Annotated in this window: 110 protein-coding genes, 1 tRNA gene and 3 pseudogenes (2 of these 114 running past the window's edge); 70 read left to right on the forward strand and 44 right to left on the reverse strand. The window is 69.6% G+C overall.

The window, feature by feature from the left end:
- Positions 1 to 1,452, forward strand: partial view of an exodeoxyribonuclease V subunit alpha gene (recD, locus tag ABZU72_RS03575; protein ID WP_355017535.1) — the 3' portion only. The gene continues 303 nt to the left of window position 1, outside the view; 1,452 of the gene's 1,755 nt are visible here — the last part of the coding sequence; its start codon lies off the left edge, out of view; the stop codon is at positions 1,450 to 1,452.
- Between the two features lie 6 nt (positions 1,453 to 1,458).
- Here the strand turns inward: recD and ABZU72_RS03580 are convergent, their stop codons facing one another.
- Together ABZU72_RS03580 and ABZU72_RS03585 are read right to left on the reverse strand one after the other, a co-directional pair.
- Complete coding sequence (locus tag ABZU72_RS03580) at positions 1,459 to 2,070, reverse strand: amino acid-binding protein (RefSeq protein ID WP_355017536.1); 612 nt, start codon at positions 2,068 to 2,070, stop codon at positions 1,459 to 1,461.
- A gap of 70 nt (positions 2,071 to 2,140) precedes the next feature.
- Positions 2,141 to 2,590, reverse strand: a complete 450-nt coding sequence (locus ABZU72_RS03585) for a nitroreductase family deazaflavin-dependent oxidoreductase (RefSeq protein ID WP_355017537.1) — start codon at positions 2,588 to 2,590, stop codon at positions 2,141 to 2,143.
- 56 nt (positions 2,591 to 2,646) lie between these two features.
- Between ABZU72_RS03585 and ABZU72_RS03590 the strand changes: the two genes are divergently transcribed.
- Positions 2,647 to 3,594, forward strand: a complete 948-nt coding sequence (locus ABZU72_RS03590) for a 1,4-dihydroxy-2-naphthoyl-CoA synthase (RefSeq protein ID WP_355017538.1) — start codon at positions 2,647 to 2,649, stop codon at positions 3,592 to 3,594.
- On the opposite strand, the gene ABZU72_RS03595 is transcribed toward ABZU72_RS03590, so the two are convergent.
- Positions 3,588 to 4,274 carry a TetR/AcrR family transcriptional regulator gene (locus ABZU72_RS03595; RefSeq protein WP_355017539.1) on the reverse strand — a complete coding sequence of 229 codons (687 nt, stop codon included), beginning with the start codon at positions 4,272 to 4,274 and terminating at the stop codon, positions 3,588 to 3,590. The genes ABZU72_RS03590 and ABZU72_RS03595 overlap by 7 nt on opposite strands.
- A 100-nt stretch (positions 4,275 to 4,374) precedes the next feature.
- On the opposite strand from ABZU72_RS03595, the gene ABZU72_RS03600 reads away from it, so the two are divergent.
- Positions 4,375 to 4,905, forward strand: a complete 531-nt coding sequence (locus ABZU72_RS03600; protein WP_355017540.1) for a hypothetical protein — start codon at positions 4,375 to 4,377, stop codon at positions 4,903 to 4,905.
- An 84-nt stretch (positions 4,906 to 4,989) separates the two neighbouring features.
- Positions 4,990 to 6,408, forward strand: coding sequence for a DUF2252 domain-containing protein (locus ABZU72_RS03605; protein ID WP_355017541.1), 1,419 nt, complete (start codon positions 4,990 to 4,992; stop codon positions 6,406 to 6,408).
- 8 nt (positions 6,409 to 6,416) lie between these two features.
- On the opposite strand, the gene ABZU72_RS03610 is transcribed toward ABZU72_RS03605, so the two are convergent.
- The 3 genes from ABZU72_RS03610 to ABZU72_RS03620 are packed head-to-tail and all read right to left on the reverse strand — an operon-like array spanning position 6,417 to position 8,788.
- A complete protein-coding gene (locus ABZU72_RS03610) occupies positions 6,417 to 7,328 on the reverse strand; it encodes a YhjD/YihY/BrkB family envelope integrity protein (RefSeq protein WP_355017542.1) in 912 nt (303 codons plus the stop codon).
- Between the two features lie 7 nt (positions 7,329 to 7,335).
- Positions 7,336 to 8,457, reverse strand: coding sequence for an AI-2E family transporter (locus tag ABZU72_RS03615; RefSeq protein ID WP_355017543.1), 1,122 nt, complete (start codon positions 8,455 to 8,457; stop codon positions 7,336 to 7,338).
- Positions 8,429 to 8,788: a carboxymuconolactone decarboxylase family protein gene (locus ABZU72_RS03620; RefSeq protein ID WP_355017544.1), complete on the reverse strand. Its 360-nt coding sequence runs from the start codon at positions 8,786 to 8,788 to the stop codon at positions 8,429 to 8,431. The genes ABZU72_RS03615 and ABZU72_RS03620 overlap by 29 nt, the downstream gene beginning before the upstream one ends.
- 268 nt (positions 8,789 to 9,056) lie before the next feature.
- On the opposite strand from ABZU72_RS03620, the gene ABZU72_RS03625 reads away from it, so the two are divergent.
- A complete protein-coding gene (locus ABZU72_RS03625; RefSeq protein ID WP_355017545.1) occupies positions 9,057 to 9,455 on the forward strand; it encodes a hypothetical protein in 399 nt (132 codons plus the stop codon).
- Positions 9,456 to 9,540: 85 nt separating this feature from the next.
- Entirely contained in the window at positions 9,541 to 10,974 is a 1,434-nt protein-coding gene (gene cls, locus ABZU72_RS03630) for a cardiolipin synthase (RefSeq protein WP_355017546.1), read from the forward strand.
- 4 nt (positions 10,975 to 10,978) lie between these two features.
- On the opposite strand, the gene ABZU72_RS03635 is transcribed toward cls, so the two are convergent.
- The 3 genes from ABZU72_RS03635 to ABZU72_RS03645 all read right to left on the reverse strand — a co-directional run bounded on the left by ABZU72_RS03635 (position 10,979) and on the right by ABZU72_RS03645 (position 13,141).
- Positions 10,979 to 11,440, reverse strand: a complete 462-nt coding sequence (locus ABZU72_RS03635) for a phosphatase PAP2 family protein (RefSeq protein WP_355017547.1) — start codon at positions 11,438 to 11,440, stop codon at positions 10,979 to 10,981.
- A 191-nt stretch (positions 11,441 to 11,631) separates the two neighbouring features.
- A complete protein-coding gene (locus ABZU72_RS03640) occupies positions 11,632 to 11,850 on the reverse strand; it encodes an amphi-Trp domain-containing protein (protein ID WP_355017548.1) in 219 nt (72 codons plus the stop codon).
- Complete coding sequence (locus ABZU72_RS03645; RefSeq protein WP_355017549.1) at positions 11,807 to 13,141, reverse strand: diacylglycerol kinase family protein; 1,335 nt, start codon at positions 13,139 to 13,141, stop codon at positions 11,807 to 11,809. Before ABZU72_RS03645 ends, ABZU72_RS03640 begins: the two co-directional genes overlap by 44 nt.
- 239 nt (positions 13,142 to 13,380) lie before the next feature.
- On the opposite strand from ABZU72_RS03645, the gene ABZU72_RS03650 reads away from it, so the two are divergent.
- Positions 13,381 to 14,715 carry a DUF1254 domain-containing protein gene (locus ABZU72_RS03650; protein ID WP_355017550.1) on the forward strand — a complete coding sequence of 445 codons (1,335 nt, stop codon included), beginning with the start codon at positions 13,381 to 13,383 and terminating at the stop codon, positions 14,713 to 14,715.
- Between the two features lie 35 nt (positions 14,716 to 14,750).
- Here the strand turns inward: ABZU72_RS03650 and ABZU72_RS03655 are convergent, their stop codons facing one another.
- Entirely contained in the window at positions 14,751 to 15,374 is a 624-nt protein-coding gene (locus ABZU72_RS03655; protein ID WP_355017551.1) for an NAD(P)H-binding protein, read from the reverse strand.
- Positions 15,371 to 15,520 (reverse strand): hypothetical protein, encoded by a 150-nt coding sequence (locus tag ABZU72_RS03660; protein ID WP_355017552.1) that lies wholly within the window; start codon positions 15,518 to 15,520, stop codon positions 15,371 to 15,373. The genes ABZU72_RS03655 and ABZU72_RS03660 overlap by 4 nt, the downstream gene beginning before the upstream one ends.
- 88 nt (positions 15,521 to 15,608) lie before the next feature.
- On the opposite strand from ABZU72_RS03660, the gene ABZU72_RS03665 reads away from it, so the two are divergent.
- Positions 15,609 to 16,808, forward strand: a complete 1,200-nt coding sequence (locus ABZU72_RS03665; protein ID WP_355017553.1) for a LuxR C-terminal-related transcriptional regulator — start codon at positions 15,609 to 15,611, stop codon at positions 16,806 to 16,808.
- On the opposite strand, the gene ABZU72_RS03670 is transcribed toward ABZU72_RS03665, so the two are convergent.
- Positions 16,805 to 17,962 carry a Fic family protein gene (locus tag ABZU72_RS03670; protein ID WP_355017554.1) on the reverse strand — a complete coding sequence of 386 codons (1,158 nt, stop codon included), beginning with the start codon at positions 17,960 to 17,962 and terminating at the stop codon, positions 16,805 to 16,807. The genes ABZU72_RS03665 and ABZU72_RS03670 overlap by 4 nt on opposite strands.
- A gap of 103 nt (positions 17,963 to 18,065) precedes the next feature.
- Positions 18,066 to 18,791 (reverse strand): PaaX domain-containing protein, C- domain protein, encoded by a 726-nt coding sequence (locus ABZU72_RS03675; RefSeq protein WP_355017555.1) that lies wholly within the window; start codon positions 18,789 to 18,791, stop codon positions 18,066 to 18,068.
- 92 nt (positions 18,792 to 18,883) lie between these two features.
- Between ABZU72_RS03675 and ABZU72_RS03680 the strand changes: the two genes are divergently transcribed.
- Positions 18,884 to 20,527: an acyl-CoA dehydrogenase family protein gene (locus ABZU72_RS03680; RefSeq protein WP_355017556.1), complete on the forward strand. Its 1,644-nt coding sequence runs from the start codon at positions 18,884 to 18,886 to the stop codon at positions 20,525 to 20,527.
- Entirely contained in the window at positions 20,524 to 21,291 is a 768-nt protein-coding gene (locus tag ABZU72_RS03685) for a crotonase/enoyl-CoA hydratase family protein (RefSeq protein ID WP_355017557.1), read from the forward strand. The genes ABZU72_RS03680 and ABZU72_RS03685 overlap by 4 nt, the downstream gene beginning before the upstream one ends.
- On the opposite strand, the gene ABZU72_RS03690 is transcribed toward ABZU72_RS03685, so the two are convergent.
- Positions 21,267 to 21,938 (reverse strand): TetR/AcrR family transcriptional regulator, encoded by a 672-nt coding sequence (locus ABZU72_RS03690; RefSeq protein WP_355017558.1) that lies wholly within the window; start codon positions 21,936 to 21,938, stop codon positions 21,267 to 21,269. The genes ABZU72_RS03685 and ABZU72_RS03690 overlap by 25 nt on opposite strands.
- Positions 21,939 to 22,066: 128 nt before the next feature.
- On the opposite strand from ABZU72_RS03690, the gene ABZU72_RS03695 reads away from it, so the two are divergent.
- The gene (locus ABZU72_RS03695; protein WP_355017559.1) at positions 22,067 to 22,474 is read left to right on the forward strand and encodes a hypothetical protein; all 408 of its coding nucleotides are present in this window, start codon (positions 22,067 to 22,069) and stop codon (positions 22,472 to 22,474) included.
- A 10-nt stretch (positions 22,475 to 22,484) separates the two neighbouring features.
- Here ABZU72_RS03695 and ABZU72_RS03700 read toward each other — a convergent pair whose 3' ends face one another.
- Positions 22,485 to 22,949 carry an Lrp/AsnC family transcriptional regulator gene (locus tag ABZU72_RS03700; RefSeq protein ID WP_141801634.1) on the reverse strand — a complete coding sequence of 155 codons (465 nt, stop codon included), beginning with the start codon at positions 22,947 to 22,949 and terminating at the stop codon, positions 22,485 to 22,487.
- A gap of 459 nt (positions 22,950 to 23,408) precedes the next feature.
- On the opposite strand from ABZU72_RS03700, the pseudogene ABZU72_RS03705 reads away from it, so the two are divergent.
- Positions 23,409 to 23,894 (forward strand): annotated as a pseudogene (locus tag ABZU72_RS03705) (EamA family transporter); the annotation flags it as partial.
- Between the two features lie 42 nt (positions 23,895 to 23,936).
- Here ABZU72_RS03705 and ABZU72_RS03710 read toward each other — a convergent pair.
- Genes ABZU72_RS03710 through ABZU72_RS03730 form a run of 5 tightly spaced genes read right to left on the reverse strand, consistent with a single transcriptional unit; the run spans position 23,937 to position 28,327 of the window.
- Positions 23,937 to 24,737, reverse strand: coding sequence for an ABC transporter ATP-binding protein (locus ABZU72_RS03710; protein WP_355017560.1), 801 nt, complete (start codon positions 24,735 to 24,737; stop codon positions 23,937 to 23,939).
- Positions 24,734 to 25,768 carry an iron chelate uptake ABC transporter family permease subunit gene (locus ABZU72_RS03715; protein ID WP_355017561.1) on the reverse strand — a complete coding sequence of 345 codons (1,035 nt, stop codon included), beginning with the start codon at positions 25,766 to 25,768 and terminating at the stop codon, positions 24,734 to 24,736. Before ABZU72_RS03715 ends, ABZU72_RS03710 begins: the two co-directional genes overlap by 4 nt.
- Positions 25,769 to 25,773: 5 nt before the next feature.
- The gene (locus ABZU72_RS03720) at positions 25,774 to 26,820 is read right to left on the reverse strand and encodes an iron ABC transporter permease (RefSeq protein ID WP_355017562.1); all 1,047 of its coding nucleotides are present in this window, start codon (positions 26,818 to 26,820) and stop codon (positions 25,774 to 25,776) included.
- A 19-nt stretch (positions 26,821 to 26,839) separates the two neighbouring features.
- The gene (locus tag ABZU72_RS03725; RefSeq protein WP_355017563.1) at positions 26,840 to 27,859 is read right to left on the reverse strand and encodes an ABC transporter substrate-binding protein; all 1,020 of its coding nucleotides are present in this window, start codon (positions 27,857 to 27,859) and stop codon (positions 26,840 to 26,842) included.
- A 48-nt stretch (positions 27,860 to 27,907) separates the two neighbouring features.
- Entirely contained in the window at positions 27,908 to 28,327 is a 420-nt protein-coding gene (locus ABZU72_RS03730) for a MarR family transcriptional regulator (RefSeq protein WP_350660113.1), read from the reverse strand.
- Between the two features lie 84 nt (positions 28,328 to 28,411).
- Between ABZU72_RS03730 and ABZU72_RS03735 the strand changes: the two genes are divergently transcribed.
- The 9 genes from ABZU72_RS03735 (at position 28,412) to ABZU72_RS03775 (ending at position 38,757) form a co-directional block, all read left to right on the forward strand.
- Positions 28,412 to 29,197 (forward strand): crotonase/enoyl-CoA hydratase family protein, encoded by a 786-nt coding sequence (locus tag ABZU72_RS03735; RefSeq protein WP_355017564.1) that lies wholly within the window; start codon positions 28,412 to 28,414, stop codon positions 29,195 to 29,197.
- Positions 29,194 to 31,188, forward strand: a complete 1,995-nt coding sequence (locus ABZU72_RS03740) for an acetoacetate--CoA ligase (protein WP_355017565.1) — start codon at positions 29,194 to 29,196, stop codon at positions 31,186 to 31,188. The genes ABZU72_RS03735 and ABZU72_RS03740 overlap by 4 nt, the downstream gene beginning before the upstream one ends.
- Positions 31,185 to 32,099, forward strand: a complete 915-nt coding sequence (locus ABZU72_RS03745) for a 3-hydroxyacyl-CoA dehydrogenase NAD-binding domain-containing protein (protein ID WP_355017566.1) — start codon at positions 31,185 to 31,187, stop codon at positions 32,097 to 32,099. The genes ABZU72_RS03740 and ABZU72_RS03745 overlap by 4 nt, the downstream gene beginning before the upstream one ends.
- A gap of 25 nt (positions 32,100 to 32,124) precedes the next feature.
- Entirely contained in the window at positions 32,125 to 33,651 is a 1,527-nt protein-coding gene (locus ABZU72_RS03750; protein WP_355017567.1) for a long-chain fatty acid--CoA ligase, read from the forward strand.
- On the forward strand, positions 33,648 to 34,547 hold the full coding sequence (gene couO / locus ABZU72_RS03755) for a 4-hydroxyphenyl-beta-ketoacyl-CoA hydrolase (RefSeq protein ID WP_355017568.1): 900 nt from the start codon (positions 33,648 to 33,650) through the stop codon (positions 34,545 to 34,547). The genes ABZU72_RS03750 and couO overlap by 4 nt, the downstream gene beginning before the upstream one ends.
- Positions 34,548 to 34,631: 84 nt before the next feature.
- Positions 34,632 to 34,775: a hypothetical protein gene (locus ABZU72_RS03760; protein ID WP_355017569.1), complete on the forward strand. Its 144-nt coding sequence runs from the start codon at positions 34,632 to 34,634 to the stop codon at positions 34,773 to 34,775.
- 1 nt (position 34,776) lies between these two features.
- Positions 34,777 to 36,261: an aldehyde dehydrogenase family protein gene (locus ABZU72_RS03765; RefSeq protein WP_355017570.1), complete on the forward strand. Its 1,485-nt coding sequence runs from the start codon at positions 34,777 to 34,779 to the stop codon at positions 36,259 to 36,261.
- Positions 36,258 to 37,364, forward strand: coding sequence for an NAD(P)-dependent alcohol dehydrogenase (locus ABZU72_RS03770; protein ID WP_355017571.1), 1,107 nt, complete (start codon positions 36,258 to 36,260; stop codon positions 37,362 to 37,364). Before ABZU72_RS03765 ends, ABZU72_RS03770 begins: the two co-directional genes overlap by 4 nt.
- Before the next feature lie 91 nt (positions 37,365 to 37,455).
- A complete protein-coding gene (locus ABZU72_RS03775; RefSeq protein ID WP_355017572.1) occupies positions 37,456 to 38,757 on the forward strand; it encodes an MFS transporter in 1,302 nt (433 codons plus the stop codon).
- 70 nt (positions 38,758 to 38,827) lie between these two features.
- Here ABZU72_RS03775 and ABZU72_RS03780 read toward each other — a convergent pair whose 3' ends face one another.
- Positions 38,828 to 39,298, reverse strand: a complete 471-nt coding sequence (locus ABZU72_RS03780) for a helix-turn-helix domain-containing protein (RefSeq protein WP_355017573.1) — start codon at positions 39,296 to 39,298, stop codon at positions 38,828 to 38,830.
- A gap of 96 nt (positions 39,299 to 39,394) precedes the next feature.
- Between ABZU72_RS03780 and ABZU72_RS03785 the strand changes: the two genes are divergently transcribed.
- Complete coding sequence (locus tag ABZU72_RS03785) at positions 39,395 to 39,859, forward strand: SRPBCC domain-containing protein (protein ID WP_355017574.1); 465 nt, start codon at positions 39,395 to 39,397, stop codon at positions 39,857 to 39,859.
- A gap of 23 nt (positions 39,860 to 39,882) precedes the next feature.
- On the opposite strand, the gene ABZU72_RS03790 is transcribed toward ABZU72_RS03785, so the two are convergent.
- From ABZU72_RS03790 to ABZU72_RS03800, 3 genes are all read right to left on the reverse strand, one after another.
- Positions 39,883 to 40,329 carry a hypothetical protein gene (locus ABZU72_RS03790; RefSeq protein ID WP_355017575.1) on the reverse strand — a complete coding sequence of 149 codons (447 nt, stop codon included), beginning with the start codon at positions 40,327 to 40,329 and terminating at the stop codon, positions 39,883 to 39,885.
- Between the two features lie 162 nt (positions 40,330 to 40,491).
- Positions 40,492 to 40,674: a hypothetical protein gene (locus ABZU72_RS03795; protein WP_355017576.1), complete on the reverse strand. Its 183-nt coding sequence runs from the start codon at positions 40,672 to 40,674 to the stop codon at positions 40,492 to 40,494.
- Positions 40,675 to 40,743: 69 nt separating this feature from the next.
- Entirely contained in the window at positions 40,744 to 41,652 is a 909-nt protein-coding gene (locus ABZU72_RS03800; protein ID WP_355017577.1) for a cation diffusion facilitator family transporter, read from the reverse strand.
- A 206-nt stretch (positions 41,653 to 41,858) separates the two neighbouring features.
- Here ABZU72_RS03800 and nhaC point away from each other — a divergent pair, with 206 nt between their 5' ends.
- The 8 genes and pseudogenes from nhaC to ABZU72_RS03840 all read left to right on the forward strand — a co-directional run bounded on the left by nhaC (position 41,859) and on the right by ABZU72_RS03840 (position 46,488).
- On the forward strand, positions 41,859 to 43,337 hold the full coding sequence (gene nhaC, locus ABZU72_RS03805; protein WP_355017578.1) for a Na+/H+ antiporter NhaC: 1,479 nt from the start codon (positions 41,859 to 41,861) through the stop codon (positions 43,335 to 43,337).
- Entirely contained in the window at positions 43,334 to 43,489 is a 156-nt protein-coding gene (locus ABZU72_RS03810) for a hypothetical protein (RefSeq protein WP_355017579.1), read from the forward strand. The genes nhaC and ABZU72_RS03810 overlap by 4 nt, the downstream gene beginning before the upstream one ends.
- A gap of 183 nt (positions 43,490 to 43,672) precedes the next feature.
- Complete coding sequence (locus tag ABZU72_RS03815; RefSeq protein ID WP_355017580.1) at positions 43,673 to 43,810, forward strand: hypothetical protein; 138 nt, start codon at positions 43,673 to 43,675, stop codon at positions 43,808 to 43,810.
- Positions 43,792 to 43,950 carry a hypothetical protein gene (locus tag ABZU72_RS03820; protein ID WP_355017581.1) on the forward strand — a complete coding sequence of 53 codons (159 nt, stop codon included), beginning with the start codon at positions 43,792 to 43,794 and terminating at the stop codon, positions 43,948 to 43,950. Before ABZU72_RS03815 ends, ABZU72_RS03820 begins: the two co-directional genes overlap by 19 nt.
- A gap of 12 nt (positions 43,951 to 43,962) precedes the next feature.
- Positions 43,963 to 44,100: pseudogene (locus tag ABZU72_RS03825) on the forward strand (amino acid permease); the annotation flags it as partial.
- A gap of 76 nt (positions 44,101 to 44,176) precedes the next feature.
- Positions 44,177 to 44,274 (forward strand): annotated as a pseudogene (locus ABZU72_RS03830) (IS982 family transposase); the annotation flags it as partial.
- A gap of 355 nt (positions 44,275 to 44,629) precedes the next feature.
- On the forward strand, positions 44,630 to 45,829 hold the full coding sequence (locus tag ABZU72_RS03835) for a histidine kinase (protein WP_355017582.1): 1,200 nt from the start codon (positions 44,630 to 44,632) through the stop codon (positions 45,827 to 45,829).
- Positions 45,826 to 46,488 carry a response regulator transcription factor gene (locus ABZU72_RS03840; RefSeq protein ID WP_355017583.1) on the forward strand — a complete coding sequence of 221 codons (663 nt, stop codon included), beginning with the start codon at positions 45,826 to 45,828 and terminating at the stop codon, positions 46,486 to 46,488. The genes ABZU72_RS03835 and ABZU72_RS03840 overlap by 4 nt, the downstream gene beginning before the upstream one ends.
- Before the next feature lie 22 nt (positions 46,489 to 46,510).
- On the opposite strand, the gene ABZU72_RS03845 is transcribed toward ABZU72_RS03840, so the two are convergent.
- The gene (locus tag ABZU72_RS03845; protein WP_355017584.1) at positions 46,511 to 47,077 is read right to left on the reverse strand and encodes a hypothetical protein; all 567 of its coding nucleotides are present in this window, start codon (positions 47,075 to 47,077) and stop codon (positions 46,511 to 46,513) included.
- 116 nt (positions 47,078 to 47,193) lie between these two features.
- On the opposite strand from ABZU72_RS03845, the gene ABZU72_RS03850 reads away from it, so the two are divergent.
- The 5 genes from ABZU72_RS03850 to ABZU72_RS03870 all read left to right on the forward strand — a co-directional run bounded on the left by ABZU72_RS03850 (position 47,194) and on the right by ABZU72_RS03870 (position 51,985).
- The gene (locus ABZU72_RS03850; protein ID WP_355017585.1) at positions 47,194 to 48,015 is read left to right on the forward strand and encodes an alpha/beta hydrolase; all 822 of its coding nucleotides are present in this window, start codon (positions 47,194 to 47,196) and stop codon (positions 48,013 to 48,015) included.
- Positions 48,012 to 48,752, forward strand: a complete 741-nt coding sequence (locus tag ABZU72_RS03855) for an ATP-binding cassette domain-containing protein (RefSeq protein ID WP_355017586.1) — start codon at positions 48,012 to 48,014, stop codon at positions 48,750 to 48,752. Before ABZU72_RS03850 ends, ABZU72_RS03855 begins: the two co-directional genes overlap by 4 nt.
- A 1-nt stretch (position 48,753) precedes the next feature.
- Entirely contained in the window at positions 48,754 to 49,596 is an 843-nt protein-coding gene (locus tag ABZU72_RS03860; protein WP_355017587.1) for an ABC transporter permease, read from the forward strand.
- Between the two features lie 5 nt (positions 49,597 to 49,601).
- Complete coding sequence (locus ABZU72_RS03865) at positions 49,602 to 50,663, forward strand: acyl-CoA desaturase (RefSeq protein WP_355017588.1); 1,062 nt, start codon at positions 49,602 to 49,604, stop codon at positions 50,661 to 50,663.
- Between the two features lie 101 nt (positions 50,664 to 50,764).
- Entirely contained in the window at positions 50,765 to 51,985 is a 1,221-nt protein-coding gene (locus ABZU72_RS03870) for a cation:proton antiporter (RefSeq protein WP_355017589.1), read from the forward strand.
- Between the two features lie 41 nt (positions 51,986 to 52,026).
- On the opposite strand, the gene ABZU72_RS03875 is transcribed toward ABZU72_RS03870, so the two are convergent.
- The 3 genes from ABZU72_RS03875 to ABZU72_RS03885 all read right to left on the reverse strand — a co-directional run bounded on the left by ABZU72_RS03875 (position 52,027) and on the right by ABZU72_RS03885 (position 54,285).
- Positions 52,027 to 52,584, reverse strand: coding sequence for a hypothetical protein (locus ABZU72_RS03875; RefSeq protein WP_355017590.1), 558 nt, complete (start codon positions 52,582 to 52,584; stop codon positions 52,027 to 52,029).
- 45 nt (positions 52,585 to 52,629) lie between these two features.
- Positions 52,630 to 53,040 carry a hypothetical protein gene (locus ABZU72_RS03880; protein WP_355017591.1) on the reverse strand — a complete coding sequence of 137 codons (411 nt, stop codon included), beginning with the start codon at positions 53,038 to 53,040 and terminating at the stop codon, positions 52,630 to 52,632.
- A gap of 81 nt (positions 53,041 to 53,121) precedes the next feature.
- Positions 53,122 to 54,285 carry a beta-1,3-glucanase family protein gene (locus ABZU72_RS03885; RefSeq protein ID WP_355017592.1) on the reverse strand — a complete coding sequence of 388 codons (1,164 nt, stop codon included), beginning with the start codon at positions 54,283 to 54,285 and terminating at the stop codon, positions 53,122 to 53,124.
- A 178-nt stretch (positions 54,286 to 54,463) separates the two neighbouring features.
- Between ABZU72_RS03885 and ABZU72_RS03890 the strand changes: the two genes are divergently transcribed.
- The 8 genes from ABZU72_RS03890 (at position 54,464) to ABZU72_RS03925 (ending at position 61,191) form a co-directional block, all read left to right on the forward strand.
- Complete coding sequence (locus tag ABZU72_RS03890) at positions 54,464 to 55,165, forward strand: NAD-dependent deacylase (RefSeq protein ID WP_355017593.1); 702 nt, start codon at positions 54,464 to 54,466, stop codon at positions 55,163 to 55,165.
- Between the two features lie 31 nt (positions 55,166 to 55,196).
- Entirely contained in the window at positions 55,197 to 55,913 is a 717-nt protein-coding gene (locus ABZU72_RS03895) for a hypothetical protein (protein ID WP_355017594.1), read from the forward strand.
- Between the two features lie 109 nt (positions 55,914 to 56,022).
- Positions 56,023 to 57,462 (forward strand): MDR family MFS transporter, encoded by a 1,440-nt coding sequence (locus ABZU72_RS03900; protein WP_355017595.1) that lies wholly within the window; start codon positions 56,023 to 56,025, stop codon positions 57,460 to 57,462.
- A 48-nt stretch (positions 57,463 to 57,510) separates the two neighbouring features.
- On the forward strand, positions 57,511 to 58,656 hold the full coding sequence (locus ABZU72_RS03905) for an acyl-CoA dehydrogenase family protein (protein WP_160029369.1): 1,146 nt from the start codon (positions 57,511 to 57,513) through the stop codon (positions 58,654 to 58,656).
- A 142-nt stretch (positions 58,657 to 58,798) separates the two neighbouring features.
- Positions 58,799 to 59,266 carry a hypothetical protein gene (locus ABZU72_RS03910; protein ID WP_355017596.1) on the forward strand — a complete coding sequence of 156 codons (468 nt, stop codon included), beginning with the start codon at positions 58,799 to 58,801 and terminating at the stop codon, positions 59,264 to 59,266.
- On the forward strand, positions 59,250 to 59,984 hold the full coding sequence (locus tag ABZU72_RS03915) for a VIT family protein (RefSeq protein ID WP_355017597.1): 735 nt from the start codon (positions 59,250 to 59,252) through the stop codon (positions 59,982 to 59,984). The genes ABZU72_RS03910 and ABZU72_RS03915 overlap by 17 nt, the downstream gene beginning before the upstream one ends.
- Before the next feature lie 33 nt (positions 59,985 to 60,017).
- Positions 60,018 to 60,578 (forward strand): RNA 2',3'-cyclic phosphodiesterase, encoded by a 561-nt coding sequence (gene thpR, locus ABZU72_RS03920; RefSeq protein ID WP_355017598.1) that lies wholly within the window; start codon positions 60,018 to 60,020, stop codon positions 60,576 to 60,578.
- An 85-nt stretch (positions 60,579 to 60,663) separates the two neighbouring features.
- On the forward strand, positions 60,664 to 61,191 hold the full coding sequence (locus ABZU72_RS03925; RefSeq protein ID WP_355017599.1) for a DoxX family protein: 528 nt from the start codon (positions 60,664 to 60,666) through the stop codon (positions 61,189 to 61,191).
- A gap of 96 nt (positions 61,192 to 61,287) precedes the next feature.
- On the opposite strand, the gene upp is transcribed toward ABZU72_RS03925, so the two are convergent.
- Positions 61,288 to 61,929, reverse strand: a complete 642-nt coding sequence (gene upp, locus ABZU72_RS03930) for a uracil phosphoribosyltransferase (protein WP_355017600.1) — start codon at positions 61,927 to 61,929, stop codon at positions 61,288 to 61,290.
- A gap of 81 nt (positions 61,930 to 62,010) precedes the next feature.
- On the opposite strand from upp, the gene ABZU72_RS03935 reads away from it, so the two are divergent.
- The 3 genes from ABZU72_RS03935 (at position 62,011) to ABZU72_RS03945 (ending at position 63,115) form a co-directional block, all read left to right on the forward strand.
- A complete protein-coding gene (locus tag ABZU72_RS03935; protein ID WP_160026513.1) occupies positions 62,011 to 62,523 on the forward strand; it encodes a tRNA adenosine deaminase-associated protein in 513 nt (170 codons plus the stop codon).
- Positions 62,524 to 62,549: 26 nt separating this feature from the next.
- Entirely contained in the window at positions 62,550 to 63,017 is a 468-nt protein-coding gene (locus ABZU72_RS03940; protein WP_355017601.1) for a nucleoside deaminase, read from the forward strand.
- A gap of 10 nt (positions 63,018 to 63,027) precedes the next feature.
- Positions 63,028 to 63,115, forward strand: a tRNA-Ser gene (locus tag ABZU72_RS03945).
- Positions 63,116 to 63,161: 46 nt separating this feature from the next.
- On the opposite strand, the gene ABZU72_RS03950 is transcribed toward ABZU72_RS03945, so the two are convergent.
- The 4 genes from ABZU72_RS03950 to ABZU72_RS03965 form a co-directional block, all read right to left on the reverse strand.
- Complete coding sequence (locus ABZU72_RS03950; RefSeq protein WP_355017602.1) at positions 63,162 to 64,019, reverse strand: fructosamine kinase family protein; 858 nt, start codon at positions 64,017 to 64,019, stop codon at positions 63,162 to 63,164.
- Positions 64,016 to 64,477 (reverse strand): low molecular weight protein-tyrosine-phosphatase, encoded by a 462-nt coding sequence (locus ABZU72_RS03955; RefSeq protein WP_355017603.1) that lies wholly within the window; start codon positions 64,475 to 64,477, stop codon positions 64,016 to 64,018. The genes ABZU72_RS03950 and ABZU72_RS03955 overlap by 4 nt, the downstream gene beginning before the upstream one ends.
- A 54-nt stretch (positions 64,478 to 64,531) precedes the next feature.
- Positions 64,532 to 64,924: a phage holin family protein gene (locus ABZU72_RS03960; protein ID WP_355017604.1), complete on the reverse strand. Its 393-nt coding sequence runs from the start codon at positions 64,922 to 64,924 to the stop codon at positions 64,532 to 64,534.
- Positions 64,925 to 65,000: 76 nt separating this feature from the next.
- Positions 65,001 to 65,672, reverse strand: coding sequence for a GntR family transcriptional regulator (locus ABZU72_RS03965; RefSeq protein ID WP_355017605.1), 672 nt, complete (start codon positions 65,670 to 65,672; stop codon positions 65,001 to 65,003).
- A gap of 133 nt (positions 65,673 to 65,805) precedes the next feature.
- On the opposite strand from ABZU72_RS03965, the gene ABZU72_RS03970 reads away from it, so the two are divergent.
- Complete coding sequence (locus ABZU72_RS03970) at positions 65,806 to 66,696, forward strand: arginine deiminase family protein (protein WP_355017606.1); 891 nt, start codon at positions 65,806 to 65,808, stop codon at positions 66,694 to 66,696.
- A gap of 11 nt (positions 66,697 to 66,707) precedes the next feature.
- A complete protein-coding gene (locus ABZU72_RS03975; RefSeq protein ID WP_355017607.1) occupies positions 66,708 to 67,802 on the forward strand; it encodes a histidinol-phosphate transaminase in 1,095 nt (364 codons plus the stop codon).
- Between the two features lie 88 nt (positions 67,803 to 67,890).
- Here ABZU72_RS03975 and ABZU72_RS03980 read toward each other — a convergent pair whose 3' ends face one another.
- A complete protein-coding gene (locus tag ABZU72_RS03980) occupies positions 67,891 to 68,412 on the reverse strand; it encodes a hypothetical protein (protein WP_355017608.1) in 522 nt (173 codons plus the stop codon).
- Between the two features lie 602 nt (positions 68,413 to 69,014).
- Between ABZU72_RS03980 and ABZU72_RS03985 the strand changes: the two genes are divergently transcribed.
- From ABZU72_RS03985 to ABZU72_RS04025, 9 genes are all read left to right on the forward strand, one after another.
- Complete coding sequence (locus ABZU72_RS03985; protein WP_355017609.1) at positions 69,015 to 72,269, forward strand: transglutaminase family protein; 3,255 nt, start codon at positions 69,015 to 69,017, stop codon at positions 72,267 to 72,269.
- On the forward strand, positions 72,266 to 74,734 hold the full coding sequence (locus tag ABZU72_RS03990; RefSeq protein WP_355017610.1) for a circularly permuted type 2 ATP-grasp protein: 2,469 nt from the start codon (positions 72,266 to 72,268) through the stop codon (positions 74,732 to 74,734). The genes ABZU72_RS03985 and ABZU72_RS03990 overlap by 4 nt, the downstream gene beginning before the upstream one ends.
- A 120-nt stretch (positions 74,735 to 74,854) precedes the next feature.
- On the forward strand, positions 74,855 to 75,352 hold the full coding sequence (locus ABZU72_RS03995) for a hypothetical protein (protein WP_355017611.1): 498 nt from the start codon (positions 74,855 to 74,857) through the stop codon (positions 75,350 to 75,352).
- Positions 75,349 to 76,260 (forward strand): transglutaminase family protein, encoded by a 912-nt coding sequence (locus ABZU72_RS04000; protein ID WP_355017612.1) that lies wholly within the window; start codon positions 75,349 to 75,351, stop codon positions 76,258 to 76,260. The genes ABZU72_RS03995 and ABZU72_RS04000 overlap by 4 nt, the downstream gene beginning before the upstream one ends.
- Before the next feature lie 16 nt (positions 76,261 to 76,276).
- Positions 76,277 to 76,747 carry a hypothetical protein gene (locus ABZU72_RS04005; RefSeq protein WP_355017613.1) on the forward strand — a complete coding sequence of 157 codons (471 nt, stop codon included), beginning with the start codon at positions 76,277 to 76,279 and terminating at the stop codon, positions 76,745 to 76,747.
- Positions 76,748 to 76,766: 19 nt separating this feature from the next.
- Positions 76,767 to 77,768, forward strand: coding sequence for a putative zinc-binding metallopeptidase (locus tag ABZU72_RS04010; RefSeq protein WP_355017614.1), 1,002 nt, complete (start codon positions 76,767 to 76,769; stop codon positions 77,766 to 77,768).
- Positions 77,769 to 77,823: 55 nt separating this feature from the next.
- Entirely contained in the window at positions 77,824 to 78,435 is a 612-nt protein-coding gene (locus tag ABZU72_RS04015) for a CDP-alcohol phosphatidyltransferase family protein (RefSeq protein WP_355017615.1), read from the forward strand.
- Entirely contained in the window at positions 78,432 to 78,893 is a 462-nt protein-coding gene (locus ABZU72_RS04020; protein ID WP_355017616.1) for a hypothetical protein, read from the forward strand. Before ABZU72_RS04015 ends, ABZU72_RS04020 begins: the two co-directional genes overlap by 4 nt.
- Before the next feature lie 38 nt (positions 78,894 to 78,931).
- Positions 78,932 to 79,906 (forward strand): glutathione S-transferase C-terminal domain-containing protein, encoded by a 975-nt coding sequence (locus ABZU72_RS04025; protein ID WP_355017617.1) that lies wholly within the window; start codon positions 78,932 to 78,934, stop codon positions 79,904 to 79,906.
- A gap of 24 nt (positions 79,907 to 79,930) precedes the next feature.
- Here the strand turns inward: ABZU72_RS04025 and ABZU72_RS04030 are convergent, their stop codons facing one another.
- Positions 79,931 to 80,968, reverse strand: coding sequence for a DUF2855 family protein (locus tag ABZU72_RS04030; RefSeq protein WP_355017618.1), 1,038 nt, complete (start codon positions 80,966 to 80,968; stop codon positions 79,931 to 79,933).
- A gap of 259 nt (positions 80,969 to 81,227) precedes the next feature.
- Between ABZU72_RS04030 and pdhA the strand changes: the two genes are divergently transcribed.
- The 4 genes from pdhA to ABZU72_RS04050 all read left to right on the forward strand — a co-directional run bounded on the left by pdhA (position 81,228) and on the right by ABZU72_RS04050 (position 86,809).
- Complete coding sequence (gene pdhA, locus ABZU72_RS04035) at positions 81,228 to 82,364, forward strand: pyruvate dehydrogenase (acetyl-transferring) E1 component subunit alpha (protein ID WP_355017619.1); 1,137 nt, start codon at positions 81,228 to 81,230, stop codon at positions 82,362 to 82,364.
- Complete coding sequence (locus tag ABZU72_RS04040; protein ID WP_355017620.1) at positions 82,361 to 83,338, forward strand: alpha-ketoacid dehydrogenase subunit beta; 978 nt, start codon at positions 82,361 to 82,363, stop codon at positions 83,336 to 83,338. Before pdhA ends, ABZU72_RS04040 begins: the two co-directional genes overlap by 4 nt.
- Complete coding sequence (locus ABZU72_RS04045; protein ID WP_355017621.1) at positions 83,332 to 84,627, forward strand: dihydrolipoamide acetyltransferase family protein; 1,296 nt, start codon at positions 83,332 to 83,334, stop codon at positions 84,625 to 84,627. The genes ABZU72_RS04040 and ABZU72_RS04045 overlap by 7 nt, the downstream gene beginning before the upstream one ends.
- Positions 84,628 to 84,742: 115 nt before the next feature.
- Positions 84,743 to 86,809 carry a calcium-binding protein gene (locus ABZU72_RS04050; protein ID WP_355017622.1) on the forward strand — a complete coding sequence of 689 codons (2,067 nt, stop codon included), beginning with the start codon at positions 84,743 to 84,745 and terminating at the stop codon, positions 86,807 to 86,809.
- Between the two features lie 94 nt (positions 86,810 to 86,903).
- Here ABZU72_RS04050 and ABZU72_RS04055 read toward each other — a convergent pair whose 3' ends face one another.
- From ABZU72_RS04055 to ABZU72_RS04075, 5 genes are all read right to left on the reverse strand, one after another.
- Entirely contained in the window at positions 86,904 to 88,541 is a 1,638-nt protein-coding gene (locus ABZU72_RS04055; RefSeq protein ID WP_355017623.1) for a polyketide antibiotic transporter, read from the reverse strand.
- A complete protein-coding gene (locus tag ABZU72_RS04060; RefSeq protein WP_355017624.1) occupies positions 88,541 to 89,476 on the reverse strand; it encodes an ABC transporter ATP-binding protein in 936 nt (311 codons plus the stop codon). Before ABZU72_RS04060 ends, ABZU72_RS04055 begins: the two co-directional genes overlap by 1 nt.
- A gap of 55 nt (positions 89,477 to 89,531) precedes the next feature.
- Positions 89,532 to 90,203, reverse strand: a complete 672-nt coding sequence (locus tag ABZU72_RS04065; protein ID WP_355017625.1) for a TetR family transcriptional regulator — start codon at positions 90,201 to 90,203, stop codon at positions 89,532 to 89,534.
- A 47-nt stretch (positions 90,204 to 90,250) separates the two neighbouring features.
- Entirely contained in the window at positions 90,251 to 91,153 is a 903-nt protein-coding gene (locus tag ABZU72_RS04070; RefSeq protein ID WP_355017626.1) for a hypothetical protein, read from the reverse strand.
- Positions 91,154 to 91,254: 101 nt separating this feature from the next.
- Positions 91,255 to 92,817 carry a carboxyl transferase domain-containing protein gene (locus tag ABZU72_RS04075; RefSeq protein WP_355017627.1) on the reverse strand — a complete coding sequence of 521 codons (1,563 nt, stop codon included), beginning with the start codon at positions 92,815 to 92,817 and terminating at the stop codon, positions 91,255 to 91,257.
- Between the two features lie 106 nt (positions 92,818 to 92,923).
- On the opposite strand from ABZU72_RS04075, the gene ABZU72_RS04080 reads away from it, so the two are divergent.
- The 6 genes from ABZU72_RS04080 to ABZU72_RS04105 all read left to right on the forward strand — a co-directional run bounded on the left by ABZU72_RS04080 (position 92,924) and on the right by ABZU72_RS04105 (position 99,259).
- Entirely contained in the window at positions 92,924 to 94,048 is a 1,125-nt protein-coding gene (locus ABZU72_RS04080; protein ID WP_355017628.1) for an LLM class flavin-dependent oxidoreductase, read from the forward strand.
- 349 nt (positions 94,049 to 94,397) lie between these two features.
- A complete protein-coding gene (locus ABZU72_RS04085; protein ID WP_355017629.1) occupies positions 94,398 to 94,853 on the forward strand; it encodes an HNH endonuclease in 456 nt (151 codons plus the stop codon).
- 141 nt (positions 94,854 to 94,994) lie between these two features.
- A complete protein-coding gene (locus ABZU72_RS04090) occupies positions 94,995 to 96,113 on the forward strand; it encodes an ROK family transcriptional regulator (protein WP_355017630.1) in 1,119 nt (372 codons plus the stop codon).
- The gene (locus ABZU72_RS04095; protein ID WP_355017631.1) at positions 96,113 to 97,558 is read left to right on the forward strand and encodes a glycoside hydrolase family 3 N-terminal domain-containing protein; all 1,446 of its coding nucleotides are present in this window, start codon (positions 96,113 to 96,115) and stop codon (positions 97,556 to 97,558) included. The genes ABZU72_RS04090 and ABZU72_RS04095 overlap by 1 nt, the downstream gene beginning before the upstream one ends.
- Entirely contained in the window at positions 97,555 to 98,460 is a 906-nt protein-coding gene (locus tag ABZU72_RS04100) for an ROK family protein (protein WP_355017632.1), read from the forward strand. The genes ABZU72_RS04095 and ABZU72_RS04100 overlap by 4 nt, the downstream gene beginning before the upstream one ends.
- Position 98,461: 1 nt before the next feature.
- Positions 98,462 to 99,259: a glucosamine-6-phosphate deaminase gene (locus tag ABZU72_RS04105; protein ID WP_355017633.1), complete on the forward strand. Its 798-nt coding sequence runs from the start codon at positions 98,462 to 98,464 to the stop codon at positions 99,257 to 99,259.
- Here the strand turns inward: ABZU72_RS04105 and galT are convergent.
- From galT to ABZU72_RS04125, 4 genes are read right to left on the reverse strand one after another with little or no spacing between them, the layout of a single operon-like run.
- Positions 99,256 to 100,350, reverse strand: coding sequence for a galactose-1-phosphate uridylyltransferase (galT, locus tag ABZU72_RS04110; RefSeq protein WP_355017634.1), 1,095 nt, complete (start codon positions 100,348 to 100,350; stop codon positions 99,256 to 99,258). The genes ABZU72_RS04105 and galT overlap by 4 nt on opposite strands.
- Positions 100,351 to 100,374: 24 nt before the next feature.
- On the reverse strand, positions 100,375 to 101,943 hold the full coding sequence (locus tag ABZU72_RS04115) for a serine/threonine-protein kinase (protein ID WP_355017635.1): 1,569 nt from the start codon (positions 101,941 to 101,943) through the stop codon (positions 100,375 to 100,377).
- Positions 101,940 to 103,274 carry an FHA domain-containing protein gene (locus tag ABZU72_RS04120; protein ID WP_355017636.1) on the reverse strand — a complete coding sequence of 445 codons (1,335 nt, stop codon included), beginning with the start codon at positions 103,272 to 103,274 and terminating at the stop codon, positions 101,940 to 101,942. The genes ABZU72_RS04115 and ABZU72_RS04120 overlap by 4 nt, the downstream gene beginning before the upstream one ends.
- Positions 103,267 to 104,094: a PP2C family serine/threonine-protein phosphatase gene (locus tag ABZU72_RS04125; RefSeq protein WP_355017637.1), complete on the reverse strand. Its 828-nt coding sequence runs from the start codon at positions 104,092 to 104,094 to the stop codon at positions 103,267 to 103,269. The genes ABZU72_RS04120 and ABZU72_RS04125 overlap by 8 nt, the downstream gene beginning before the upstream one ends.
- Positions 104,095 to 104,326: 232 nt before the next feature.
- Here ABZU72_RS04125 and ABZU72_RS04130 point away from each other — a divergent pair, with 232 nt between their 5' ends.
- The 3 genes in view from ABZU72_RS04130 to ABZU72_RS04140 are tightly spaced (at most 10 nt apart) and all read left to right on the forward strand, a layout consistent with a single transcriptional unit that may run on beyond the window.
- Positions 104,327 to 110,632, forward strand: coding sequence for an Ig-like domain-containing protein (locus ABZU72_RS04130; protein WP_355017638.1), 6,306 nt, complete (start codon positions 104,327 to 104,329; stop codon positions 110,630 to 110,632).
- Positions 110,633 to 110,642: 10 nt separating this feature from the next.
- Positions 110,643 to 111,611 (forward strand): MoxR family ATPase, encoded by a 969-nt coding sequence (locus ABZU72_RS04135; RefSeq protein ID WP_355017639.1) that lies wholly within the window; start codon positions 110,643 to 110,645, stop codon positions 111,609 to 111,611.
- A gap of 1 nt (position 111,612) precedes the next feature.
- Positions 111,613 to 112,328 carry the 5' portion of a DUF58 domain-containing protein gene (locus ABZU72_RS04140; RefSeq protein WP_355017640.1) on the forward strand. It continues 556 nt past the right edge of the window, so 716 of the gene's 1,272 nt are visible here — the first part of the coding sequence; its start codon is at positions 111,613 to 111,615; its stop codon lies off the right edge, out of view.

Raw genomic sequence — 112,328 nt, forward strand, 5'->3', positions numbered from 1 at the left:
GCGGCGCAGTCCCTGGTGCAGGTCGAGGACGGCCTGCTCTACCTGGACCGCTATCACCGCGAAGAGGGACAGGTACGCGATGACCTGCTCGCCCGGCTGGCCTCGCCGCGACCGGTGGCCGACGAGGCCCTGCTGGAGGCGACGGCGGCCCGGCTCTTCCCGGGCGAGGGGTATGCCGAGCAACGTGCCGCCGCGCTCGCCGCCGCCCGGCAGTCGACGACGGTGCTCACCGGCGGTCCCGGCACCGGCAAGACCACAACGGTCGCCGGGTTGCTGGCGCTGCTCACCGAGCAGTCCCAGGTCCCGCTGCGGGTTGCGCTGACCGCGCCGACCGGCAAGGCGGCCGCGCGGCTGCAGGAGGCGGTCGAGGGTGCCCAGCGGGCGTCGCAGTTCACCGATGACGACCGCGCCCGGCTCTACGGCCTGACCGCATCGACCCTCCACCGGCTGCTCGGTTGGCGACCCGGCTCGTCGACGCGGTTCAAGCACCACCGCACCAACCGCCTTCCGCACGACGTGATCGTCGTCGACGAGACGAGCATGGTCTCGCTGACGATGATGGCCCGGCTCCTCGAGGCAGTACGTCCCGAGGCGCGGCTGATCCTCGTCGGCGACCCCGACCAGCTGGCGAGCGTCGAGGCCGGCGCGGTGCTCTCCGACCTCGTCGCCGGCCTCGCGGTGCGCTCGCCCGACGCCGTCGCCGCGCTCCGCATCACCCATCGCTTCGGTGGCGCGATCGGCGCCCTCGCCGAGGCGCTGCGGGTCGGCGACGCGGATGCGGCGCTCGACGTGCTGAAGTCCGGCGACCCCGCGGTCGAGCTCGTCGACCCTGCCAACGAGGCCCGGGTGGCGGAGGTCGAGCGCGGCCTGGTCGCTCACGCCGCGGCTCTTCACGAGGCTGCCCTCGCGGGCGACGCGGAGCGCTGCGTACGGATGCTCGACGAGTCGCGCCTTCTCTGCGCCCACCGCGACGGGCCGTGGGGTGTCGCCCACTGGAACCGGCAGATCGAGCGCGGCCTCGCCGAGACCACCGGTGAGCCGCTCGGCATCGGCTGGGGTCACGAGTGTTATCCGGGCCGGCCGGTCCTCGTCACCGCCAACGACTACGGCCTCGGTCTCTTCAACGGCGACACCGGGGTCACCTACACCGACGCCGGCGGCGACCTCCGCGTCGCCATCGCGGGCGGTGCGACGTACGCGCCCTCACGGCTCGGTGACATCGAGACCCTGCACGCGATGACCGTCCACAAGTCTCAGGGCAGCCAGGCCAGGTCCGTCACCGTCCTGCTCCCGCCCGACGACTCGCCCCTGCTCACCCGCGAGCTCTTCTACACCGCGGTGACCCGGGCCCAGGAGCGCGTACGCATCGTCGGCACCGCCGACGCCGTCGCCGCCGCGATCACCCGCCGAGCCCAGCGCGCCTCCGGCCTCCGCCAGCGCCTCGGGCACTGAGCTGCGTCAGGACCGGGCGATGGAGGTGGCGAGGGAGGCGAGGTGGCCGAGGCGGGCGAGCTCGGAGTCGAGGAAGTCGGGGCCGCCGCGGCGGCCGATGATGACGATCTCGTTGCCGTCGATGCGGGCGCCGGCGAACATGTTCTCGTCCTCACCCTCGACCTCGATCCGCTCGGGGCGGTCGAGCTCGATGAAGGGGACGTTCTCGGGTGAGCCGTCGGTGGCGCGGCTGATGCCCTTGACGCGGTGGACGCGGATGGCCCAGTCGGCACGGAAGGTCAGCGGCAGCACGTCCACGAGCCGGTCGAGCGCCTCGAGGGCGTTCTCGGTGAGGTCCTCGACGGCCTCGAGGTCGAGGAAGAGGTTGCCGCCGGCGGCGTAGCGGGAGATCCAGACGACGTGGACGCCGTCGAGCTCGTTGCACGCCGACACGATGGAGTCCGGCATCGTTCCCGGTTGGGTCTCGAGGAGCACATCGTCGACAGCTCTCCCGTCGACTTTGTTCTTCTCGACGATCTCGATCGCCTCGATATCGCCACCGGCTTCACCGATGGCGGAGGCGAGGCGACCGAGGGAACCCGGGATGTCGGGCAGCTCGACGCGTAGCAGGAACGGCATGGCCACGACCCTAGCGTCGCGAACCGACAGCCGTGGCACTGTCCCGGTTACACACCCGTCAACTGGCGAGCTAAACGCCTGCCGGCTCCAGCAGGAAGAGCGGGAAGATCCGGGACGTGTTGGGCTGGTATTCGCCGTACGTCGGCCAGGTCTTCACGGCGTAGTCCCACCACTCGTCACGCTCGGCCCCGGAGAGCTCGCGGGCGACGTACGCCTTCTTGGTGCCGCCGTCCTGGAGCACCGTGTCGGGGTACTTGCGGAAGTTGGCGACCCAGGCGGGGTTCTTGTCGCTGCCACCCAGCGACGCCACGGCGAGGTAGCGGCCGTCGCGCTCGACGCGCATCAGCGGGGTCTTGCGGATCGCGCCGGTCTTCGCCCCGCGGTTGGTGATCAGGATGATCGGCTTGCCATCGCGCTCGAGGACGTTGGCCTCGGCGCCGTCGGAGGCCTCGAACGCGGCAACCTGCTCGCGCACCCAGTCGGCCGTGCTCGGGACATATTCACCTTGCAGTTCGGTCATGCTCACTACAACAGCCGGGGACGCGGGCTATTCCGAGCCCGGATAGCCTCACCCTCATGAGCGCCATCGAAGGAGTCTCCGACACGTTCGACCCGAGCCGCTGGGACGAGGTCCCCGGCTTCGAGGATCTGACCGACCTGACCTATCACCGGGCCAAGGAGCACGGCACCGTACGCATCGCCTTCGACCGCCCCGACGTACTCAACGCCTTCCGCCCGCACACCGTCGACGAGCTCCTCCGCGTGCTGGAGCACGCCCGGATCTCCGCCGACGTCGGCTGCGTCCTCCTCACCGGCAACGGCCCCTCGGTCAAGAACGGCAAGCACTCCTTCTGCACCGGCGGCGACCAGCGCATCCGCGGCAAGGCCGGCTACCAGTACGAGGAGACCGAGGCGTACGCCGCCGGCCGGACCGGCGCGGAGGAGCCCACCCCGATCGACAAGGCCAAGCTCGCCCGGCTGCACATCCTGGAGTGCCAGCGACTGATCCGCTTCATGCCCAAGGTCGTCATCTGCGTCGTCCCCGGCTGGACCGCCGGCGGCGGCCACTCCCTCCACGTGGTGTGCGACCTGACGATCGCGAGCGCCGAGCACGGGCGTTTCAAGCAGACCGACGCCGATGTCGGGAGCTTCGACGGTGGCTACGGCTCCGCCTACCTCGCCCGCCAGGTCGGCCAGAAGTTCGCCCGCGAGATCTTCTTCCTCGCCGAGGAGTACTCGGCCGAGGACGGCGTACGCATGGGCACCGTCAACCGCGCCGTCCCGCACGCCGAGCTCGAGGACGTCGCGCTCGAGTGGGGCCGCAAGATCAACGGCAAGTCGCCCACGGCCCAGCGGATGCTGAAGTACGCCTTCAACCTCCTCGACGATGGTCTCGTCGGCCAGCAGATGTTCGCCGGTGAGACCACCCGCCTGGCGTACATGACGGACGAGGCCCAGGAGGGCCGCGACCAGTTCCTGGAGAAGCGCGAGCCCGACTGGTCGCCGTACCCCTGGTACTACTGATCCCTTGCCGTCGTGGCGAACGAGGCGAGTCCGGCGCCGATGAGCCGGGCAGCTCTTCGGGTGTCCGCCAGGACGGCGGCGCGGGCTCCGGACGGGCCGTCGGCGTTGGAAGCCTCGCGCCGGAGGGCGCGCATCGACACCGACCAGATGCCGATGAGCGCACTGGCTGCCGCTTGAGGTTCCGGGTCCAAGGGGTCCAGTCCCGCACGGTGCGCCATGGCTGATGCAGCGACTTGTGCAAGGTGGTCCATGAGGTCACGTTGCGCGGTTCGCAGAGAAGGGGACTCCTCGATCATGTCGAGGAAGCGGGAGACGCGCTGGAAGTCGCTGTCGTCCCCCTCTCGCTGCGCAAACAGGAGTTCGATCTCCTTGCCGATCACCTCGACGATCGCTTCCACCGGGGTCTTCCCCACGCCGTCCGGGCCGAGCGCTTCGCGGATCAGCGCGGCCATCGCGGGTTCGCGGTCGAACACCAGCGACTCCTTGTTCGCGAAGTAGTTGTAGACCGTCTTCTCCGACACGTCGCACGCAGCGGCCACGTCCGCCACCCGCACCTGGTCGAACCCATGCTCCAGGAACAGGGCCGTCGCGGTGTTCGAGATGTGCTGGCGCGTCTCCCGCTTCTTGCGCTCTCGCAGCCCAGTCGGACCCGAAGCCTTTGCGGGTGCGTGCTCAACCATGGTTCAAGCATACAAGCGTCTAGTTGCCGTAAACTTACAGTCGGTGTAAATTTATCGCCAGGGCCGACGCCGTCTGGCCCCGGACGAAGGGACCTGCGCCATGGAATCGATCTACCTCTCCACGCGAGCTCGCGCATTTGCGGCGGTCTCGGCCCTGGGCTGGGTCGGCATGTTCGTCCTGACGGGGGCCGGGCAGACCTATGCGGGCGACCTCTCCGGCGTCGTCTACCACCTGGCTCTTGTGCCACTTGTCGTCGCGCTGCCGGCGCCGGACTGGGCGAAGGCCGCGGGATACGTCTGGATCTTCTGTGACACCGCGCTCAACGTCGCTGGCATCAACGGCCTGGATGACGACATCGTGTGGGCGTTTCGCTTGGGCGTGCACATCGCGGCCGCCGTCTGGATCGTCAACGCTTCTGGTGGGTTGCGACCTGCTGCGCGGGTGACGGGGACCCTGCTCGGCGCCAGCCTTGCCGTTCACGCGGTCACTGCGCCAGTGGTTGGCGAGGCTCCGTTGGCCATCACCGCGTTCCCCCTGATGGTGGTCTGGCTCGGCCTCATCGCGGCTGGTCGAGCGGTTGACTCGTCCGTCGTCCAGACGGAGGCGTCGCGGCGCGTCGAACTGCCCTAGGCGCGTCATCGGCATCACGCAGCCGCCGACGCGTCACACAGGCTGCGTGATGCCGATGGCGGGCGTGTGAGGTGACATGGACTGATGAGCGCGATCAGGACCCGGGCACGTAGATCCCATTACCTCACGCTGGCGGAGCGCGCTTCCTTGGGCCAAGGGGCGCGAGCGGAGCTCCCGCGGTCGGTGCACGGCGAGTGGCAGCCGGCGCCCGACCGGGCCGACCCTGTCGGCCTCCTCGAGGAGCAAGGTGCCAGTCGGGTGCAAGAGCTCGTGCCGCTCCGCTACGGCAGGATGCTGGCGTCCCCGTTCACGTTCTACCGTGGTTCCGCCTACCTGATGGCGGCAGATCTGGCGAGTGCGCCGCGCACGGACCTGAAGGTCCAGCTGTGCGGCGACGCGCACCTGTCGAACTTCGGGTCGTTCGCAGCACCGGACCGGCGCCTGGTCTTCGACCTCAACGACTTCGACGAGACCTTGCCGGGCCCTTTCGAGTGGGACGTCAAGCGAATGGTGGCGAGCTTCGCGGTCGCGGGGCGTGATCGTGAGTTCGACGATGCCGAGCGCAGGGCCGTCAACCTGGCCGCCGCATCGTCCTACCGAGAGGCGATGCAGGATCTGGCACAGATGCGCAAGCTCGACGTGTGGTACGCCCGCTTGGACGTGGACGAGCTGGAAGCCGTGATGAGCTCGCAGGTCAAGGCCAAGCACCTCAAGCGCTTCCGCAAGAACGTGGCCAAGGCCCAGTCGAAGAACAGCATCAAGGCCTTCTCCAAGCTCGTGGAGATCGTGGATGGACGCCCGCGCCTGATCAACGATCCTCCGACGATCGTGAGGGTCCAGGACCTGATGCCCGACAAGGAGGTCCAGGAGGTCGAAGACACACTCCATGGCCTCCTGCGCACCTACCGCCGGACCCTGCGTGGGGATTATCGGCACCTCCTCGAGGGGTTCCGCTTCACCGACGCCGCACGCAAGGTGGTCGGGGTGGGCAGCGTCGGCACCCGCTCCTGGATCGTGCTGCTGGTCGGCAACGACGACCAGGACCCGCTGTTCCTCCAGGCCAAGGAGGCCCAGGCATCGGTCCTGGAACCCTTCCTCGGCAAGAGCGCGTACACCAGCCACGGTCAGCGGGTCGTCGAGGGGCAGCGACTGATGCAGTCCGCGAGCGACGTGATGCTCGGCTGGGTGAAGGCGAAAGGGTTCGACGGCGTCGAGCGAGACTTCATCGTCCGGCAACTGTGGGACGGCAAGGGTTCGGCGATCGTGGAGGCGATGGACCCCACTTCCATGACCGGCTACGCCCGGATTTGTGGGTCGACGCTGGCAAGGGCTCATGCGCGCTCCGGTGACCCGGTCGCCATCGCGAGCTATCTCGGCTCTGGTGATCGGTTCGATCGGGCGGTCTCGACGTTCGCCGAGGCGTACGCCGACCAGAACGAGCGGGACTACGCAGCGCTGCGTCGTGCGGTCGCCGACGGGCGGATCGTGGCTCAGCGGGGCTGAGGGCCTCATCACCGCCGGACGCGTCGACCGAGCAATCCGGGTTCGGTCGCGAACACCTGGCCCACCAGCGCGGTCGTGAGGAAGCAGAAGGAGGCGACGTAGAGCCAGGTCAGGTAGGTGAAGGCGACGCCGATGGATCCGTACCGGTCGGCGCTTGCCTCGAGCGCCCCGGGGAGCCATGCCTGGGTGGCGGGGCGAACTGTGATCATCAGGAGAGCGAACAGCAGCGCACCCGGCATCAGCATCCGGGCGCGAACGGCGCCGGCGAGCAGCGCCCAGGGGATGAACGCCGCGACGGCGACGTCCCAGGTGAACGAGACCACCCGTGGCCACAGCTCACGAGGGGGGAGAGAGCCGAGGGGCTCGCCGGCCGCACGGACGACGACCAGGGAGAGCGCGAAGACCAGGACGACGGCCAGCCACCGCCAGGCTGACCGCAGTCTGGTCGGTGGGCGCGGAAGTCCCCAGATCGCCGCGAAGGCGCGGGTCAGCGCGCGAGACAGGCTGGTCGCCGAGACGAGCACGAAGATGGCTCCGACGATGCCGAACGCTGCACCACCGCTGTCGACGGCGCCCTCGAGTACCTGCCGGGACTGTTCCGGCATCTCGATCGCGTCGGTGAACCTGTCGCTGTTCGAGCCCAGGGCGGCGATCAGGATGAGTACCGGGAGTACGGAGGTGAAGAACTGGGCCGCGATGGTCATCGACCGGTCGAACACCTCGATCCGGCGGAGCCCCGCGGCCGCCCGCAGGAACATCCGTCCCGGCCGCCTGTCGAGCAGCCATCCCAGGCGCCGCTGCAACCCGAACGGCATACGCCCCAGGGCGGCTTCGGCGCGGGCCCGGGCTGCATCCTCGGCCGGCTCGGCGGCTGGGCCTGTCTGGCTGTCCGAGGACGGAGTTCCGTCGTTCGAGTCCATGCCGATCTCATTCTGGCGTTCCCTCAGGCTGAAGCTCGGCCGGGCGGGACTGCTCCGGCCCCGGCTCTGTGTCCGGCTTCCCTGAGATCAGGGGCAGGGCCCACCTGCCGCGCGGGTCGGCCTCGACCAAGAGGGCCTTGGTGAGCAGAGTGCACGGGACGGCGAGCAGTGCGCCGACCGGTCCGATCACCCAGGTCCAGAAGACCAGCGAGAGGAACGTCAACGTCGGCGAGAGACCGACCGAGTCGCCCACCACACGAGGCTGGATGATGGATTGGATCACGAAGTTGATGACGCAGTAGACGAGGATGACGGTGATCATCAGGCCCAGCCCGCCGTCGAGCAGGGCGATGAGGGCTGGTGGGATGACGCCGATGATGAACCCGACGTTCGGGATGAAGTTGGTGACGAATGCCAGCACGGCCCACACGAAGGCTCCGGGGACGTCCAGCAGGTACAGGGCGACCCCGTCGATGACGGCGACGACCAGCCCGAAGCTTGCCGAGACACCCATGTAGTTGCGGGTGCCGTGGGCGAAGCTGTCCAGTGCGGCGACCGGGTCGGGAAACCGGTCACCCAAGCCCTTCAGGCTACGGCGCGTGGAGTCGGTGTCGAAGGCCATGAACAGCAGCACCGTGATCAGGAAGAACAGATCGGTGACCAGGCCGAGGGTGCCGGAGAGCACCGACATGGCCACGTCGATGATCTGGCCCGGGTCGAACGCGTTCACCACGGCGTCGATCTGCTCCTGCTTGACCCCCGCGTCCCGCAAGGTGTTCCCGGCGTTCGCGACACCGTCCGCGATCTGGTCGGCGTACGCGGGCACCAGGGCGGCCAGCTGGGCGACCGACACCATCAGGGCCAATGCGAAGACCGAGAGCAGAAGGACTGCCGCGGCCAGCATGAGAACTGAGATCGCCCACCCCGGAAGCCGTCCCCGTTCCAGCCACACGCGGATCGGGTGCAACGTGATCGTGATGACCACAGCCATGAGGACCGGCCCGATGATGTCGGCGACGGATCTCACCCCGGCCAGCGCGATCGTCAGCGCGGCGACACCCATCAGCAGGGTCCAGGCGAACGATCGGGCCCGAAGCTCGCTAGGGGCGGTGGTGGAGGCGTGCTTCATGGGGATCTCCTGTCCCGGCCGGGTGCTCCTGCTCGAGCGCGTCGGTGTCATATCCGAGCGCCATCGCCAGCCGGGGAGCGGCTGCGACCACGCGTGCCGTACCGATGACGGGAAGGACACCGACCAGTACGTCGACGACCTCGGCAGCGCTCGCGCCGGCGTCGACGGCAGCGTCTGCGGCGGCGCCGTAGGAGGGGACCTCACCCCCGACCGCAACCAGTGCGGCCAGTCGGACCAGAGCCAGGGTTCGGGCATCCAGCGTGGGTTCGAGCCACGCTTCGTCGGCCGCGTAGGTGGGGTCTTCGGACCAGTCCGTCTGGTTGATGGCCAAGCGGTGGAGTCGATCGGCGTAGTGCACTCCGGACCATCCTTCCGGCTCGTTCTGAGTTGACCGCGACCCTTCGATTCGCCGTCCGTACGCCTCATTCACCCGCACCGCGGTTCAGTCCGCATCATGCAGATCTGGTGAAGCGCGCTCGCCGGGGAGACCGAGGCCCCGGTCGACGATGTTCACGTCTTCTGTGTGACGAAGGCGGACCCGTCCCCGCGAATGATGGGCCCCACATCGTTCAGGGGCCGCACCCATCGAAGGAGCCACCATGAAGCTCATCCCCATCGCCGCTCTGACACTGGCGCTGGCCACATCGCTGACCGGGTGCGGCGAGGACCAAGCCGCTGTGTGCAGCTCCGTCGACGACCTCCAGACGTCGGTCGACGAGGTGCGGGACATCGACGTGTCCTCCTCGGGCGCGTTGGGCGACCTGGAGAGCGGACTCACTGCCATCGGGTCGGATCTGTCCGACGTCAAGTCCGACGCGAAGACCGAGTTCTCCAGCCAGATCGACACCGTCCAGGCCAGCTTCGACGCGCTCACCGAGAGCGTCGACGCGGCCAAGGCGAGCGCTTCCGCCGCCACTCTGAGCGCCGCCGCGACCGCGCTCTCCACGTTTGGCAGCGACGTACGGACTCTCATCACGGACGTCCAGGAAACCTGCTGAGCACTCGCCCTGGGCTGGCCAGAGCGTCAGTCTTCACGCATGTTGGGTGAGGACGCGCGGCCGGGCGGGCACCAGACTTCCGAGCATGGCCACATGGATCGCCGTTTCCCTCTACCTGATCGACCTTGCGTTGAAGATCGTCGCGTTGGGTGTGGTGCCCAAGAACCGGCGACCGTCCAGCGGCATGGCCTGGCTGCTCCTGATCCTGGTCCTGCCGCTCTTCGGATGGGTGATCTTCCTCGTCCTGGGGCGAACCAAGCTCGGGCGCCGTCGCAACGAACAGCAGGCCGAGGTCAACGCGCGCGTGGCGGAGCGAACGGCGCACGTGCCCACGCTCGAGAGCGACTTCCCCGGACCGGCGTACGTACGTTCGGTGGCAACGCTGAGCCGCAACCTGGGCGCGCAGCCGGTGACGCCCGGCAACCGGGTCGACCTCTTCTCGGTCTATACCGAGTCCATCGCGGCGATGACCGCCGAGATCGACAAGGCCACCACCTGGGTGCACGTCGAGTTCTACATCACCGCGTGGGACGACGTGACCGGCCCCTTCTACGAGGCGCTGGCGCGTGCCGTCGATCGCGGGGTGACGGTCCGCCTGCTCTTCGACCACCTCGGATCCAAGGGCATCCCGGGGTACAAGGAGTTCACCGCCCGGCTGGACGCATCCGGCATCGAGTGGCACCCGATGCTGCCGATCGCACCGTTCAAACGCCGGCCGGACCTGCGCAACCACCGCAAGATCCTGGTGATCGACGGGATGGTGGCGTTCGCCGGCTCGCAGAACCTGATCGAGCCCGGATACAACAAGCCCGCGAACCACAAGCTGGGCCGTGAGTGGAAGGAACTGGTGGCCCGCGTCGAAGGACCGGCGGTCAGCGCTCTCAACCTGCTCTTCTGCACCGACTGGTACAGCGAGACGGAGGTCAAGCTGATCGACGAGCTCGGCACGGTACCGACCCCGGCCGGCGAGATCGAGGCGCAGGTGATCCCGAGCGGGCCGGGTTTCTCGACGGAGAACAACCTGCGCGTGTTCACGCTGTTGCTGTACTCGGCACAACGCCGGCTGTCGATCACCAGTCCCTACTTCGTGCCCGACGAGTCGCTCCTGTACGCCATCACCACGGCCGCTCAACGAGGCGTCGAGGTCGAGCTGTTCGTGAGCGAGGCCGGAGACCAGTTCATGGTCTACCACGCCCAGTGCTCCTACTACGAGGCGTTGCTGCGCGCGGGCGTACGAATCTATCTGTACCCGGCGCCGGCGATCCTGCACTCGAAGTTCTTCAGTGTCGACGACGACGTCGCGGTTCTGGGATCGAGCAACATGGACATGCGTTCCTTCGGGCTGAACTATGAGGTCTCGTTGATGCTTCTCGGACCCGAGGTCGTCACCGAGATGCGCAAGGTCGAGGACCACTACCGGTCGATCTCCAAGGAGTTGCTCCTCGAGGACTGGCTGACACGTTCCCGCGGCGCGGCGTACCTGGACAACGTGATGAGACTGACCGCGGCGCTGCAGTAGATCGCTAGTCGGCGTCGGGCACACCCAGGCGGCGCACCGTACGCGACGCCAACCGCCCGAGCAGGGCGCCCACCGCCGCTCCGACGAGAACGTCGCTCGGGTAGTGCACCCCCGTGTACACGCGGGAGATCGCCACGATCGAGGCCGCGGCCCGCAACGGCAGCCGATGCGCCGGCAGCAGGTCGCCGACCGCAACCGCGAAAGCGGCCGCCGACGCGGAGTGGCCCGATGGAAACGACGCCGAGGACGGCATCCGCACCCGGCGCTGCTGCGGGACCCGGAGAGCATCCCAGTCGGGACGGGCGCGTACGCAGGCGCGTTTCATGGGTTGGTTCACCACCAGGGACGCGGCGCCGACAGCCGCGAGTCCGGTGAGCGCGGCACGTCGCCCCTCGCGCCCGCCGACGAGCGCGAGGAAGCCGGCGAAGAGGAACCACGGCTTGGAGTGGTTCGCGAAGTCGGACATCCACCTCAACGGCGCGTCCAGCAGCGGCGTGGAGAGCCCCGCCAGAGATCGGTACCCGGCACGGTCGTAGCTGCCCAGACGTCGCAGGGCGCAGACCGCCCACGCGGGGGTTGTGCCCGCCTCGGCCAGCAGTTCCTCGACCGGCTCTGACGCCGGCGGGACGCTTCAGTCGGGCATGCCACCTGCTCCTGTCACCACTTCAGCTCGACCTCCAGCTCGCGCTCGTCGTCGCCGATCTCGACCTCCAGCTTGAAGTCGACCTCGTCGGGGACGTGCACCTTGAAGCGCAGTCCTTCTCGTTCGAACTCGATCTCGTTGTTGCGGGCGAGCGCGTCGGCCAAGGCATGTAGGCGAGCCGCAGCGTCCTCACGACGCAGCCTGGCCCGTTCCGTGACTTCCATCAGGTCCATGTTGATCTCCTTGTGTTGACGTTGCGGATCTCTGATCTCGGCCGAGCGCGATTCTCGCCAGCTCGACAACCCCGGCCCAGATGCCGTCGGGAAGGGTCGCTGAGGGTGACGCGCCCGGGTGCTTGCGGGCCACGCGAACGCGAAGTACGCCTGGCCGGATGCGGAAGTGCAGAGGCGGTTCCAGGACCAGCGCCTCGCCGTCGATGCCGGCGGCGACCGGCCGCTCTGCATCGACCCTGAACGTCGGCGCCGACCACTCGCGCCACGGCCGCTGCAACGCACGGCCCTCGTCGTCGCGCCACGAGACGGCACCGACGACGGTGATGCCGAGCAATCCGTCGTCGATGCGCGGACGTGTGCCTGAGCCGATCGCGCGGCCGAGCCGGTAGCGGTTGTTCGATACCAGCACCGCGGCGCCTCCGCGGTGCTCGTGGCCTCCTGGCCCGCGCCATCGCATGGCGACCTCGTCACCGCCCGGGCCGAGGGCCTCTGGCACGGTGTCGAGCAGGGTGCGGATCTTGGCGTCACGGTAGCCCTCGCGCTGAACGGCCTCGGCGTACAACCCGAGCGAGACGTTGTTGACGAACACGCGGCCATTGACATCCCCGACGTCCACCCGCCGCTCACCAGCGTCTACGAACGCCTCGAGCGCGCCGACCACATCGTCGCGGTCTACGCCGAGGTCGAGGGCGAAGTGGTTCCGGGTGCCGGCGGGCACGCACGCGTACGGCAACCCGAACTCTGCGGCGACCGCGGCGACGATGGCCTGGGAGCCGTCCCCGCCCGCCATCGCGAGCCCGTCCGCACCGCGCGCGACCGCATCGCGGACGAGCACTTCGAGGTCGTCGCCGGCTCCCAGTTCGATCGGCTCGATGCCACGCGCACGCGCCTCCATGGCGAGCTCGAAACGCTCCGCCTTCCCACCGCCGGACCGAAGGTTGAAGAACAACACCGGGTGACGTGGTGCTGGGGCGCCAGGGAGATCCACATGCACAGCCAGCGCTCCGCGCGCCGCCGCCAAGGTCACCAACAGCCCCGCCACCACCAGTAGATCGACGAGCGGAGCTCCGCCCACCACGATGATGCCCAGCGCAAGGGCGATGGCGAGAACGGCGACAGCCAGTCCCACCACCCGCGGCGCCCGACTCCGGAGAATGCCGTACCAGGCGCTCACGCCGGCAACCAATACGCAGCCGAGCAGGCCGACGCCGCGCGGGAACTCGCCCACCGCGACCACGACAGCGAGCACGATTGTGGCCGCCCCCAGCACCAGTGCGGTGGCCGCCAGCAACCGTCTCGAGATTGCACGCCCAGTCACAACCCACCCTCCGACCGCTGCAGCGTTGGCACCATCGCAACGTAGCCATCGATATGGGGACCCGCGTCACCCAGAACGCGTGAATCGCGGGGGCTCGAGTCCACCTGAATCGGGCGAGGATCGCTGTGGTCCGCGCAGCGAGGCTGATCAGGGGCTCGACGGCGCATAGGCCCACACCCTGCACATCACTCTGGCGTACGAGGAGAGGTTCCATGGATTCCCCAGATCGACCCGCCCTGGTCACCGACGCCTACCTGTACGGCTTCCCGTTGGTCTTCAACCTCGACCAGGTGAACCGCTACGTCACCGAGGGGGTGGGTGCGAACCCAGCCGCTCCGTTCAACTCCTTCAGCCATGCCCGCAAGCTGGCCGGCCCGCAGGACACCTTCGTCACGATCAACAACGACACGGTCTACTCGATGGCGCAGCTCGACCTCAGCGTCGGACCGGTCAAGCTGCATGTGCCCGACACCGCGGGTCGCTACTACGTGCTGCAGTTCGTTGATGCCTGGACCAACAACTTCGCCTACGTCGGCCACCGTGCCACCGGGACCGCGGAGGGCGACTTCCTCCTCGTCCCGCCCGGATGGGACGGTCCCGCGCAAGACGGGCACACGCTGATCCGGTTCCCCACCACGGTCGCTTCTATCGTCGGGCGCTGGTCGGTCGCGGGCGACGACGACCTCCCGGCAGTGCACGCTCTGCAGGACGCCACGACTCTCGTCCCGGTACACACCGACGCGGAGGCGACCGGACTCGTAACGCCCGACCCGGCCGTTCCCGATGGAGTGATGTTCCTGGAGAAGCTGCGCGTGTGGTCGCAGCAGTTCCCGCCGGCGGACCGTGACAAGCAGCTTCAGGAGAGCCTTGCCCAGCTCGGTACGACGGACCCTGGTGCCTCGCCGTACCCGGCCCTCGAGGCGGAGGAGCAAGCCGCCCTCGCGGCGGGGCTCGAGGAGGCGAAGGTCACCCTGCACCATGCACTGGTCTCGGGCCACAGTCCCGAGGTCAACGGCTGGAAGCTGACCTTCCACGCCTTCGACTACAACCTCGACTTCTTCGAGGTCGGAGCACTCGACGACGACCGGTTCAAGATCGCCGACCCGAAACTGCGCATCGTCGAGCGAGCCGCAGCAGCGATCGGTGGGCTCTGGGGCAACCACCCCTACGAAGCGGCCTACATCATGACCTACCTCGACGACCACGGCGAGCAGCTCAACGGCGCGAACACCTACACCCTGCGGTTGCACCCGACCCCACCGGTGAACGCGTTCTGGTCACTCACGATGTACTCCGTTCCGGACTTCTACCTGGTCGAGAACCCGATCAACCGATACTCGATCGGCGACCGCACCCCCGGCGTGATCCTCGACGACGATGGAGCGCTCACCATCACGATCAGCCACCAACGCCCGACCGGCGACAAGGAAGCCGCCAACTGGCTCCCCAGCCCGGCCGGCGACTTCCGCCCGGTCATGCGGATGTACGAACCCGACGCCGCGATCCTCGACCAGACCTATGGGTTCCCCGCCATCAAGCGGACCTGACCCCCACGCCGCCGAGCACACCCCCCGGGGGGTGTTCACACCGTACGGACCATGGGGGCCGCGCGCAGGTGCCGACCGTCCTGAACGGCGTCCAGGAGCGCCTCGGCCAGATCGCCGGTCGTCACGTGGCTTCGTGGACCCATCCTGAGGGTTCCCACCTCGGTCCGACCGGTCCTGTCCCCGGCACGGACGATCGGGGTTCGCACCATCGTCCAGTCGAGGTCGTCGCACGCCTGCAGCATGAGTCCAAGACGCCGCTGGCTCCGCACGTGGCTCGGGCTGCGCAGGCGTACGATCGTGTCGATGAAGATCGCGCCGGCGTTGCGTGGGTCTCCGGGGAAAGGGATGTTGAAGCCTTCCATGAAGACGATCCGCGTGATCCCCTCGTCACGCATGGCGGCGAGCACGTTACGGGCGCCGAGGTCGATCGAATCGTTGTCGCCCCACCCGCCGAGGGTCGACACGACGGCGTCGCAGCCGGCCACCGTCCGGGCAACCGCCTCCGGGTCGAGTACGTCGCCCGCCACGACGTCGACGCCCGCAGGAACGTCTCGGTTCGAGGACCTCATCAGCGCCCGGACGTCGTGTCCGCGCTCGGCAGCCAGTGCGAGCGCCGGGGCGCCGACGAACCCGCTGCCACCGAACATCGCGAGCTTCATGACGGCACCCCCGGGGCGAAGGTCGCGAGGAGGTCCTCGAGAGCCCGCTGGTCGGGCATGGCGAAGGACGGCGCCTGGGGCGCTTGTCTGATCGTGTCGAACATGATGTCCGTGTGCTCCAGCACAGGAGGCTTGTGAATGTCCATGATGTCGACGCTAGGCACCACCCTGACCACGCGATATACCAGCAATCTGGCATTCAGCTGACCCCTTGCGGGGAGTAGTTTCGATCAGGTGAACCAGCGCACCCGTCAGCGGTCGCAGGACAAGATCGAGCGCCTGAGCAGGCAGGGGCTTGATCTGGTGGCGCTGTGGCGAGAGTGCCGCGAGCCGATCGCCGACGTGATCCCGCACTACTGGGCGCCGTGCTTCTACACGCTGGATCCCGCGTCGCTGTTGATCACCAGCCACTTCGACGAGCTGCTGCCGGTGCTCCCGGCCGACTTCCTCGACAACGAGTACCGCGCCGATGGCGTACACAAGCTCAGCGATGTCGCGAAGTCGGACCAAGGCGTCTCGACGCTCTACGAGATCACCGATGGCGACCCGTCGTCGACGTCGCGGTGGAAGTCGAACATGGAGCTCGGCGGCGACCAGGAGATCATCGTCTCGTTGCGGACCCGCGCCGGCGTCGTCTGGGGTTCGCTGGCGCTGTACCGCGAACCTGACCGACCGACGTTCGGCGCCGCCGACAAGGCGTTCCTCAAGGCGATTGCGCCCAGCCTGGCGGAGGCGGCGCGCAACGCGCTCCTGCTGGGCGAGGCAGCCGACCCCGACTCCACCGGGGCTCCGGGCCTGGTCGTGCTGAACTCGTCGCTCGGTGTCGACTCGGCCACCGAAGGGGTCGAGCGATGGCTCGCGGACCTCCCTCGCCCCGCCCCGGGGGCCGTGCCGGTCGCGGTCGCCGCCGTCGCGGCGCGGGCATTGCGCTCGGTCGACTCACCGGGAGAGTCGGGTGAGGTGGCGACCTCGCGCGTCCTCAGCGATTCGGGCACCTGGATCGTGCTGCATGGCGCCGTACTCGCGACGCGACCGGACCCACAGGTGGCCGTCATCGTCGAGCCCGCTCACCCCGCGCGGATCGCGACACTCCTGATGTCTGCGTACGGGATGACGGACCGCGAGAAGGAGCTCACCCAGCTGGTGCTGAAGGGACTTTCGACGGTCGAGATCGCCCAGGCGCTGGTCATCTCGCCGCACACGGTCCAGCAGCACCTCAAGCACGTCTTCGAGAAGACAGGCGTACGCAGCCGCCGCGACCTGGTCGCCAAGGTGTTCTTCAGCCACTACGAGGGCCGGCTGCGTGACAACGAGCATCGCGCCGCGACCCAGCTCCCGCTGCGCGGCGGTCCGATGCCGGGACCCGTCGACGATCCGGTGACGCGCGCAGGGGCCGGCCCCGACCGCTCGCGTACGCCTTCAACCGATCCTTAGGGAAGCGCCCGCCGGATCTCTCCTATGAGGGTTGGGTATGGGTCGGTGAGCGGCACCCGCTGAGAGCGGATCTCTTCCTGGATCCGACGCAGTGGCTCGCCCGCGACGTAGTGTCGTCCGCGTCGCTCGCCCCGTGCCTCGAGCAATCCGGCCTCTGCGGCGTTGACCAGGTCGCGAGTGGCGGTCCGCTCGTCCAGTTCAGTGAGCTTCACATAGGACGGCCTCGTGACGCGGAGACCGATGAGGGCGTCGAAGAGGGCTGCGCCGATGCGATCGTTGAGCTTGGAATCGGCGAGGAATTCGTCGAGCTTGCGCCATTGGGCCTCGGCTTCGTCGAACCGCCGCCGCATGGTCTGGGCCTGCATGTGGTGAGCGCGGAGGTTGAACTTCACCCACAGGGTCGCGTCGCTGCTGGGGTTCCAGGAGCCGCGTCCGGTGGCTGCGAGAACGTCGTAGTAGTCCTGGGTGTTGTGGCCGAGCCACTCCTCGATGCTGGAGAAGGTCGGTTCCACCACCTGGTCCTGTGCCAGAACCATCGTCTGCAGCGCTCGGGCCATCCGCCCGTTGCCGTCCTTGAACGGGTGGATCATCACCAGGTTGAGGTGCGCCATGGCCCCACGCACCAGCGGGTCGTCCGGGGTCGGAGCCGCGAGTGACTGCGAGAGCTCGCGCATCAGTCCAGGGACCATGTCGCCGTGGGGTCCTTCGTACACGTTGACTCCGCGTCTGTCGTCGCGGACGAAGATCTCCTTCGTGCGATAGCGGCCGGGTGCCTTGGACAGGTCGTGGTCGAGCAGCATGAAGTGCATCGACCGAAGGACCGCCTCGTCGATGACGAAGCCGGCCTCGGTCGCCACGTTGAGGACGTACGTGAGGACTCGCCGGTAGGCGAGGATCTCCAGCCAGGTCGCCTCGTCCGCGCTGAGTGGGGGCTCATCGTCGACGGCAGCGACCGCGTCCTCTTCGCTGACCGTATAGCCCTCAATGGTGTTGGAGCCCTGGATGGCGCGCGCGGTCGAGGCCCGACGCAGGACGCCGTTCCAGCGCTTGGGTGCGCGGAGGAAGGCCGCGAGTGAGGCGCGGGTGTCGTGGATCTCGGTGATGACCCGCTGGTCCTCGAGATCTGGGTCTGGGGTGGTGAAAAGTTCCGTCATGTCCGTATGTCCTTTAATAAGTGCCAAGGATACGGGTGACGCTGTCGCTTTGTCACTTATTAAGAGACAAAGCGACACCCTGACTGATCCGGTCTCGAGCCGGTCAACGAGGCAGCGCGGCGAGCTTGCTCAGCTCCCGCTGATAGGCGCGGTAGGTCTCTCGCAGGTCCGCTGCCGGCCAGTCCGCCGGGCGGAGCTCGACGGGGAGGAGCGGGTCGTCGCTGAGGTGGCGCACGATCGCGGCGGCCGTGGCGAGACGGAGCGCGGGCTGGGGCGTGGATGAGAGCAGCTCGAGCAGACGCTCGCCTTCGCGTGCCCAGCCGGCGAGATCCCACAACGAGGCGGCGAGCTCGGCTGGATCCTGCTCGGGTGTCGCCGTGAAGGCCTGGAGCACCGGGTCCGAGAAGCGCGGACGCTGAAGGTTGGTCGGCCGGGTCCAGACCCCTTCGCGAAGCTCGGCGAGCCGGTGCGCCTTGAGCGCGTCGCGCAGCACGGCGCGCTCGGGGCCGGGGCGGCCGGCGGTGACGACGATGGCCATCTCCCAGGAGCCGTCCCACGGCTTGTCCGCCGTGTGCACCGCTTCGTCCTGATGAGCCTGGCGCTGGACGAGCCGCTCGCCGAGCCGGTAGCCGGCCTCGGTCCTGCTCAGGTCGCCGTCGCTGACCGCGCGGGTGGCCGCGACCCGCACGGTCGCCGGTGCGATGCCGAAGAACTGGCCGGCGCGGGCGAGGTCGGCGGGGGTCAGCGGGTTCGGGTGCGCGCCGAGCATCAGGCTCAGGATGGTGGAGCGGGCGGAGAGAGGAGCCAGTTCATCGCGCACGGTAGCCACGCGGCCATCCTCTCATGCAACACATCTCGACACGGCTGTGTTTGATTATGTAACATCGTGATGAATCACCCTCCACCAGCAAGGGGAAGCGCATGACCAGCACGCACGAGGCCCACTCCACCCATGTGGTCAGCAACCAGGTCCCGCCGTTGGTGGGCCACAACACGGCCGGTGACCCGGTCCTGCGGGAGGGTCTCGAGCGCGAGGGCGCCGCGTGGGCGCTCTCGGAGGTCGACGAGCTGGGCCGCCTCGCCGGCACTGCCGAGGCGCAGGACTGGGGCCGCCTCGCCGAGCGGGTGCCGCCGCGTCTGCACACCCATGATCGCTACGGCCACCGCGTCGACGAGGTCGAGTACGTCCCGGCGTACCACCAGCTGATGGGCGTCGCGGTCGAGAACGGTCTGCATGCTGCCCCCTGGGCCGACGGCCGGCCCGGTGCCCACGTCGCCCGGGCCGCGAAGTTCTACGCCTGGAACGTCGACGCCGGTCACGGCTGCCCGATCTCGATGACCTACGCGGTCGTCCCGGCGCTGCGGACCAACCCGGAGCTCGCCGCGCGATTCGAGCCGCTGCTGACCAGCCGGGAGTACGACTTCGGGCTGCGCGATCCCGAGTCCAAGCGCGGTCTGATCGCCGGGATGTCGATGACCGAGAAGCAGGGCGGCTCCGACGTACGCGCGAACACGACGACCGCGACTCCGCAGACCGACGGCACCTACGTCCTGCGCGGGCACAAGTGGTTCACCAGTGCCCCGATGAGCGACCTGTTCCTCACCCTCGCCCAGACGCCCGCCGGCGTCTCCTGCTTCCTCGTCCCGCGCGTACTGCCCGGTGGCGAGCGCAACGCGATGCGCTTCATGCGGCTCAAGGACAAGCTCGGCAACCGGTCGAACGCCTCCTCCGAGATCGAGTACGACGCCGCGACAGGCTGGCTCGTCGGCGAGGAGGGCCGCGGGGTCCGCACCATCGTCGAGATGGTCAACATGACGCGCCTCGACTGCGTGATCGGCTCCTCGGCCGGCATGCGCACCGCGCTGAGCATGGCGGCACACCACGCCCGGCATCGCTCGGCGTTCGGCAAGCCGCTGATCGAGCAGCCGGCGATGCGCAACGTACTGGCTGACCTGCAGGTCGAGTCCGAGGCCGCGACGACTGCGATGCTGCGGCTGGCAGGTGCCAACGACCGGGCGATCCGCGGGGACGAGGGCGAGGCCGCGCTGCGCCGGATCGCGCTGGCGGTCACGAAGTACTACGTGTGCAAGCGGGCGCCGTTCATGGTCAACGAGGCCCTGGAGTGCCTGGGCGGCAACGGCTACATCGAGGACTTCGACGTCGCACGCATCTACCGCGAGATGCCGCTCCTCTCGATCTGGGAGGGATCGGGCAACGTCGCGGCGCTCGACGCCCTGCGAGCGCTGGCGAAGGAGCCGCACACCCTGGACGCGTTCGTGGCCGAGGCGGAGCTCGCCTCCGGTGCCGACGCCCGCTACGACGCCGCGCTGGACCGGTTGAAGAAGGAGTTCACCTCCTTCGACGACCTCGAGTTCCGCGCCCGGCGGATCGTGGAGCAGATGGCCCTGGTCTTCCAGGGGTCGCAGCTCGTCCGGCACGCACCGGCTCCGGTCGCCGACGCGTTCTGCTCCTCGCGCCTCGGGCGCGACTGGGGAGGCGCGTTCGGCACCCTGTCGCCACGCGGCGACGTGACCGGGATCCTCGAGCGCGCGCTTCCGGCATGACGGTCGAGGTCACCAAGGACGGTCCGGTCACCACGGTTCGGATCAACCGCCCAGAGGTACGCAACGCCGTCGACCGGGCGACGGCGGATGCCCTCGTCGCCGCCTTCGAGGAGTTCGACGCCGATCCCGATGCCGCCGTCGCGGTGCTGCACGGCGAAGGCGGCAACTTCTGCGCCGGCGCTGACCTGAAGGCGGTCGCCGGTGGCGACCCCAACCGGTTCGAGCCCGACGGTGACGGGCCGATGGGTCCCACCCGGATGCGGCTGGGCAAGCCCGTCATCGCCGCTGTCGCCGGCCACGCCGTCGCCGGCGGCCTGGAGCTCGCGATCTGGGCCGACCTGCGGGTCATGGAGGAGGACGCGGTCTTCGGCGTCTTCTGCCGGCGCTGGGGCGTACCTCTGATCGACGGTGGCACGGTCCGGCTGCCCCGGCTGATCGGCGCGAGCAACGCCATGGACCTGATCCTCACCGGTCGTCCCGTCGGGGCGGAGGAGGCCCTGCGGATGGGGTTGGCCAACCGTGTCGTCCCACCCGGCCAGGCCCTCGCGGCCGCGCAGGACCTGGCCCGCCAGGTCGCCGCCTTCCCGCAGACCTGCATGCGCCACGACCGGCTCTCCATGCTGGAGCAGGAGGGTCTCAGCGAGCAGGACGCCCTGGCCGTGGAGTACCGCCATGGCGTCGTCTCCGTCACCACCGACACCGTCGCGGGCGCGACCCGGTTCGCCGATGGAGCCGGACGTCACGGCTCCTTCGGGACCGATTGACAGACGTACTGGCCCATCAGCACCTGGATCAGCCGGCGACCGACGGACATGGCGTGGGTGCGGTCGGCGCCGGCGAGGCCGAGGAGCGGGTCCAGGCCGCGTACGTGAGGGCCGAGGGCGATGTGCGGAAGCAGCATGATGATGGCGGCGACGAGGGCATCGCGGTCGGTGTCCTCGCGGAGTGCGCCGATGGCGATGCCGAGATCGATCATGCCGCCGATGACCTCGAGGTAGTCGACATAGACGGCCTCGCGGACGGCGGCGAGCGCGTTGGGGTTGTGCTCGAGGTTGGCCGAGACCAGCATCTGCCGGTGGCGTGGGTGGTCGTAGAAGTAGTCGATCCACGCATCCATGAGCATGCTGACCGAGCCGACGTAGTCGGTCATCCACGGGAAGTCGGCGCTGGCCGCCTCCATCGCGGCCCGGATGTCATGGCTGGCGCGGGCGATCAGGTGGACGAAGAGGTCGGACTTGTCGGGGAAGTACTGGAACAGGCTGCCCTTGGAGATCCCGGCCTCGCGGCAGATCGTGTTGAGGCTGGCGGCGTTGTAGCCCCGGACCCCGAACTCTTCCTCCGCAGCCCGGCGCACGGCATCGCGCTTGGCCTCCGGGAGACGCTCCCAGGTCGGCGTAGGCAATGGCGACACCCGTCTCTCATGGCTGGACGCTCGCATCGTAGCGTGCAGCCGACATGGTCCTTGACCGTCCAGCGGCTGCGCCCCTAATCTGTGACCGGTGGTCACATGACCACCGGTCACGTTCGGGCGGAGGCGCAGTGTTCACCACTGGCAACGACATCCTGGAGCGCCGATCCCAGGCGGTTGCCGAGTCGGTCGCGGCTCGCTTCGTGCCGACGTCCTACTCGCAGGTGGACCGGATGGGCGGCACCGTGGTCCGGCTGGTCCTGCCGCCCTACCTCGTCGAGTTCGACCTGGACTGGATGGACAACGTGGTCGAGGTCTTCGTCCAGCCCCTACAGCCGGACCGGCCCGTGTCGAACAGGGCCCGGCGGCGGCTGGTGGCGATGCTCCCCGCGTATGACCGGGCGTTGTTCGAGAGCGAGACCAGGCGGGCGGTCGGGCGCGGTGGTCTGCGTGGCATGGCCGCCCAGATCGACGCCGCCGCCCGTGCGTTCGAGCGGTTCTGCGACGACACCCCGGCCCGCCGAGAAGTCGGTTTCTGACGGCGAGGGGTCAGCCGAGGGGGAGCGGGGAGCTCTCCTTGGTGTTGCCGAAGGCGAAGGTGGTCTCGATCGAGGCGAGCGCCGGCATGGTGCGCAGGTTGTCGCGCAGGAACCTCTCGTAGGTCTCGAACGACGGCGTGACGACCTTCAGCAGGTAGTCGTGGTCGCCGGCCAGGACGTACGCCTCGGTGACCTCGGGGATGTCGCGGAGGTGCTCCTCGACGGTCTCGACCGCGGCGGTCGTGTGGGTGGCCATCTTGATGCGTACGAACGCGGTGATGTTCATGCCGACCGTGTGCGGGTCGACGACGGCGCGGTAGCCGCTGATCACGCCGGCCTCCTCCAGGGCTCGTACGCGGCGCAGGCACGGCGAGGGGGAGAGGCCGACGCGGTCGGCGAGCTCCTGGTTGGTCAGGCGGCCGTTCTGCTGCAGCTCCCAGAGGATGTGCTTGTCGGTCTCGTCGATCGTACGCATGTTGGCAGATTCTGCCACTGAGGCGCGTGAACGTGGCAGATCAGGCAATCATGTGCGCCTTCATTTTTCCTATCGTGGCGCCCCATGGGGATGCAGCAGAATGGTGGGAATCGGACGCTGGCGGGATGGTCGGCGCTCGGGATGACGGTGGTGCTGTGGTCGTCGTTCGCGCTGAGCACGCGCGGCATCGGCGGGTCGAGCCTGACCGTCGCCGATGCGGGGTTCCTCCGGTTCGCGACGCCGGTGGTCCTGCTGGCCCCGCTGCTGCCGAGCACCTTCAGGGCCGTACGCCGCGAGCGGCCGTACGTCCTCGCGCTGCTGCTCGTGGGTGGGCTCCCGCACTTCCTCGTGTTCGCGTTCGGCGCCCAGCTGACCAGTGCCGCGCTCACCGGGATGCTGGTCCCGGGCACGGTGCCGCTCTTCGTCACGCTGCTCGCGCTGGCGCGTGGCCGGGCTTCGATGTCGCCGCGGCGGGTGGTCGCGCTGGGACTCATCACCGCAGGTGTGGCAGTGAGTGGGCTCCTGGTCGGCGGCGGCGCCTCACTTGTCGGGGTCGGGCTGCTGCTCGTCGGAGGGTTCGCCTGGGCGGTGTTCACGACGGGCCTGCAGCGTACGAGCCTGACGCTCCTGCAGATGGTGCTGACCGTCTGCACCGTCTCGAGCCTGACCGCGCTCGTCCTGACCTCGTTCGGCGCGATGCCGTCGCACCTGCTCGCCGGCACCGCCGAGCTCGACGACGTGCTGCTCCTCACCCTGCTCCAGGGCATCGGGACCGGTCTGATGTCGACGCTCTGCTACGCCTTCTCCGTCAGGGCGCTCGGCAGCGGTCGGGCTTCCGTGGGCGGCGCGGTGAGCCCGGTGCTGACCGCCGTCGTCGCGGTCCCGATCTTCGGTGAGCGCATCGGTGTCGGCCTCGCCGTCGCGCTGGCCCTCATCGTGGCCGGCGTCGCCACGTTCAACCGGGTCTCCTCCGGCGAGGTCGGCGGTTCAGTCGCCCGCCGGGACCACCATCGGCGTACCGGCGACCGGGTCGGGCACGACGACGCACGGCAGCCCGAACGCCTTCTCGACGACCTCCGCGGTGACCACCTCGGCCGGCGGGCCCTCGGCGAGGATCCTGCCGTCGGCCATGACCACGAGGTGATCGCTGTAGCGGCAGGCCAGGTTGAGGTCGTGCAGCACCGTGACGATGGTCCGCCCGGTCTCCCTGTTGAGCGTACGCAGCAGCCGGAGCAGATCGACCTGATGACTGATGTCGAGGTAGGTCGTCGGCTCGTCGAGCAGCAATAGATCGGTCTGCTGGGCGAGCGCCATCGCGATCCAGACCCGCTGGCGCTGGCCCCCGGACAGTGCGCGCAGCGGGCGGTCGACGAGCTCGCCGGTGTCGGTGGCGGCGAGCGCCTCGGCGACCGCCTCCTCGTCGCGCGCGCTCCAGTGACGGAACCAGCCCTGGTGCGGGTGGCGTCCGCGCGAGACCAGATCGCCGACCGTGATGCCGTCTGGAGCGACGGGGGTCTGGGGGAGCAGTCCGAGGACCCGGGCGACCTCGCGGGAGCCACGGTCGAGGATCGGGGTCCCGTCGAGCAGCACCTCGCCGGCGGATGGACGCAGCAGCCGGGCGAGGCCCCGCATCAGTGTCGACTTGCCGCAGGCGTTGGCGCCGACGATCGCGGTCACCCGCCCGTCGAGGACGTCCAGATCGAGCCGGTCGACGACCACCCGGTCGTCGTAGCCCAGCGTCAGCTCGCGCGCCGCGAGCCGCGGCTGAGTTGTCTCCGGCTGGGTCATCCGCCCATCCCTCTCCGGTTGGTGGTGGCGATGAGCCACAGCAGGTACGGCGCGCCGACGGCGCCGGTGACGACACCGGTCGGGACCTCGACCGGCAGCAGGTTCATGGCGACGTAGTCCGCGATCAGGCACACGATCGCCCCGACCGCACCGGCGGCGACGATGCCGCCGCGGGCGCTGCCGAGCATCCGGTCGGCGATCGGTCCGGCCACGAGGGCGACGAACGCGATCGGCCCGGCGACCGCGGTGGCCAACGAGGTCAGCAGGACGCCGGTCGCGATCAGCGCGAGCCGGGTCGCCTCGATGCGTACGCCCAGACCGCGGGCGGTGTCGTCGCCCAGCTCCACGGCGCGGAGCAGCCGCTGGAGCAGCGGCACCAGCGGGACGAGCACGATGATGGCGACCAGCAGCGCGTTGTTCTCCGCGTCGCCGGCCTGCCCGATCGATCCGGTCAGCCAGTGCAGGGCGGCGCGGGCCTCGGTGAGCGAGGTGCGGGTGAGGAGATAGCCGGTAACGCCGGTGCAGAACGCCGCGGTGCCGATCCCGATTAGCACGAAGCGATAGCCGGTGATGCCGTCGCGCCAGGCCAGGACGTACATCACCGCGGCTGTGACCAGACCGCCGCCGAAGGCCAGCAGCGGAATGCTCACCCCGCCGAGGGCGGGCACCGCGATGCCGGCGACGGCGGCGACGCTCGCGCCCGCGGAGATGCCGACGAAGTCGGGCGAGGCCAGCGGGTTGCGCAGCAGCTGCTGGAAGATCGTGCCGGCGGCGCCGAGGGCCAGCCCGACGCACACCGCCGCCTTGACCTGCGGTCCGGCCAGGTCGCGCACGATGAAGTCGACCGCGGCGTGGTCGCGCAGATGCAGCAGCGAGGCCAGGACCTGGTCGAGGCTGAGCTGGACCGAGCCGAAGCAGAGCGTGAGCAGGGCCAGGACGGCGGCGACGACGAGCAGGACGACGGGTACGACGCCCGCGCGGACCCGACGGCTGCGCCGCGTGCGCCGCAGGGCGGTCACGGTCTGGGGCATGACGCTCATAGGTCCGCCAGCCGGGCGTAGCGGACGAGGAGCACGAAGAACGGGGCGCCGATGATGCCGAGGACCACGCCGACCTGGAGCTCCCCGGTGCCGCCCAGGACGCGACCGAGGATGTCGGCGCCGAGCAGCAGCAGGGCGCCCAGCACCATCGAGTAGGGCAGCACCCAGCGATAGTCAGGACCGCACAGGAACCGCGCCACGTGCGGCACCACCAGACCGACGAAGACGATGGGACCGCACGCCGCGGTCGCGGCGCCGCAGAGCAGCCCGACCACGAGGAACGACAGGATGCGCGTACGTGTCAGGGAGACGCCCAGCCCGCGAGCGGCGTCGTCGCCCAAGGCCAGCGCGTTGAGCCAGCGGCCGCACAGCAGCGCCAGGACGATGCCGACCAGCAGGAACGGAGCCACGCCCGTCACGATCGGGGCATAGCGGCCGGCCAGCGAGCCGACCTGCCAGAAGCGGTACTGCTGCTGGGCGTCTAGGTCGGTGAGCAGCAGCCCGGTCGTCACCGCGGTCAGCCCGGCGGTGATCGCGGCCCCGGCGAGGGCCATCTTCACCGGCGTCGCGCCGTCGCGCCCGAGCGAGCCCACCGAGTAGACGAGCACGGTCGCCGCGAGCGCCCCCGCGAACGCCGCGACGACGTGGAACCCGAGCGAGCCGACGCCGAGCAGGGTGATCGAGCCGACCACTGCGAATGCCGCGCCGGCATTGACGCCCATGATCCCCGGGTCGGCGATGGCGTTGCGGGTCAGGCCCTGCAGCAGGGTGCCGGCGAGCCCGAGAGCCGCGCCCGCGAGGAGTCCGAGCACGGTCCGGGGGACCCGCAGGCGTACGGTCACGGTGTCCTCGACCGAGGTCGACCTCGTGAAGTGCCGGAAGGCGTCGAGGACCTCGGTCAGCGCGATGTCGCGCGACCCGAGGGTCACGCTGAGGAAGGCGAGGACGGGCACGAGCGCGACGAGCAGCAGCAGGCCGACGGCGAGCCCGGAGGCTCGCCGTCGTACCGGTGCGGGTGTCGTCGTGGCGACAGAACTGATCACCGGATGGTCTCCGCCGGAGTCAGTCGCCGATGGTGTCGTCGATGTCGGCCAGATCGGCGGTCAGCTTGGTCAGGGCCTCGGCGTAGTCGGCGTAGGTGTGCAGCCAGAAGGCGGGCCACTCGATGACCTGGCCGGCCTCGGCCGCGCGGATCGACGTCCAGGTCGGCTGGCCCTCGGCCGTCTTCGTGGCGTCCACGAAGGTGCGGCTGTCGATCAGCAGGACGTCGGGCTGGTACTTGTCGGCGTTCTCCCAGCTCAGGTTCTCCCAGTAGGGGAAGTCCGGGTCCGGTGAGTCGGGCGTGACCACCTGCAGGCCCCACTCGGTGAAGTCCAGCAGCTCCGGGGCGTACTCCGGGTTGGCGGCGTAGAGCAGGTCGTCGGCGGGGGAGACCGCGAGCGCGGTCAGGTCCTTGTCCTTCATCTCCGCGATGAAGCCGTCGCGCGCCTTCTCGAAGGCCGCCTTGTCCTTGGCTCCCTGGGAGCTCTCGACGTCGGCGCCAAGGCTCTCGGCGAGATCCTCGTAGCCCTCGGCGAGGTTGAGGATCGAGCCACCCTGGGACGGGCCGACGACCGGAGCCAGCTCGGCGAGCTTCTTGCTCTTCGCCTTGGTGCCGTTCTCCAGCCCCGAGTGGGCCTTCTCGGCCGGCCACCAGTCGGCGACGATCAGGTCCGGGCTCAGGGTGGACGCCTTGGCGACGTCGATCGAGCCCCACTCCTCACCGAGCACCTCGATGTCGGTCAGGTCGACGCCGTCCAGGTTCGGGTCGGTGTCGACCGGCTCGTCGGCGTAGATGCCGACCGGGCGGATGCCGTAGGAGATCAGCGCGGCGGCCGCCGGAGCGTGCGCGATGATCCGGGTCGGTGCCTCGTCGAGCTTCACGACCTCACCCGAGCCGTCGGTGAAGCTCCACGGACCGTCGGGAACCGAGGACGCACCCGATGCCGGGTTCGCGTCGTCGCCGTCGGCGATGTCGGAGGAGCAGGCGGACAGCGCCAGAGCCAGGGCGGCGGCCGCGGCGACGGCGAGGTGGGGTCTCATGAGGCGAGGCTAACCTAATTTCGCCTCGGGCGGGATGGTGATCGTTGACTAGGAAAGCGCCCGGCGCGCGGTGTCGAGGAACGTACGGAACGACTCTCGGTCCTCGGGCCCGAGCTCGGCCAGCATCTGCTCCTCGAGCTCTTCTACGCGCGGGTCGTACGCGTCGAGGAAGGCGCGGCCCTCGGTGGTGAGGCTGATCAGCATCCGGCGCCGGTTGTCGGGGTCGATGCTGCGCTCGATGAGGCCGCGGCGCTCGAGGGCGCCGATGAGATCGGCGGCGGACTGGGCGCGTACGAACGAGGCGCGAGCCAGGTCGGCGGCGCTCATCGTGGGGCGACGCTCGAGCACCGAGAGAGCGGTGTACTGCAGGGCGGTGACCCCTGATTCCTTCAGGACGGCGTCGAGGCGGGCTCGGGTCGCGAGCTCGAGCTGCTTGACGACGTAGAGCAGCAGGGGTGCGTCGGTCATGCGGTCATTCAAGCATCGCTCCGCTTGCGGCAGGCGGCTACTTCTGCGATTATCAGGATTCCTGTCAATCATGAGGAGTTCATCATGCTCGGAACCCCCCTGCCCGATGCCCTGCGGGCAGAGCGCGTCGACGACATCGCGGTGCTGACGCTCGCCCGGCCTGCGAAGCGGAACGCGCTCAGCGACGAGGCGGTGCTCGGGATCGAGCGGTTCTTCGATGGCCTCGAGCCGGACGTACGCGCCGTCGTCATCGACGCGGACGGCGAGCACTTCTGCGCCGGGCTCGACCTCTCCGAGATGACCGAGCGCGACACCCTCGCCGGGGTCAGCCACTCGCGGATGTGGCACCGGGTCTTCGAGAAGATCGAGTTCGGGCCGGTCCCGGTCGTGGCGGCGCTGAAGGGGGCCGTGGTCGGGGGCGGGCTGGAGCTCGCCGCCGCCGCGCACATCCGGGTCGCGGAGGAGTCCACCTTCTACGCCCTGCCCGAGGGACAGCGCGGGCTCTTCGTCGGCGGCGGTGCCTCGGTGCGCGTCCCGCGGCTCATCGGGGTCTCCCGGATGGCCGACATGATGCTGACCGGCCGTCGCTACGACGCGCAGGAGGGGCTGGGACTCGGCCTGAGCCAGTACGCCGTAGCCGACGGCACCGGCCGCAAGACCGCCCTCGAGCTGGCCGGCCGGATCGCGCAGAACGCGCCGCAGACCAACTTCGCCGTCGTGCAGGCGCTGCCGCGCATCGCCGAGGCCAACCCTCGCGACGGCTTCCTGATGGAGTCGCTCATGGCCGCGATCGCGCAGGGGACCAACGACGCGAAGGGGCGGATGCAGGACTTCCTCGACGGCAGGGCCAAGAAGGTGACGGACCGGTGAGCGCGACCCAGCAGCAGATCGAGCAGGGCGACATCGTCTGGACGCCGCCGGCGGACGTGCTCTCCACCTCTCGCGTCGGTGAGTTCCTGGCCTGGCTCGCCCGCGAGCGCGACCTGACGATGACCACTCACGAGGAGCTGTGGCGCTGGTCGGTGACCGACCTCGACGGCTTCTGGTCGGCGGTGTGGGAGTTCTTCGAGGTGCGGGCGCACGCTCCGTACGACTCCGTTCTCGCCTCCCGCGAGATGCCCGGGGCGCGCTGGTTCCCTGGGGCGCTGCTCAACTACGCCGAGCACGCGCTCGGCACCGACGAGGACGTCGACAGGGTCGCGGTGCTCGGCCGCTCGCAGACGCGTGACGATGTCGAGCTGACCTTCGGCGACCTGCGCGACCGGGTGGCCCGGGCGCGGGCGTCGCTGGAGAAGCTGGGCGTACGCCGCGGCGACCGCGTCGCCGGCTACCTGCCCAACATCCCCGAGGCCCTGGTCGCCTATCTCGCCACCGCCAGCCTGGGCGCGACGTGGGCGAGCTGCGCCAGCGAGTTCGGGCCGCGCAGCGTGATCGACCGTTTCGCCCAGATCGAGCCGGTCGTGCTGCTGGTCGCCGGCGGCTACCGCTACGGGGCCAAGGACATCGACCGGAGTTCCCAGGTGGCCGAGATCCGGGCCGAGCTGCCGTCGGTGCGACACGTGGTCGATGTCGAGTACGGCCCGCATCGCATCGAGGACGCGCTCTCCTGGACCTCCCTGCTCGGCGCGGAGGACGGTGCCGAGCTCGCCTTCGAGCCGGTGCCCTTCGACCACCCGCTGGTCGTCCTCTTCTCCTCCGGCACGACCGGTCGGCCGAAGGCCATCGTCCACGGCCACGGCGGCATCCTGCTCGAGCACCTCAAGAACCACGCGCTCTCGTGGGACATGGGGCCCGAGGACCGGATGCTCTGGTTCTCCACCACCGCCTGGATGATGTGGAACGCCCTGGTCTCTTCGCTCCTGGTCCGCTCCTCGATCGTCATGGTCGACGGCAACCCGATGCACCCCGACCTGACCTGGCAGTGGCGGCTCGCAGCGTCGACGGGGGCAACGGTCATGGGTGCCAGCCCGGGGTTCGTGATGGCCTGCCGCAAGGATGGCGTCGAGCTCAAGGACCTGGGTGACCTGCGGGTTCGCGTCCTCGGGTCGGCAGGGGCGCCGCTCCCGCCCGAGGGCTACGCCTGGCTGCGGGACCAGCTCCCGGGCGCCCAGATCAACGTCGGCAGCGGCGGCACCGACGTCTGCTCCGGCATCGTGCAGAACAACCCGCTGCTCCCGGTCTACGCCGGCGAGATCTCCGGACGCTGCCTCGGCGTCGACGCCCACGCCTACGACGAGTCCGGCCGCCCGGTCACCGGCGTGCTCGGCGAGCTGGTCATCACCTCGCCGATGCCCTCGATGCCGGTCGGCTTCTGGGGCGACGAGGACGGCAGCCGCTATCGCGCGGCCTACTTCGACCACTATCCCGGAGTGTGGCGCCACGGCGACTGGATCCTCTTCCACGCCAACGGCAGCTGCCACGTCGCCGGCCGCTCCGACGCGACCCTCAACCGGGGCGGCGTACGCCTCGGCACCGCCGAGTTCTACCGCGTCGCCGAGGAGGTGGACGGGGTCGCCGACTCGCTGGTCGTCCACCTCGAGGACCCCGACGGAGGCAACGGCGAGCTGCTGCTCTTCGTGGTCACCGACGAGGGCACCCGGCTCGACGACCCGCTCCGGGCCCGACTGGTCCGCGCGCTGCGGTCGGCGCTCTCCCCGCGGCACATCCCCGACCAGGTGATCGAGGTGCCCGCGGTGCCGCGCAACCTCACCGGCAAGAAGCTCGAGCTGCCGGCCAAACGCATCCTGCAGGGCGTACGCCCTGAGGACGTCGCCAGCAGGGACGCGCTCGCCGACCCGGCGTCCCTGGACCCGTTCGTCGCGCTGGCGACCTCGGGCGCGCTGAGCAGGAGGACCGCATGAGGAGCGGAGAGAACGTTCGTACGCTCGGGGTCGTCGGCACCGGCGCGATCGGGGTCAGCTGGGTGGTGCTCGGGCTCGAGCACGGGCTCGACGTGATCGCCTGGGACCCGGCCGAGGGCGCCGAGGAGCGGCTGCGGGCGCAGGTTTCCGCGCCAGGGGGAGAGGCCGGGGCCTTGCGGTTCGCGGACGGTCTCGAGGAGGTCGGCGCGGCCGCCGACCTGGTGCTCGAGAGCGGACCCGAGCGGCTGGAGGTCAAGCGCGAGATCTTCGCCGCGCTCGACGCGGCAGCCGCGGGCGACGTACTGCTGACGAGCAGCTCCTCGGGACTGATGCCGAGCACGTTCCAGGACGCCTGCACGCATCATCCGGAGCGGGTGCTCGTGGCGCACCCGTTCAACCCGCCGCACCTGGTGCCGCTGGTCGAGGTCGTGGGCGGATCGGCGACGTCGGCGGAGGCCGTCGAGGCGGCCCTGGAAACGATGCGCCACCTGGGGAAGCGCCCCATCCACATCCGCCGCGAGGTGCCCGGGCACGTGGCCAACCGGCTCCAGGCGGCGCTGTGGCGCGAGGCCTACCACCTCGTCGACCAGGGCATCGTCTCGGTCGCCGACATCGACACCGCGATCGCCGACGGCCCCGGGCTGCGCTGGTCACTGCTCGGCCCCTTCGCGACCCAGCACCTCTCCGGTGGCCCGGGCGGGCTCGGGCACGTGCTCGAGCATCTCGGCCCGCCGATGGTCGAATGGTGGGACGACCTCGGTCACCCGGAGCTCACCGCGGGGCTGGTCGAGAAGCTGGTCGACGGGGTCGACGAGGAGCTCGACGGCACCTCTGCCGAGGACCTCGTCGGGCGCCGTGACCAGGCGCTGCGGCGACTGCTGGAGATCAAGACCGACCTCGGGCTCGGTTGAGCCCACGAGACGAACGAGGATCGACATGTTGGACAGCGGCATCGGATCGTGGCCCGCCCGGCGGGCCCGGATGACCCCTGGCGCGCGGGCGTTCGTGCAGGACGACGCGGTGGTGACGTACGCCGAGGTGGACCGCCTCGTCGAGGCAGTCGCCCACGGGCTGCGCGCCCGCGGCGTCGCGGCCGGCGACCGGGTCGCCTTCCTCGGCCTGAACTCGATCGAGCTCGCGGTGACGCTCTTCGCCACCGCGCGGCTGGGGGCGGTCTTCTTGCCGCTCAACACCCGGCTGGCGCCGCCCGAGCTGGCCTGGATCCTCACCGACGCCGAGCCGGCGCTGATCATCCACGCCGACGACTTCGACGAGGCGGTCTCCTCCGACGCGGTCGCGGCCCTCGGGCTGCCGAGCCATCGGTTCACCGCCGGCGGCGGTCACGGGCTCGACGCGCTCGCCGTGCCGTCGAAGGAGCGGATCGACGTCGAGGTCGGGCTGGACGACGTCTTCATGATCCAGTACACCTCCGGCACCAGCGGCCGCCCCAAGGGCGTGATGTTGACGCACGGAAACATCGCCTGGAACGCGTTCAACCTGCTCGTCGACGTCGACGTCCGCTCCGACGAGATCGCCCTGGTCACCGCCCCGCTGTTCCACACCGCCGCGCTCAACCAGGTGCTGCTCCCGACCTTCCTCAAGGGCGGTACGTCCCTCATCGCGGCCCGCTTCGACCCGGCCGCCGCGATCGCCACCATCGAGCGGGAGCGGGTCACCCTGCTCTTCGGCGTCACCTCGATGTACCAGGCGCTCGCCCAGGAGCCGACCTGGGCGACCGCCGACCTCGACAGTCTCCGCTCGGCCCTGAGCGGTGGTGCGCCGATCCCGCGCACGCTCCTCGACACCTGGCAGAGCCGCGGGCTGCACATCATCCAGGGCTACGGCCTGACCGAGGCCTCTCCTGGGACGACCATGCTGCGCGCCGGCGACGGCCTCGACAAGCTCGGCTCGGCCGGCACCCCCTGCTTCTTCACCGACGTACGCGTCGTGGCGCCCGGCAATGAGGAGGCGGCTCCCGGCCAGGCCGGTGAGGTGCACGTCAGTGGTCCCAACGTGACTCCCGGCTACTGGCACAACGGAGCGGCGACGGAGGCTGCCTTCGACGGGCCCTGGCTGCGTACGGGTGATGTCGCGATGCTCGACGACGACGGCTTCCTCTATGTGGTCGACCGGGTGAAGGACATGTACATCAGTGGCGGCGAGAACGTCTATCCGGCAGAGGTCGAGCAGGCGGTCTACACCCATCCCGGCGTCGCCGAGGCCGCCGTCATCGGCGTCCCCGACGAGCGCTGGGGCGAGGTCGGCCGCGCCGTCGTCGTACGCCGCCCCGACTCCGCCCTCACCGAGTCCGACCTGCTGAAACACCTCGACGGACGGCTCGCCCGCTACAAGATCCCCAAGGCCGTCGTCTTCGTCGACGAGATCCCGCACAACGCCTCCGGGAAGCTGCTGAAGTCCCGGGTCCGCGAGCTGTACGGCACCCCGGAAGGAACCACCCGATGACCCGCTACCAGCCCCGCATCGACACCGCCTCGATCCGAGCCCTCGACATGCACACCCACGTCGAGGCCGACCATCACGGTCACTTCTCGCTCGATCAGGAGCTGATGGACGCCTCGGCGGCCTACTTCCGCGGCGACCACCCGCGCACTCCGACCGTCGACGACCTCGCCGCCTACTACCGCGAGCGCGAGATGGCAGCGGTGATCTTCACCGTCGACGCCTCGACCGGGCTCGACCATCCGCCGCTGTCGAGCGAGGAGATCGCCGAGCGCGCGACCGAGCACGCCGACGTGCTGATCCCGTTCGGCTCCGTCGACCCCCGCAAGGGCGAGGCCGCCGTGAAGCAGGCCCGTCGTCTCGCCGAGGACTACGGCGTACGCGGCTTCAAGTTCCATCCCGGCCTGCAGGCCTTCTCGCCGGCCGACCCCGACTTCCGCCCGCTGTGGGCGACGCTGGAGGAGCTCGGCGTGGTCGCGCTCTTCCACACCGGCCAGACCGGGATCGGCGCCGGCCTCCCCGGTGGGCGCGGGATCAGGCTGCGCTACTCCGACCCGCTGCTCCTCGACGACGTGGCCGCCGACTTCCCGGACCTCCAGATCGTGATGGCGCACCCCGCCGTCCCCTGGGTCGACGTGCAGATCTCGATCGCGACCCACAAGGCCAACGTCCACATCGACCTCTCCGGCTGGTCGCCGAAGTACTTCCCGCCGCAGCTGGTCAAGCAGCTCAACGGGCCGCTTCGCCGCAAGGTGCTGTTCGGCTCCGACTTCCCGGTGATCACGCCGGATCGCTGGTTCGCCGATCTCGAGAAGCTCGAGATCAAGGACGAGGTCCGGCCGCTGCTGCTGAAGGAGAACGCGATCCGCCTGCTCGGGCTGGCCGGACCAGCGTTTTGACCATCGCACCTATTGACGGGGTGACGGGCACCACGCAGTATTGACAGGAATCCTGATAAACAGGAATCCTGAATGGAGCCCGCAATGACCCTCACCCCCGCCGGCAGATGCCCGGCCGGCCCACGGACGCAGATGGGCCGGATCCTCGCCAGCGCCCCCACCGGCCGTCCCAGACCCGTCTACGACCCTCGGCCGGCGGTCGGGACGCACCGCGGCAAGGGGCTCTGACATGCCCGCCACGTACGAGGACCAGCAGCTCTTCATCGGCGGCCGGTCGACCGACTCGGTGAGCGGCCGCCGGATGGACGTCACCGACCCCAGCACGGGCAAGGTGCTGACCAGCGTGCCTGCGGGCGACGCCGCCGACGTAGCCGCCGCGGTGGCCGCCGCCCGGGAGGCCTTCGACACCGGGCCGTGGCCACGGATGAGCGGCCGCGACCGCGCCCGCATCCTGCACCGTGTCGCGGACCTGATCCGCGAGCGTGCCGACGAGCTGGTCGAGCTCGAGAGCCGAGACGTCGGGAAGCCCGTGACCCTGGCCCGACACGTCGACGTCGAGACCGCGGCCCAGCAGTACGAGTACTGCTCCGCGCTGGCGCAGACCCTCGACGGGTCCGTGCGGGACACGCCCATCGCTGCCCTCGCCTATACCCGGCGCGAGCCCCTGGGCGTGGTCGGTGCCATCACCCCGTTCAACTTCCCGCTGGTCCTGTCCAGCAGCAAGATCGCGGCCGCCCTGGCGGCCGGCAACACCGTCGTGCACAAGCCGGCCGACGACACCCCGCTCAGTGCGCTGTTCATGGCGCGGCTCCTTGCTGATGCCGGGGTGCCTGAGGGCGTACTCAACGTCGTGACCGGGACCGGTCCGGAGGCCGGCGACGCCTTGCTGCGTCACCCCGGCGTCGACAAGATCGCGTTCACCGGGTCGACGGCCGTGGGCCGCCGGGCCGCGAGCGTCGCGGGCGAGCACCTGAAGCCGGTCACCATGGAGCTCGGCGGCAACGGCGCGCACCTGGTCTTCGCCGACGCCGACATCGAGATCGCCGTGGGCGCCGTGATCAAGGCCTTCGTCTTCAACACCGGTCAGTTCTGCATGGCCGGACCGCGGCTGCTCGTCGCCGCGGAGATCCACGACACGGTGGTCGACATCCTCCGGCACGCCGTCCCGGGCGTACCGCTCGGCGATCCGCGCGACCCAGCGACGGTCATCGGCCCGATGGCCGGCGACCAGCACCGCAAGAAGGTCGAGGAGTACGTCGCCCTGGCCCGCCAGGAGGGCGGCCAGATCGTCGCCGGCGGGGAGCGTCCGGAGCTCGGCGGTGACCTCGCCGACGGGTTCTACTACGCGCCGACGGTGATCACCGGGCTGCCCGCGGACTCACGCGTCGTCAACGAGGAGGTCTTCGGGCCGGTCCTCACGGTGCAGTCGTTCGCGGACGAGGACGAGGCCGTCGCGCTCGCCAACTCCACGGCGTATGGGCTGGCCGCCGGGCTGCACACCCGGGACCTCACCCGCGCGCACCGGGTCGCGGGCAGGCTGGAGGCCGGCATCGTCTGGGTCAACGACTGGGCGATGCTCGACCCCGCGGTGCCGTTCGGCGGTGTCAAGCAGTCCGGCTTCGGCCGCGAGTACGGCCCGGAGGCACTCGAGGCGTACACGAAGGTCCGATCCGTCGTCATCTCCCTTCCGCCGACCCCTCAGGAGGAGTCGTGAGCACCACGACCCAGGCGGCGGTGGTCGAGTCCGCCGGCGCCCCGTTCACCATCGGAGACGTCGAGCTAGACGCGCTCCGTCCCGACGAGATCCTGGTGCGGATGGTCGCCGCCGGGCTCTGCCACACCGACCTCGGCGTGGCGAGTGGCGGACTCCCGTTCCCGCTCCCGGGTGTGCTCGGGCACGAGGGCGCCGGTGTGGTCGAGGAGGTCGGATCCGGGGTACGCAGCCTCGTACCCGGCGACCAGGTGCTGCTGTCGTTCAGCTCCTGCGGGACCTGCGCCCAGTGCCGCGACGGCCATCCGGCCTACTGCGACATCTGGCTTCCTGCCAACCTCATCGGCGGTGCCCGCATGGACGGGGTCTCGCCGGTGCAGAGGAAGGGAGAGCCGATCGGTGGCCACTTCTTCGGTCAGTCCTCCTTCTCCCGCCTCGCCGTCGTCGACGAGCGCAGCGCCGTACGCGTCGACCCGGAGGCCGACCTGACCCTGCTCGCGCCGCTCGGGTGCGGGGTGCAGACCGGGGTCGGTGCGGTCTGGAACGTGCTCGCGCCGCGCCCAGGGTCCTCGGTGGTGGTCCTCGGCGCGGGCGCCGTCGGCCTGTCGGCGGTGATGGCAGCACGCCTGACCCCGGCCACCCGCATCATCGCGGTGGACAGGGTGGCCGAGCGGCTCGAGCTGGCCCGCGAGCTGGGGGCGACCGACGTCATCGACGCCGGCCAGGTCGACGACCTGACCTCGGCGCTGACGGACCTGACGGGCGGCGGCGCGGACGGCGTCGTCGAGACGACCGGCAACACCGGCGTACTCCGCCAGGGCGTCGACGCCCTGCGTGCCCGCGGCACCGCGGTCATCGTCGGGGCGCCGCCGTTCGGCACCGAGGTGGGGATCGACGTGAACGCGATGCTGCCCGGCAAGCGGGTGACGGGGCTGACCCTCGGCGACGCCGAGACCCGCACGCTCATCCCGGCGCTGGCGCGACTGGTCGCCGACGGCCGGATGCCGCTGGACCGGTTGGTCCGGCGCTACCCGTTCGAGGACATCCAGACGGCCGTCGGCGACATGGTCTCGGGCGCCACGGTGAAACCGGTGCTCACCTTCTAGACCGGTCGTGGGGGCTCCTTGACAGGCGTGACGTGCATCACCCAGAATTGACAGGAATCCTGATAAACAGGAATCCTGAATGGAGCCCCCAATGACCCTCACCTCCGGCGGTAGCACGACCGGTCCACGTACGAAGATGGGCCGGATCGTCGCCAGCAGCTTCACGGGCAGCTTGATCGAGTACTACGACTTCCTGCTCTACTCCACCGCCTCGGCCGTGGTCTTCAACGAGGTCTTCTTCTCCAACCTCGACCCGGTGACGGGAACGATCGCGTCCTTCGGCACCTTCGCCGCCGGCTACCTGGCGCGCCCGCTCGGCGGCGTGATCTTCGGCCACTTCGGCGACCGGCTCGGCCGGAAGAAGATGCTGGTCCTGACCATGCTGATCATGGGTGTCGTCAGCTTCCTGATCGGCTGCCTGCCGACGTACGGCCAGATCGGTGCGGCCGCGCCGGTTCTCCTCGTCCTGCTCCGGGTCATCCAGGGCGTCGCGATCGGCGGCGAGTGGGGCGGTGCGGTGCTGATCACCGCCGAGCACGCCACCTCCCGGCGTGGGCTGTGGGCCTCGTTCACCAACGCCGGCGCCCCGGCCGGCATGGTCCTCTCGACCGCGGTGATGGCGGTGATGGCGTCGGTCACCACGCCCGAGCAGTTCACCGCGTGGGGCTGGCGGGTGCCGTTCCTGCTGAGCATCGTCCTGCTCGCGGTCGGCCTGTGGATCCGCCTCAGCGTGACCGAGTCGCCCGCCTTCGAGGCGATGAAGGAGAAGAAGGCAGAGGCGCGTACGCCGCTGCTCGACGTCCTCCGCAACCACCCGCGTACGCTCCTGCTGGCCGTCGGTGTCGGGCTCGGCGCCTTCGTCGTGCAGGGCACGCTGACCACCTTCCTGATCAGCTACGCCCTCGGGGCCGGCTTCGAGCGTCCGACAGTGCTCAACGCGCTTACGGTCTCGTCGGCCGGCGCGGTCATCGGCATCATCGGCTGGTCGGCGCTCACCGACCGGGTCGGCCGCCGGCCTGTGGTCCTCACTGCCGCCGTCGCGACCGCGGTCTTCGCGTACCTGCTCTTCCCGATGCTCGACAGCGGCAGTGTCGCGCTCCTGGTGCTCGCGGTGGTCCTGGGCCAGTCGGTCATCCATGCCGCCTTCTACGGGCCCCTCGCCGCGCTGATGAGCGAGGTCTTCAAGACCTCGTCGCGCTACACGGGTGCCTCGCTCGGCTACCAGCTCGCCGGCATGGGCGCGGGCCTCTCGCCGCTCCTCTTCGCCTCGCTGCAGAAGGCCGGCGCCAGCACCGTCATGCTCTCCACGGTCATCGCAGCGTTCTGCCTGCTGAGCGTGTTCTCCCTGGTCCGGCTCGGCGAGACCAGCGACCGAGAGCTCGTCGACGCCTGACCCCATGGCACACCGCGCCCGCCGCGTGAACCGCGGCGGGCACGGTGAGTCGACGTGGGTCGCCGAGACGTTATCGGTCTCGAACCGGCCGTCGAGCGGCGAGGTATTCCGCGGGCATGCCTGGGCCGGGTCGCACCACGGCCTGATCGGGGGGAATCTGCCCGTGCTGCTCGCACCGGGTGTCGAGGTGGACCCGCTCGCCGCAGTCGGCGTGCAGGTAGTCGATCGGTCGCCCGTCGGGGGCGAACCACGTGTCGCCCCATTCGGTGAGAGCGATCAGCGCCGGCCGCAGGCCCTGAGCCTTCGCGGTCGGCCGGTAGTCGCCCGCGTCGTCGCGCGTCATCAGGCCGGTCTCGACGAGGGTGGCGAGGCGCGTCTTCAGGATGTTCGTGGAGATGCCGAGGTTGTGCTGGAAGTCGCCGTACCGCGTGACGCCGGCGAATATCGCGTCCCGCAGGATCAGCAGCGTCCAGCGCTCGCCCACGATCTCCAAGGAGCGGGCGATGGAGCAGATCTGGCCGTCGTACGTCTTTCCGAGCACGGGACGACTCTAGCAAATCACTTGCATGATGAAAGTGCCTGTGTCTACGGTGGTGCTTGCATGATGCAAGTCACAGCCGATTCCAAGGGGACAGCCATGAGCGACCTGACCGCAACCTTCACCGTCGACGCCACGCCTCAGGAGGCGTACGAAGCCATCAACGACGTACGTTCCTGGTGGGGGCACCACATCGCCGGGCCCACCGACCAGGTCGGTGCCGAGTGGTACTACCTGGTGCCGGATATCCACTACTCCAAGCAGCTCGTCAAGGAGCTGGTCCCGGGCGAGCGCGTCGTGTGGGAGTTCACCGACGGCTACCTCGACTTCATCGCCGACAAGAAGGAGTGGATCGGTACGACCGGGCGGTTCGACATCGTCCGGGACAGCGGGCAGACCCGCGTGACCTTCACCCACGAGGGACTCGCGCGCGGCGACGAGTGCTTCGACGTCTGCTACGACGCCTGGACCCACTACATCACCGTCAGCCTCAAGGGCCGGATCGAATCCGGTGAAGGCACGATCCGGACGCAGGACGAGGACAAGGCCGCGGTGGGCCGGTAACGCGCCAGCGGTGGCCGCGGCGATCAGCCGAGGAGACTTCGGATCTCGTCGATCGTCTGAACGAGCAGCGCACCGGTGTGCGGCTTCGCGACGCCCATGGTCGGCTCCGGCCAGAGGGTGAGAGGGACGCTCTGGCCGTCGGCGGAGGTGATGACGAACCCCTCGACGACCCTCGCGGCGTTGATCCTGACCTCGGCTGCCGCGACGGTCGCGCCCCGACCGGGAAGCGTGAGCAGGCGCGTCGGCTGCCCCGGGCCGCTCTTCCAGACTGAGACCTCGTCCGGACTCACCACGAGGATCGTCGCCGAGAGCTTCCACATCCCCATCTGCGGCCGGGTGAAATAGGCATGCGCCGTCGCCCGGAACGTTGCCAGGGCCCGTCGCTGCCCGCGGACGGTGAGGGCGCCGTACGCAATGAAGCTCACGGGGACGGCGAGCAGGGCGATCACGATCAGGATCAGGAACAACACGGCGGGTAGTCCACCACATCCGCTGGTGAGGAGTGGTCGATTTGGGCCCGCCGGAGCCGCTCGGGAGAGCCCAAAGTGACCACTCTTCGAGCGGCTGGATCGGGTTCCGTCGTCACCAGATCCACCTTGCTCGGGACGCCGCGTTCCTGGCGGTGCGCTCGGTCAGGCGTTGTCGTGCCAGAACGATCTGAGGTCGGGAAGTCCCGCAGTTCGGTTCAGTTGGGCATCGAACTTGAAGTCGTACTCCCAAGGAATGACCCGCCCCATGCGCGCAGCGACCGCGGCGAAGTCGGGCCCGGGGCTGTAGGCGGGGATCAGGCGGTCCAGGGCCGCGAGGAGATCCATCTCCGACAATGTCTTCATCAGCCAGATCCCGGCGTCCGCCCGCTCGTTGGATCATGCACCATCGTGAAGTCACTCGGCTAGGTCGACGTCGGTCGTGAGCTCCACATTGGCCCAGACGTCGTAGCCGAGCGGCGCGAGCCGGTCGATGATGGCGTGACGCACGGCGTCCTCCTCGGCCACCTCCCAACCTGGCTCCACCACGAAGACCACCTCGAGATAGAGCCGGCCACCGAGCTTGGTGGCTGCGACATAGGGGTCTGGGAGGCCGAAGGCGGCGCGCACCTCACCCACCGCTGCCGCGATCTCCGTCTGGATGACCGGCGGTGGGGCGCCCTCGAGGAGCTCGAGCCCGGCAGACCTGAGCAGCCGGAAAGGGACTGGCGCGATCAGCGCGCACGCGATCAGGACGAGCACCGGGTCGGCGTAGTCGGCCGCGTCTTCCCAGGCGCCGCCGTCCAGCCAGAGCGCGACTGCCCCGCCCGTGGCGATCACCCCGCTGAGGAGAGTTCCCGCTCTCCACTGGGACACCTCGGCCATGACCAGCTCGGAGCCGGACAGCCGCCGTAGCCGCCACACGACGAACAACGACACGACTCCCGAGACCACTCCGTAGGCGAGGACGGTCTCGGGCGCCACATCGGTGCCACCTCCGCGGATCGCCGCCACCGCATCCGTCGCCGCATACAGCAAGGTGCCGAACAGGGCAGCGCCCTGGACCCCGATGGCGAGGGGGGTCGCGGCCTTCTTCCCGAACGGGAACCTCTGGGTCGGCGCAGCGCGCGCCGCCGAGGCCGCCAGCAGCGACAGCCCGGAGAGGACGATGCCCAGGACCATGTAGATGCCGTCGAAGATCAGCACGCTCGACTCGGCGACAACTCCCCAGATGAGGGCAACGGCGCCGAGCACAGCCGAAGCGAGGATCGACTCGCGAAGGGCACGCTGCTCCGGAAGTCGCGCAGATCCGGTGGTTTGGCTCATCTGCGGATGCTGTCATATCCAGGTGGCTCCCGAAATGTTCAAGTGGTCCAGAGTCCCGGGGGCCGCAGGAGACCTGCCTGCGGGAGGTCACCCTTATCGGGTGATGCGGACGACCTTGCGCTGGGTCTTCGATGGGCTGACCAAACTGCCAGTCACGCGCAACCGAGCCGCAGGGGCCGGTCGCCACTGCATCCATTGGAGCCACTGTGGAGCAATCGGGGGTGGCTCCGGGATTTCGCGAGCCGTCGTTGGCTGACGCGCTGCTGCCGCTGGGGGCGCTGGCAGTGCTGATCGCGGGGGCACTGGCGCTGTTCGGCCTCGATGCGCTCGACGGACCGATCCAGGTGGCGTTGGTGCTGTGCTGTGCGGTCGCCGCGCTGGTCGCGATGAAGAATGGTCACTCGTTCCCGGCGGTCCAGGAGGCGGGCCGAGGGGCCCTGGGGTCGGTTACCAGCGCGATCTTCATCCTTTTTGCGGTCGGCGCCCTGATCGGGGTCTGGAACCTCAGCGGAACCATCCCGACGCTCGTCTACTACGGCATCCAGGTCCTCTCGCCGGACTGGTACTACGCAGCCACGGCGCTGATCTGCGCCATTGTGGCGCTCAGCATCGGCAGTTCGTGGACGACGGCGGCGACGATCGGCGTCGGGCTGGTCGGCATCGCGTCGTTGATCGGTGTCTCCCCGGCTATCACCGCAGGCGCGGTCATCTCGGGCGCCTACCTCGGGGACAAGACGTCACCGCTCTCCGAGACGACGATCCTGGCCGCACAGATGGTCAAGGTCGACGTGTACGAGCACATCAGGCGTCAGGTGTGGACATCGATCCCGGCGTTCGTCGTCGCCTTCGTCGTGTTTCTGCTCCTGAGCCTGACCGGCCCCGACACGGTGACCGACGCCGAGACCACGTCTGACCTCGACAAGCTCAATCAGATCTTCAACATCACGCCGCTGGCGCTGTTGCCGCTGGCGCTGCTCGCCTTCCTGTCGATCCGCAGGGTCCCGGCGTCTCTCGCACTCCTCGCGGCGACGCTCTTCGCGGGCGCCCTCGGCGCATTCCTCCAGCCCGACGTGTACGCCGACTTCGTCAGCGGCAGCGGCAGTTCGCTCGTCGAGTCCCTCAAGGCCGTCTGGGCCGCCATGGCCAACGGGTTCTCAATGAGCTCCGGGATCCCCGACGTCGACCGGCTGCTCTCTCGCGGCGGCATGGACAGCATGCTGCTGACGATCTGGCTGATCGTCGGTGCGGTGACCTTCGGAGCGATGCTCGAGGAGTTCGGGCTGATCAACCGACTCGTGCACCCGATGATCACAGCCGCGAAGAGCACCGGGCGCCTCTACGTCACGGTCTTCGCGTGCGGATTCGGACTCAACGTCGTCGCTGGTGATCAATACATCGCACTGGTCCTGCCGAGCCGGATCTTCCGCGCCGAGTTCGCCCGCCGCGGGCTGGCTCCCACCAATCTGTCGCGTCTCGCTGCCGACAGTGGGACGGTGACCTCTCCGTTGGTGCCGTGGAACTCCTGCGGTGCCTTCATGGGCGCCACCTTGGGGGTCTCCACCCTCCTCTACCTGCCCTACGCAGTGTTCTGCTACGCCAGCCCTGCGCTGAGCGTGCTATACGGGATCACCGGCTTCAAGATCGAGAACGTTGAGCCCACCGCGGACCCGGAGGAGACGGAATGAGCACTCACAAGGACGAGACGGCCACGGGCGGTGCCGTCGCGAAGATGAGCATGCCCACGCTGACCGCGATGGTGGTGGGCAGCATGGTCGGGGCGGGTGTGTTCTCGCTTCCTCGCGCTTCGGTGTCGCGACGGGCATCCTGGGCTCACTGATCGCTTGGGCGCTCGCGGGCACGGGCATGCTGATGCTGGCCTTCGTCTTCCAGAACCTCGCGATCCGCAAGCCCGAGCTCGACTCGGGGGTCTTCATCCAAGGCCGGGTTCGGTGACTACGCCGGCTTCAACTCCGCGATCGGCTTCTGGGCGAGCTCGATCGCCGGCAACACCTTCTACTGGGTGTTCATCGGCGCCACCCTCGGTGCCTTCTTTGACGGCTTCGGCGACGGTGACACGGTGCTGGCGGTCGCTCTCGCCACTGTCGGCGTGTGGACTTTCCACTACCTGATCGCGCGCGTGTGCGCGACGCGGCAGTGATCAACCAGATCGTCACGGTCTTCAAGATCGTCTCGATCCTGGTCTTCATCGTGGTGATGTTCGTCTACTTCGACGCCGGCGTCTTCGCCGACAACTGGACGGCCTACGGCTACGGCGACCTCGGCTCGCTGAACGAGTAGATCCGCAACACCATGTTGATCACGACCTTCGTGTTCATCGGCATCGAGGGTGCCAGCGTCTACTCCCGATATGCGAAGCGACGTGAGGACGTCGGCCGGGCCACGGTCATCGGCTTCCTCTCGGTCCTGTGCATCTTCGCGCTCGTCACCCTCTCCAGCTACGCGGTGGTCCCCCAACCCGAGCTCGCTGCGACCCGCCAGCCGTCGATGGTGGGGTGTTCGAGTCGCCCAGTACGGCTATTGCGCCTCGCACTCGCGCTACTTCTGGGGCTACGGCTGCACCTGATCGCGACCGTCCACGGGCTCCCGATCGCCTGGGTGCTGACCGGCGCCAAGGCCGACGAACGCGAGGTCCTGGACGCCATGTTGGATCGACTACCGGCGGATCTGGCGGTCCGGATCCGATCTTCGTTGAGCCGTCAGACGCTGATGGCGGACAAGGGGCTACTACGGCAAGGTCTTCGAGTCCGACCTCACCGCTGGCGGGATCGATCTGGCACAACGACCGCATCGGCGCGCCTGTCCTACGGTCGCTGACCGCCTACGACCACTGAAACCCCAGATCGGGCCGTGCATCAATCATCTAGTCGTAGAGACGGAGGCCACTGGCGCTCGGTTCACCCGGCTTGCACGAGTTGTGCGGAGCAAGCGCCACGCATTGCCCTGGTATTACTGAAACATGCTGAAGACCTGGCCCGGCCGCGGTCGTCTGGCGTTGTACGTCGCCGCGACCGTGCTCGGGATCGTGGAGGCCGCGGTCCTGACCACCGACCCCTACGAGGTCGCGGGCGGGGTCGCTCTGCTGATCGGGGTCACCCACGCCGCCTCGATTCCGTTGGCGCTCCGGCGTCCGGTGGAGGCGGCCGGGCTCTCCCTGATCGCGGTCACCGTGGCCGCGCTGGCGGTCGCGCGGCAGAGCCCGGAAGGCTGGCCGTGGATGGTGGCGCCGCCGACGCTGACCCAGCTGCTGGTGCTGCTGGTGCTGACCCTGGTCGCGGGGTGGAGGCTGGCGGCGATCACCCTGGGCATCCAGGTCGCGGCCGGGCTGGTCCTGGCCGTGGTCGGACTGGCCTGGAACGACTTCGTCACCTCCGTCGTCGAGGTGGCCAACTTCGCCTCGCTCGCGCTGCTGCTGGGCGCCCTCGCCACCGTCGCCAGAAGGCTGGCCGAGAGCCGCAGCGCCTTGCAGGAGGAGCACGAGCGGCGCTCGGTCGTCGAGGAGAAGGCCCGCATCGCCCGCGAGCTGCACGACGTGATCGCCCACAACATGTCGCTGATCACCGTGCAGGCCAGGTCCGCGCCGCACCGGGTCGACGACGTCAGCCCGGCGGCCGAGGCGGAGTTCGCCGAGATCGCCGACCTGGCGGCCTCGGCGCTGCGGCAGATGCGCGGGGTGCTCGACGTGCTGCGTACGGAGGAGGGTCAGTCGGGCCGGGTCCCGGTGCCGGGCATCGACGGGCTGGCCGAACTCTTCGAGTCTGCCCGCGGAACCGGGCAGCGGGTCGAGGTGCGGGGTGCGCTTCCGGAGCTCACCGAGGTGGCCCCGGAGGTGGGCACTGCGGCCTACCGGATCGTGCAGGAGGCGCTCAGCAACGCCCGCCGTCACGCTCCCAGCGAGCCGGTCGGCGTCGATCTGACGTTGGGGGAGAAGGACCTCGAGATCCGGGTCGCGAACGCTCTCGACGGCGCCGCGCCGGCCTCCGACAAAGAAGCCGCCGGCGGTGGTCATGGGTTGATCGGCATGCGCGAGCGCGCGGGCGCCGTCGGTGGCAGCCTCACCGCCGGAGCAGGCGACGGCGGCGAGTTCGTCGTCGAGGCCCGGCTCCCAGTCCAAACCGCCGTGCACACGCCCGCCAAACGCGGTAGGAAGACCCCGTGACGGTGAAGATCGTGGTCGTTGACGACCAGGAGATGGTGCGCTCCGGCTTCGTGGCGCTGCTCAGCACCCAGCCGGACATCGAGGTGGTCGGCACCGCCGCCGACGGCTCCGAGGCGTTGCAGGTGGTGCGGCGTACGCATCCCGATGTGGTGCTGATGGACGTCCGGATGCCGGTGATGGACGGGATCGAGGCGCTCCGGCAGCTCTCCGAGAACCCGGCCACCGCACAGACCAAGGTGGTCATGCTGACCACCTTCGACGCCGACGAGTACGTCCACGAGTCGCTCCGTCTCGGCGCCAGCGGGTTCCTGCTCAAGGACGCCTCGCCCGACGAGCTCGCCTCCGCGATCCGGGTGGTCCACGCCGGCGAGGCGCTGCTCTCGCCGTCGGTGACCCGGCAGGTGATCGCGCAGTTCGCCCGCGCACCGCGCCGCCGTCGCGCCGATCCGCGCCTCAAGCAGCTCACCGAGCGCGAGCGCGAGGTGCTCGAGAACATCGCCCGCGGCAGCTCCAACAGCGAGATCGCCGCCGAGCTCTTCCTCGCCGAGCAGACCGTGAAGACCCACGTCAGCCGCATCCTCGGCAAGCTCGGCCTGCGCGACCGCGCCCAGGCCGTCGTCTTCGCCTACGAGAGCGGCCTGGTCGCGCCGCACGTCTAGTGGCGTCCCAGAAGTCGGCGGGCTACCGAGCGTGCCGGGTGCGCCACGCGTCCAGGGCGATGATGCCCAGCATGGCGAGTCCCGCGATCACGGCGGCCGCCGCACCCGCCGTCACCGTCCAGACCGCCGCGAGCAGGAGGCCGACCGCGCCGATCGTCATCAGGGTCGCCCCGATCGTGATGAACAGCGGCGCGTGGAAGGCTCGGGCGTACGGCAGGAAGTGCGCCCCCACGAAGAAGGCGATCACCGCCCCCTCCGCCCCCTCGAGTCCTTGGGCCCCCAGGAGCTTGCGGCCGAGGAAGATGCCGAGAAGCATGAAAGCAATCCCGGCGAGGTAGACGAGCCCGGCTAGCGGCCCCACCTGCTCCGGGGGCGTGAACCGCCGGGGAACCACGAAGACAGCCCAGACGTACGCGGTGAGCGCCAGGACCCATGCGGCCAGCGCAGCGGTCGGCCAGCCACCGTCCAGGAGCCCACGGTTGACGAACACGAACACCGTCGCGCCGACCGCCCCGATCGTGGTCCCCCACACCCGGGGGTCGTGCATCCGCGCACCCCCGCGCGACACCGTTCCCGCGACCTCTGTCATGGCCAGGATCGTAGCGACAGGCTCGTCTAGGGGGCATCCCGCACTACCCCGGTAGGGGGTCGAATGGCTCTCGGGAGTGACGCGCGGCGGGAGACCTGATTCCTACCGTCACAGCCATGACAGTTGTGACGCCGCTCAGATACGGCCTCAACGAGGCCGATGGAACCATCGGACCCAACCTCCTCGCCTGCGACCCTCCCGGAGGGGCACGGGTCGTCGAGGCTTTCGGGGACGTCGTGACCGCCGACCACATCGCGGTCCTGGTGCCCGGCAACGGCCACCACCTCGGCAACTACTTCACCAGCACCGAGGCCCACAGTCCGCGCTCACGTGGGCAGCTGCTGCTGCGTACGATGCAGGCGACCGCGCCCGAGAGCCGGTCGGCCGTCGTGGTCTGGCTGGGCTACCACTCGCCGCCGGAGTGGTACAACGCGATCACCAACGGCCCCGCCTACGCCGGCGCGCGGGACCTGGCGAACCTCACCCACTACCTGCCGCGCGCCGCCCACCTCACCCTGGTCGGCCACAGCTACGGCTCGACGGTCGCCGGGCTCTCTCTCGCCAGTGCTCGCGCCGAGGACTGCGTCGCGCTGGGCAGCCCCGGGATGGGCGTGGTGCACCGCTCGGAGCTCGGGTCACGCACCCGGCTCTGGGCCGCGTACGGCGAGACCGACCGGATCCGGCTGGTCCCGCAGGTGCGGGTCGGCCGCCTCGGTCTGGGCCGCGGCCCGCTGCATCCCGAGCTCGGAGCGACCCGGTTCGGCACCGGCGACATCCCCGGCCACTGCGGCTACTACGCCGAGGGCAGCGAGTCGCTGCTCAACATCGCCCGGATCGCTCTGGGCCGCTACGACGAGGTGACCCCGGCCGGCCTCACCACCACCCCGCGCACACCCCGACCCGCACGATCCATCGCAGCCATGGAGGCAGCAGCATGATCACCGACGAACCCGCCATCTGGACCCAGGCACTCCGCAAGAGCTACCCCGGCCGCGGCGCCGCCCTGGACGGCATCGACCTCGCCGTCCCCGCCGGTACCGTCCACGGCCTGCTCGGCCCCAACGGCGCCGGCAAGACCACGACCGTACGCATCCTGGCCACCCTCGCCTCGTTCGACTCGGGCCAGGCCTGGGTCGCCGGCCGCAACGTCGCCCGTGACCGGGCGGGCGTGCGAGCGCGCATCGGGATCGCCGGACAGTACGCCGCCGTCGACGGGATCCTGAGTGGCCGTCAGAACCTGGAGATGTTCGCCCGTCTGCACCGGATGCGGGCCCGGGAGGCACGAGCCCGCGCGGACGAGTTGCTCGAGCGTTTCGACCTCGTCGAGGCCGCAGGCCGCCCGGTGAAGGGTTACTCCGGAGGCATGCGCAGGCGGCTCGACCTCGCGGTCAGCCTCATCCGCAGCCCGCGGGTGCTCTTCCTCGACGAGCCCACCACCGGCCTCGACCCGCGCAGCCGCCTCGAGGTCTGGGACGCGGTCCGGGAGCTGGCCGACTCCGGCACGACCGTGCTGCTGACCACCCAGTACCTGGAGGAGGCCGACCGGTTGTGTTCACGCATCACGATGGTCGACCGCGGTCGTGTTGTCGCCGAGGGGTCGCCCGCCGAGCTGAAGTCCAGCGTCGGCGGCCGCGACCTCGACGAGGCGTTCCTGCTGCTGACCGAGGGGGCCTGAGATGAGCACGCTGACCGATGTCGCCGGTGTCGCCGAGACCCACGGATCACGCATCACGTGGGCGGCGGTCGACACCTGGGTCGTGGCCAAGCGCCACCTCCTCCATCTCGTACGCCGCCCCGACGAGCTCCTCGGCACCCTGATGATCCCGGTGATGGCCGTGGCCATGTTCGGCTTCGTCTTCGGCGAGGCATTCGGGGTCGCGATGGACGTGCCGGGCGCGGAGTACCGCGAGTTCCTGCTCCCCGGCCTCTTCGCGCTCACGATGGCGTTCGGCATCGGCAACACGACGATCTCGGTCGCCGAGGACGTACGTGGCGGGGTGCTGGACCGGATGAGATCCCTCCCCATGTCGCCGGTGGCGGTGCTCGCCGGGCGAGCAATGGCCGACATGATCCTGGCGGTGTTCGAGCTGACCATCCTGCTGGCGCTGGGGACGTTGTTCGGCTGGCAGGCCCATCTCGGCCTCGGAGCGGTGATCGCCGCACTCGGGCTCCTGGTCCTCCTCCGGATGGCCTTCTCCTGGGTCGGCATCCTGCTGGGCCTGCTGGTCAGCGGTCCCGAGGCGGCGATGAAGTACTTCGCGCTCGTCTTCCCGCTCGCCATGGTCGCCGACACGATCGTGCCGACCGACCTGATGCCGGGCTGGCTCGCCCTCCCCGCCGAGTGGAACCCGCTCTCCTCCACCGTCATCGCCACTCGCGAGCTCTTCGGCAACATGGCCGCCCCGGCCACCACCTGGGTCGGCGAGCACGCGCTGACCATGGCCGTCCTCTGGCCGGTCGCCATCATCGCGGTCTGCCTGCCGCTGGCCATGGCGCGGTTGCGCCGACTGGGCCGGTGACCACGATGACCACGCTCCCAGGTCAGGCGCACCGTCAGGTCAACGCCTACACCGAGCTGATGAGTCGGGTCAGGCAGGAGGGTCTCCTGGCGCGGTCGCCGAGGACGTACGTCCGGCGTGCGGCCCTCCTCGGCACCGGCTTCGCGCTCGCGCTGATCGCCCTGCTCGCCCTCGGACAGACCTGGTGGCAGCTGCTGGTCGCGGCAGCCTTCGGGGTGCTGTTCACCCAGACGGCGTTCCTCTCCCACGACGGCGCCCACCGTCAGATCTTCGCCTCGGGCCCGAAGAACGAGTGGGCCTCGCGCATCCTCGGCAACCTGGTCGTCGGGCTGAGCTACGGCTGGTGGATGCGCAAGCACACCCGCCACCACGCCAACCCGAACAAGGTCGACGCGGACGAGGACATCCGCCCCTCGGTCCTGCTGTTCACACCCGAGGACGTCGAGCGACGTACAGGGCTCAAGCGGTGGCTCACCGCCCGCCAGGGATGGCTGTTCTTCCCGCTGCTGACCCTCGAGGGCATCAACCTCCACGTCGGTGCCGTCCGCACCGTGATCGGCGACCGAGACCTCAAGCATCGGCGTACGGAGGCAGTGCTCCTCGCGCTGCGGCTGATCGGCTGGCCGGTGCTGGTCTGCTCGGCCCTGGGGCTCGGCCTCGGCGCGGCGTTCCTGGGCGTGCAGCTGGCCGTCTTCGGGGTCTACATGGGCGCCAGCTTCGCCCCGAACCACAAGGGCATGCCGCTGGTCCCGCGCGACACCAGGATCGACTTCCTCTCCCGCCAGGTCCTGACCTCCCGCAACATCCGCGGCGGGCGCTGGGTCGACTGGCTCATGGGTGGCCTGAACCTGCAGATCGAGCACCACCTCTTCCCGAGCATGCCGAGCAGCAGCCTCCGCCGCGCCCAGCCCCTCGTCCGCGCCTACTGCGCCGAGCAGGGCGTCCCCTACACCGAGGCCGGCCTCCTGGAGTCGTACGCCATCGTCGTCCGCCACCTCAACCGTGTCGGCCTCGGCGACCGCGACCCCTTCGCCTGCCCGTTCGTCGTGGTCAACAGGACGGGCTGACCGTACGGCCGGAGATCGCCCATCGTGGGTGAGGGGGCGGCCCCGGCGTCCAACTACCGTGCCGACGGAGTCCAGGGCCGAGTCCCGGGGAGAGGAATCGCATGCCTTCCGTTGCCGAGTCGCTGCTCTGGATCTCGATCGTCGCCGTCGTGGCCCCCATCGTCGCTGGCTTGATCCCACGCCGCCTGGTCCCGGAGGTCGTCCTTCTCCTCGGACTCGGAATGCTGATCGGGCCGTTCGGGCTCACATTGGCCGTCGAAGGCCCACCCATCGAGCTGCTGAGCGAGCTCGGCCTGGGCATGCTGTTCCTTCTGGCCGGCTTCGAGATCAAACCTGCGGAGCTGATCGGGCGGGCCGGGCGACGCGCGGGTCTGACCTGGTTGACGTGTCTCGGCCTGGCGTTCGCCCTCACCGCCTTGCTGGCTGCAGCGGGGGTGGTTGATGGAGAAGTGGCCCTGGCCATCGCCCTGACGTCGACCGCCCTGGGAACCCTGCTGCCGATCCTCAAGGACTCCGGCATGACCACAGGACGGGTGGGCGAGTCGGTCCTGCGCCACGGTGCGTACGGCGAGCTCGGGCCCGTCGTGGCCATGGCACTGCTTCTGGGCACCCGCGGCGCGACGACATCGCTCCTGATCCTGCTGGTCTTCGCCGCGGTGGCTCTCCTGCTGACGATCCCGTCGCTTCGGCTGCGCGGTGGCAACTCGTGGTTGCTCGTGCACATTCGTCATGGGGCGGAGTCGACCAGTCAAACCCCAGTTCGGCTGACTCTCCTGCTGCTGGTCACCCTCAGCTTCGTCGCGCACGAACTGGACCTGGACATCGTGCTCGCTGCGTTCGCAGCCGGCTTCATCCTCCGGCTGGCCCTCCCGGACGGCGACGAGAGGTTCGAGGCGCGGCTCGAGGGCATCGCCTTCGGACTGCTCGTGCCCGTGTTCTTCGTGACCTCGGGAATGGCCATCGATCCACGAGCCATCGGGCGCAACCCCGGCGCCTTCGCGGCCGTGCTCGCGCTCATCCTGATCGCCCGCGCCCTTCCCGTGTTCATCGCCAGCCGCTTTCTCGGGCCACCCCAGGACCGCTTCGACACTCGCGTCGGCGCGGCGGTGGCGCTCTTCGCCGCCACCGGGCTGCCCATCATCGTCGCGGTGACCTCGGTCTCGGTGTCATCGGGTGAGATGTCGACCGAGAGCGCGTCGGTGCTCGTGGGCGCCGGCGCCACCACCGTGCTCTTGTTGCCCATGCTTGCGACTGTGCTGTTGGGCAGGTCGCAGCCTCGCAATGAGTCCCGGTCCGGAGCGGACACGCCGACTGGCTCTTGAACCGCCCTGAAGCGCCTACCGTCCAGTCGAGACGGCATGCCCTACGAGGTCGGATCGGCGAGCACCGCTGCCCGGACCCGCCCGTGATCGGAGTAGCCCGCATCAGCCTCCACGGTGCCCGCGCCACCGAGCTCCCTCTCCCACTCCCGGGTGAGGGACTCGGTCTCGCCCGCCTCGCGGGCTCGCCGGTCGAAAGTGACCCGGGTGACGTACCCGTCTTCGGACCAGATCAGCACCCCGTCGACCTCGGCCTCGAAGCGCTCGCCGTCGGGCAGCACCAGATCGATCCGGTCGCTGTTGTAGTCACGCATCCCCGGGAACTCCTCGTTGTCCTCGGGCAGGCTGGAGAGCTGGATCGGCTCGCGCAGGTCGAGCTCGATGGTGTCGGGGTCGCGGGTGAGCTGGGCGAACACGACGAGCGTGGCGATGAAGAGCACCGGCACCGCGAGCACGCCGACCCCGGACCAGGCCAGTGGCTTGGGATTCTTCCCTGACAACCGGACCACTCCGGCGGCCACGAGCAGGATCACCCCGACGGCCACGAAGAACAGCAGGATCGCCCCGACGACGATGATCAGAACCGCCCCACCCGCACCCATGGCCCCAGTATCCCGGCCGTACGGTGCTCCGCACGCCCGAACGGGCTAGGAGACGGTCGCGACGACGCAGACGGCCAGGGTGGAGAAGTAGACGACGCCGGCGAACAGGGCGTGGAAGCCGACCCGGAGCGGCAGCCTGCGTCTGAAGATCGAGCGGATGGCGACCTTGTAGGCGTTGACCGTCGAGAGGTGGCTGCCGCCCATCCGCCGCGTACGCCACAGCAGCATGTTGTCGCCGAAGCCGTTGCCGATGGTGATGAACAGGAGTGCGGCCCACGCCCAGAGGACCTGGTCGACCAGGACGTACGTCGTCCAGCAGGCGAGTCCGAGGACGGAGAGGCCGACGTGGGTGAGCACCACCGGCGAACGGACGCGGCCATGCCGGAACCAGCCCGTCAGCAGCAGGACTCCGACCGCGGCCTGGACGAGCCACGCCACGAGGACGACGTACGACATGGTGCGACCGTACGGGCCCTCGTGGCGCGGTGGACGAGTCGAGCCGGCGATCCCCGATAGAGGGGATCGCCTCCCGGACCCTCAGAACGGGGTCAGCGTCACCGCCATCTCGGAGGCGTTGTCCTCGACGTACGAGGCGAAGCCGCCGACGTCGTCGAAGGCGAACCCGTAGGCCTTCCCGTCGACCGTGTTGTCGTGCATCGCCTTGCAGTACGCATGGACCGGATCGCCCTGGTAGAAGCCGCCAGGGTCGCTCGTGGGCTGGTCGGCGGAGGCCAGGAGAGTGGTCCGGTTGAAGCCCGCGCCGAGCACGGCGGCGACCGGACCGGTGATGCCGTCGTTGGGAGCGGCCAGCGCGCCGTCGCAGAAGAGCACGTCCCGGGTCGAGGGCCGGGTGAACGCCTTCACTCCGCCGTCGAAGACGAACTGGTCGCCGCTGACCCGGCCGGTGAAGGTGGTGTTGTTGGCCTTCACGACGAGCGACTCCGCGGCGTACTTCGACCACACCTGGTCGATGTAGGAGTCGAAGTAGGTGGCGGAGAACCGTCCCGCGTCCAGGCCGTGTCCCGGGGCGATGATGCGACGGTCGTCGACGACGAGGGAGCCGAAGTCGGGCGAGGCCGAGACGGCGGAGAAGATCTTCGCGCGGCCGCCCTCGACGAGGGTGCCGGTGGTCGGGGACTCCTCGCCGGTCAGCGCGATCGAGAGCGGGACGCTGAACATGTCGACCATGGTCGTGTTGCAGTAGATCCGGCCGCTCTTGTAGGTGAACTCGACGCAGTCGTGCAGCACGCCGTAGCTGGGGTCGGACTCGACCCACGCCGCCGGATAGGCGAGCGCGTTGCCCTCGTTGACCTTGAACTTCAGCTTGTCGCCGAGCGAGAAGTAGATCCGGCCCGACATGTCGGCGGGGATCTGGGAGAGCGTGTCGCCGCTGCCCGAGAACGGGATCGCGTAGTCGGCGTAGCCGTCGGCTCCGTTGTCGGCGAGGGAGACGGGCACGAGCGTGCCCTCGGGCGTGACCCGGGACTGCTCGCCCGTGGTCAGGTTGGTGCCGACGATGTAGAAGTGGATGGAGGCGTTGTCGTACGCGCCGGTCCGGTTGGCGAAGCGGAGCCGGATGGTGGCCTGGGCTCCGATTCGTTGCGGGCGCATGGCTTGTGCTGCCTGCCAGGTGGTGCCGCCGAGGAGCGGCACGGCGAAGGCGGCGGAAGTGGCGGCGAGTACAGATCGTCTGGTCAGCATGGGACCTCCCGAGTGGGGAACTGTAGGAACCTGAATTACAGTAAAGGGCCTTTACAGTAAAAGTCCATACCTTCGGCGAGAGGCGTCGGGACGGCCTCGGTTCGATCACAAACACCGATCGAGTGACCAAAACGGCGGTCCGGGGGCAGCGGATGTCTCGTCAACCTCGCTAGCCTGAATGCTTGTGAAAGTTGTCGTGCTCACCGGAGCCGGGATCTCCGCCGAGAGCGGTCTCGCGACCTTCCGGGATGCCGATGGGCTCTGGCAGGGTCACCACGTCGACAAAGTGGCGACACCCGAGGCGTTCCATCGTGATCCCGCGACGGTCCATCGGTTCTACGACGACCGCCGCCGGGAGCTGCGCGCGGTGGCGCCCAACCCGGCCCATATCGCGCTGGCCAGGCTCGAGCAGGTCCTCGGCGACGAGCTGCTGGTGGTCACGCAGAACGTCGATGACCTGCACGAACGCGCCGGCTCCCGCCGGGTGGTGCACATGCACGGCGAGCTGCTCTCGGCCCTCTGCGACTCCTGTCAGGGTCGGTTCGCGTGGGACGACGACCTCGCCGACGCCCCCGCCTGCCCGGGCTGCGGGAACGACACGCTGAGGCCCGACGTGGTGTGGTTCGGCGAGATGCCTTACGACCTCGACCTGATCGAGCAGGCGCTCGCCCAGGCCGACCTCTTCGTCGCCATCGGCACCAGCGGCGCGGTCTACCCGGCCGCCGGTTTCGTACGCATGGCCGCCCGCGCCGGGGCCAAGACGCTCGAGCTCAACCTGGACTCGTCCGAGACCTCGCACCTCTTCGACGACGCCCGCCAGGGGCCGGCCGGCAAGCTGGTGCCCGAGTGGGTCGCCGACGTACAGGCCCTCGCGCGTTGACCGCTTCGTAAACTCTGTCACGATAGGCCGCGTGCTTCGCCATGCCGTGCTCACGACCGCCCTCATCGTCGCGCTGACCAGCGCTCTCGCCGGCTGTGGTGACGAGGAGGGATCGCTGTCCCAGGCGCGTGAGTACGCGAAGGAGCCCGGCAACCAGATCGCCGAGGACGCCCGCACCGCGATGCACGACATCAAGACCGTGCATGTCGAGGGTGACGTACTCGACTCGGAGACCACCAAGATCACCGTCGACCTCGACGTCTCCGCCGATGACGCCTGCGTCGGCAAGGTCAGCATCGGCGACGGCCAGATCTCGCTGCGCTCCATCGACGGCTCGGCCTGGTACCAGGGTGACGAGGAGTTCTGGAAGTCGATCGCGCCGGCCAAGGGCGAGGGCGAGCGCATCGCCAAGAGGGTCGGAAAGAAGTGGGTGAAGCTCGAGGGCGAGCTGGCCAGCCTGCGTGCCTTCTGCAGCATCGACAGCCTCACCGCCCAGATGGTCCCGCCCGAGGCCGAGGCCCAGGCGATCGGCCCGGCGATGGCCGCCGACGGCCCCGCCGTCCGTCTCGACGTCACTCACGGCGAGACCGAGAGCCGGACGTACGTCCTGGCCTCCGAGCCCCACCGGATCGTGAAGTGGACCCAGGGCAGCTCCGGCGAGCTCACCTTCTCCGACTTCGACAAGGAGTTCCAGGTCGAGGAGCCCGCCGCCGACGAGGTCTTCGACCTCGCCGAGCTGGAGAAGTGAGAACAACTCCGCAGCTATTCTCACTTTTCAGGAAAAGTGAGAATAACGCGTACGCATCGCGGTCCGCGCGCGAGGAATGAATGGGCAGTCGTGAGGCTTGCTAACCAATGTGTCCACTTCGATCAGGCCCACCCGCAGCTCGGTAGGACTTCGTAGCGAACGCGGGCCGATCCTGCTCGCGGTGATGGTCTCGCTGAGCCTGGTCGCGATCGACATGACGATCCTGGCGACGGCGGTGCCGAGCGTGGTGAAGGACCTCGGCGGTTTCGAGCAGTTCCCGTGGCTCTTCTCGATCTACGTGCTCGCCACCGCGGTGACCACGCCGCTCTACGCCAAGGTCGCCGACCGGCTCGGGCGCAAGCCGGTGATGGTCGCCGGGATCGTGGCGTTCCTGGTCGGGTCGCTGCTGTGCGGTCTGGCTTGGTCGCTGACCGCGCTGATCGTCTTCCGGGCGATCCAGGGGATCGGCGCCGGGGCGATCCAGCCGATGGCGATGACGATCGTCTCCGACATCTACACGCTGGAGGAGCGCGCGGTCGCGACGTCGTACGTCGCCTCGGTCTGGGCCACCGCCGCCATCGTCGGGCCGACGCTCGGCGGCCTCTTCGCCGACTACCTCGACTGGCGGCTGATCTTCCTGATCAACCTGCCGGTCGGGGCGGTCGCGCTGTGGCTGCTGCGGCACTTCCGTGAGGACCGCCGGCCGGCCGACGATCAGGCCATCGACTGGACTGGTGCGGGACTGCTGACGGTCGGCGGGATCGCGCTGCTGCTCGGCCTGCTCGAGGGCGGGCATGCCTGGGCGTGGGCCTCCTGGCCGTCCTTCCTGATCTTCGCGGTCGGCATCGCGGCCCTGGTCGCCTTCGGGTTCGTCGAGCGTCGTGCAGCCGACCCGGTGCTGCCTCCGTGGGTCCTCAGCCACCGCGTCCTCGCGCCGGCCAACGCGGCCAGCCTGATCGTCGGCGTGGTGATGCTCGGGCTGACGACGTACGTGCCGCTCTATGCCCAGAGCGTGCTGGGTCACTCGGCGCTGGTGGCCGGGTTCGCGCTCGCCGGGATGAGCATCGGCTGGCCGATCGCCGCCGCCACGGCCGGCCGGATCTACCTCTCGAAGGGTTTCCGGACCGCGGTCGCGCTCGGCTCTCTGCTGGTCATCGCCGGCGGGCTGGTGCTGATCACCGTCGGCGAGAACTCGTCGATCTGGCACCTGGCGATCCCGTGCTTCGTGCTCGGCCTCGGCTTCGGCTGGTCGGTCAACCCGGGCGTCGTCGCGGCCGGGTCGGCGGTCGACTGGGAGGTGCGCGGGGTGGCGACCGGGTCCAACATGTTCGCCCGCTCGGTCGGCTCGGCGCTGGGCGTCGCGCTCTTCGGTGCGGTCGCGAACGGGTTGGTCAGGCGTGAGTACGCCGGGGGAGAGGTGCCCCCGCTCGAAGCCCTGCCTGCCGATGTCCTCGCGCCGGCGCTGCACGTCGTCTTCGTCGTCGGCCTGATCGTCTCGGTTCCGCTGGTGGTCGTGGCCTGGCGTACGCCGGTCCGGATCACCAGGTGAACAGTGGTTACCACCGAGTAACCACTGCGTCGTAGACTCCGATGCATGCTGAAGCGCGACCACTATGAGGAAGACCACGAGGACTTCCGAGCCTCCGTCCAGCAGTGGCTGGAGCGTTCGGTCAAGCCCCACACCGACAAGCACATCGCCGACAAGGCGCTGCCCCGCGAGTTCTGGCTCGAAGCCGGTGAGAACGGCTTCCTCGGTCTCGCTATCCCGGAGGAGTACGGCGGCGCCGGCGCCGACGACTTCCGCTTCAACGCGGTCCTCGCCGAGGAGCTCGCCAAGATCGGCGCGGCCTACCCGACCTGCGTCGGCATCCACTCCGACATCACCGCTCCCTACCTGGTCCGCCTCGGCACCGAGGAGCAGAAGCAGCGCTGGCTCCCGGGCGTGGCCTCCGGTGAGATCCTGCTCGCCATCGGCATGACCGAGCCGTCCGGCGGCTCCGACCTGGCCGCGCTGAAGACCACCGCGGTCCGCGACGGCGACGAGTGGGTCATCAACGGCTCCAAGACCTTCATCACCAACGGCTACTCCTGCGACCTGGTCATCACCGCGGTCCGCACCGACCCGGAGAAGGGCGCCAAGGGCATCACCCTCTTCGCGATCGAGGCGACCAAGGAGGGCTTCTCGCGTGGTCGCAAGCTCGACAAGGTCGGCATGGAGGAGTCCGACACCGCAGAGCTCTTCTTCGAGAACGTACGCGTCACCGACGCCGAGATCATCGGCGAGCTCAACCGCGGCTTCATCCACATGATGGAGGAGCTCCCGCAGGAGCGCGTCTCGTGCGCCGTCGCCAACGTGGCGCAGGCCAAGCAGATCCTGCTCGAGACCGTGCAGTACGCCAAGGACCGCAAGGCCTTCGGCCAGTCCATCGGCGCCTTCCAGCACAACAAGTTCCTGCTCGCCGAGCTGGTCACCCAGATCGAGGTCGCCGAGGCGTACGTCGACAAGTGCGTCGCCGCGCACGCCCGCGGTGAGCTCACCCCGGTCGAGGCGTCCAAGGCCAAGTGGTGGTCCTCGCAGGCGCAGTCCGAGGTCCTCGACCACTGCGTCCAGATCCACGGCGGCTACGGGTTCATGAACGAGTATCGCGTCGCTCGCGCCTGGCGCGACGCCCGCGTCACCAAGATCTGGGCCGGTTCCAACGAGATCATGAAGGAGCTCATCGGCCGCGACCTCGGCTTCTGAGTCTCACTTCGTACGTTCCCTTCGTACGTCTCTGACGGGCGTCCACCTCCGGGTGGGCGCCCGTCGGCGTATGAAGTGTGTAAAAGTGCCTCGCATGAGTCTCGGACGCAACGAACCTCGAACCGCTGACGTACCCATGGGTATGACCCCCACCAAGATCAGCACCGACATGAACAAGCGCAAGATCCGCCCCGCGGCGTACCTGCTGCCCGTTCTGGCGCTGACGCTGGCACCGACGTTGGCCGGATGTGGCTCCGAGGCGACCGACCCAGGCGCTAACGTGTCTGATGTGCCCACATCGTCCAGCCCGACGCCCGCCGAGGACCCGAAGGTCGCAGCCGCGATCGCCGACCTGGCCAAGCGTCAGGGGGTGAAGAGCGAAGAGATCACCGTCGTGTCCAACGACAAGGTGACCTGGCGCGACGGCAGCCTCGGCTGCCCCGAGCCCGGGAAGATGTACACGATGGTCCTGACCGACGGCGTACGCGTGGTGCTCGAGGTCGCGGGGAAGACCTACGAGTATCACGGCGGCGAGAGCGGCCCGGTCAGCTTCTGCGAGAACCCACAGGAGCCCGTCCCCGGCGAGGCGAGCAGTGACGCTCCCCAGTGAGGGTGCCCACGCGGGCCACGGGGACGCCGAGGAGCGGGCCGACGGGCTGAAGAACCGGCTCAACTGGCTGCGTGCGGGCGTCCTCGGAGCCAACGACGGCATCGTCTCCACCGCCGGTGTCGTGATGGGTGTCGCCGGCGCGACCACCGACGACACCTCGATCCTCATCGCGGGCGTCGCCGCTCTGGTGGCGGGCGCGATCAGCATGGCGGCGGGGGAGTACGTCTCCGTCTCGACCCAGCGCGACACCGAGGAGTCGCTGATCGCCAAGGAGCGCCGCGAGCTGCGGGAGATGCCCGAGGAGGAGCTGCGCGAGCTGGAGGGGTTCCTGCGCGAGCGGGGGCTGGAGCCCGAGACCGCCGCCGAGGTCGCGGAGCAGCTCACCGATCGCGACGCGCTGCGCGCCCACGCCGTCCTCGAGCTCGGTATCGACGTCGACGATCTCACCTCGCCGTGGTCCGCGGCCTGGGCGTCGATGCTGTCGTTCACACTCGGGGCGCTGCTGCCCCTGCTGTCGATCATGCTCCTCCCGGACAGCGCCCGCATCTGGGGGACCGTCCTCACGGTCACCGCCGCGCTCGCCGTCACCGGCTGGACCAGCGCGCGCCTCGGCTACGCACCACCTGTCCGGGCGGCCCTGCGCAACGTCGCCGGCGGCCTGCTGGCGATGCTGGTGACCTACGTCGTCGGCGACCTCCTCGGCACACAACTCAGGTGACCCGGCCCCTGTCGCCGGGCACAATGGGCATCGATGAATCGAATGTTCGTGGCGGTGATCCCGCCGGAGTCGGTGATCGAGGATCTCGACGAGTTCTTGTCCGTACGCCGCGACGCGGCCGCCTTTCGCTGGTCGGCGCCTGACCAGCTCCATCTGACGCTCGCCTTCGCCGAGCACGTCCCCGACCGGTCCCTCGATGACGCGATCGAGCGGCTGGAGACGGCTGCGGGGCGGCGTACTCCCTTCGAGCTGACCGTCACCGGAGGCGGCGCCTTCCCCAACGTGACCGAGGGCAAGGTCCTCTACGCGGGCGTCGAGACCGACGCCGCCGAGGAGCTCGACCGGGTCGCCGCCGGGACCCGGAACGCCCTGGTCAAGGCCGGGGTCGAGGTCGACGGTGGCCGGTTCCGGCCGCACTTGACGGTCGCCCGGACCGGCATGCCGACCGAGCTCAGCAACTGGGTGCGGCTGCTCGATGCGTACCGTGGCCCGACCTGGACCGTCTCCTCCTTCGCGCTGGTGCACTCACGGCTCGGCGAGGGGCCGAGGAAGCGTCCGGCCTACGAGGTCATAGCAGCCTTCCCGTTCGGGTGAGAGGAAGCCCCGGGCGGTACCGGTCGGGACCGCACATCGCTACCGTGTGCGCCCTGTTTCTGACCTGACCAGAGGAGAACCGGACATGAGTCGTCGAGTGGGGCGCAACGCCTACACCGGACTTTTCAACGATGTCGTGCTGCTTGCCGCCCGTGTGGTGGTCGGCGGCATCTTCGTCGCGCACGGCTGGCAGAAGTACGACCAGGGCTTCGCCGGCACCGAGCAGTTCCTGGGCGGCCTGGGGGTCCCGGAGCCCGCGATCGCCGCTCAGGTGGCGACGTACGTCGAGCTCGTCGGCGGTGCGCTGCTGGCGCTGGGCCTGTTCGCCCCGATAGCCGGGGTGCTGCTCGCGGCGCAGATGGCCGGAGCCATCTGGTACGCCCACCGCACCACCGAGGTCTTCGTCGACCAGGGCGGCTGGGAGCTCCCCGCCGCGCTCGGCGTCGCCGCCCTCGTGCTCGGTCTGGTGGCCCCCGGCCGCATCACCCTCGACCAGCTCGTCACCTGGCCCTTCAGGGCGCGGGCCGCCAGGCGTAAGGCCGAGAACGCAGAGACGGCCGAGGCCGCGGAGGTTCCGCCCCCGGTCGAGGAGAAGGTGACCATCAAGGCCTGAGCGGCCGTCGCCCGTGTAACACGTTGTTCGTAGGACTACTCGCCCTATGGGAACGACCGGATAGTCCTACGAACGACGTGTTACAGGGCCGCGAGATCAGCCTGCGACGCCGTAGAGCCGGTCGCCGGCGTCACCGAGGCCGGGGACGATGTAGCCCTTCTCGTTGAGCTTCTCGTCCATCGCTGCGGTGACGACGCGGACGGGGGCATCGATGCCCTCGAGACCCTTCTCCAGGGCGGCGACACCCTCCGGGGCGGCGAGAAGTACGACGGCGGTGATGTCGTCGGCGCCGCGCGAGACCAGGAAGTCGATCGCTGCGGCAAGGGTGCCGCCGGTGGCGAGCATCGGGTCGACCACGTAGCACTGGCGACCGGAGAGGTCGGCGGGGAGACGCTCGGCGTACGTCGTCGCCTCGAGCGTCTCCTCGTTGCGGACCATGCCGAGGAAGCCGACCTCCGCGGTGGGCAGCAGCCGGATCATCCCGTCGAGCATCCCGAGACCGGCCCGGAGGATGGGGACGATCAGCGGCTGCGGGTCGGTGAGGCGTACGCCCTGGGTCGGCGCGACCGGGGTGACGATGTCGACCGGGGCGACCCTCACTCCACGGGTCGCCTCGTAGGCGAGCAGCGTGACGAGCTCGTCGGCGAGACGACGGAAGGTCGATGAGTCGGTCTCTTTGTTGCGCAGGGTGGTGAGCTTGTGGGCGACGAGCGGGTGGTCCACAACGAGGGTCTCCATGGGCTGAACCCTACGATCGCTTCGTCCTAAGGTCATCAATTCCCCCTAGACCCACGGCGGTTTCGGTGTCACTCTGGTCGTGTGTCTGATCAGCTGGAGCAGATCGAGGGTGTTGACTTCGCCGTCGCGATGTATCGCGAGGACGGCGCCTGGGTTGTGCGCGAACTCGCTCACGACCTCCTGACCGATGTCGAGACTCTGACGCACGCGCTCCACCGCTTCCCAGGCGATGGCGGTGCGATCGCGATGGCGGCGATCGACGAGGACTTCTTCGTGATCGTCCGGGTCCACGGGGCAGCGACCAAGGTGCTGCTCTCCGATGTGACCGCCGCCGACGAGTGGGAGCTGGCGGCGTCGGCTCTCGACGTGCTCGGCCTTCCGCTGCCCGAGGAGGTCGAGGACGAGGAGGAGCCCGACCCCGCAGGTGACCTCGGCATCCTCGCCGACTTCGGAATGAGCGCGGTCGAGATGGGCATGCTGCTCGACGACATGTTCGAGGACGACCTCTACCCCGACGAGACGCTCTCCGAGATCGCCCGGGCGATCGGCTGCGGCGAGGCCTTCGACGACGCCGTCGGCCTCATGCCAGCGTGACCCCAGCCAGTCGATGGGAGGCCCCGATGCGGGCCGCTCTCGATGAGGGTCGTGCTGCGCTGGCGACAGGTGACGTGCCGATCGGCGCGGTCGTCGTCGACCCGTCCGGCGTGGTGATCGGGAAGGGCCGCAACGTACGCGAGGCCGAGGCCGACCCCACCGGACATGCCGAGGTGGTCGCGCTGCGCGAGGCGGCCAAGGCACGTGGCGAGTGGCGCCTGGAGGGCTGCACGCTCGTGGTGACGCTGGAGCCGTGCACGATGTGCGCCGGCGCCGCGGTCCTCGCCAGGGTCGAGCGGATCGTCTTCGGCGCCTTCGACGACAAGGCCGGTGCGGTCGGCTCGCTGTGGGACGTCGTACGCGACCGCCGGCTCAACCACCGGCCCGAGGTCGTCGCCGGGCTGATGGCCGAGGAGCAGCGCGCGCTGCTGGAGGGCTTCTTCGGATCCCAGCGAAGCGGCCCCGATTTCGGCGAAGACCCCCCGAGGTTGTAACTTATTCGGCGGTGACGTGTCCGAGCGGCCGATGGTGCAACACTCGAAATGTTGTGTAGGGAGACCTACCGTGGGTTCAAATCCCACCGTCACCGCCATCCGAAAACCCCTGGGTATCCAGGGGTTTTCTGGTTTCCCAGGGAATCAGAGGTAGCGAGCGGCCACCGTGGCGGCTCGGGCGCCGTAGCCGCCGCCGAACATGGCCGCGTGGACGAGCAGCGGGAAGAGCTGATGGAGACCCTGGCGGTCCTCCCAGCCCTCGGCGAGGGGCGCCGCGTCCTCGTAGGCGGACATCATCCGCTCCAGGTGGGGCAGGCCGAAGAGCGCGAGCATGGCGAGGTCGACCTCACGGTGACCGGCGTACGCCGCGGGGTCGATGAGCCAGGCCTCGCTGCTCCGGTCCCAGAGCACGTTGCCGTTCCAGAGATCGCCGTGGAGCAGAGCCGGCGGCTCCTCCGGGATCAGCGAGGGCAGCTTCCCGACGACCTGCTCTACGCGCTCGGCGCCGGCAGCGTCGATGGCGCCGCGGTCACGCACCGCCCTGAGATAGGGGAGCAGGCGGCGTACGGCATAGAACTCGGCCCAGGTGTCCGCGGGCTTGTTGGGCATCGGCAGCCGGCCGATGAACCCGTCCCTGTCGGCACCGAAACCGGAGACCGGGGTGCTGTGCAGGCGCGCGAGCGCGCGGCCGAGCTCCTCGGCGGTCTCGGCGTTGGGCCGGCCGGGCTCGATCCAGCGCAGGACCAGGCAGTCGGGCTCGGCGGCGAGGACCTCGGGGACCTTCACGGCCCCCGACTCCTCCAGCCAGCGGAGCCCGCGGGCCTCGGCGGCGACGAAGTCGTCACGTGGCGGGGAGAGAGCCTTCATCAGCACCAGCGAGCCGTCACTGAGGCGGATCTTGGTGGCGGTCGAGATGTCACCGCCCGCGACCGGAGATGTGCTCACCACCGCCGCCCCGAGCAGCTGCTCGACACGACGGGCGACCGCGGGCTGACGGGTCACGAACCGGGCCTCGCCGAGGCGACGGATGCAACGATCGCACCACTCGTACGCTCCACCATCGCCAGCACCTCCCGGAATCCCTCGGCACCACCGTAATAGGGATCGGGCACGTCGCCGGGGCCTTCGGGATCGAAATCACGGAACATCCGCAGTCCACTGTCCGGTGCCTGACCAGCCAGATCGGCCAGATTGTCGGCATCCATCGCGAGCACGAGGTCGTACGTCTCGGGGTCGCCGACCGGCCACTGCCGGGCCCGATGCCGCTCGGGGTCATAGCCCGCCTCGAGCAGCGTCGCAGCCGCCCTGCGGTCCATCTTCTCGCCCGCGTGCCAGCCGCCGGTGCCGGCCGAGACGAGCTCGACGTCGTCGAGCTTTGCGGCGTCGAGACGATCCCGCAGCACCACCTCCGCCATCGGAGAACGGCAGATGTTGCCCAGGCAGACGACCGCGATCTTCATGGCCCGAGTTTTACATTTCCGCCAAGAACGCGTGGCGGATGTGGAATCTGGGTCTCACTCGTCGCTCTCAGGCCAGACGCGGTCGAGGCCCCAGCCGACGATCGAGATGATGATGCCGCCGAGGACCGCCGCCCAGAACCCGTCGACGTGGAAGCCCACCCCGGTCGGGCCGAGGAGCCACGCGGTCAGCCCGAGCATCGCCGCGTTGATCACCAGCAGGAGCAGGCCCAGGGTGAGCAGGATGAACGGGAAGGCGAAGAACGTCACCACCGGCTTGATGAAGGACGACACGAGGCCCAGCACGAGGGCGACGATCAGCAGCGGGAGCAGCTTCTGCTTGACCTCGTCCATGCCGCTGGTCGGGCCGTCGAAGTAGATCCCGCCGACGAGCCAGGTTGCCACGGCCAGAGCGACGGCGTTGGAGATGAGCCAGGTCACGATGCGCATGTCCGTGAGTGTGGCAGGCTCCGCGTGACGTACATAAGGGGCGCGCGCGAGGTGTGGCGACTGTGTTACCCCGGGGTCACCGCTCCAGGCCGAGCGCCTTGCAGATGGCGTGGGCGGCGTCGGAGAGGTGCTTCTCCAGGAACTGCTCGGCGTCGTCGATGCGGTCGGCGTCGAGGAGGCGGACGAGGGCGGCGTGGTCCTCGGCCTGGTCGTGGGCATTGCGGCGGATGCGGTCGACCTGGGCGAGCGAGAGCTTGAGCTCGAGGACCAGATGCTCCTGCATCGCCACCAGCCGCGGTGACCCGGTGAGGGCCACCAGCGAGAGATGGAAGGCGAGGTGGCGCTCGTTGAGCTCGCGGTAGGTCGAGCGCTCCGAGTGAACCGCCGAGATGTACGCATCGAGCGACTCGTGCACGGCCCGGCGCGTCTCGGCGGAGGCGCTCCGCCAGTTGCGCACCCCGGCCCCTTCGAGCACCCAGCGGGCGGCGCAGACGTCACGTACCGAGGCGGCCTCGGGGGTGGCGACGGCGACGCCCTTGTTGGGGGCGCGGGTGGCCAGGCCCTCGGCGACCAGGATGGTCAGCGCCTCGCGGACCGTGGATCGGCCGACGCCCAGCGACTCGGCGAGACCGTGTTCGCGCAGCGGGGTGCCCGACTCCAGCTCGCCCTCGAACACCGCCCGGCGGAGCTCGTCGGCGACGCGGTCGACCGTCGATGCGGGTTCGTCCAGGGTGAGCGACTCGAACATGGGACCCATTGTCCTATCTGCGCTGTCTTCCGGTGCTGGCCGTTCATGCCCTAACCTATCCTCACGTGATTGTCTGACAATCAGGCAATCAGGCAATCGGACGATCTGACGATCAGACCTGAGAGGGGTACGAGTGAGCACATCGCTGAGCTGGGGCCGTCACTACCTGATGACCGAGCCGACGCACTACCGCATCGACTACGCCATCAACCCGTTCATGGACACCGAGATCCAGCCGGATCCGGTCCGTGCTCGCGCGCAGTGGGACACCCTGAGGGCCACCATCGAGGAGCTCGGCGGGCGCGTCGACGTCATCGCGCCGCGCGAGGACAGCCCCGACATGGTCTACGCGATGAACCTCGGCTTCGCGGCCTCCCTCGCGGACGGCCGACGCCACGTGCTCCTCTCCCACATGCGCTTCCCCGAGCGCCGCAACGAGACGAACTCCGCGGTCGAGTGGTTCGCCGCGAACGGCTGGGGGACGGCGTACGTCGGCAAGGACGGGGTCGGGCCGACCTTCGAGGCGGGTGACGTCTTCCCGTACGCCGGCCACCTGGTCGCCGGCACCGGGCCGCGTACCGACGAGATGGCGCTGAAGACGCTGGCGACCGAGATGAACGTGCGCGTCCTGGGCGTACGGACGACCCACTCGGGGATGTACCACCTCGACCTGGCCTTCTGCCCGCTCGACGAGCGCCGCGCGATCATCTGCCCGGACGCGCTCGCTCCCGAGTCGGCGCAGGCCCTCCTCGACCTCGTCCCGGAGCCGCTGGTCATCACCGAGGAGGAGGCGCTCACCACCTTCGCCGCCAACTCGATCGTGATCGGCCGCACCATCGTGATGCCGTCCTGCCCGGACCGCATCCGCACCGTCCTCGAGGGCTGGGGCTTCACCATCCGGATCGTCGAGATGAGCGAGCTCCACCTCGGTGGCGGATCCGTCCGCTGCGTCACCAACCCGCTCGACATCGTGGTCGGTCGCGACGTTCCCGTGGTTTACGGGGGCGAGGTCATCCCGACCTAGGATCTCACGATATGAGCACCCCACAGCCCCGTCCCAGTGTCGCCGCTATGCCTGCGTACGTCGCGGGCAAGCCGCCGGTCGAGCGGCCCGGTCTGGTGACCTACAAGCTCTCGTCCAACGAGAACCCCTACCCGCCGCTGGACGGTGTGGTGGAGGTGGCCGCCGAGGCGGCGGGGCGGGTCAACCGCTACCCCGACGCGGGCAACACCGAGCTGTACGAGGCGCTCGCGACGGCCTACAAGGTGCCGGCCGAGGAGCTCGCTCTCTCGACCGGCGCCGTGGCGCTCATCTTCCAGCTGGTCTCGGCCTACTGCGGTCCCGAGGACGAGGTCGTCTTCGCCTGGCGCAGCTTCGAGGCCTACCCGATCGCGGTGCTCGCGGCCGGCGCGACCGCGGTGAAGGTGCCGCTGTGTTCGATTGACGGGCCAGACGCCGGCCATCACGACCTCGACGCGATGGCGGCGGCCATCACGGAGCGTACGAAGGTCGTGTTCGTCTGCACCCCCAACAACCCCACCGGCACCTCGGTCACCCAGACCGAGCTCGACGCCTTCCTCGCGAAGGTGCCCGAGCACGTGCTGGTCGTGGTCGACGAGGCCTACGCCGAGTTCGTACGCATGGACGACGCCATCGACGGTGTGGCGACCTATCGCGCGCGGGCCAACGTGGTCGTGCTGCGTACGTTCTCCAAGGCCTACGGGCTGGCCGGCTTCCGGGTCGGCTACGCCTTCGCGCCTGCCCTGATCGCCGCCACCCTGCGGGCGATGGCGCTGCCGTTCGGCGTCAACGTGGTCGCCCAGGCCGCCGGCGTCGCCTCGCTCGAGCGGCAGACCGAGCTGCTGGCGCGCGTCGACGACGTGGTGGCCGAGCGGACCCGGGTGGTCGAGGGCGTCCGCGCGGCAGGCTGGGACATCCCCGACGCGCAGGGCAACTTCGTCTGGTTTGCCTTCGGCTCTCCCGAGCGCTGCGCCGCGTTCGCCGCGGCTGCCGACGAGGTCGGCCTGATGATCCGTCCCTACCCGCCCGAGGGCGTACGCGTCTCGATCGGCGAGGCAGAGGCCAACACCCGTCTCATCGAGCTCGCGGGTTCGTTCCCGAGGAGCTGAGACTCGGCCGTACCCGGCGAAATAGCAGAGGTCCAACAGCATCGATGCTGCTGGACCTCTGCTGATTGGGTGATGGTGGTGTGTGCTTCTACGGAACCGGGAGCTTCCCGAGGATCGAGCTGAGCAGGTCCGTCAGGACCGGGCCGACGACCGGGAGGCTGTTGACGATGCCCAGCAAGCTGTCGGTGACGCCAGGGAGCTCGGGAACTCCGGGAACTCCGGGGACGCCGGGAACGGGGACATCCGGGATCGGAACATCCGGGACCGGAACGTCCGGGACCGGGACCTCCGGAACAGGAACGTCTGCGGCAGGAACGTCCGCGGCAGGGCTGTCCGGAACGGGAACGTCCGGAACGGGAACGTCCGGAGTCTCCGGGATACCCGGGCCGTCCGGTACGTCCGGGATCGGTGTGTCCGGTACGTCCGGTGTGTCGGGTACGTCAGGTGTCTCCGGAACGTCCGGGGTGCCGGGTACGTCCGGGGTCTCCGGGGTGTCGGGGACGTCCGGAGTCTCCGGGACGTCCGGAGTGCCGGGGACGTCCGGGGTCTCCGGGACGTCGGGAACGTCCGGAGTCTCCGGGACGTCCGGGGTGTCCGGGGTGTCGGGCACGTCCGGAATCGGAGTGCCCGGAGTGCCGGGGACTGGAGGGTCAGGGATCGGTGGTGGAACGGGGCTGGCCATGACTGGTGCGGCGACCGTGGCCAGTGCGAGTCCAGCGACGACAGCGGCGATTCGAGTCCGAGAATTCACGAAATCTCCTTAGCTTGCTGTTGGGTCCTGCCCGATGAATCCTGAAGCGATTTGAACCATAATGTCAAGAACGCCCCTGAATTGATTATTTCCTATACCAAAGCCGGTTTGAATGACGTAAACTCATCGGATCGCATTCCAACTGGCGTTGAAATCCAAGTCTTGTTGCAAGCGAAGAGTTTCGGTGTTCAGGCCCGATCCTCGGCGATAAGCGGTCGCGAAATTGCTTGCCGTGCCTGATAGGCCGGCCCCTTTCCGGTGTACCTCCCGGGGTAATAGGGCTGTTCGAACTGGCGAATGGGTAATTTCCTGGGGCGGACACCCGGCATTTAGTCCAGGTGAAATGCGTTTACCAATCGGCGAATTCGGATCTCACTGATTCGCCTTCGTGGTAGGCCGCATTTGGAGCCCGGCGGCGGTTCGTTACCCCGGTGCAACCTCGATCGGTCAGTCTTGACCCCATGTCGATCAAGGTTGCGCTCGAACATCGGACCACCTACGAGTTCGCGCAGCCGGTGGGGGTCGGCCCGCACGTCGTACGCCTGCGCCCGGCGCCACACACCCGGACCCCGATCGAGGCCTACTCGCTGTCGGTGACGCCGTCGGCGCACTTCATCAACTGGCAGCAGGATCCCTTCGGCAACTGGCTCGCCCGGCTGGTCTTCCCGGAGAAGGCCGACAAGCTCGAGGTCACCGTGGGGCTGGTCGCCGACATGGTGGTGATCAACCCGTTCGACTTCTTCGTGGAGGAGTACGCCGAGACCTTCCCGTTCGACTACGAGCCGCAGCTGAAGGCCGATCTGGCACCCTACCTCCGCGACGTGGAGTCGGCGACGGCCGCCGATGCCTGGCGGCAGCAGCTGCCGGCCCTGCCCGAGGACGGCCTCCGCACCGTCGACTTCCTGGCGAGCGTCAATCAGGCGGTCAACTCGGACGTCGCCTACTCGGTGCGGATGGAGCCAGGCGTACAGACTCCCGACGAGACGCTGCGGCTGGGCATCGGCTCGTGCCGCGACTCGGCGTGGCTGCTGGTGTCCCTGCTGCGTCAGTACGGCCTCGCGGCGCGGTTCGTCTCCGGCTATCTGGTGCAGCTGGCCGCCGACCAGGAGTCGCTCGACGGCCCCTCCGGGCCGACCGAGGACTTCACCGACCTGCACGCGTGGTGTGAGGTCTTCGTCCCGGGAGCCGGCTGGATCGGGCTCGACCCGACCTCGGCGCTGTTCGCCGGCGAGGGGCACATCCCGCTCTCGGCGACGCCGCACCCGTCCTCCGCGGCTCCGATCGAGGGCGCCACCGATCCGGTCGAGGTCACCTTCTCCTTCGCCAACGAGGTCACCCGGATCCACGAGGACCCGCGGGTGACGCTGCCCTACACCGGCCAGGAGTGGGACCGTATCGACGCCCTGGGTGAGGCGGTCGACCAGCGTCTCCAGGCAGCCGGCGTCGAGCTGACCATGGGCGGCGAGCCGACCTTCGTGTCGTTGGACGACCAGACTTCGGCGCAGTGGAGCACGGACGCAGACGGCCCGCACAAGCGTGAGCTCGCCACTGATCTGGCCGAACGTCTGCGCAAGGTCTACGGCAAGGGCGGGATCGTCCACCGCGGCCAGGGCAAGTGGTACCCCGGCGAGCCCCTCCCACGCTGGAACATCGACCTGCAGTGGCGTACGGACGGCCAGCCGCTGTGGAGCGACCAGACCCTCTTCGCCGACCCCTGGGCCACAACCGAGGCTGATCCGGCCGAGCCCGGCGCCGCGGAGGCCGTCGCCACCAACATCCGCAGCATCCTCGGGCTCCCCGCGGAGCAGGTGTTCGCTGCGTACGAGGACCCGCTGGCGAAGATCGCCCAGGAGGTACGCCGCCCCGACGGCCCCGAGCCGGACGACGCCGCGAACCGGGGCGATCTGAACGTCACCGAGCTCGACAAGGAGGTCACCGAGCCGGTCGGCTGGGTGATCCCGATCAACACCAACGACGGGGAGTGGACGAGCCCGCAGTGGCGGTTCCGGCGCGGGCGGCTGGTGCTGGCGCCGGGCACCTCGGCGCTCGGGCTGCGGCTGCCGCTGGACTCGATCTCCTGGCACGACCCGGAGTTCCCGGGCGAGCCGTCGTACCTGACCGCGGGCGAGCCGCTGGACCCCGAGATCCCGCAGGTCACCGTGACCGACCCCGACGAGGCGCCGACCACCGCGCTCGCGATCGAGGAGCGCGACGGGCTGGTCCACGTGTTCCTGCCGCCGACCGACCGGCTGGAGGACTACGTCGCCCTGCTCAGAGTGATCGAGCAGGCCGTCACCGAAGCCGGCGTACAGGTCGTGCTCGAGGGCTACGGCCCGCCGCCGGACGCCCGCCTGGCGCGGCTGACGGTCACCCCGGACCCCGGCGTGATCGAGGTCAACGTGCAGCCGACCGCCAACTGGGCAGAGCAGCGGGAGCTGATCACGACGCTCTACGAGCAGGCGCGGCAGGCCCGCCTGTCCACCGAGAAGTTCGATCTCGACGGGCTCCACACCGGCACCGGCGGAGGAAACCACCTCACCCTCGGCGGACGGAGCCCCGAGCGCAGCCCCCTGCTCCGGCGCCCCGACCTGCTGGCCAGCCTGATCCGTTACTGGCAGCGCCACCCGTCCCTCTCCTACCTCTTCTCCGGCCGCTTCATCGGCCCGACCAGTCAGGCGCCGAGGTTCGACGAGGGCCGCCCGGAGGCGGTCTACGAGATGGAGATCGCCCTCCAGGAGGTCGCCCGGATCACCCGTGAACACCCCGAACCCCGCCCGTGGATGATCGACCGCGCGCTGCGCCACCTGCTCACCGACCTGACCGGCAACACCCACCGCGCCGAGTTCTGCATCGACAAGCTCTACTCTCCGGACTCCTCCCGAGGACGCCTCGGCCTGCTCGAGCTCCGCGGCTTCGAGATGCCGCCGCACCCGCAGATGGCCCTTCTCCAGTCGCTCCTGGTCAGGAGCCTGGTCGCGTGGTTCTGGGAGGAGCCGTACGAGGCGCCCCTGGTCCGCCACGGAAGCGCCCTCCACGAGGACTTCCTGCTCCCGCAGGGCTGCCTGCGCGACATCGAGGAGGTCGTGGCCGACCTGCGCCGCCACGGGATCCCGTTCGAGTCGCAGTGGCTGGCTGCGTACGCCGAGTTCCGTTTTCCGCGGATCGGGCTCGCGCGGGTTGGTGACATCGAGCTGGAGCTGCGGCAGGCGATCGAGCCGTGGAACGTCCTCGGCGAGGAGGCGACCGGGTCGGGGACGGCGCGCTACGTCGACTCGTCGGTCGAGCGGGTCCAGATCTCGGCGAGAGGGATCGACCTCGACCGGCAGCTGGTGACGTGTCAGGGTGTTCCGGTGCCGCTGACCCCCACCTCTACCGCTGATGTGTTCTATGCCGGCATCCGGTTCAAGGCCTGGAGCCCGTGGTCGAGCCTCCACCCGAGCATCGACGCGCAGGCGCCGCTGCACTTCGACGTCGTCGACATCGCCTCCGAGACCAGTCTCGGCGGCGCGACCTACCACGTCGTGCACCCGGGCGGCCGCAGCTACGACCACCCGCCGGTGAACGCCAACGAGGCCGAGGCGCGCCGTGCGAGCAGGTTCGAGGCGCGCGGCCACACCTCCGGCCGGCTGGACGTCGCGGAGATGCGCGAGCGCGCGGCCCGCGGCACCACTCCCGACAACCCGCACACTCTGGATCTCCGACGGGTGGTGCGGTGACCGTCCTTCGCGAGTACGCCGACGCCCTCGGCATCCTCGACGCGACCGACCAGCCCTACGACGAGGTCGTCGGGCCCGACGGCACCCTGCGCCCCGCGTGGAAGCCGATGGCCGAGACGGCCGTGTCGATCACGCCGGCGACGCTGAGCCGGATCGGCCACGACGTGGAGCGGTTCCTCGCCGACGACGGGGTCACCTACCTGCGTCCCGGTGCCAAGCCCGAACCCTGGCGACTCGACCCGGTGCCGCTCGTCATCGATCCGGCGCAGTGGCGCATCCTCGAGGTCGGCCTGGCCCAGCGTGCCGAGCTGCTCAACGCGATCCTCGTCGACCTCTACGGCCCGCAGCGTCTCCTCCAGGACGGGATCGTCCCGGCACCGGTGATCTTCGGCCACCACGGCTTCCATCGCGTCGCCGCCCGCGCCAGCAACCACGACCCGCGCCCGCTCGTCCTGGCCGCCACCGACCTCGGTCGGACCCCCGACGGTGAGTGGCGGGTGCTCGCAGACCGCACCCAGGCGCCGAGCGGGATCGGCTACGCGATGGAGAACCGCCGGGTGATCAGCCGGGTGCTCCCCGAGCTGCACCGCGACGCCGGGTTGCACCGGATGGAGCCCTACTTCGCGGCTCTCCGCAGCGCGCTGCTGGAGTCGGCGCCCGGCGACCAGGCCGACCCCCGGGTCGTCGTCCTGTCCCCGGGAACCCACTCCGAGACCGCCTATGACCAGGCCTTTCTCGCCTCGACGCTCGGTTTCCCGCTGGTCCAGGGCGCCGACCTGACCGTACGCAACGGCGAGGTCCTCATGCGTGGCCACGGCGACCGGCTGGAGCGGGTCGACGTCATCCTGCGTCGTGTCGACGCGACCTGGTCCGACCCCCTCGAGCTCCGCGGCGACAGCCAGCTCGGCGTGGCCGGGCTGATCGAGGCCGTACGCCGCGGCAACGTGCGCGTGGTCAACGGGTTCGGGGCCGGCGTACTCGAGAACCCGGGGCTCGTTCCCTACCTCCCCGCAGCCTGCGAGGCCCTGCTCGGCGAGCCGTTGCGGCTGGCGTCGCTCGGCACCTGGTGGTGTGGCGACCCGGCCCAGCGCGAGGAGGTCGAGCGGCGCCTGGCCACGGACGACCTGGTCGTGCGGACGCTGGAAGGGACGATCGTCAACGGGACGCCCGAGGAGCTGGGCGCCAGGATCGCGGCCGATCCCTATCGCCATGTCGGGCAGGAGAGGATCACGCTCTCCCAGGCCCCGACCTGGGCCGAGGGGCGCGGCGCTGTGGGCCGGCCGCTGACGCTGCGTACGTTCTCGCTCCGCTACGGCTCGGCCTACCGCCCGCTGGTCGGTGGCCTGGCCTCGATCCGGGCCGACGAGACCGGGCTGCCGCCGTGCAGCAAGGACGTCTGGGTGCTCAAGGAGTCGCCGCAGGACGCCGACCAGGGCCTGGCCGACGTGCTCCCGATGACCCATTCGCGCTCGGTCACGGTGCTCGTCCCGCGCGCGCTCGAGGACATGTACTGGTCGGGCCGCTACGCGGAGCGGGCCGAGGACCTCATCCGGCTCATCCTGGCCACGCACGTGCTGGCCGAAGACTTCAGAACCAGGCCGCGTACGTCCGGAGGCATCAGCCTCGAGGTGATGCTGAGCGCGCTCGACCGGCTGGGCGGGCACGGCCACGCCGACGCCGATATCGACGCCGAGTTCCGCTCCATGCTGCTGGACGCCGACCGGCCGGGGTCGGCCGCGCAGTCGCTGGCCGGGATGCGACAGGTCTTCAGCGGCGTACGCGACCAGCTCAGCCCCGACATGTGGCGGATCTTCTCCTCGACCGACCGGGCTGCCGACGAGCTCCGGGTCAACCCGCACTCGCTGCAGATCGCCGAGTCGGGTGCCGAGATGCTGCACGGCATCCTGGCGATGCAGGGGATCGTGGCGAGCATGATCCGTGACGAGGGCTACCACTCGATCCGGCTCGGACGGTTCCTGGAGCGGTCGATGCAGGTCTGTCAGCTGCTCCGCACGACGACCACGGTGCGGAGGGGGCTCGAGGTCGACCGGGCCGTGCTCAACGCGGTCCTCGCCTCCGCCGAGTCCGCGGTCACCCACCGCCGCCGCTACCGGGGCTACGTACGCACCGGGGGAGTGCTCGACCTGCTGATCATGGACCGAGACAACCCCCGCTCGCTCGCCTTCTGCCTGCGCGAGCTGCGGCTGCACCTCACCAAGCTCCCCGGCTCGACCGGCTCGTCCCGCCCCGAGCGGCTCCTCGACGACATCACCGACATGCTCGACCGCACCGAGGTCGCCGGCCTCGTGGCCATCGGCGGCGTCGGCCGCCCCAACCTGGAGTCCTTCCTCGATCAGGTCCAGGCCCAGCTCGTCCGCCTCGCCGAAGCCATCAGCGACGTCCACTTCGCCACCGGCCCCGCCCCTCAGCCCCTCAACGCACTCCCGGCGCAATCGCATACTTGAGCATCCAAGACGTCGTAGGTTGGCGGCATGGGGAGTACGTCTGATCAGCAGCATCAGGAGCCGTTCCCCCGCCCGACACACGGTCGCCGTGTGGTCTGGGCGGGGAAGCGGCGACCCGCCGTGGAAGGTGCTCCGATCGCGCTTCCGGGCGTTGTCACAGAGGACTTGCCCGACGGCTGGACGTTCGTGTCGTGGCTCGACAAGGACGGCTGGTACAGCCCTGATGCGGTCTATGAGGTGAAGAACCTACGAGTGGTCTCCGAAGCTGAGTTCGACGACGCGGTCCGTGCTGTCCGCGGCAGGCCAGACTGGCAGGGGATCGTCCATGATGTTGTGGACGGTCCGGAGCCGTCGCCGTACGTCGTCGGTGCCTCGGTCATGTGGATCGGGCCGGTTCTTGGGGACAACGGCTGGGACCCTTGTATCGACGCCTGGAGACTGGCGGTGTTCGGCAATGCGTCGGGGCCGCCGACTCGTGGCCATCGGGGTCGAATCGTCGAGATCTCGCAGAGCGGGGCGCTTCGCGTGCGGTGGATCGACAGCGATGGCGAATTCGAGGGACGAGTCTTCATCGACCCCGGCGACGTGGCGGTGGTCGGGATAGCATCCGGCGGGTGAGATACCGGGTCAGCCACACGACGACCTATTCCTACGACGAGGACGTGACGAACTCGTTCGGGATCGCGAACATCACGCCACGGGAACTGCCTCACCAGCATGTCGGGAAGGCGGAGGTGCGGATCACTCCGGCACCCGCGGACCAGTCGAGCGATGTTGACTTCTACGGCAACACGGTGACGTACTTCCAGGTCCTCGAGCCGCATCGGCGGCTCGAGATCGCAGCGGTCTCTGAGGTCGACGTCAGCACTCCAGTCTATGACGAGACGAGCTTCGCCCAGCCGTGGGAGCGGGCGCGGCCGCTGGTCGACACGAGCCTTCCGGGCGCCTGGCGGGCGACCGACCTGGCGGTGGCCTCGCCGCTCGTGGAGCACACCCGGGAGGCGTACGACTTCGGTGCCGTCTCGCTGATGCAGGGGCGCGGGCTCGTGGAGGCGGCGGAGGATCTGATGCATCGGATCCATGCCGGGTTCGACTACGACGACACGGCCACGACCGTCACCTCGACGATCCCGGAGATCTTCGAGGCCGAGGGTGGGGTCTGCCAGGATTTCGCTCACCTGATGTTGGCCTGTTTCCGAGCGCACGGGCTCGCGGCCCGCTATGTTTCCGGCTACCTCGCCACCACCCCTCCGCCGGGGAAGCCGCGGCTCGTCGGAGCCGATGCCTCCCATGCCTGGGTGGAGGTGTGGGTGCCCCACTACGGGGCAGACCTCAGCGGCGCGGGGACGGGCCAGTGGCTCGCCCTCGACCCGACGAACGACACCAGGGCCGACGATCGCTACGTGAGCGTCGCCTGGGGACGTGACTATGCCGATGTGCCTCCTGTGAAGGGGGTCATCTACACCGAAGCCACCACCTCGACCTTGACCGTCTCTGTCGATGTGGCCCCCGACCAGCAGGAGTGAAGTTACGGTGTTGCTCGTGGGACAGCCTCCGCAGCGGGCGAGCATCGTGACCCGCGGCAGCCGCTGGCGTCGCGGAGTACGCATCTCCGGAGTGCTGGTGCTCGCCGCGGCTCTCACCGCGCTCACGCTCTGGCTGCTGGCGCGCGGCTCGACCCCGGCCGAGGTCACCCGCGAGTTCATGGAGACCACCTCGGTCAGCACCCTCTACGAGCTGGCCTCCGACGAGGGCGACGAGCTCCTAGACGGTGGCGGCGCCCGCGCGATGATCGACGCCGCTGAGGGGAAGCGGACCTACGCCGACCCCAATCCGCGCGCGGTGAGACGGACCATGGTCTTCGGCGAGCCAGAGATGGAGGGCAACGCCGCCCAGGTCACCATCAGGGTCTCCTACACCGGCGAGGACGGACCTGTCCCGGACGAGTCGATGGTCGTGGTCCTCGTCCAGGAGGACGGCGAGTGGCGCGTCGAGAGCTGGGGGACGGCCTGAGACGGCCGATGATGAAGCCATGGAAGCGTTCAGCTGTCGGGAGTGCGGCAACCGTCTCTACTTCGAGAACTCGGCGTGCGTCTCGTGCGGCTCCCGGCTCGCCTACTCCCGCGAGGAGCGCGCGATCGTTCCGGTCTCGCCCGAGGGCAGGTACGTCGACAGCGACGGCTACATCTGGTGGGTCTGCGCCAACACGCTCGAGACGGGATGCACCTGGCTGGCCCGCATCGAAGGCGGCATCTGCTTCGCCTGCGAGCTGACCAGGACCCGGCCCAACGACGCCGCACCCGAGTTCGTCCAGCAGCAGTACTCCCTCGCCGAACAGGCGAAACGTCACCTCGTGGTCGAGCTCGACAACCTCGGTCTGGAGATCCGCACCAAGGCCGAGGACCCTGCCGAGGGGCTCACCTTCGACCTGCTGGCCAGCGATGGTGTCGCGTCCACCCCCGACGTGGTCATCGGTCACGACGGCGGCGTGATCACGATCGACCTGGCCGAGTCCGACGACGCCTACCGTGAGCACGTCCGAGCGACGCTCGACGAGCCCTACCGCACCCTGCTCGGCCACTTCCGGCACGAGGTCGGCCACTACTACGAGTGGCAGCTGGTCCGTGGGCCCGAGCTGATGGAGCGCTGCGCCGAGGTCTTCGGCGACGAGTCGGTCTCCTATGAGGAGTCGCTCCAGCGCCACTACTCCGAAGGACCGCCCGCGGGCTGGACCGAGAACTACATCTCCACCTACGCGACCATGCATCCCTTCGAGGACTTCGCCGAGACCTGGGCCCACTACCTGCACATCCGCGACACGCTCGGGTCCGCGGCGGCGTACGGGCTCACCGACCCGGTGCCCGCCGAGATGCCGTTCCGGCAGGTCGTCACCGATATCTGGGTGCCCCTCTCGGCCGCGCTGAACGTCATCAACCGGTCCATGGGCCACGACGACCTGTACCCCTTCGTCATCCCGCCCGCGGTCCTGAACAAGCTCGACTTCGTGGCCTCGTTGGTGCGCGATCCGCGCTGAGCCGCGGGGCGATATTCCATCGGGCTACGCTCATCGGCACTCTATGCTCCGGACCATGACCGACACCGCCGTCATCATCGAGGCCAAGGAGCGCGCCCGCCCCGAGTCGGAACGGCTGTGGACGTCGGCGACGGTGATCACGTTCGTACGCACCATCGCGTCGGTGGTGCTGGCGGCGAGCGCCGCGTACCAGGGGAGCCTGAAGCTCCTGGTCATCGCGCTGATCGTCTACTGGGTCGGGGACAGCCTCGACGGGGCGGTCGCCCGATGGCGCGATGAGGAGACGCGGATCGGCGGGGTGCTCGACATCTTCTCCGACCGTCTCTGCGCGGCGGCGTTCTACGTCGGGCTGGCGTTCCTGCAGCCGGACCTGTCGCCGGCGATCTTCGTCTACCTGGCGGAGTTCATGGTGATCGACTGCTTCCTCTCGATCTCCTACCTGGCCTGGCCGATCAAGAGCCCGAACTACTTCTACGTCATCGACCGGACGTTGTGGCGGTGGAACTGGTCCCACCCGGGCAAGGCGCTCAACTCGGGGCTCTTCGCGATCCTGCTGCTGGTCACCGGCTGGATGTGGGTGGGTCTGGTGATCGCCACGGCCCTGCTGGTCATGAAGTGCGTCTCGCTGGGACGGCTCCTCAGGATCGGCTTGCCCGTGCCTCGATGAGACTTCTGATCGGCACCCTGCTCTTCTGTCTCGGCTCTGCGCTCATCCCGGTGATGAACGCCGAGGCGTACCTTTCCGTCGTCGCCGAGAACTCTGACTGGTGGCCACCGTTGCTGGGGTTCGTCGCCGGGCTCGGCCAGACCGGCGGCAAGGTGGTCTGGTACTACGCCGGTCGTGGCTCCACCAAGATCCCCTGGATCAAGAAGAAGCTCGAGTCGCCCAAGTGGCAGGGCTCCTATGACCGCTGGTACGCCCGGACCTCAGGCCGCCCGGTTCTGGCCACGGCACTCCTGGCCGCGTCGGGCTTCTCCGGCTTTCCGCCGCTCGCGGTGATGGCGGTGCTCTTCGGCGCCCTGCGGTTCAACCTGCCGATCTTCACGCTCACGGTGCTCGTCTCCCGTTCGCTGCGGTTCTGGTTGATCCTGGAGGCGGCGGGTCTCGCCTGGACGTACCTCTGATTCGCTTCAGGATTCAACCACAACGTTAGAGTGAGTCCATGCAGGAGCAGGCGACCTACGTACAGCCCGGCAACGAGTTCAACCGGGACATGAACTACATCCCGGACCGGATCACGCGAGACGCGCGGACGCCCGAGTTCGGGCCGAGCGACGTGCCGTTGTGGCCGGTCGAGCCGGGCCGCTACCGGCTGGTCGCGGCCGCCGCGTGCCCGTGGGCCAACCGGGCGATCATCGTGCGCAACCTGCTCGGGCTGCAGGACGTCATCTCCCTCGGCCTCGCCGGGCCGACGCACGACGCCCGGTCGTGGACCTTCGACCTCGACCCCGGCGGAGTCGACCCGGTGCTCGGCATCGAGCGGCTGCAGGAGGCCTACTTCAAGCGCTACCCCGACTACCCGCGCGGCATCACGGTGCCGGCGATCGTCGAGGAGGCCTCCGGCAAGGTCGTCACCAACGACTTCCCGTGGATCACCCACGACTTCTTCCACGAGTGGACCGACTTCTTCGCCGCCGACGCGCCCGACCTGTGGCCGCGCGCGCTGCGCGAGGAGATGGACGAGGTCAACCAGCGGGTCTTCACCGAGGTCAACAACGGGGTCTACCGGTGTGGCTTCGCCGGCTCGCAGGAGGCGTACGACGCGGCGTACTCACGTCTCTTCGCTGCCCTCGACTGGCTCGAGGAGCGGCTCTCCGGGCAGCGCTACCTGGTTGGCGACCAGCTCACCGAGTCCGACATCAGGCTGTTCACGACGCTGGCCCGCTTCGACGCGGTCTACCACGGCCACTTCAAGTGCAACCGACAGAAGCTGGTCGAGTTCCCAGCGCTGTGGGCTTACGCGCGCGACCTCTACCAGACCCCCGGGATCGGCGAGACGCTCGACTTCGACCAGATCAAGCAGCACTACTACGTCGTCCACACCGACCTGAACCCCACGCAGATCGTCCCCGCCGGCCCCGACCTCTCCGGCTGGGGCGAGCCGCACGGGCGCGAGTCGCTCGGCTCAGACCACTAGGCGCACTCCTCGGTGCGTGGGCGATCAGCTCGCGTTGGGGATGAAGATGTGGCCGACGGCGGGGTCCGTCGATCCGTCGTGAAATCCGGCGATGACTGTCGGGGCGTCATCGAGGCCGGTGTGCTCGAGCAGCTTGATCGATGGCTGCTCCGTACCTCCCACGCGCTCGAGGAAGTCACGTTCGTCGCGTCGATAGCGCTGCATGAACGCGCGCGACTGGCCTTCGGCCTTGTAGGCGTCGAGCTGGAGCGCTGCGAAGAAGAAGACCGGAGCCGGTCCCACGAGGCTGTCGTCGTCCTCGGGGAAACCGTCGGCTTGGGTCGACCCGATGAGGCAGTCGAAGGCGAGCCGGTCACCGAAGTGCTCGTGCACCCGGCGGCGCAGGGCACCGTCGCCTGACAGGTCGACGTAGACGGTCCGTCTGGTGCTGTCGATGGCTGTCAGGTCGGCGTACTCATGTGCCGCGGTGTAGTGGCCGAGACCCTTCACGAAGTCGATGTTGCGGGCCGAGGTGAGCGCGATCTTCTCGGCCGGTGAGTCGGCGAGGCAGTAGGCGGCGCCGTACGCCGTCTTGCTCGAGGCGCTCGAGATCACGAACTGCTCGGCGTCGAAGAAGTCGCGATCACGGAGGTAGTCGGCGGCGGTGTAGGAGGTGATGAACAGGGCGCGGAAGATGGCGGTGAGGCTGTCCAGGCGGGGATCGGATTCCCGGGGTTCGAACTCGTAGAGGTTGTAGACCTGGGGCGTCCCGGTGCGGTGTTCGGCACCGTCGACGAAGCTGCGGGAGGTGACCGATGTCGGTCGCATCGTCAGATGGGTCGCGATGGGGAAGTAGCCGAAGATCCGCGTCCCCACGGGGATGTCGGAGGCCCTCGACTCGACGATCTCCGCGTGCCCCCACGCCGGCATGCAGCCGTACCCGGACTGTTCGGCCGGGAACAGATTCCAATAGCCCAGGGCGTCGCCGTAGACCGCGTAGGTCATGTTGTTCGTCGTCAGGGCGAAGCGTTCGATCCGCGCCAGCACCTCACCCTCGTCGAGCTGCGGTGTCGGGAGATCCACCAGGTCAGCCACTCCAAGGTCGCTCTTGAGCGTTTCCACTCGGGCAAATCGAGTCATCGGTTCCTCATCTCCTGGGCCGGGGCGTCAGCGCGTCTCGTAGAACTTACTAAGCGCTTGCTTAGTTGTCTATGTTCATGTCACTCGGGCCCTTCTCTCCCCGGGGGCGGGTACCGTTTGGCTATGCCGATGTGCCACGGATCACAAGCCCGTGATCGGCGTAGCCAGCGGTGGCAACCCCACCCCGTGTGAAGGAAGCGTGATGACTGAATTTCTGGATCCGAGTCCCAGCCACACCGACATGGTGCAGCTGCTGAACCCCGAGGGAGAACGGGTCTCGCACCCGGACTTCGAGTTCTCACCCGACCGCCCTGAGGACGAGGCCGTACGCGGCTTCTACCGCGACATGGTGCTCACCCGTCGCCTCGACGTCGAGGCCACCGCGCTGCAGCGCCACGGCGAGCTGGGCCTGTGGGCACAGCTGCTGGGCCAGGAGGCGGCGCAGATCGGCGCGGCCCGCGCGCTCGCGCCCCAGGACTTCGTCTTCCCGACCTACCGCGAGCACGGCGTGGCCTGGTGCCGCGACGTCGACCCGATGCAGCTGCTCGGACTCTTCCGGGGCACCGACCAAGGTGGCTGGGACCCCGCCGAGCACAACTTCGGGCTCTACACGATCGTCATCGGCGCCCAGACCCTGCACGCGACCGGCTACGCGATGGGGGTGCAGATGGACGGCCTCGTCGGCACCGGCGACCCGACCCGCGACACCGCCGTCGTGGCCCACTTCGGCGACGGCGCCTCCTCGCAGGGCGACGTCAACGAGGCGATGGTCTTCGCCGCCTCCTACAACGCCCCGGTCGTCTTCTTCTGCCAGAACAACCAGTGGGCCATCTCCGAGCCGGTCGAGCAGATGGTCAAGGTGCCGCTCTACAAGCGCGCCCAGGGCTTTGGCTTCCCGGGCATCCGTGTCGACGGCAACGACGTGCTGGCGACGTACGAGGTGATGAAGTCGGCGCTCAAGCGGGCCCGCGAGGGTGGCGGTCCGACGATGATCGAGGCCTACACCTACCGGATGGGCGCCCATACGACCACCGACGACCCGACCCGCTACCGGCTGTCCGACGAGGTCCAGGCGTGGAAGCTCAAGGACCCGATCGCCCGGGTCGAGGCCTATCTGCGCCGCGGGGGTGGCGCCTCGACCTCCTTCTTCGCCAAGGTGGAGGCCGAGGCCGAGGAGTTCGGCGAGCGTCTGCGTGCCGGGATCCACGCTCTGCCCGAGCCCGATCCCGTACGCCTCTTCGACAACGTCTACACCGAGCTGCCCGACGAGCTGCGTGAGCAGCGCGACGGCTACGCGGCGTACCTCGCCTCCTTCGAGCACGAGGGGGCTTCCCGATGACGAAGATGACGCTGGCAAAGGCGCTCAACGCAGGGCTCCGGCGCGCGATGGAGGACGACGACAAGGTCGTCCTGATGGGTGAGGACATCGGCCGGCTCGGCGGTGTCTTCCGGATCACCGACGGGCTGCAGAAGGACTTCGGCGAGGCGCGGGTCGTCGACACGCCACTGGCGGAGTCGGGGATCGTCGGCACGGCGGTCGGCCTCGCGCTGCGGGGCTACCGGCCGGTGGTGGAGATCCAGTTCGACGGCTTCGTCTACCCGGCCTACGACCAGATCGTGTCGCAGGTGGCCAAGTTCCACTACCGCTCCGGCGGCCGGGTCGCGATGCCGATGGTCATCCGGATCCCGTTCGGTGGCGGCATCGGGGCCGTGGAGCACCACAGCGAGTCGCCGGAGGCGCAGTTCGCGCACACCCCTGGTCTCAAGGTGGTGGCCTGCTCGGACCCGGTCGACGCCTACTGGATGATCCAGCAGGCGATCTCCCACCCTGACCCGGTGATCTTCCTGGAGCCGAAGCGGCTCTACCACTCGACCAAGGCCGACGTGGACGTCGACGCCACGCCTGGCCCGCTGTTCGCCTCGCGGGTGACGCGGACCGGCACCGACCTGACGATGCTCGCCTACGGGCCGACCGTGAAGACCGCGCTGACCGCCGCCGAGGCGGCCGCGGGGGAGGGCAAGTCGGTCGAGGTGATCGACCTGCGCACGCTCTCGCCGCTGGACATGGGCCCGGTCTACGAGTCGGTGCGGCGTACGGGTCGTGCCGTCGTCGTCCACGAGGCCCACGTCAACCTCGGCCTCGGCGCCGAGCTCGCCGCCCGGATCACCGAGACCTGCTTCCACTCCCTGGAGGCACCGGTCCTGCGCGTGGGTGGCTTCGACACGCCCTACCCGCCGGCCCGGGCGGAGGAGTACTTCCTCCCCGACCTCGACCGGGTCCTCGATGCCGTCGACAGGAGCCTGGCATGGTGAACGAGTTCAAGTTGCCCGACGTCGGCGAAGGCCTCACCGAGGCCGAGATCGTCGAGTGGCACGTCGCGGTCGGTGACGTCATCAAGGTCAACGACCCCGTCTGCGACATCGAGACCGCCAAGTCCGTCGTCGAGCTCCCCTCGCCCTACGCCGGGGTCGTCCAGGAGTTGCTGGTCGAGGTCGGCACCGAGGTCCAGGTCGGCACCCCGATCATCCGCATCGGTGACTCGGCGGAGGCGCCCGCAGCCTCGTCCGAACCCCCGTCGGTCGAGCCCGCGAGCGAAGCGAGCGGTGTCGAGACCAACACAGCCGCTGACGAGCATGAGAAGCCGCTGACGCTGGTCGGCTACGGCTCCAAGGAAGACGCAGTCGTACGCCGCAACCGCACCGTCTCCGCACCGGCCGCCGCCGCGGGCACCGGTGTGCTCGCCAAGCCGACCGCCCGCAAGATCGCGCGCGACCTGGGTGTGGACCTGGCGACCGTCACCCCGGAGCGGGACGACGGCGTGATCACCACCGCCGACCTGGAGAACCTGACGTCTGGGCCGGGCTCGTCGACCGAGCCGGCAGCGCCGGTCGGTGGTGAGCGTCGCGAGCCGATCAAGGGCCTGCGCAAGCAGATGGGCCAGGCGATGGTCGACTCCGCGTTCAGCCTGCCGCACGTGACCATCTGGACGACGATCGACGTGACCCGTACCTCCGAGCTGGTCGCCACCCTCAAGGCCAACCGAGACTTCGCCGAGGTACGCGTCAGCCCCCTGCTGATCGTGGCCAAGGCGACGCTCCTGGCGATGCGACGTACACCGATCGTCAACTCGTGGTGGGACGAAGCCGCCCAGGAGATCGTCTTCAAGGAGTACGTCAACCTCGGTATCGCCGCGGCCACTCCCAGGGGCCTCCAGGTGCCGAACGTGAAGGGCGCCGACCGGATGTCCCTGGTCGAGCTCGGCACCGCGATCAACGAGCTCACCGCCACCGCTCGCACCGGCAAGACGCCGCCGGCCGACCAGACCGGCGGGACGTTCACGATCACCAACATCGGTCCGTTCGGCATCGACGGCGGCGCCCCGATCATCAACCCGGGCGAGTCCGCGATCCTCTCCGTCGGGGCGATCAAGCGTCAGCCGTGGGTGGTCGGCACCGGCGACGACGAGCGCATCGAACCCCGTGACGTCTGCACCCTCGCGCTCAGCTTCGACCACCGCCACATCGACGGCGAAGCCGGCTCCCGCTTCCTCGCCGACGTGGCCAGGATCGTCGAAGACCCGAGCACGGCGCTGCTGTTCTGACCCGTTCGACAATCACTCCACAGATCCTCAATTCGCTACCTCGAGGGGGGTATCGGATCTGGCACGATCCTCAGGCCCGCGCTGACGCGGGCCTGAGGATCTTCTGGAGGCAGGAATGGTGCTCCTGACGGGGCGCACGCTGCTTGCCGGGATCGTCGCGATGGCCGCCTCGGCGACCGTACTCGTGGCGAGCCCCGCAAGCGCGGCGACAACATCCACCGGCGTACGTTGCACCATCGTCGGCACATCGGGCGCGGACGTCTTGCGGGGGACATCGCATCGCGACGTCATCTGCGGTCGTGGTGGCGGCGATGTCATCTATGCGCGTAGCGGCAACGACCTGGTCGACGGTGGTGGCGGAAACGACCGGATCTACGGAAGCTACGGCACCGACAAGCTGATCGGTGGGACCGGGCGAGACAGTATCCGTGGTGAGGCCGGCGCCGATGTCATCTACGGGGGCTCTTCGTCCGACTACCTCTACGGCGGAACCTCGGACGACACGATCCGCGGTGGCTCCGGGAACGACCAGATCCAGGGCGATGACGGTCACGACCAGATCTACGGCGAAGCCGATCCGGACACGATCAACGGTGGGACCGGCTGGGACGTGCTCTACGGCGGGACAGGTGGCGATCGCATCCTGGGTGGCAAGGGCAACGACCGCGCGTACGGCGGAGACAACGCGGACGGGCTGTACGGCGGGGCGGGCAACGACCAGCTGCACGGCGGCAACCACAACGACCTGGTCCTCGGCGAGGCCGACGCAGATCGTTTGTGGGGCGACTCGGGAGCCGATCAGATAAGAGGTGGCAGTGGTGCCGACCAGCTCGCCGGCGGCGACGGCAACGATCAGCTCGAAGGCGAGGGCGACAACGACGCCCTCAGCGGTGGCGCCGGGACTGACCAGCTGACCGGCGGCACAGGCGTCAACCGCTGCAGCTATGACACCTATGACTATCTGCTCGGCGGGTGCGGCACCGACAAGTCGGCACCGAAGGTTCTCGGCGTCACCTTCTCCCCGAGCTCGATCGACACCACCCTGGCCGACGTGAAGGTGCGCGTGCGGGCACACCTCACCGACGACATCGGGGTCACCTGGGCACAGGGTCATGTGGTCGACCCCGAGCGCCCGAACAGCGGGCCCTCGCTGTACATGCAGAACATGACGAAGGTCTCCGGCGGCCCCCGCGACGGCTGGTGGGAGTACGTCATCACCGTCCCGCGCTACACGCCGGCCGGCACGCTGCGAGCGAGCGTCCTGCCCGAGGACGCCGCAGGCAGGATGGGCAGCGGCTACGAGATGGGGTCGCTCACGGTCGCGAACCGTGACCCCGACACCGAGCCCCCGACGATGAGCGTGACCGCGCTCTCCCCGAAGACCATCGACGTGACCACCGGCGCGAAGACCGTCCAGGTCTCGGTGCGCGGTGTCGACCCGAAGGCGGGGATCGGCAGGGTCGACATCTGTCTCTCGCAGCCGGGCATCGCGACGAGCGTCGACCCGCATCCGATGTACGACGGAGTCGCCTGCCAGGACGCGGTCCCGAGGACGTCCGGCACGATGCGCGACGGGATCTGGACGACCAAGCTGACCGTTCCGAAGAACTCCCCGGGCGGCGTCTACAACGTCGTGGTAGACGCCGAGGACCGCATCGGGTTCCGGGCGACCTGGATGGGCCCCGAGGCATATCAGGCCTACGCGGCGGGCACCTGGTCCGCTGGTGACGTCCGCGAGCTCACGGCCGCGCTCACCCGCGTCGAGGTCAAGGGACCGGGGCGTGACACGACGCCCCCGAAGCTCGCTCAGGTGACGGTCTCGCGGACGAGCGTGAACACGGCCGCCGGCGACGCGAAGATCCGTGTCCGTGCCCGGGTGACGGACGCGTACGGGCCGAACTCGGGGGTCAAGGGAGTCGACGCGAAGGTCCTGTCCGGAGGGTTCAGCTCCGACCCGTCCTTCCCGCGCATCACCTTGAAGCGGACGAGCGGAACCGTGTTCGACGGCTGGTGGGAGGGCGATGTGGTCGTCTCGCAAGGCACGCCCTCAGGGACCTACCACCTGTGGATCGGAATCTCCGACGTGGGAGGCAACGGCGACGGCTACACCGACGCCGATCTCGCCGGCGACGGGAGCTACCGGGCGCATCCCGACATCCCGGTGCTCACTGTCACCGGCTGACGCGGGCTCCGCCGAGACGTCAGCAACGCCGGTCGAGTGGGCACCGAGGTGCCTACTCGACCGGCGTATGTGACGCCTCGGCCGTGGCCTGGGGTCAGGCGGGGATGTTCCTGCGGCGGAAGCCGACGAAGGAGACCAGCAGCAGGATCGCGGCGACGGCGCTGAGGCCGATCATGTGCGAGGCCTCGATGGGCTCCTGCGGGTAGCGGCCGACCCACCAGAAGGGGGAGATGCCGGCGACCGAGTCCGGGAGGTCGAACAGCGGGCCGAACATGCCGGTGATGCACGTGAACGCGAAGAGCGCCCAGATGACCGGCGTGATCTTCGGGACCCAGGCATAGAGGGCCGCGGTGAGAGCCATGAAGACCGCGACCGCCGGCAGGAACGCCGCGCCGCCCTTCAGGAAGGTCCCCAGCTCGACCTCACCGTTGACCAGCGCCCCTGCCCACAGCGCGAGGGCTCCCGAGATCATGGTCAGGACGAACGCGCCGATCGCCACGACCGCGAGGTGTGAGCCGAACCAGCGACCGCGTGAGACCGGCTTGGCCAGCGTGATCTCGAGGCGGCCTTCGGTCTCCTCCGTCTTGGCCCGCAGGGTGGTGGCGATCGCGTACCCGGCGGCGGCCAGTGCCGCGTACAGGATCATGATCGCCAGGAATCCGGTGAGCGGGTCGTCGCCGAACATCTCGGTCCCGCCGGGCACGTCCGTCATCATCTCCTCGACACCCTCGCCGAGGTAGGTGCCGGTCGCGCCGAACATCACGAAGGTGCCGAGGAACCACCAGAAGAGGGCCGTACGCTGCTGGCGCCATGCCATCGCGACCGGGGACGAAAGCATCCCGGTCGCCTCGGCCCGGCCGGAGCGGCCGGCGAGCAGCGCGCCGTCGAAGTCGCGCTTCGAGGCCAGGAACGCCCCGAGGGCGAGGAGGACGACGACCGCCACAACGCTCAGCGCCAGCGGCCACCAGCGCAGGTCGACGTACGCCCTCATCTGCTGTGTCCACGCGATCGGCGAGAGCCAGGAGAGCCAGGTCCCGTGCTCGCCGGGCTCGGCCTGCAGGTCACCGATGCCGCGCACGAGCACCGCGACGCCGAGCACCGCGAGCGCGAGGCCGGTGGCGCCGCGCCCGTGGGTGGTCAGCTGCGAGGTGACCAGAGCGACCGCGGCGAAGACCAGGCCGCTGACGGCGATCGACGTGGACAGGGCGAAGGTGTCCTCGACCGCAAGGTCTCCGGCGGAGATCAGCAGCGCGCTACCGAGGACCGCGAAGACGACGTTGGCGATGACCACCGTCAGGAGCGAGGCGGCGACCGCCGCGTGCCGGCCGACCACGCGGGAACGGACCAGCTCCGCCCGCCCGCTCTCCTCCTCGGCGCGGGTGTTGCGGACGACCTCGAACATGTTCATGACCCCGAGCAGAGCGATCATCCACAGGGTCATCTCGTTGGCGAACATGGCGCCGATCGTGTAGTCGTCGAGCCCATAGTTCGGCCCGCCGAGGAACACCGACGCCGGCTGCTCCATCAGCGCAGCGCGCCCCTCGCGGTCCTCGGCCGTGGGGTAGACGGTGCTGAGCGCGGTGACGAAGTAGGCGTACAGCGCGAGCAGCGAGACCGTCCAGACGGTCAGCCGCACCCGGTCGCGCCGCAGCATGAAGCGGGTCAGGTGCCAGGTGCCGGCGAAGGAGGTCAGTGGCGTACGCCGGGGGAGGGCCGGAGCAAGCGTGCTCATCACGCCTCCTCCGTCTCGATGACGTCGCCGTAGTGCCGCATGAAGAGCTCCTCGAGCGACGGCGGCGTGATGGTCAGGCCACGTACGTCGAGGTCGGTCAGGGTCTTGAGCACGTCCCCGACGGCGTGGTTGTCCACGTCGAAGGCGACTCGGGTCCCGGCGCCGTTCTGGCTGGTCACGAGGTCGTTGACGGCCTGCAGCCCGCTCAGCGCCGACGGGTCGCCGCCGACGGTGGCGACGACAGCGGAACGGGTCAGGTGGCGCAGCTCGTCGAGCGTGCCGGACTCGACGGCGACCCCGGCCCGGATGATCGTGACGGTGTCGCAGACCTTCTCAACCTCGCTGAGGATGTGGCTGGAGAGCAGCACCGACGAGCCCGCGGCCTTGGCCTCCCGGGCGTACTCGGTGAAGACGGCCTCCATCAACGGGTCCAGACCGGAGGTCGGCTCGTCGAAGATGTAGAGCTCGGACTCGTCGAGGAAGGCCGCGACCAGGGCGACCTTCTGGCGGTTGCCCTTGGAGTAGGTGCGCGCCTTCTTGGTCGGGTCGAGCTGGAACCGCTCCAGCAGCTCGGCCCGGCGTGCCTTGCGCCTGGCCTTGTCGCCGCCCGGCTTGAGGCGGGTGAGGTAGTCGATGCACTCGCCGCCGGTGAGGTTGGGCCACAGCGACACGTCGCCAGGGACGTACGAGATCCGCTTGTGCAACTGGACGGCGTCGCTCCAGGCGTCACCGCCGAACAGCTTGGCGGCGCCGGCGTCGGCGCGCAGCAGCCCGAGCAGGACCTTGATGGTGGTGGACTTGCCGGCTCCGTTGGGGCCGAGGAAGCCGGCCACCTGGCCGGGCTGGACGGTCAGGTCGAGGCCGTCGAGGGCCTTGAAGGAACCGAAGGACTTGTGCAGGCCCGCGATCTCGACCGCGGGGATGTTGTCGGACATGGGAACTCGCTTCCGCGTTGGGAGGATAGGAGGACGTACGCCGACGGGCCTGGCGTCATGCAGACGGGGGCTCCGTGGCGGCGTCCTGCGGCGGGTCCGGGACATAGAGCAGGTATTCGTCGAGCATCCGGCGGGTCGTGAACACGCCCTGCGTGTAGAGCTCGATCATCGGCAGGTAGCTCGTGGACAGGAAGCCACGCACCATGCCGCTGATGTCGCTCGGGTCCTGGGGCGGGTTGAGGGTGAGCTCGAGCATGAGCGTGCCGAGGGCGGAGAGGACCAGATAACGGGCCCTGGCCGTCTCGTCGCGGCTGGGCTTGATCAGCCCGGCCTCGATGCCGTGCTTGGTGTAGCCGACCGCGTCCTCGATCATCTGCTCGATGAAGGTGCGGCCGACCGGCCCGCCGTTCTGCAGGGAGCGGAGGACGTAGCCGAGCATCGGTGCGTACTCGTCCGCGGCGGCGAACCTGTGCAGGATGCCCTGGCCCGAGGCCAGCTCGTCGATCGTCTCGTTCTTCGACGCCCGGATCTCGGCGAGCACCCGCTCATCACACTCGGCGTGGAGCTCGTCCTTGGAACCGAAGTGGTGGATCACCAGGGCCGGGCTGACCCCGGCGTCGGTCGCGATCGAGCGGACCGAGGCACCGAAACCGTCGCGCGCGAACCGCAGGATCGCCGCGTCGCGGATCCGCTCGCGGGTCGTCGGGTCGCCAGGGGCTGAACGCATGTTTAATCCTAAACACGTGTTCAGCCCCTGCGCAAGGGGTTACCCGATCAGTTGATGGTCCAGGTGAAGTCGACGGCGATCGGGAAGTGGTCGGAGAGCATCAGGCCGGTGCCGTTCTCGCGGAAGTCGGCGTCCAGGTTGCGGTAGGAGGTCGCGCTCAGGTCGACCCCGCCGCCGTCGCGGTAGAGCACCTTGTCGACGACTTCGCACTCCACGCCCGGGTTCACCTCCGGGCACCCCAGGGCCGGGCTGCCGCGGTCGGGCTCGTCCCCGCTGCGTACGAGCTCCACCCAGGCGTCGGTGAGGCCGTTGGTGGCGGCGAAGTCGGAGATCCGGTCGCCCTCTCTGGTGTAGCGGGTGTTGGTGTCGCCCATGACCAGGACGGCGTTGCCGGCCGAGTGCTCGGAGATGTACGCCGTGAGCTGCTCGAGATTGCCGCGGCGAGCGGCCTCGTCCAGGCTGTCGTCGCCGGCGTCGGCGTGCAGGTTGTAGACGTCGATCCAGGTGCCCGGGGCGATCTGTGCGCGGTGGAAGGTGAAGCCCTTCGGGGTCAGGCAGTCGGCCTGGTTGATCCAGCAGTCGTCCCAGGTGACGCGGTCGAGCGCCTCGTACGGCTGGTGGTGCAGGCTGTTCAGCCCGCTCCCGAACGGCACTCCGCCCGAGGTCGGGGTGCGGTGGGCGTGCACGTCGGTCTCGTAGAGGTAGGCGTGGTAGTTGAAGTCCTCCTGGACGTTGACGATGTCGAATCCGTCGATGCGGCGGCCGATCTCGTTGGTGGCGGACTTGCGTGGCGTCGGTGCGCTGGAGATGGCCTCGGGGAGGCCGGCGATGTTGTACGTCAGCGCACTGAAGCTGCCTTCGGCCGCCTGCGCCGGGGCGCCGGTGAGGGGAAGGGCCGCGGCGAGCGAGGTCGCGGCGGCGAGGGCGAGGAGACGCTTGATCTGAGGCACGAGAAACTCCGATCGAGTGTGGGGGTCGAGGGGCTCGTCGCGAGCCCACCCCATCGTGGCGGAGTTCGTGGTGCGTGTCCGAAGATCTCCTGCGTACGTCCTCAGCCCGCGTAGCGAGCGGCCCGAGCCGTCGGCTCGCCCGGTCCGGAGGCGAGGAGCGCGAGCAGCTCGTCCTCGAGGACTTCTCCGACCCGGCGGCAGAACGTCTCCGGCTCGTCGGCGGCGTCGGGCGACTCCGCAACGATCCGGTCGACCACGCCGATCTGCTGGAGGTCGACGGCGAGGACCCGCTGCGCCTCGGCCATCTCGGCGGCGTGGTCGGAGTCGCCGTACACGATCGCGCTCGCACCCTCCGGCGGAAGCGGGGAGAGCCAGGCGTGCTGAGCGGCGACCACCCGGTCGGCGGGGAGGAACGCGAGCGCGCCACCGCCGTTGCCCTCGCCCAGCATCAGGCTCAGCGTCGGGGTCTCGACGTTGACGAGCGTGCTCAACGTACGCGCGATCTCGCCGGCGATGCCGCCGTTCTCCGCCTCCGCCGACAGTGCGGCGCCGGGGGTGTCGATGACGGTCACGACGGGGAGCCCGAGCCCGGCGGCGAGCTTCATCCCGCGCTGCGCCTCGCGCAGGCCCTCCGGCCCGAGCGGCTGGTGTGCCTGCTCGCGCCGGTCCTGGGCCAGCACCAGACACGGCGCCGAACTGAACCGCGCCAGCGCGATGATCAGGCCCGGGTCTCGCTCGCCCTGCCCGGTGCCGTTGAGGGGTACGACGTCCGAGGCCGCGATCCGGAGCAGCGCCCGCGCTCCCGGCCGGTCCGCGCGCCGGGACCGCGTGATCGCATCCCAGGTGTCGACCGCCGAGAAGTCGGCCCCGTCGGCCGAAGCGTCACTCCCGTCGGCCGAGGCGTCACCGGCTGACGTCTCGGGCGACGCGAGCGACGTCTCGGCCGACGTGGGTGACTTCTCGGGGCGGAGGTCGAGGATGGTGAGGACACGGTCGACGAGCCCGGCGAGCTCGTCGGGAGGTACGACGCCGTCGACGAGGCCGTGGGCGAAGAGGTTCTCCGCGACCTGGACGCCGGAGGGGAAGGGGCGCCCGTTGAGCACCTCGTAGACCTTCGGACCGAGGAATCCGAGGAGCGCCGCGGGCTCGGCGACGGTGACGTGTCCCAGGGATCCCCATGAGGCCATCACGCCGCCGGTCGTGGGGTGGCGCAGGTAGACGAGGTAGGGGAGACCGGCGGCCTTGTGGCGGGTGACCGCCTCGGCGATCCGGACCATCTGCACGAACGCCGGCGTACCCTCCTGCATCCGGGTCCCGCCCGAGGCCGGGCCGGCCAGCAGCGGCAGCCCCTCGCGGGTCGCCCGCTCCACGGCCGCGATCAGCCGCTCGGCCGACGCGCGCCCGATCGACCCGGCCAGGAACCGGAACTCGGAGAGCACCACGGCCACCCGCCGCCCGGCGATCCGGGCCTCGCCGGTGACCACCGACTCGTCGGTTCCGGCCCGTTCCCGGGCGCGCACCAGGTCGGCGGCGTACGCCTCGGGGACCTCGCCGGCTCGATTGCCTCGGGCTCCGCTTCGGCCGTGGACGGGCGGGGTGTCCCAGGACGTCCAGGTGCCGGGGTCGAGGACGAGGTCGATCAGCTCAGCGGAGGTCAGGCCCATGGATCGGACGATACCCAGGAATTGGCTCAGTGGCTGAGCCTGTTCCGAGGGGCGACACCAGATGCGTTAGTCTATTAACTCAATAGACAATCCGAAGGAGTCTGGAATGAACGCCCCCACGAACCCCGAGCTCCTCTGGTATCTGCCCAACTTCGTCGAGGCCGGACACCGTGGCGACACCGCAGCGACGGAGGACGGCTACGGCACCCTCGACTACCAGGTCGGTCTCGCCGAGGCGGTCGAGAACGCCGGTTGGACCGGTGCCCTGCTCGGCACCAGCTGGGGGAGGCCCGACACCTTCACCGTCGCGACGGCCCTGGCCGCGCGCACCACGACCTTCGAGCCGCTCGTCGCGATCCGCCCGGGCTACTGGCGCCCGGCCAACTTCGCCACCGCGGCCGCGACCCTCGACCAGCTCAGCCGTGGCCGGGTGCGGGTCAACATCGTCTCCGGCCAGGACGACCTGGCCGCCTATGGCGACCGCGAGGACTCACGCGCCGCCCGCTACGCGCGGACCAAGGAGTTCATGCGGCTTGTGCGGCGGCTGTGGACCGAGGAGAACGTCACCTTCGACGGCGACCACTTCCAGGTCGCCGACTCCACCATCACCCCGCGTCCGTACGCCGTCGAGGACCGCCCGCACCCCAGGCTCTACTTCGGCGGCGCGTCCCCGGAGGCCGAGGCGGTGGCCGCGACCGAGGCCGACGTACAGCTCTTCTGGGGCGAGCCGCTGGACGGCATCGCGGAGCGGGTCGAGCGCCTGCAGAACCTCGAGCAGTCGCTGGGCCGCGACCTCGCGCCACTCGAGTTCGGGCTGAGGATCACCACGCTGATCCGCGACACCCGCGAGGAGGCCTGGCGCGACGCGGAGGAGAAGGTGCACCGGATGGCCGACTCCGTCGGGGACCGCGAGTTCCGACGCGGGCGGTCAGCGGTCGGGCAGAGCCGCCTCCTCGACCTCGCCGACCGTGGCGACGTGCTCGACGAGTGCCTCTACACCGCTCCCGGGAAGTACGGCGGCGGCGGCGCCGGAACCACCTGGCTGGTCGGCTCCGCGGACGACGTCGCCGCCGCGCTGAGCCGCTACCAGGAGCTCGGCGTGACCCACTTCGTCCTCTCGGACACGCCCTACCGGACCGAGGTCACCCGGGTCGGCGAGGCGCTGATCCCGAGGCTCCGCGAGGCGGACCGGGGCGCGCTAACGGGTCCAAACGGCGTACGTCGGGCGTAGTTAACCGGAAAGACACGCTCCTGACCTGGGAAAACCGTTGGTAGCTGGAGGGTGTTCGCTCTATTCTGGTAGCACCCGGTTTCGCCGCCGGGTGCCACCACTTGACCTTTTGAAGGGCCCACCATGAGCACGCAGCACTCGACCACCGCCCCGGCGGCCTGGTCGCTGACCGCTGCGCACGAGCGCGACCCTCATGCCCGCGGGAGCCGACAGTGACCTGGGTGCATAGCCGCACCGGATCACTCCGGGCCGCTCCTGCGAGACATGTCTGTCTCGTCGGGGCGGCCCTTTTTGTTTCCACCCGACCTGCACGCGATCTCTATCCGACTCTCCTGGGAGGTAACCGAGTATGACCACGACCATGGGCGCCGTGACCCTGTATAACGCCTCCTTCGAGCCGCTCGGAAGGGTCTCGTTCAAGCACGCCGTGCGGATGCTGTTCCGTGAGGTGGCGGTGGTTCACGAGCAACAGGGCGACAAGATGATCGGGCCACATCCATGGCCCAAGGCGGTGCGGCTGGTCCGCTATATCGCCATGCATTGGATGTACCGGCCGGCCGGCTACTCCCGCGAGGGAGTGCTCAAGCGCGACCAGCATCGTTGTGCCTACTGCGGCGGCCACGCCCGCACCATCGACCACCTGCTGCCACAGTCACGCGGCGGCAGATGGACATGGATGAACACCGTGGCGGCGTGCGGCAGGTGCAATGGCCGCAAGGGCAACCGCACCCCGGAGGAGGCCCACATGGTCCTCCGCATCGAGCCGTACGTCCCGACCCGTGCCCAGCTTGCCGCCATCATCTGACCCGCCGAGAGGTCAGTTTCTGCCACCGAGGAGTCGATCGCTGTCAGAACCTGACCTTTCGGCGTCAGAATGTGACCTCTCGGCGAGGAAAATGCCGTGTCGACTTGACGCAGCATTAATAAGTACGATGGACTAACAAACATGTCCAAGGCGAGACGTCGTACGTTGCGGCCGATCGGGAAGTTGCTGCAGGAAGATGCGCGGCGGCATCACCGATCCCTGGTGCTCCAGCACCTCTTCGCGGTGGGTCCGGCGAGCCGCGCCGACCTGGCCCGAGCCTCGGGGCTGACCCGGGCGACGGTCTCCGATCTGGTCGGCAGCCTGCTCGAGGACGGGCTCGTCGAGGAGCTCGGCGCGCCGGTGGAGAGCCGGGTCGGGAAGCCGCCGATGCTGGTCGGTCTTGCCGCTGACGCCACGCACATCGTGACCATCGACGTCTCCGGTGACGACCAGGTCGCCGGAGCCGTGCTCAACCTGACCGGCGATGTCATCCATCGCACCACCAGGTGCCGGGAGGGCCGTACCGGAAGCGAGGCCGTGCGCCTCGTGAAGGAGCTGGTCACCGAGCTGATCGCGAGCACCGACCGGCCGATCCTCGGCATCGGGATCGGCAGCCCCGGTGTCGTCGCGGCCGACGGCACCGTGGTCGCCGCGCCCAACCTGGGCTGGACCGATGTCGGCCTGGCCGATCAGGTGCGCCGTGAGACCGGCCGACCGACGTACGTCGCCAACGACGCCAACACCGCGGTGCTGGGGGAGTACACCTTCGGCCAGTCCGGCGACGGCGGGCTGATGCTCGTGCGGGTCGGCACCGGTGTCGGTGCGGGGCTGGTGCTCGAAGGGGCGCTGCTCCACGGGTTCGTCGACGCCGCCGGTGAGGTCGGGCACGTGACCGTCGACCCCGAGGGTCCGCTGTGCGCGTGCGGCCGCCAGGGCTGCCTGGAGACCTTCCTCGCGGTGCCGCGCCTGCGGGAGCGCCTCGAGACAGCCCACGACGATGCGCTCGTGGAAGCCGGCGAACATCTTGGAAAGGCATTGGCCCCTGTGGTCGGAACCCTGAATCTTCACGAGCTGGTCCTCTCCGGGCCGGCCGACCTCCTGGACGGACCGCTGCGCGAGACCGCCGACCGGATCATCCGCGAGCGGACGATGCCGGTCAGCGGCGAGCCGCTGGAGTTCCGTACGTCGACGCTCGGCGAGGACGTCGTCATCGTCGGCGCCGCGGTGCTCGTCCTCGCCGGTGAGCTGGGGGTGTCCTGATGCCTGACACCACCGTCGAGACCCTGGCGCTGCGCGTGCAGGTCTCCGCCTTCGCCGGGCCCACCCTGCCGCCCGGCTACGCCGAGCTGCTCCGCGAGGGCCTGGGCGGGATCTGCCTCTTCGGTCCCAACACCGAGGCCGGTGAGGATTCCGTACGCAGCCTGGCGGCCGAGATCCGGGCCGCGTCCGCCGAGGGCGGCTGGGCGCCGGTGATCACCATCGACGAGGAGGGCGGGGACGTCACCCGCCTGGAGGCTCTCACCGGTTCCTCGGTGCTCGGCGCCGCCGCCCTCGGCGCGGCCGACGACCTGGCGCTGACCGAGGAGACCGGCCGGGCGGTTGGGTTGCGGCTGGCGCGAGCCGGCATCAACCTCAACCTGGCTCCTGTCGCCGACGTGAACTCCAACCCCGACAACCCGGTGATCGCGACCCGGTCGTTCTCCCACGACGCCGGCGTGGCCGCCAAGCACGTGGCCGCCTGGGTGAAGGGCCTGGAGTCGACCGGCGTCGCCGCCTGCGTCAAGCACTTCCCGGGCCACGGCGACACCGGCCAGGACAGCCACGTCGCCCTCCCCGTCCTCGATGCCTCCCTGGACACGCTGCGCGACCGTGAGCTGGTCCCGTTCCTGGCCGCCGCCGAGGCCGGTGCCGCCTCGGTGATGACCTCCCACATCGTGGTGCCGGCGCTGGACCCCGAGCTGCCCGGCACGCTCTCCGCGCCGGTGCTGGGACTGCTGCGCGAGCTGGGCTACGACGGGCCGATCGTCTCCGACGCCCTCGACATGGCCGGTGCGTCGGCGAGCCGGGGGATTCCGGCCGCTGCGGTGCTCTCGCTCGAGGCAGGCGCCGATCTGCTCCTGCTCGGCCCCGACAAGCCCACCTCGCTGGTCCACGAGACGACCGCCGCGATCGTGGCCGCGGTCGATTCCGGTGAGCTGCCGCTGGAGCGGCTCCAGGACGCGGTCGCGCGCATCGACCGGCTGCTCGCCGACCTCACCGACGCGCAGCGACCGGACGGCGCGCTCGACCCCCGGTTCGAGGAACGCTCCGTCGAGGGCGCTCGCCGGGCGCTCGCGACTGCCAGCGACGACCTCAGCGAGATCCCGCACCTCGCCGGTGCCCGGGTCGTGACCGTCGACACGGAGGCGAACATCGCCGTGGGTGACGTGCCCTGGGGGCTGCCGCCGGACATCGTCATCCGCCCTGGCGACCCGCTCCCGGATCTCCCCGACGCACCCCTCATCGTGCAGGTGCGTGACGCGCACCGCCGTCCCGAGGTCGGCCGGACCGTCGCCGAGCTTCCGGGCGCCGTGGTGCTGGTGGAGTGGGGGTGGCCCGGGGCGTACGACGGACCGGGGGTGCCGCGACTGTGCCCGCAGGGGTTCTCGCTGCCGGGCATGGCCGCTGTCACCGAGGTGCTGCGACGATCGGGCTGGAACCGGTGAACGGGGCACGGGTAGGCCTCGACATCGGCGGCACCAAGATCCACGGCATCGCGATCGGCGCCGACGGGGCGGTGCTGGCCGAGGACCGTGCCGCCACCACCCCCGGCGGCGAGGGCGTCGTGAAGAGCGCGGCCGCGGTGGTCGCGAGCCTGCGTGACGCGCTCGACGGCGGTGAGATCCGCTCGATCGGGGTCGGCATCCCCGGCATCGTGGACACCCGCGCCGGCACCGTGAAGCATGCGGTCAACCTGGGCCTGGACGGCGACGCCTTCCCGCTCGCGGAGCTGCTCGGCGCCCGCACCGGAGCTGTCGTCACCCTCGAGAACGACACCAACGCGGCAACGCTCGGCGCGCACGCCGTCGAGGACGTCGACGACCTGGTCTACCTCTCGCTCGGAACCGGCCTGGCGGCCGGTCTCTACCTCAGCGGCGCGCTCCGCCGAGGCTTCCACGGCGCCGCCGGGGAGGTCGGGCACCTCCCGGTCGACCCGGAGGGCCCGGTGTGCGGGTGCGGCCAGCGCGGCTGTCTCGAGCTGGTCGCCTCCGGTGCCGCGCTCGCGGCGGCTTGGCCGACCGCCACCGGCCACCCCGCCGCGGCGCTCTTCGCCGCAGCCGCCTCGGGTGACCCGGCGGCCGTGATCGTGCGGGACCGCTTCGCCGACGGCGTCGCCGCCGCCGTACGCTCCCTGGCTCTCGCCGTCGATCCCGAACGTGTCGTCATCGGCGGGGGTGTCGCGACGGTCGGTGAGCCGCTGCGGGAGGCGATCGCGCACGCGCTGGCCCGACAGACCGAGACCTCGCCGTTCCTCGCCTCCCTCGAGCTCGCCTCGCGCCTGCGGGTGGTCTCGGCCGCCCCGGTCGCCGCCATCGGCGCTGCTCTGATCACCCCGACGAAGGACTGACATGGAAGTAGTTGTCCTCGAGACCCCCGCCGAGGTGGCATCCCTCGCCGCGGACACGATCGAAGACGTCGTACGCCGCCGGGCGGCCGCCGGCACCGCCGCCGTGCTCGGGCTCGCGACCGGCTCGACGCCGCTGGCGACGTACGAGGAGCTCATCCGGCGTGCCCGGGACGGTCGCGGGCCGTCCTATGACGGTGTGGAGACGTTCAACCTGGACGAGTACGTCGGCCTCCCCGACGGGCACGAGCAGTCCTATCTGGCGACCATCCGGCGCGAGTTCACCGACGCGATCGGTATCCCGCCGGAGCGGGTCCACGGACCCGACCCGACCGAGGAGACCCTGCCGACCGCCGGGGAGCGCTACGAGGCGGCGATCGTGGCTGCGGGCGGGATCGAGGTGCAGATCCTCGGCATCGGCTCCGACGGCCACCTGGCCTTCAACGAGCCCGGCTCGTCGCTGGCCTCGCTGACCCGGATCAAGACGCTCACGGCCACGACGCGCAAGGACAATGCGCGCTTCTTCGGCTCACCCGACGCGGTGCCGCACCACGTGCTCACCCAGGGACTCGGCACCATCACCCGAGCCGGCCACCTGCTCCTCCTCGCCACCGGCGAGGGCAAGGCCGAGGCGGTCGCCGCCGCGGTCGAGGGCCCAATCTCGGCGACCTGCCCGGGATCGGTCCTCCAGCTCCACGGCCACGTCTCGGTCCTCCTGGACGAGGCCGCGGCCTCCCGGCTCGTACGCCGCGACTACTACCGCGAGGTCTACGCCGGGAAGCCGGACTGGCAGGGGCTCTAGAGTGCGTCGCGGAGCCGCTCGGCGGCGGTCTCCGGCGGGATGTCGTTGACCCAGAGCGCGACGCCGGACTCGATGCCGGCCAGGTACTTCAGCCGTCCCGGCGCCCGCCGGATGGTGAAGATCTCGGCGGCCAGGTGCCAGGTGTCCTCGCGGCCGGTCGGGGCCTGCTGCCAGCCGGCGATGTAGGGCACCGGGCCGGCGTCGTCGAGCCCGTCCATCCGCCGCAGGCACTCCTGGTAGAGCGCGGCGAGGTCGTCCATCTCCTCGGCGGTCAGACCGGGTAGGGAGCCCACGTGACGGCGCGGCACGACGCGGATCTCGTAGGGCCAGCGTCCGGCATAGGGCACGTACGCCACGAACGTCCCGTTCTCGGCCACCACCCGCGACCCATCGGCGATCTCGTCGGCGAGCACCGCACACTGCAGGCACTCGCCGGTCGCCTCGCGATGGGCGTCGGCGGCGTTCACGAGGGACTCGATCCTCGGCGGCAGCACCGGCATGGCGTAGATCTGCCCGTGGGGGTGCTGCAGCGTCACCCCGATCTCCTCGCCGCGGTTCTCGAAGCAGAAGACGTACGCCACCTCCGGCATCGCCGTCAGCTGCTCGGTGCGGTGGGCCAGCGCCGCGAGCACCGTCCGCACCCGCTCGGGAGGAAGGTCGACGAAGCTCTGCTCATGGTCGCTGGTGAAGCAGACCACCTCGCACCGACCACGCCCCGGCTGGGAGACGAACGGCTCCCCGGTCGCCTCGCCGACCGCGACCGTCGACAGCGCCGGGAACCGGTTCTCGAAGGCCACCACGTCGTAGTTCTCGGCCGGGATCTCGGTGAGCCGCCCGTCGACGGACGGGCACAGCGGGCACTCGTCCGAGGGCGGCTTGAACGTACGCGTCTGCCGGTGCCCCGCCACCGCCGTCCAGGTCGCGGTCAGCCGGTCCCAGCGCAGCTGCGACCCGCCCGCCCGCGGCTCCAGCGGCCGCTCGTCGTGCACCGAGCGCAGCGTCGGCTGCTCGTCGAAGAACCAGATCTCGCGTCCGTCCGCCAGCTTCGCTGACGTGGCCACCGGGTTGGTCGGCGCAGGGGTGTTCGGCATGCGCTCAGTATCGCCTGCGCCGGGCTACTTGCTGACGCAGGCCTGCGCTGCGCCCTGGGAGACGTTGCCGTTCTCGCCGAGGGAGCGGACCTGGATGCAGACCTTGGTGGCGCCGTCGAGACGTACGACCGCCTTGGGACGGTCCACGTTGCCGCTGGTGGAGTTGTCACCGACCCACTTGTAGCCGGTCGCTCCGGGCACACCGGACCAGGTGAAGACGGCGCGGTTGCCCTTGAGGGCGCCCTTGACCTTGCCCGGCGCGGCTGGGCCGGTGACACCGGGGAGGTCGGTCTCGACGGGTGGGGGCGGGACCTCGTCGGGCTTCTCGTCCTCGCCGCCGCGGGAGAGCACGATGCCGATGGCTGCGGCGAGGAGGAAGAGGACGACGACGCCGATGATCGCCGGGGTCTTGCTGCGGCTCTCCGCCGGGCGCGCGCCGGTGAGGACCGAGGGGCCCTCCTCCGTCCGCGGGTAGCTGAACCGGGTGCGGTCGGCCGAGGCCGAGCCGGCATCCGCCACCGGCGCCGACGCGAGCGAGGCCGGCGGCTGGGTGATCGGCGCCTGCGCGATCACCTGGGACGGCGGCTTGAGCTCGGTGGCCTTCTCCATCTCCGGGTCGGAGGGTGGAGAGGAGAGACGTGAACGGCCCGAGCCCGTGGTCGGACCCTCACCCCGCGCTGCCGGAATGTCGGGAACGACCGGGATCGACCCGCTGCCACCGGCATCGCGGTCGAGGACCTGCACCTCGGTGCGGCCCAGCCGCAGCTCCTGCTCGATCCGCTGGAAGTGGCGGGCCAGGTCGAGGACGGTCCGCGGCCGGTAGGTCGGGTCCTTCGCCATCGCCTGCTGCAGCACCCGGTCCAGCGACGGAGGTACGTCGGCCCGGCCCGTGGCAGGGGGAGCCGTGTGCAGGATGCGGGAGAAGACTGCGCGGTCGGAGTTGTTGCCCCGCTCCGCGAAGGGCGAGCGGCCCACGAGCAGATGCCAGACGGTCGCGGCCAGCGAGTAGACGTCGGAGGCGACCGAACCGTTGGACGCCGAGGTGAGGACCTCGGGCGGCGACCACGGCAGGGAGACCCCGATGTCGCCCTCGTCGTCGCGCGGGCGGCCGGCGATGCCGAAGTCGGCCAGACCGGGCACGTCGTAGCGGGAGAGCAGGATGTTGGACGGCTTGATGTCGCGGTGGATGATCCCGGCGCGGTGCGCGGTCTCGACGGCCGACGCCATCTGGATCCCGAAGCGCAGCGCGTCCTGCACCTTCATCGGGTTGTTGCGTACGCGGGCACCGAGGTCGGCGTTGGGGTAGTAGCCCATCACCAGGTAGGGGCGGCCGTCCGGTGTCTCGCCGGCGCTGTGCACGGGCACGATGAACGGGTGCTCGGCCAGCTCGGCCATCACCGCCGCCTCCGCGGCGAACTGCGCGCGCTGCGCCTCGGCGAGGTCGGAGGACCGCATCAGCTTCACCGCGACCCGGACCTTCGGGTGGTGGCGCTCGTAGAGGTAGACGTCGGCGAAACCGCCCGAACCGAGCCTGCCCAGGCAGTTCATCCCGGGCAGCTCGGGGCCGAGCTCCGGGTGTGGTGTCTGAGTCACCCGAGGACCTCGTAGTTCAGGTTGATCGAGCCGGCGAGGCTCACCACGGCGCCGGGCTCCAGGGCGTACTCCTCCATCGGCCGCATCTGCTGCGGACGCCCGCCGGGCAGGGTCAGGTAGGACCCGTTGGCGGAGCCGAGGTCGCGGACGAGCACCTGCCACTCCTCCAGGCGCACCTCGGTGTGCAGCCGGCTGATGTCGGGCAGCATCACCTTCACCAGATGCGGAGGTACGCCACCAGCCCCCGTGTTGCCGTTGGCATCAGCGCGCGGCGACCGCCCGAAGACGGCACCTCGGTCCAGGATGACGACCCGGCCGTCGCCCAGCTTGAGCTGGCCCAGCGCGGGGCGCGGGACCGAGACCGGCTGCTGGTGCGGCGGCAGCGCCATCCGGCAGATGCGGCAGGTCGGGGAGTAGGGCGGTGAGGCGTGGCCCTGCGGGCAGTAGACCGCCCACACGGTCGGCCCGCCCGCCGGTGGCACCGGGGTCGGCGTCGCGACGTCGCGGACCCGGGTCGCCATGTCGTTGGGCGGCGTCGGCGCGGGCGCGGGCATCGGGGGAGGCGGCACGGAGGGTCGAGCCGCGGGCGGCGCAGCGGGCGGGGGCGAGGGCTGCCGGTCCGGCGGGCCCCACGCGTTGGGATCGGGCTTCTTGGCACCCTTCTTCCGCCACGGAAGACCGTCGATGATGCCTTTCTTGGCTTCGGGCGCAGGCTGGGGCGGTGCCACCGGTGGCGGCGGCACGGGCGAGGGGGGAGGGCTCTGGAAGGACGAGACGCCCGGCACTCCCGGAGGGGGCGCCGCGGGTGGCGGAGAGGCCGCCAGGTCCGAGCGCCGGATGGTGTGGTCCAGCGGCATCATGGTCGATTCGGCCTGAACCTGAGCATAGAAGTCGGGGTCGAAGACGACGTCCAGCGAGCGAGCGTGGGCGGTGTGGACCAGCGGCTGGTCCTCCTCCATCCCACCCCAGGCCCCGTTGGCGAGCTCGGCGCGCTCGGGGACGGCAGCGAAGTGGCCGTCGGCCCACTTGCCGGCGACGTCGATGCCGTCGATGAAGACCGGCACCTCGTTGACGACGGCGGTCACCTTGGCAGGGGAGCGCACGGCGTACCGCACCCGCGGGCCCTCGCGCCCGATCAGCGCGAAGCCGGGGGCTCGCGGTCCGTCGACGGAGAGCAGCCCGGCGATCGCGTCGACCGGGTGGGGGTCGGCCAGCGCGGCCTGGACGCCGCCGACCCGCGGGTCACCGGGGCCGAGCTGCACCAGCGCCCAGCACCGGTCGCCCTTCAACGCGAGCCAGTGCCCAGCACAGTAGGTAGCGGTATCACTCATGGGACGACGAGACGTCCCCTGCGGATCGTGAGGAGCCTGATGTCGAGACGTCAGTCTCCGCGGGCGCGGCGAAGAGCGAGGGAGGGGGTGTCACGAGTACCACAGTGACATTGTCGCGCCCGCCCGATGCAACCGCAGCGTCCACCAGCCTCTGGGCGAGGTTGTCGATGCTTCCGCCCACACCGAGCGTCTTGGACGCGATCTCATGGATCTCGTGGTCCTCGAGCTCGCCGGTGAGGCCGTCGGAGCAGAGCAGGAAGAGGTCGTCGGGCGACACGGCCACCAGCCACGTGTCCGCCTCCGGAGACGGGTAGGTGCCGAGCGACCGGGTGATGACGTTGCGCAGCGGGTGGACGCGGGCCTCGGCGGCGGTGATCATCCCCGCCTCGACCATGACGGCGACCTCGGAATGGTCGACGGTCACCTGCGTGACGCCGGCCGGCGAGAGCCGGTAGACGCGCGAGTCGCCGACGTTGAACACCAACCAGTGGGGAGCGCCCTCGAACTCGACGAGCGCCACGCCGGTCAGGGTGGTGCCCATGCCCTGCTTCTCGGAGTTGCGAGCCGCCTCCGAGGTGATCGCGGAGTTGGCGGCGTGGACGGCGTCCTGGATGTCCTCGGGGACCGGGCAGATGGTCGCGAAGCGGCTCTGGAAGGTCTCGACCGCGAGGGCACTGGCGACATCGCCGCTGGCATGACCGCCCATCCCGTCGGCGACGACGGCCACGGCGGGCAGCATGACGAACGAGTCCTCGTTCACCTCGCGGACCCGGCCGACATCAGTCGCCCCCGCGGCACGCAGGGCTGGGTAAGCGGTCATGCTGTTCCTTTGCGGTGCCAAGTATCTGGGGCATCCCGGGCAGGATGCGAAAATAGTGGTGCTGGAAGCGGACACTTTAGAACATCCCGTACGGTAACGGTGAGCGTGTTCACTGAGCCGTGTGCCACGTTTGGCTAGTTCGTGTGGCTTCTACCCTGAGGCGCGCCTAGAGTAAGCCCGACTTTTTGTGTCGGCTGGCCATTTGGCCTGGAAGGACTTGGGGAGAGTCTTGGTGGCACGTTTCGGGATGGCGTCCGGGTGGATGCGGCGTCATCGGACCTCCATCGCGTCCTGGGCGGCTCTTGCCGTCGTTGCGAGCGGTTTGACCGTCTACGCGATCCAGTCGACGGGTTACCCCGTGCACAAGGCCGATCTCGACGACGGCGGCATCTGGGTGACCAACCAGTCCTGGGGCACCCTGGGCCGCCAGAACCGCCCCGTCGCCCAGCTCGACGGTGTCGTCTGGGCGGGCAACGAGGCCGGGTCCAGGTCCGAGCGCGCCGGCCTCGACGTGGTGCAGAACGGCATCGCGGTGGCGTCCGTGGACCGCGACGCCCGCACCATCACGCCGGTCAACACCAAGCTCGCCGAGGGCATCGACGACGACGCGGTGACCGTGAAGGACAGCCGCGTCGTGATGGGTGGCAACACCATCGGCGTCGCCGAGCAGAAGACCGGCAAGGTCTGGCTCACCTCCGTCGACCCGACCGCCGGCGTCGGCGACCTCTCCGACCTCTCCGGCTCCACGAAGCCCACCGAGACGGTCGGCGCCGACGCGGTGCTCACCATCGGCACCGACGGGACCGCGTACGCCGTCTCCGCCGCCAAGCGGACGCTGACCACCTTCGCCCCGGACGGTGAGCGGTTCGCCGATCCCGAGGAGACCAAGCTCCCGAAGGCTCCGGAGTACGCGGAGACCCCGACCTCGGCGACCGTCGTCGGCCGCGACGTCATCACCCTCGACCAGGCCGGCTGGCTGCTCGGCGCCGCCAAGGGCTCCGACATCGCCGTGGACTTCGGTGACACCGCGGAGAGTGCGGTCCTCCAGCAGCCCTCCGTCAAGGCCAAGGAGGTGCTCGTCGGCGACGCGACCGGCCTCAAGGCCGTCGCCCTGAGCAACGGCGAGATCCGCCACGTCGCCGAGTCCGCCGGTGACCCGGCCGCCCCGGTCCGGCTCGGCGACTGCGTCTTCGGTGCCTGGGCCAACGGCTCGACCGGCTCGGTGGCGACCCAGTGCGGCGAGGGCGAGCCGATCCTGGGCGAGATCCCGACCCTCGGCCCGGCCGCCGAGCTGGAGTTCCGGATCAACCGTGGCCAGCTGGTGCTCAACGACCTGCGCAACGGTGATGTCTGGGAGATCGACGGCGCCGACATCAAGAAGATCTCCAACTGGGAGGCGTTCCAGCCGCAGACCCAGAAGCAGAACCAGAAGAAGGACAAGCAGCAGCAGCAGACCAAGGCCGCCCAGGCGCCGAAGGCCAAGGACGACCAGCTCGGTGCCCGCGCCGGACGCACCACGGTGCTGCACGTCCTCGACAACGACTCCTCGGCCAAGGACTCGATCCTGAGCGTGGTCTCGGTCGGCGAGGCCTCCGTCAAGGGCGTCGAGGCGACCATCGCCCCCGACCGGCAGTCGGTCCTGGTGACCGCCCCCGAGTCGGCGCAGGGGAAGAAGACCAGCTTCAAATACACCGTCGACGACGGGATGAAGGGCAAGGCCGGCCAGGACGACGCCAGCGTCGAGCTCAGCATCGAGGGCTCGGGAGGCACCGGCAAGCCGACGCTGCGTGAGCACTACACGCCGACCGACTACACCGTCGCGGCCGGCGGCACCGTGGAGATCCCGGTGGTCGGCGACTGGCGCGACGAGCGCTACGGCGACCCGGTCACCGCTCAGTCCCCGACCGCGTCCAAGGGCAAGGCGAGCGTGACCCCCGACGGGCTGCTGCGCTACACCGCCGCCACGGACGCCTCCGGCAGCGAGAACCTCGGCTATCAGGTCAGCACCGGCGGCAAGCCGTCGAAGGACAAGGTGCGGGTCAACATCGTCGCCGGAGCCACCACTGCCTCCCCGGAGCCGAAGGACGACGTCGCCGAGGGCACCCAGGGCTCCTGGGTGACGATCCGTCCGCTCGACAACGACATCCCCGGCGCCGACCCGTCCAACCTCGACGCGAGCCTCACCCTCGCCGGCGACGTCCCTCCCAAGGGCGGCCTCGAGGTGAGCACCGACCGGGAGACCGGCGTCGTGCGCGCCCGAGGGAGCTCGCCGGGCACCTACCAGCTCAGCTACAACGCCGGGTTCGGGGCCGCGAAGCCCGCCGCGGCGAAGATCCGCGTCGACGTCAAACCCGCCTCCCAGGCGGCGGACGAGCCGATCGCGACGCCGGACACGACCGCCGTCCTCGGCACCTCGACCCGCACCCTCGACGTCCTCGCCAACGACTACGACTCCCGGGGCCGGCTGCTCGCCGTGACCCACGCCGAGCCGGTCGGCGACAGCGATCTGACGGTCGCGGTGCTCGACGGGCGCTGGCTGCGGATCCAGGCGTCCAAGCCCGACATGGACCCGTCCACCCAGGCGATCCGCTACACGATCAGCAACGGCGCGGCCGAGGCCGAGGGGTCGGTGACGGTGAGCCAGCGACCGGCGCTGCGCGGCGCCGAGAACGCCCCCGAGGCGGTCGACGACGAGGCCACGGTCCGGGCCGCCGACTCCGTCTCGATCCCGGTCCTCGACAACGACTCGACGCCCTCGGGTGACCCGGTCGGCCTGGTCGTCGACCAGACCATCGAGACCAAGGGTCAGCTGCAGGTGCTGGGCCAGCCGACGGTCGGTGAGGCCTACATCGACGGCAACCGGGTCCGCTACGTCGCCCCCGACGACGTGAAGGGGCCGGTCGACGTCGACGTCCGCTACGTCGTGCAGAACACCGGCGACCCCTCCGCGGAGCACTCCTCGGGCAACATCCGCATCCACGTCAAGCCGTTGCCGAAGAAGAAGGCCGACAACTCCGCGCCCGCACCGAAGGCGCTGGAGTCGCGGGTGGTCCAGGGCGACGAAGTCACGCTGCGGCTGCCCACCGTCGGCACCGACCCCGACGGCGACTCGGTCTCGGTGACCAGGATCAACAGCGCGCCCGCCTACGGCCGCGTCCTGGCCCACGGCGCCAACACGATCACCTACCAGGCCTTCCCCAACGCCGCCGGCACCGACGAGTTCACCTACGAGGTCAGCGACCCGTTCGGTGCCGTCGCGACCGGCACGGTGCGGATCGCCGTCGTCGCGCCCGGCGCGCCCCAGCGCCCGGTCGCCGTCGACGACCTGGTCACGCTCGACCCCTCCAAGAAGCTGACCTACGACGTGCTGGCCAACGACCTGCGTACGCCGGGGACCGAGCTGCACCTGGCCTCGACCGACGCGACCGAGGGCTCCAACGTCAAGCAGCGCTCCGACGGCATCGTCACCGTCCAGGGTGGCTCCGGCGAGCCGTTCCAGCACATCCCCTACCGCGCCACCACGGGTCTCCACGAGGACACCGGCGAGCTCGCGATCCGCTATCAGGAGGGCTACGACAACCCGCCGATGGCGGGAATCGTGGTCGCCCACCCCGAGGGCGACTCGTCGACCACCACCGTGGACGTGATGACCAAGGTGACCGACATCGACGACTCGCTCGAGGACCTCACCGTCGACGCGGTCAAGGGTCCCTCGGTCGGCGAGGACGAGTCCAAGCCGAAGATCGACGACGGCAAGGTCACCCTGCCGGTCGGCGACAACACCCGGGTGTGGACCTACCGGGTCACCGACCCCGACGGCGCCCAGGCGGTCGGCTCGATCTACGTCCCCGCGCGTCCGAAGGACGCCCCCTACCTGAAGCCGGGTTCCGAGCTCCAGCTCAATCCTGGCGAGACGAAGAACGTCGACATCACCGACTACGTCGAGGACCCCGAGGGCGACCCGGTGGTGCTGACCACGACCGACAAGATCGTGGCCGCTCCCGAGGGCATGCTCAACACCGGCGACACCACCGCGACGACCGTCAAGGTCACCGCCGGCGAGACCAAGGGTCCGGCGACCCTGACGTTCGAGGTCGCCGACCGCGAGAAGATCACCTCCGCCGACGCACACCTCTCGGTGATCTCGCTGCCGGTCCAGATCGGCAAGGAGGAGCCGGAGATCAACTGTCCGAGCACCCCGGTCGAGGTCCCGGAGAGCGGCAACGGCGCACTGGTCGACATCGCCGCCATCTGCCACGTGTGGACCGCCGACCCGGGCGACGCCGACGACCTCGACTTCACCGCCGAGGTCGGCGACGGGCTCGACGGGGTCGAGGTCAAGCCCGAGGACGGCGGCCTGCGGCTCACCGCCGAGCACGCCGACGCCGGCGCCCAGGGCGCCCTGGAGATCGGCGTCGAGGGCACGGACGCGACCGGCCAGCTCCTGGTCACCGTCATCGCGCTGCCGGCCCCGTCACTCTCACCGATCAAGCCGCTGCAGACCGAGGCCGGGAAGACGGTCGCGATCGACATCGCCGACTATCTGCAGACGCCGGTTCCGTCGGAGTCGCAGGAGGTCGTGATCACCAAGCTCGACCCGGTCGACGGCGACTCGCCCGACATGGGCAAGGCCAGCGGCTCGAAGATCACCTTCAACACGCCCGAAGAGGGTCACGGCCACTATCGCTACGCGATCGAGGTCAGCGACTCCGGCAAGGACTCCAAGCGGGTCAAGGCCACCGGCGTCATCGAGGTGGACGTCATCGACGTCCCCGGCGCGCCGACGGGGCTGCGTACGACCTCCGACTTCCTCTCCAACGTGGTCGCACTGTCGTGGAACGCGCCGAAGGACAACGGCGACGACCCGATCCAGCGCTACGAGGTGGAGGCCAACGGCGACCACGTCCAGGACTGTCCGTCGACCTCGTGCCGGATCACCGGGCTGAAGAACGGCGTCGTCTACGACTTCCGGGTGCGTGCGGTGAACTCCGTGGGCCCGAGCCGCGAGTGGAGCAACTCGGCCGAGGGCGAGCCCGACGCCTACACCGGTCCGGTGCAGAACCTCCGGGTCACCCGCCAGCGCGACCACAAGGTCGAGCTGAGCTGGAGCAAGCCGGCCCCGTGCGACTGCTCGGACGTGCAGAAATACCGGATCAGCTGGCCGGGCGGTGGCATCAAGGACATCTCGGCAGGTCAGACGACCTATCCGGCGGCAGTCGCCACCAACGGCGACCCGGTGCAGTTCACGGTCGTGCCGCTCAACGACAAGGGCGTCAAGACCAACAAGGGCCCCTCGGCGACGGTCGAGGGGATGGGCGCCGGCAAGCCGGACACCCCCGCGACCCCGACCTTCGAGTGGGCCAACACGGCCAACAACTCCGGCAAGGCGGTGACCGTCTCGTGGAGCCCGGTCGCGGCCAACGGCCCGGCGCCGGTCACCTATGAGGTACGCCGCACCGGCGGCACCGGCGAGAAGATCGTCTGCTCCTGGGTGACCGAGACCAGCTGCCGCGACGACGTCGCCAACGACGGCACGATCTACACGTACGCGGTCAGAGCCCGCAACGCGGAGGCGACCTCGCCCCGCGAGACCGGGTCCGGCGGTTCGCCGGAGGCGCACATCTCCAGCTACTCGGCGGGCGGCAAGGTCGAGGCGGCCGCGACGCCCGAGGCGGTCTCGTTCGCGAGCGCGACCCCGACCGGGGCAAACGGCACGGCCGAGATCGTCTTCACCCCGCAGGCCTCGCACGGCAAGACCAACCGGGTCGAGTGCCTGCGCAACGGCTCCTCCTGCGGGAGCTGGACCTATCCGCCCGACGGCGCCGGTCAGCAGACCAAGACGATCACCGGCTTCACCAACGGCACCTCGACGGCCGTCCAGCTGCGTGCGTGCAACGACTCCTCCGGTGGCACCGGGGCCGGGGCGTCCTGCGGCGCCTGGTCGTCGAAGAACGTGACCACGTACGGCCCGCTGGGCACGCCGTCGATCTCGGCGAGCGTCGACGGCAACAAGGTCAACTGGAACGTCAACTACAACCCCAACGGCAAGGCTGCGACCGTCACCGTCAAGCGTGGTGGCACCGAGGTCGCCCAGTTCGGCACGGGCACCGGCGCGGGCAGCCGCTCGGGCACGGACACCGCGCCCGAATGGAACACGTCCTACACCTACACCGTGACCATCAGTGACTCGCCGCGGGCGAGCAAGTCCGACTCGGTCACGGTGCGGACCGACCCGCCGCCGGACCCGATCCTCGAGGTGAACAAGGCCGGCGAGTGCTCGGGCGCCTCCTGCCCCGAGCCGGACGTGGCGTGTGGCGGCACCTGTTGGTACGTCGGCTCGACCATCACCGACCTCGCCTTCCCCGGCAAGACCTGGGAGTGCAGCACCAACTCCACCACCTCGCGCTGGAATGTGAACATCGGGAGCAACGGCAAGGGCACGGGCAGCGGTCGCGGCTGGGTCGGCGCCAACACCCCGTTCCGAGTGACCTGCACGACCTCCGGTCGACCCAATCTTTCGAAGAACGTTACGTGGTAGGAGAGAAGAAATGACCGTCACGACCGAGCAGGCTCGTTGGTTCCACGAGACCTTCGAGAAGCTTGCCGACAACGTCGAGAAGGCGGTGCTGGGCAAGCGCAACGTGATCCGCCTGGTGTTGACCGCGCTGCTCTCCGAGGGCCACCTGCTCCTCGAGGACTACCCCGGCACGGGCAAGACCCAGCTCGCCCGCGCACTGGCCAACACGGTCCAGGGATCGCACGCCCGCATCCAGTTCACGCCGGACCTGCTCCCGTCCGACGTCACCGGTGTGACCGTCTACGACCAGGGCAAGGGCGCCTTCGAGTTCCACCCGGGCCCGATCTTCCACTCGATCGTGCTCGCCGACGAGATCAACCGTGCCTCCCCGAAGACCCAGTCGGCGCTCCTGGAGGTCATGGAGGAGGGCCGGGTCACCGTCGACGGCGCCACCCGCGACGTCGGCCGTCCGTTCATGGTGATCGCGACCCAGAACCCGATCGAGCAGGCCGGGACGTACCGGCTGCCCGAGGCGCAGCTGGACCGTTTCCTGATGAAGACGTCGGTCGGCTACCCCGACCAGAACGCCACCGTCGAGCTGCTGATGAACTCCTCGGTCCGCGACCGCGCCACGCTGGTCACCCCGATCATCACCGCCCCGACGGTCACCCAGATGGCCGAGATGGCCGACCAGGTCTACATCGACCAGGCGATCGTCGCCTACGTCTCCGCGCTGGTCGACGAGTCGCGTCGCCACAAGCACGTACGCCTCGGGGCCTCCATGCGTGGCTGCCTCGCCCTGGTGCGCACAGCCAAGGTCTGGGCGCTCGCCGAGGGCCGTTCCCAGGTGCTGCCCGACGACATCAAGTCGCTCGCCGAGCCGGTGCTCTGCCACCGCCTGATCCTCGACCCGGAGGCGATGTTCAACGGCGTCACGGTCGAGGACGTCATCGGCGACCTGCTCACCTCGATCCCGGCTCCCACTGAGCGTGTCGCCTGAGATGAGCAGGCTCAGTGTCCGCAACATCGTTGCTGACCTGCGGAAACGACTCGCCCCGGTAGCGTCCGGGGCGGGTTCGGTCTACTCGTTCGTCGCCGATCGGGTCCGTCCGTGGTTCGGCACGGTGACGTCGATCGGGTGGGGCGTGCTGCTCCTCGGCGCGCTGGCCTGGGTCGCCGCGACCGCGCTCGGCTGGATCGAGGCGTCCGTGGTGGCGATGGCGGCGCTGTTCCTCGTGATCGGCGCGGCCTTCTTCATGATCGGGCGCACCCGGCTCGCGGTGGCGACCGTGGTCGAGCCGCCGCGCGTCGCGGTCGGCCAGGCCCTGACCGGCGAGCTGCGGGCCCGCAACGAGGCGCGCGGTCCGCTCGTCTCGACGAGCCTGGAGTTCCCCATCGGAGCGGGTGGGGTGACGTACGACCTGCCGATGCTGCTTCCCGGCGCCGAGCACACCGAGCTGTTCGTGGTGCCGACCCAGCGCCGTGGCGTGATCGACGTCGGTCCCGTCCGGACGGTGCGCGGCGACCCGCTCGGACTCTTCCGGCGGGTGCAGGAGTGGACCGACCGCACCGAGGTGTTCGTCCACCCGCGCACCACCCACCTGGAGCCCTTCGGGGTCGGTCTGGTCCGTGACCTCGAAGGGTCCACGGCACAGAACACCTCGATGAGCGACCTCGCCTTCCACGCGCTGCGTGAGTACGTCCCGGGTGACGACCT

Source organism: Nocardioides sp. NPDC004968, assembly GCF_040608935.1.
Lineage (GTDB): Bacteria > Actinomycetota > Actinomycetes > Propionibacteriales > Nocardioidaceae > Nocardioides.

Coding starts and splice junctions, on each gene's coding strand:
- ABZU72_RS03580 (WP_355017536.1), bottom strand. CDS start 2,070: ATGCCGTTCCTGCTACGCGTCGAGCTGCCCGACATCCCGGGTTCCCTC.
- ABZU72_RS03585 (WP_355017537.1), bottom strand. CDS start 2,590: ATGACCGAACTGCAAGGTGAATATGTCCCGAGCACGGCCGACTGGGTG.
- ABZU72_RS03590 (WP_355017538.1), top strand. CDS start 2,647: ATGAGCGCCATCGAAGGAGTCTCCGACACGTTCGACCCGAGCCGCTGG.
- ABZU72_RS03595 (WP_355017539.1), bottom strand. CDS start 4,274: ATGGTTGAGCACGCACCCGCAAAGGCTTCGGGTCCGACTGGGCTGCGA.
- ABZU72_RS03600 (WP_355017540.1), top strand. CDS start 4,375: ATGGAATCGATCTACCTCTCCACGCGAGCTCGCGCATTTGCGGCGGTC.
- ABZU72_RS03605 (WP_355017541.1), top strand. CDS start 4,990: ATGAGCGCGATCAGGACCCGGGCACGTAGATCCCATTACCTCACGCTG.
- ABZU72_RS03610 (WP_355017542.1), bottom strand. CDS start 7,328: ATGGACTCGAACGACGGAACTCCGTCCTCGGACAGCCAGACAGGCCCA.
- ABZU72_RS03615 (WP_355017543.1), bottom strand. CDS start 8,457: ATGAAGCACGCCTCCACCACCGCCCCTAGCGAGCTTCGGGCCCGATCG.
- ABZU72_RS03625 (WP_355017545.1), top strand. CDS start 9,057: ATGAAGCTCATCCCCATCGCCGCTCTGACACTGGCGCTGGCCACATCG.
- cls (WP_355017546.1), top strand. CDS start 9,541: ATGGCCACATGGATCGCCGTTTCCCTCTACCTGATCGACCTTGCGTTG.
- ABZU72_RS03635 (WP_355017547.1), bottom strand. CDS start 11,440: ATGTCCGACTTCGCGAACCACTCCAAGCCGTGGTTCCTCTTCGCCGGC.
- ABZU72_RS03640 (WP_355017548.1), bottom strand. CDS start 11,850: ATGGACCTGATGGAAGTCACGGAACGGGCCAGGCTGCGTCGTGAGGAC.
- ABZU72_RS03650 (WP_355017550.1), top strand. CDS start 13,381: ATGGATTCCCCAGATCGACCCGCCCTGGTCACCGACGCCTACCTGTAC.
- ABZU72_RS03655 (WP_355017551.1), bottom strand. CDS start 15,374: ATGAAGCTCGCGATGTTCGGTGGCAGCGGGTTCGTCGGCGCCCCGGCG.
- ABZU72_RS03660 (WP_355017552.1), bottom strand. CDS start 15,520: ATGGACATTCACAAGCCTCCTGTGCTGGAGCACACGGACATCATGTTC.
- ABZU72_RS03670 (WP_355017554.1), bottom strand. CDS start 17,962: ATGACGGAACTTTTCACCACCCCAGACCCAGATCTCGAGGACCAGCGG.
- ABZU72_RS03680 (WP_355017556.1), top strand. CDS start 18,884: ATGACCAGCACGCACGAGGCCCACTCCACCCATGTGGTCAGCAACCAG.
- ABZU72_RS03685 (WP_355017557.1), top strand. CDS start 20,524: ATGACGGTCGAGGTCACCAAGGACGGTCCGGTCACCACGGTTCGGATC.
- ABZU72_RS03700 (WP_141801634.1), bottom strand. CDS start 22,949: ATGCGTACGATCGACGAGACCGACAAGCACATCCTCTGGGAGCTGCAG.
- ABZU72_RS03710 (WP_355017560.1), bottom strand. CDS start 24,737: ATGACCCAGCCGGAGACAACTCAGCCGCGGCTCGCGGCGCGCGAGCTG.
- ABZU72_RS03715 (WP_355017561.1), bottom strand. CDS start 25,768: ATGCCCCAGACCGTGACCGCCCTGCGGCGCACGCGGCGCAGCCGTCGG.
- ABZU72_RS03725 (WP_355017563.1), bottom strand. CDS start 27,859: ATGAGACCCCACCTCGCCGTCGCCGCGGCCGCCGCCCTGGCTCTGGCG.
- ABZU72_RS03730 (WP_350660113.1), bottom strand. CDS start 28,327: ATGACCGACGCACCCCTGCTGCTCTACGTCGTCAAGCAGCTCGAGCTC.
- ABZU72_RS03735 (WP_355017564.1), top strand. CDS start 28,412: ATGCTCGGAACCCCCCTGCCCGATGCCCTGCGGGCAGAGCGCGTCGAC.
- ABZU72_RS03745 (WP_355017566.1), top strand. CDS start 31,185: ATGAGGAGCGGAGAGAACGTTCGTACGCTCGGGGTCGTCGGCACCGGC.
- ABZU72_RS03750 (WP_355017567.1), top strand. CDS start 32,125: ATGTTGGACAGCGGCATCGGATCGTGGCCCGCCCGGCGGGCCCGGATG.
- couO (WP_355017568.1), top strand. CDS start 33,648: ATGACCCGCTACCAGCCCCGCATCGACACCGCCTCGATCCGAGCCCTC.
- ABZU72_RS03760 (WP_355017569.1), top strand. CDS start 34,632: ATGACCCTCACCCCCGCCGGCAGATGCCCGGCCGGCCCACGGACGCAG.
- ABZU72_RS03765 (WP_355017570.1), top strand. CDS start 34,777: ATGCCCGCCACGTACGAGGACCAGCAGCTCTTCATCGGCGGCCGGTCG.
- ABZU72_RS03775 (WP_355017572.1), top strand. CDS start 37,456: ATGACCCTCACCTCCGGCGGTAGCACGACCGGTCCACGTACGAAGATG.
- ABZU72_RS03785 (WP_355017574.1), top strand. CDS start 39,395: ATGAGCGACCTGACCGCAACCTTCACCGTCGACGCCACGCCTCAGGAG.
- ABZU72_RS03795 (WP_355017576.1), bottom strand. CDS start 40,674: ATGGATCTCCTCGCGGCCCTGGACCGCCTGATCCCCGCCTACAGCCCC.
- ABZU72_RS03800 (WP_355017577.1), bottom strand. CDS start 41,652: ATGAGCCAAACCACCGGATCTGCGCGACTTCCGGAGCAGCGTGCCCTT.
- ABZU72_RS03810 (WP_355017579.1), top strand. CDS start 43,334: ATGAGCACTCACAAGGACGAGACGGCCACGGGCGGTGCCGTCGCGAAG.
- ABZU72_RS03835 (WP_355017582.1), top strand. CDS start 44,630: ATGCTGAAGACCTGGCCCGGCCGCGGTCGTCTGGCGTTGTACGTCGCC.
- ABZU72_RS03845 (WP_355017584.1), bottom strand. CDS start 47,077: ATGACAGAGGTCGCGGGAACGGTGTCGCGCGGGGGTGCGCGGATGCAC.
- ABZU72_RS03850 (WP_355017585.1), top strand. CDS start 47,194: ATGACAGTTGTGACGCCGCTCAGATACGGCCTCAACGAGGCCGATGGA.
- ABZU72_RS03855 (WP_355017586.1), top strand. CDS start 48,012: ATGATCACCGACGAACCCGCCATCTGGACCCAGGCACTCCGCAAGAGC.
- ABZU72_RS03860 (WP_355017587.1), top strand. CDS start 48,754: ATGAGCACGCTGACCGATGTCGCCGGTGTCGCCGAGACCCACGGATCA.
- ABZU72_RS03865 (WP_355017588.1), top strand. CDS start 49,602: ATGACCACGCTCCCAGGTCAGGCGCACCGTCAGGTCAACGCCTACACC.
- ABZU72_RS03870 (WP_355017589.1), top strand. CDS start 50,765: ATGCCTTCCGTTGCCGAGTCGCTGCTCTGGATCTCGATCGTCGCCGTC.
- ABZU72_RS03875 (WP_355017590.1), bottom strand. CDS start 52,584: ATGGGTGCGGGTGGGGCGGTTCTGATCATCGTCGTCGGGGCGATCCTG.
- ABZU72_RS03880 (WP_355017591.1), bottom strand. CDS start 53,040: ATGTCGTACGTCGTCCTCGTGGCGTGGCTCGTCCAGGCCGCGGTCGGA.
- ABZU72_RS03885 (WP_355017592.1), bottom strand. CDS start 54,285: ATGCTGACCAGACGATCTGTACTCGCCGCCACTTCCGCCGCCTTCGCC.
- ABZU72_RS03890 (WP_355017593.1), top strand. CDS start 54,464: ATGCTTGTGAAAGTTGTCGTGCTCACCGGAGCCGGGATCTCCGCCGAG.
- ABZU72_RS03910 (WP_355017596.1), top strand. CDS start 58,799: ATGACCCCCACCAAGATCAGCACCGACATGAACAAGCGCAAGATCCGC.
- thpR (WP_355017598.1), top strand. CDS start 60,018: ATGAATCGAATGTTCGTGGCGGTGATCCCGCCGGAGTCGGTGATCGAG.
- ABZU72_RS03925 (WP_355017599.1), top strand. CDS start 60,664: ATGAGTCGTCGAGTGGGGCGCAACGCCTACACCGGACTTTTCAACGAT.
- upp (WP_355017600.1), bottom strand. CDS start 61,929: ATGGAGACCCTCGTTGTGGACCACCCGCTCGTCGCCCACAAGCTCACC.
- ABZU72_RS03940 (WP_355017601.1), top strand. CDS start 62,550: ATGCGGGCCGCTCTCGATGAGGGTCGTGCTGCGCTGGCGACAGGTGAC.
- ABZU72_RS03955 (WP_355017603.1), bottom strand. CDS start 64,477: ATGAAGATCGCGGTCGTCTGCCTGGGCAACATCTGCCGTTCTCCGATG.
- ABZU72_RS03960 (WP_355017604.1), bottom strand. CDS start 64,924: ATGCGCATCGTGACCTGGCTCATCTCCAACGCCGTCGCTCTGGCCGTG.
- ABZU72_RS03965 (WP_355017605.1), bottom strand. CDS start 65,672: ATGTTCGAGTCGCTCACCCTGGACGAACCCGCATCGACGGTCGACCGC.
- ABZU72_RS03975 (WP_355017607.1), top strand. CDS start 66,708: ATGAGCACCCCACAGCCCCGTCCCAGTGTCGCCGCTATGCCTGCGTAC.
- ABZU72_RS03985 (WP_355017609.1), top strand. CDS start 69,015: ATGTCGATCAAGGTTGCGCTCGAACATCGGACCACCTACGAGTTCGCG.
- ABZU72_RS04010 (WP_355017614.1), top strand. CDS start 76,767: ATGGAAGCGTTCAGCTGTCGGGAGTGCGGCAACCGTCTCTACTTCGAG.
- ABZU72_RS04015 (WP_355017615.1), top strand. CDS start 77,824: ATGACCGACACCGCCGTCATCATCGAGGCCAAGGAGCGCGCCCGCCCC.
- ABZU72_RS04020 (WP_355017616.1), top strand. CDS start 78,432: ATGAGACTTCTGATCGGCACCCTGCTCTTCTGTCTCGGCTCTGCGCTC.
- ABZU72_RS04025 (WP_355017617.1), top strand. CDS start 78,932: ATGCAGGAGCAGGCGACCTACGTACAGCCCGGCAACGAGTTCAACCGG.
- pdhA (WP_355017619.1), top strand. CDS start 81,228: ATGACTGAATTTCTGGATCCGAGTCCCAGCCACACCGACATGGTGCAG.
- ABZU72_RS04040 (WP_355017620.1), top strand. CDS start 82,361: ATGACGAAGATGACGCTGGCAAAGGCGCTCAACGCAGGGCTCCGGCGC.
- ABZU72_RS04045 (WP_355017621.1), top strand. CDS start 83,332: ATGGTGAACGAGTTCAAGTTGCCCGACGTCGGCGAAGGCCTCACCGAG.
- ABZU72_RS04050 (WP_355017622.1), top strand. CDS start 84,743: ATGGTGCTCCTGACGGGGCGCACGCTGCTTGCCGGGATCGTCGCGATG.
- ABZU72_RS04055 (WP_355017623.1), bottom strand. CDS start 88,541: ATGAGCACGCTTGCTCCGGCCCTCCCCCGGCGTACGCCACTGACCTCC.
- ABZU72_RS04060 (WP_355017624.1), bottom strand. CDS start 89,476: ATGTCCGACAACATCCCCGCGGTCGAGATCGCGGGCCTGCACAAGTCC.
- ABZU72_RS04065 (WP_355017625.1), bottom strand. CDS start 90,203: ATGCGTTCAGCCCCTGGCGACCCGACGACCCGCGAGCGGATCCGCGAC.
- ABZU72_RS04075 (WP_355017627.1), bottom strand. CDS start 92,817: ATGGGCCTGACCTCCGCTGAGCTGATCGACCTCGTCCTCGACCCCGGC.
- ABZU72_RS04080 (WP_355017628.1), top strand. CDS start 92,924: ATGAACGCCCCCACGAACCCCGAGCTCCTCTGGTATCTGCCCAACTTC.
- ABZU72_RS04085 (WP_355017629.1), top strand. CDS start 94,398: ATGACCACGACCATGGGCGCCGTGACCCTGTATAACGCCTCCTTCGAG.
- ABZU72_RS04090 (WP_355017630.1), top strand. CDS start 94,995: ATGTCCAAGGCGAGACGTCGTACGTTGCGGCCGATCGGGAAGTTGCTG.
- ABZU72_RS04095 (WP_355017631.1), top strand. CDS start 96,113: ATGCCTGACACCACCGTCGAGACCCTGGCGCTGCGCGTGCAGGTCTCC.
- ABZU72_RS04105 (WP_355017633.1), top strand. CDS start 98,462: ATGGAAGTAGTTGTCCTCGAGACCCCCGCCGAGGTGGCATCCCTCGCC.
- galT (WP_355017634.1), bottom strand. CDS start 100,350: ATGCCGAACACCCCTGCGCCGACCAACCCGGTGGCCACGTCAGCGAAG.
- ABZU72_RS04120 (WP_355017636.1), bottom strand. CDS start 103,274: ATGAGTGATACCGCTACCTACTGTGCTGGGCACTGGCTCGCGTTGAAG.
- ABZU72_RS04125 (WP_355017637.1), bottom strand. CDS start 104,094: ATGACCGCTTACCCAGCCCTGCGTGCCGCGGGGGCGACTGATGTCGGC.
- ABZU72_RS04135 (WP_355017639.1), top strand. CDS start 110,643: ATGACCGTCACGACCGAGCAGGCTCGTTGGTTCCACGAGACCTTCGAG.